We start from the raw sequence: 115,343 nt of genomic DNA, 5'->3' as shown, positions 1-115,343 counted from the left end.
GCCTGAATCTTGCCTTTATCCCTTAGACCTTGTAAGGCTGTAACTGCTGCCATAGGTACCGAAGCAGCTTCCTCAAATGTGATATTTTCTGGCTTTATTACCAATGCATTCTCAGGAACAGATACATATTCAGCAAAACCACCCCAACCAGAAGCGGAAAGGTCACCAAATACTTCTTGACCCGGCTGAAACTGTTTAACATTTTTACCAACTGCTTCGACCCGACCAGCAATGTCACCTCCGGGTATGGCATATTTTGGTTTTAGAAGACCGAAGGCAAAACGTGCCAAGAAGGGCTCTCCTTTAAGAAGCACTAGATTACCATAATTCAGGGATGATGCATGAATCTTTACTAGTACCTGATTGTCCTCAGGAAAAGGTTTATCTACTTCTGTTAAATTAAGAACATCGGGTGAACCGTATTTGTTATAAACGATGGCTTTCATTAATTTTCTTCCGTATCCCTTCGAAACCATCTAATATCCCCCTTGATAAACTTATTCTTTTGCTATAGTAGATAGGACATTGACAAGTATTTTTGGAAAATATTTTTATGGCTTACTTCAAATAAAAGTTCATGACGGTTATTTGAATGACAGTATGAGGTACTGCTACTTAATTAAGTCTGTTATTTTTATTGTATCGGAGCTTATTATCTCAAGTGGGGCTTCTAAACGCTTTCTTTTTTGTAGACATGGAAGCGAGTGTAGATACATTGAATCCTTTTACGATAAGCCATACTGCTAAAATCATTTCATTAGCCGCTACTGGTAGCGACAATATAACACCCCAAACCGAAACTTGTTGAATTACTCCGAACATTTCTAACAATGCTGCCATAAAAACAAGAGTTGCCCCTGTCATACCCAAGATGGGTATAAATCTTGGTACGAGCTTTGATTTATAAAATATATAACTATACATCATCGTATTGATGCCCAGCATGAAATTGGGACCAAGCAAAAATGTCCAGTCATGTATTGCTTTTAAAACTGTACCTGAAGCTTCAAAAGAGGCGATATTCGGAGATGCAGTTGTTGCAAATTCCTGGCTTAAAGTTAAAAGGGACAATACGCTGATTATACCAACAGTAATAATAACTGCTTCAAGAAACCTGAAGCAAACATGCCATAGAGCTATTGTTTCATTGTATTTTCTTAAAATCGGAAACATCGTTGTTGAGGTGCCGACCGCTGAAACAACAAGAATTAATTCCATAAGTGCTCCCAAAATCACCTGATTCGCATGTTCAGGACCTTTAATCAGGTAATCTGGACCATTTAGTATTGGGTTGTATAAATTCAGACCTATTATTGCTGTTACTGCTGCAAGTATAAACAGTACTCCAACAATTAATTCGCTTTTTTTAGTAGTATTCATTTGTTCCTCTCCTCTTTTTAACGATAGCCATTAGAGTTCAGAATTATATCAACACAGCCACAATTGTTATAACCATATATAAGTTATATAGTGGTCTGAGTTATTTATTAATCAAAATTTATATTTTTAATTTTCTTAATTTTATGCCGTGCTATCGAATTAATCACCCTTTTTTTACCATTTGTACTTAAACTAAACTCCCGTTACTTTAAGTACACTCCTTCACAATCTCTGTTTTTCAAAATAAATATCTAATTAATTTCCCAGTGTTATTCCGCAAAATGGCCGGATTGTGGAACAAAAAAATCCTGCATATCAACACAGGATTTTTAATCAAACTTTATTATAAATGATTGAACTTTGTTTTACTTTATCAATCTTTTTATAAAACTACACAATTACCAACGCCGCCATTAATTAATAGGAGATATTCATACCTTAATTGCAGAAGAAGAAGTTATTACTATATACTTTCTTATTCTCTTAAAAAGAAATCAACTACTGACTTAGGAGCATCATTTTTAAGCATATAACCTTTACCTGATTCATTTACTACAGAAATCTCCTTATTATTAATTATAACTGAAAGAGTTTCTTTTGAACCGTTTTTAAAACTTATTTCCATTTCTGCGTTTAAAGATTTTTTTGCTTTTTCATCTAAATGAGATTTAATTGGCGAACCATCTTTTATTGTTTTGACAATATCTTTAATTAATGATTCATCAGAAGTTAGCCCTTTAATGGTTACTAATTTATCATTTTCTTTTTTCGATTTTAATAATTGTATATTCTCTATTTCGTTATCTTTCAACATCATCAATTCTGTTTTTTCTTGTTTCGTGTTATTTGTTCCAGAGGTTTTTGAAGTATTAGAAGAACAGCCAATTAAACTAAAAATTAACATACTGACAAAGAAAGAGTAGAGTAATTGTTTCATTTTTATCTCCTTTTTCTTTCAATATACCATTATATAACTATACATACAATTTAAACCAATTTATTATTGGTTTTCTCAATATGGTAACCACGTATTCTGCTTCCTTTGGTCTTTTTTTGATTTCAGCCTTAGTAAGTTTAGATTTTGAAAAAATAAAATCATTAGTTCTAGGGTTGCATATATCTGTGAAAGTAAAATAGCATGGGTGTGTCCTGTTTTGTGGACATATATTGATTAATACAACAAGGGAGAGATAATGATGAAAATTAAATCCAAAATTGTTGCTATCAATGGTTAAAATAACTAAGAGGAAAAAGTAATCTACCAAAACACCTGATATCGGGGCTTTATTACTTTTCCATCAGAATCAGTACAGCTTGGTGTTCATAATAGTAGTATAATAGTGAATGAGGTGTTAATAGTATGGAAGATATAACCTTAGGCTTACTACTAGATGTTGTTGGTGAAGTATTTTCAGATGAAATTTCAATTGCCGTTTCGAATACGAAAGAATATATCTACTATCGGCCAAGTAAACGAATTGATTTAAAAATTAGTGTCGGGGACCCTATAAAGGAAGGGACGATTGCCCATAAAGCACTCGTGACGAAGCAAAAGGTTTCGGAGTTTATTAACCGGGATGTTTTTGGTATTCCTTATCATGGAATGGCCGTACCATTTTTTAATAATGGGGAGCTTGAGGGGTGCGTGACGGCAATTTATCCAGCTTTAACGGATGGAAAGTCGGTTGTTACCTTAAAAACGACGGACGGCTGGGTTCCGATTCCTTTTTCAGAGGTTATTTATTTAGAGGCAAAAGATAAAAAGACGTATGTGAATGCAGAAGAGTTATCAGGAACACATAAATACTCTCTGCAAGAATTTGAATATTTGCTTCCGAGAGATGCGTTTATTAGATGCCACCGCTCATTTATTGTAAATGTTAATCATATTAAAGCGATTTATCCTGATACTCATTCTACCTTTTTACTTTCGATGGATAATGGTGAGAGGGTACCGGTTAGTCAATCATACGCCAGTTATTTTCGAAAGCTTCTAGGATTCTAGATTTCTCTGCTCTAGAGCCTAGATTCGCTATTTTATCTGCATTTTCGGTATCGTATACCAAAATCCCTATTTTGATAGTGTTAATGTGTAAAATAATTATGAATATTCATTAAGAGAGGGATTACATATGGAGAATAATTTAGAGAGAATCAGGGACCAACGTCTAAAGGACCGAGTAGTTACACCTGAAGAAGCGGCTTCCTGGATTCAAAGTGGAATGACTTTAGGCTTAAGTGGGTTTACACGTGCAGGTGATGTGAAGGCAGTCCCATTTGCGCTGGTGAACCGCGTTAAGGATGATAAATCTTTTAAAGTAAATGTTTATACCGGAGCTTCTTTAGGTTCGGATGTAGATAAATTATTTGCTGAGGCAGGAATTTTAGGTAAAAGATTGCCTTTCCAAGCCGATGCGACTATGCGAAAAGGAATTAATAATGGAGACTTTTTATTTGTGGATCAGCACTTATCTCATACAGCAGAGCTGCTTCGTGCTGACGTTATGGATATAGATGTTGCTATTTTGGAAGCGGTTGCAATAACAGAGGACGGAATGATTATTCCAACCACTTCAATTGGAAATTCTTTAGCGTTTTCCCAAAATGCAAAGTCCATTATTATTGAAATGAATATGGCTCAATCTACACAACTAGAGGGGCTGCATGATTTATATGAACCTGGGAAACAAGGGGAAAGGCTTCCAATTCCGCTCGTTAAATCGGATGATCGAATTGGAACAATCGGTATTTCGGTTGATGTTGAAAAAGTGAAGGGTATTGTGTTTACGAACCAACTTGATTCGCCATCGACGATTGTTCCTCCAGATGAAGAAACTGTTATCATGGCACAGCATTTAATAGAGTTTCTTCGAAAAGAAGTAAAAGTAGGCAGATTAACGAATCGTTTAGCGCCATTACAATCTGGAATTGGTTCAGTGGCCAATGCAGTGCTGCATGGAATGTTAGATTCAGAGTTTGAAGATTTAGAAGTGTATTCTGAGGTATTACAGGATGCGGTCTTTGATCTTATGGATGCTGGGAAAGTACATTTTGCTTCCTGCTGCTCCATCACGCTTTCCGAAGAGAAAATGCAACAGGTATTTTCCAACTTTGAAAAATATCGCGATAAATTAATGATGCGCCCGCAAGAGATTTCTAATCATCCTGAAATCATTCGCCGCCTTGGATTAATCTCGATTAATACTGCTTTAGAATTAGATATATACGGAAATGTTAACTCTACTCACGTTTTAGGTACAAAGATGATGAACGGTATTGGTGGTTCTGGTGATTTTGCAAGAAATGCACGCCTAGCTATCTTTGTTACGAAATCAATTGCGAAAGGCGGTAACATTTCAAGCATCGTTCCTTTCGTCTCTCATGTAGACCATACTGAACACGATGTAGATGTGATTGTCACTGAACAGGGATATGCTGACTTAAGGGGACTGGCGCCAAGGGAAAGAGTGGAACTAATTATTGAGAATTGTGCACATCCAATGTATCGTGACCAGCTACGAGCTTATTACCAAGAAGCGCAAACAAGAGGGGGACAAACTCCTCATGTTTTAGAAAAAGCTTTTTCTTGGCATACGAATTATGCTAAAAATGGAACAATGCTTGAAGCGGTAGTAGAAACTGTATAGGTGCGTATCACAAGTAACCGCTTAAATTTTTTATGGTGTATCCAATGAATCACCATATTTACATTATTTAAATACCTTGTGAATCTGTCTATCATTCGTATTACAATTACGGAGAAAGCAAAGAATATCATGAAGAGTTATGGTGGTAAGGCAAATAGAGTTTAATTATCTAGAAGTTTACCTCATATAGATTCATAAAGGTGAACCGCACCATAAGTAAATAATATTTTTTTTAGATGAATAGACAGCAAAACCCTCATTCAAGTGAGGGTTTTGCTGTCTAGAAAGATTTATACAAATAAGCTTAGTAATAAAGTAAATCCTAATCCAGATACGGAAATGATAGTCTCAAGTAAGGTCCATGTTGCAAATGTTTCTTTCATGCTTAAACCAAAATATTCTTTGAACATCCAGAAACCAGCATCGTTCACGTGTGAAGCAATTAAACTACCAGCTCCTGTTGCAAGGACAACTAAAGAAAGGTTAACGTCAGAGTGACCTAACATCGGAATCACTAAACCGACAGTTGTTAATGAAGCAACCGTAGCAGATCCTAAGGAAATACGTAAGATGGCAGCGATGATCCAGGCAAGCAAGATTGGTGATAATGAAGTTCCTTTAAATAATTCGGCTACATAGTTACCAACGCCGCCATCAATTAATACTTGTTTGAAGGCTCCGCCTCCACCAATGATTAAGAGCATCATCCCGATATTTGAGATCGCTGTTGTACAAGATTCCATCACGTTTTTGATTGGAATATTTCTTGAGAGTCCCATTGTATAGATCGCAACTAATAAGGATATTAACATGGCAGTATCAGCATTCCCAATAAACTCGATAGCTGCTAGTAAACTATTATCTTGAAATCCTATTGTTTTTTGCAGCAACGTAATAATCGTAGCGATTGCCATCAAAATAACAGGTAGTAAAGCGGTGAAAACACTGATTCCAAAACTAGGTGTGTCTTCAAGTTTAAATACTTTCTGTTCACCTAGAGATTTGATATTACCAGTTTTGTTGAATGCTTCAGGTACTAGCTTTTTCGCAATTTTAGTAAATACAGGTCCAGCTAAAATAACTGTTGGAACCGCTATCATAAAACCGTAAAGCAATACTTCACCAATGTTTGCATGCAATTCACCAGCAATAGCAGTTGGTCCTGGGTGTGGCGGTAAAAATCCGTGTGTCACAGATAAAGCTGCTGCCATCGGAATACCGAGATACAAGATAGAAACCTTTAATTCTCTTGAAATAGCAAATACAATCGGAATTAATAATACTAATCCTACTTCAAAAAATAATGCAATACCGATAATGAATGAGGCAGTCACGACAGCCCATTGAATGTTCTTTTCACCAAATTTGTTCACAAGGGTCATGGCAATACGTTGTGCGCCCCCAGAATCTGAGAGTAACTTACCTAACATCGCACCAAGTCCAAAAACGAGTGCTAAATGACCGAGTGTTCCACCTAATCCTGTTTCAATCGTTTTAACGATTTTTTCTGGCGGCATTCCAAGTGCTAAAGCAACGCCGAACGATACAATGATTAATGAAATAAATGTATTTAATTTAAAGCGCATGATCAGTAAAAGTAATGCTAAAATCCCAATTGCTACAATGACTAATGGCATCGTAATTTCCCCCTAATATTAGCTGTATTTGTGTTTATCCCCTGTTTTTTTGGCAGTAACCCCCAACCTCAAAATTCAAAAAGAGAAGAGAGGGGATTACTGATGAAAGTTTTACTTTATTAAATTTCTTTGATAATTAGCAATTCGTGTATAATCTTCTTCTAATGCTCTTGATAGGTTAATAAATATCGGCAGTAATTGTCTGTATTCTTTCGTTGCTTCTTCTTTCGGTGTGTGTTTGTAGGTGCTGCCAACCATTTCGGAAACGATTTCAAACGAATCAATTTTTCCTGTCGCATAGAGACCTAATATACATGCACCTAAACAGGAGCTTTCGTAGCTTTTTGGAACAACGACTTCAGATGCGAAAATATCGGACATCATTTGTCGCCAAACGTCAGACCTTGCGAAGCCTCCTGTTGCTTGAATACGGGTCACAGGACTGTCCATGCATTCAGTTAATGCTAAAAATACGGTGTATAAATTATAAATAACGCCTTCTAAGGCTGCACGAATCATATGTTCCTTCTTATGTGACATTGTTAAACCGAAGAAGGAGCCGCGTACATCTGGATTCCATAATGGCGCACGTTCACCTGCGAGGTATGGATGGAATAATAATCCGTCTGCACCAGGTCTCACGCGCTCAGCAATTTTGGTTAATACATCGTATGGATCAATTCCTAGTCTTTTTGCAGTTTCTACTTCTGATGAAGCAAGTTCATCACGAATCCAGCGAAGGACCATTCCGCCATTGTTTACAGGTCCGCCAATTACCCAATGCTTTTCTGTTAAGGCATAACAGAATATTCTTCCCTTTTTATCTGTTTGCGGCTTGTCAATGATGGTTCGAATGGCACCACTTGTCCCAATTGTGACCGCAATCTCACCTTTTTTAATTGCATTCACACCTAGATTAGAAAGCACGCCATCACTGGCACCAATAACAAACGGTGTTTGTGGATCGATTCCAATCTTCTTAGCTAAATCCGGATTGCAGTTGCTAAATATCGTAGTGGTTGGTACGAGCTCAGACAACTCGGCAGGTGTTATACCAGCAATTTGTAAAGCTTCTTCATCCCAATCTAGTGTATTTAGATTCATCATGCCCATGCATGAAGCGAGGGAATGATCAACAACATATTGATCAAAGAATTTTTTAAAGATATATTCTTTGATTCCGATGTACTTTTTCGTTTTAACAGCGATTTCAGGATGGTCATTCACAATCCAAGTAATTTTACTTAACGGTGACATGGGGTGAATAGGTGTTCCTGTTCGTCTATAAACCTCATGACCATTCAGTTCATCTTTGATTTTACGTGCCCATCCTTCACTGCGATTATCTGCCCAAGTGATACAAGGTGTCAGCGGCTCGTCATTTTCATCCATGGCAATGACACTATGCATGGCGCTGCTAAATGAAATAAACGATAGTTGTTTATCTGAATGATGTTTCGTTATATTTGAAATCGCCTGCAAAACGGCCTGAAAAATCTCTTCTGGATCTTGTTCCGCTGTGGATATATCCGGTGTGCGAAGCGGGTAACCAATATTCTCCGTTTGGATGACTTCGCCTTTTTCGGTAAATAATACTGCTTTGGTACTTGTAGTACCGATATCTATACCTAACATATAGCTACTCATGTTCTTGCTCTACTCCTTTAGATAACAGTTGTTGTGACATCCAAAGGTCTTCAACTTTCCCTTGAACATCATCAAAGTTTTGATGTAAGGCTTTAATCATGAGAGCTCGATCTTTTGCTTCGATTGCTTTTATATAAAGCTCATGATTTTTAATAATCCGTTCAAAGTCTTCGTACTTTTCTTTGAAACGGGTACGCATTGATAAAAGGATTAAGCTTTCCATAACAGGCTTTAAATTATTCCAAATCATTAGGATGTGGGAATGCTGAATGGTCCGAATAATCGTTTCATGGAATAAGAGATCTTGATAAGAAAACTCATCAGCATCATGATATTTAATGGCGATTTTCATCATTTCCATAATTTTATTTAGTTCCCTTACTAACTCATTTGTGTCCATCTTTACTAGCCGTTCAAAGATAAACGTTTCTATAAGTAAACGGACATCATATATTTCTTCGATTTCTTTTTCGGTTAAACCAATGACAACGGCGCCCATTCTTTCTAAGCGAATAATATTTTCAGATGCTAGTACTTTTAATGCTTCCCGAACGGGTGACCGACTTACAGAAAAATCGGCAGCTAATTTATTTTCCGATAGAATGGTACCGCTTTCAATTTTGCCTGCAATAATACGCATTCTAAGTTCGCTTGCAACACGATCACCAGTAGAAGCTTTTGAAAGCCATTTTTCGGGATAAAGAAATTCCATTGATTCCGCCATAACTTCACCTCATGTTAATCAAGTATACTTGTATACAAGTATTATAACTCGGATTTTTAATTATGCAAGCGCTTTTATTTTGTTTTATCTAGATTCCCTGCAGCATTTGTTCAAGTTTGATGAGAGTTTAGAATAATAAGGAATGATAAACAGACTTTATTTTCCAACTTATATAAGGAAAATAAATATTTTTTATAAAGTGAAACTTCCATAAGTGGGGCAGCTCCTACTAATGGTTAATTTGACCAATCGGGCACATGCCAGCAGTTATCCTCTACCTATTTCCTTTATTCCTTTCTGAATAAAGGATCTTACTGCCAGCCAATAGCGGGATAAACGAGTAAATAAATTAGAAGGTATTTATAAGTACAAAAACACATTGACAATTTTCACATAGATTGATAAGGTTATAAAAAAATATTCTTATCCAGAGAGGTGGAGGGACTGGCCCTACGAAACCTCAGCAACAGGTCTGCTTAAGATACTGTGCTAATTCCAGCGGGTGATGAACCTGATAGATAGGAGGGTACGTTTTTATTTGTCAGCCACGCACTCTTTTATAGAGTGCGTTTTTGTTTTCTCTGGATAGTAGGAGGAGAGTAGGAATGGATAATCAAAATGGGAAAGAATTTCAAAGGAAAATGCAAGCACGTCATTTAGTTATGTTATCACTTGGTGGAGTGATTGGAACTGGATTATTTCTAAGTTCAGGTTACACAATTCAACAAGCTGGTCCATTTGGTACAATTCTTTCCTACCTGATTGGTGCACTAGTGGTTTATCTAGTTATGCTGTGTTTAGGTGAGCTTTCCGTACATATGCCTGAAACGGGTGCATTTCATAGTTATGCATCTAAATACATTGGACCAGGGACAGGGTATACCGTAGCTTGGTTGTACTGGTTAACTTGGACTGTTGCTTTAGGCTCTGAATTTACTGCTGCAGGGTTGCTTATGCAGAGATGGTTTCCATCCATCAATGTCTGGATATGGAGTGCCCTTTTTGCCATTTTAATCTTTGGATTAAATGTACTGACGGTTAAATTTTTTGCTGAATCTGAATTTTTGTTTGCCTCTATAAAAGTAATCGCTATTGTAATATTTATTGTTTTAGGAGCAGCGGCAATAGTAGGTTTTGTGCCGATGGCTCATTCAAAGTCAGCGCCATTCTTTTCTAACTTTACAAGTACAGGTCTATTTCCTCATGGTGCTTTTGCCATCATAATGACGATGCTTGCCGTTAATTTTGCTTTTTCAGGAACGGAATTAATAGGAATTGCAGCCGGTGAAACAGTGAATCCAGAAACAACGATACCAAAGGCCATTCGTATTACGTTGTGGAGATTGATTATCTTTTTTGTAGGAACGATCATTGTTTTATCTGCGTTATTACCTAGTTCCGATGCAGGAGTATTAGAGAGTCCCTTTGTTGCCGTTCTTGAACGAGTTGGGGTGCCTTATTCGGCAGATATTATGAATTTCGTTATACTAACGGCTATTCTATCTGCTGCAAACTCAGGTCTTTATGCCTCTTCTAGAATGCTGTGGTCGCTTGCCAATAAGAACACAATATCTCCTACTTTTGCAAAAATGACAAAACAGGGTGTTCCAATCAATGCGGTCATTTTCAGCATGTTGGGAGGAGCTTTGGCTCTGTTCTCAAGTATCGTGGCACCGGATACTGTGTATATTGTGCTAGTTTCCATTTCAGGTTTAGCAGTGGTTGTAGTTTGGATGAGTATTAGTGCTTCACAGTTCCTATTTCGCAGACAATATGTAAAAGAAGGAAATTCTGTAGATGACTTGGTCTATCGCACACCATTCTATCCGCTGGTACCAGTTGCTTCTTTTATCATTTGTTTTGCGTCATGTATCGGGATTGCGTTTGATCCTACACAACGAATTGCTTTATATTGTGGTGTTCCATTTATATTGTTTTGCTACGGAAGTTATTATCTAACACAAAATGTAAAGAAAAGGGGAATAGATTATGTCCAACAAAATCAATCCAATTGATGCTATTTTATCCCAACATTCAATTATGCTGCTTGACGGAGCGCTGGCTACAGAATTGGAGTCACACGGATGTAATTTGAATGATTCCCTTTGGTCAGCACGTGTATTACTTGAGAATCCGGAATTAATTTATCAGGTTCACTCTGACTATTTTCATGCTGGAGCGGACTGTGCCATTACGGCAAGCTATCAAGCTACTGTTGATGGTTTTTCTGGGCGCGGAATACAAGAAAAGGAAGCTTTAGAGTTAATTAAGCAAACAGTGTTACTTGCAAGAAGAGCAAGGGATGATTACTGGAAGAAAAATACGCAAACGAATAGGCCTAAACCATTGGTTGTTGCATCAGTAGGTCCTTATGGAGCTTACTTGGCAGATGGTTCAGAATATATTGGTAATTATGGTGTCACAGATGAAACATTAGCAGAATTTCATCGTTCAAGAATGTCAGCGTTGATTGAAGCGGGTGCCGATTTATTAGCCTTTGAGACGATTCCTTCCTTGCAAGAAGCAAAAGTATTAGATTCATTATTGCGGGATTTTCCAGAAACATATGCTTGGCTATCCTTTTCTTTAAAAAATGAGAAAGAAATAAGTGATGGTACTAAGCTTGCGGATTGTGCAAAGTTGTTTGAGGGAAGTGAACAAATTGCAGCAATTGGTATCAATTGTGCACCAGTAGCTGTTGTTACAGGTGCTATCCAAGAATTGAGCAGAAACACAAAAAAACCGATTCTTGTTTATCCGAACTCAGGTGAAATTTATAGTCCAGAAACAAAAACATGGTCTGGTCAACAATTATGTAACAGTTTCGATATTAAATCTAAAGAATGGTACAATGCAGGGGCTCGGTTAATAGGAGGATGCTGCAGAACCACACCTCATCATATTGAGGAGATTTCAAAAACATGGCGGACTTCCTAGACTTGTATCTGAACAAAGCAAACGGAATTGGTTATTGAGGGCAAGGGCTGAACATCCACTATTAAGCATCAAAATAAGCAGGGAAGCTTTGTCTCACTTTGGGCCAGTTCCTGGGATGATGCTGAAAACAGTATTACTCAAGAGATTATTAAGGTATATGGTCTAGATAATGAAGGGCTAAACAGCCGTTTTTCTTTAAAATGAAGGCCTTTTGAAAATTTTAGTTAGTATCTAACAAAGGGAGATTATCTGACAAGACAAGCTCCCTTTGTTCTATTAAATATAAAAACCTCTAATCTCATTTACTTATGGTGCGGTTCAGCGTGACGTATGTAAATGAGGTTCTCTTGGATCACCCTACCCCCTCTCACTTCCTCCTTTAAATATGAAGTCTTGTCCTTAATTGAGTAACCAGCGATAGTAAAATAAGCGCAGATTTTTCGGCTAGATGCAGAATAGAGCTCGTTCCGGGGTTTATAAGGAGAGGTTTTCTGATTATGCAAAGCAAAATTACACATTTTCATATTTTTCGAGTCAATAGGCGGAATCTCTCCGTCTATTTATCAGATCGGGTACTTAATCTGTTCCCCAAACCGATAAGAGATATAAACTTTTCTTCTGTATAAAGTATATCCTTATTGGTCGACTTAATCTCCATGAAAAGTCCCTCCAATAAATTTCTTAATGGAGGGATTTATCTAAGATAGTTAATTTCACCGGTGGTTAGCTCAACTTAATGACTACGGGATCTATCCCCACTTAGTGATGAAACCCATTATCACATTTCGTATCATGTGGCATAGGCCCGTCCAGGGAATCCAGAAAGGCAACGGCCTGTTTGAGGTTCCTCAAAAATAAATGCGCGAGATCCATGGAAAATCCATTTCGAACCACAACGCGCATAATCGTCACCGCTTCCATATCTGGAGGCAACGGATAGGCGGGTACTTGCCAGCCGAACACACGCAATTGTCGAGATAAATCATAAAGATTCCAGTTTAATGTGTAACCATCTTTCAGTCGCCAAGCGAAAACCGGAATATCCGAACCATCGGACAAAAGTTCGAACGCTTCCATCTCCTGAATCGCCTTGCTAAGAAAAAGAGCGACTTTCTGAGAAGCCCTTTGGACATCATGGTACCCATTTTTTCCTAAACGCAGGTAATTGTAATATTGCAGGAGCACTTGTGCGCCAGGACGAGAGAAATTCAGGGCAAAAGTCGGCATGTTCCCGCCCAAATAGGAGACGCGGAAGATTAGATCCTCAGGGAGATCTTCAGCTTCCCGCCAAATTATCCAACCCAACCCAGGGTAGACTAATCCATATTTATGTCCGGATACATTGATGGACTTCACCCTCGGTAATTGAAAATCCCAGACTAAATCTGGTTGAAGAAACGGTGCTATAAACCCCCCCGAAGCCGCATCCACATGCATGGGAATGTCGAGGCCCGTCCTCTCCTGTAAATCGTCCAACGCTTTCGCAATGGCGGCAACCGGTTCGTAAAGCCCGGTATAAGTCTCACCGAGAATCGGTACCACACCAATCGTATTTTCATCCACGGCAGCGAGGACCCCCTGAGGATCCAATCGGGGATGCTCTGGGCTAACCTTCACATAGCGTGGTTCAACCTCCCAATAGTTCGCGAATTTTTCCCAAACGACTTGAACAGCAGAACTAAACACAATATTAGGCCGATCCACCGGCTTCCCTTCGCTTTTGCGTGCGTTTTGCCAGCGTCTCTTTAATGCAAGCCCCCCGAGCATACATGCTTCCGACGATCCAGTTGTTGAAACGCCCATAGTCGTAAGGGGGGTGGGCGAATGCCAGAGGTTGGCTAAAATGCGGACACACCGCTCCTCAATTTCGGCTGTCTGTGGATATTCATCCTTGTCAATCATGTTCTTGTCGAATGATCTGGCATATAAGTTCTCTGCGGCAGGCTCCATCCATGTGCTAACGAATGTTGCAAGATTCAAGCGGGCATTGCCATCAAGAGCAATTTCATCATGGACGATTTGATACGCTGTTTCTGGTAACATGCCTTCATCAGACATGTGAAAGCGCGGAACGACTGATTCTCCTGCGCGGGCAAACAGAGGATTTATAGAAAATTCGTGAGGCAGCTCCATTTGCACGTGACGCGGTAGATATTGTGGATTATCTGGCATGATCTCTTTTCCTTCGTATGCATCGTTTTGAACTTCTGTTTTTCGATCCTGTGGCATACAAGCCCCCCTTAATGAATTGTTTAACAAACATATTATTTACAAAAAAGCATTTGTTAAACGCAAGCGGCGGTGTATATTCTGAAGGACCAGCAGCTGAAATGGAAATGGCTATTAAATATGTAGCAAATATGATGGGCTTCTTCGGTGCAAAAAATATAGAGAAAGTAGTAATTGAAGGCCACAACCAATTCCCGGATAGAGCAGAAGAAATTATTGCGTCAGGACTTGAAAAAGCTGTTAAAGTAGCAAGTACGTTTTAATTAACAAAATAAAAGACAGTAAAGTAACTTTTTAAATAATGAAAAAAACGCTATTCTTTTTATAGACATATATAAAAAGAATAGCGTTTTTCATGAACGTTTCTATCAAAGGAGTTGACTAAAAGCAAAATGGAAAGCATATTATTGAAGTATTTGACTAAATTTACAACGCTGAATGAAGAAGAACAACAAGCAATCGTTAAAGATATACTGATTGAAGAATATAAAAAAGGAACAATGCTCCTTAGACAAGGAGATGTTCCTACTACATGTTATTTTGTATTGAAGGGATGCGTTAGGCAGTATTCTATAAATGAAACGGGAAAAGAGGTTACATCTAATTTCTACACGGAAGAACAAGCAATTGCGAATTTCAATTATCATAAACAAGACAAGTCATCGACGTATTCTTTAACTTGTGTAGAAGACTGTATATTGGTCGTTGGTGACCTTGATACGGAAAAGGACATGTATAACAAATATACACAATTGGAAACAATGACGCGCAAGATGATTGAGGAAAAACTAGGTGACATGCAAGATGAAATGGCTTCATTTCTTGCATCTACACCTGAAGAGCGCTATAAAGCACTATTACAGAAACGATCTCATTTAGTTGATCGTGTACCTCAACATCAGTTAGCAAGTTATCTTGGTATTACCCCAGAGTCATTAAGTAGAATTAAGAAACGAATCTCTGAAAATAATTTTTAGGAAATTGGGATTTTTCCTCCCTTGAACAGCAACCATATACCAAAGCCCAATTCTCCTGCAATCATCGGCACACTAAATACAAGGTTAAGTATGGAAATGACTCCATCATATTCTGGAAGAAACGTGTTGCACAGGTGAATGACAATATAGCCTATTGAAGCAAGCAATAATAAGATGCTAATGACGTTTGGTATGCTGTTTGATTTGAAAGCTACATAACCCACAACCATGAGATGCCCGCCAAAAATGATTAAACCAATAGACCAAATAGATTGAAATGCCTCTAAAAATAGCATCAGTTGTGCTTGAAGTTGATCTGTTTTAAGTAATGATAAATAGTCTGTATGTTTCGTGAGAAGCAACGCAAATATTAAATTTAGTATGGCGATTCCCAATATAGCCGCATAAGTAAGACGGAGCCATGCACCTAGCAATGAAAGGTTTTTATGAATGGGCTTCAGGAAAATATAGAAAGCCCAGGCGACCACAATGTCACTTATTAGGATGATGATCCAGCCAAAGATTTCAGCTTTGAAAAGGATATTTGATGACATGATGTTGTGAAATGTGGCGCTGGCATCGCCTTTCACAACAAGGCTTGCATGGGCAAATCCATAGGAAAAAAATGAAACAAGTGCCATGATGATAAGCAATATACCAGCAGTCAGGGCGTATTTTCGTTGATCCGATTGCTTTTTTACTATGATAGCCATAAGATAACCTCCTATATTACATTATTAATTTTCATTTTAGTGGGGAGGTGATGAATGGTCATTGACTTAAGTCAAGAGTGGAAATTTCATAGATGTTCTTAAGAATCTATTAACAATTTAATAGATTGGGAATATAAATATTAATATAAATTAATTCTACAAAAATCAAATAAATGATTCGGGAGTGTTCTATCATGTCATTTGGAATTGATGTCAGTCACTATGAGGGGACAATTGATTGGAATCAAGTAAAGAATGATCCTAAACAGGTAAACTTTATGTTTGCAAAAGCAACAGAGGGTTCTGAGCAAGGTACCAATTATGTTGATCCAACCTTTCAATACAATATAAATGGTGCGAATCATGTTGGCATTCTTACAGGAGCTTACCATTTTTTTCGAGCAATCTCTGTTAATGATGCGAAACAAGAGGCTGCTTTCTTCATTAAAAATTTACAGAACGTCACATTAACTGCGCCTGTATTTGTGGATGTAGAAGTTAATGATGGGAATTTAGATCCAAATACATTAACAGATGCTGTGAATGCATTTTTAACAGAATTAAAAAATGCAGGGTATACTAATAACGGAGTTTATAGCAATCTATATTTCTTTGAAAATAGTCTAAATCCTTCACGTTTACAAGAGAATACTTTATTGTGGATTGCACGTTATAATGACAGGGGTCCAGGAATTGACTGTGATATTTGGCAATACACAGATAGCGGAACAGTACAAGGGATTCATGGTAATGTCGATTGTAATACATCCTATATAGATTTGGATATCAGTAATCCTAATGGAAGCAGCAACTATATAGGGATTGCTACAATCACAGGTGATAATGTGAATTTAAGGGATCAACCTTCCATGAATGGCAATGTGATTCGTACATTACATCATAATGAGTCGTATAAAGTATATTATGAACAAAATGGATGGTTAGGCGTAGGAAGAGATCAATTTATTTATTATGATCCTAGTTATATTTGTTACTGTAACTATATAGGAGTTGCTACTATTACAGGTGATAATGTGAACTTAAGGGATCAGCCTTCTATGAATGGCAATGTGATTCGTAAATTACGTCATAATGAGTCGTATAAAGTATATTATGAACAAAATGGATGGTTAGGCGTAGGGAAAGATCAATTTATTTACTACGACCCTAGTTATATAAATTATGAATTACTTTCTGTATGTTCTAATTGTTAAATAGTGGACAAACTCCAAACGGTATACGCTACGATTATTAAAATTGTTAGCGCACATCAAATTGAACTGTACCTTGAATCGTGGGCACTAAAAAAGTCCGTGATTCGGGGTTTTTGTTTTTTTACACTTATCATCTCGTTTTCGATAGCTATGTTTTTTCACTTTGAATGAACCACAAAGATAAAAGATGAATTAGACACTGATTGTAAATTAGCTAATTCAACAATCAGGCACATGCACGTGCAATTGGAGCCTTATCCCTTTATAGGATATAATCTGTTTTTATGAACTTTGTTCATAATATAATAATGGTTATATTCTAGGTTATCCAATAACCAATAAAACAACCTATAAACTAACCGAAGATTAGTATTTAATAGAATATTCGTAGTATTTAAAATTGGCATGATTCTTGCATGATAAACTGTAACTTCTGAATTTTATAACAAATAGAAATGAGGTGGATGGCCTTTTAAGGAGCCAATAAAAATAACGGGGGCAAAACTCTAAAGGATAGAGGAGGAGCAAGATGAAAAAAAATTTTTGGAATTGGGGGATACTTCATGCAATCTATTAGGAAAGAGACAGCGGTTGAAGATCAGAAGAGAGTAGAAAAGAAAAGAAGATTCGTACAGCCTGACGCTTATGTTCTATTATTTTTCGTTGCATTGATCTGCGCTATTGCGACATACATTTTACCAGCAGGTGCATTTACAAGGATAAAAAAAGGAGATATCACCACGACGGTACCTGGAAGTTTTCATTTTGTTCATTCACATCCCACTGGTTTCGTAGAATTCTTTACTACAATTCAAAACGGAATGGTAAAAGGCGCGCCGCTTATTTTCCTTATCCTATTTACAAGCGGAGCCTTAGCTGTCATTGAAAAATCGGGTGCAATCGATGCGTTTCTTAAGTCCACCGTTACCCGATTCAGGAATCGCTTGCTATTTTTAATTATCCCTGTAGGGTTGATATTTTCTATTTTAGGAACAACTGGAATTGTGGTTAATTCTGTAATCGCTTTCATCCCATTAGGACTACTTATTGCACGTGGGTTGAAATTGGATCCTATTTTCGGCGTTGCCCTTATTTATCTAGGAACCTATGCTGGTTGGAACGTACCTGTTTTTGCCCCTCAAACGCTTGGACTATCGCAGCGTATTGCCCAACTTCCGCTTTTCTCGGGAATGGGCTACCGGATCATTATCTATCTAGCGTTTCTGGCCGCTACTATTATATATATATATGTGTATGCACGCAAAATTAGAAAGGACCCAGCCAAGAGCATCCTTGGCCCAGAATCGTTCACTTCTGAGATTGCAGTGAAAGGTGCTGAAATAGAGACTACGGTAAAGGTTTCCTTGCAGCAAAAGCTAATCTTATCGTTTGCGGGATTATCCTTATTAGGTTTTATAATTTTCTCTCAGAGATTTAAATGGACAGAAAATGAAATGGCTGGTCTTTTCATTTTTATTGCCATCGGCGCCGGTTTGATTGCACGAATGAGTGCAAATGACATTGCATCGACATTTATTCAAGGCTGTAAACAAATGGTCTATGGAGCTCTCATTGTGGGGATGGCCAGAGCAGTGGGCTTAATCCTTGAGAATGCAAAGATATTAGATACCATCGTCAATGCGTTGGTCCACCTCCTTGAACCGTTGTCTCCGATTGCCGCTTCGATTGGAATGTTTATTGGAAGTGCGGCTCTGCACTTTTTGATTTCTTCTGGTTCCGGGGAATCTACCGTGCTGATGCCGATTCTTGTCCCTTTGGCAGATTTGCTGCATATTACACGTCAAGTAGCTGTTCAGGCGGTTATATTTGGGGAAGGAGTAGTAAACACCATCAATCCAACATCCGGTGTGGTGATGGGGGTACTAGCAATGAGCGGCATCCCCTATGGAAAATGGCTGAAGTTTATGCTTCCATTAACGGCAGTTTGGTTTGTTCTCGGATGTCTTTTCATCATTATCGGTATGATGATCAACTGGGGACCTTTCTAAGAGATTGACGATAAATAAAGGGGACTTCAAATATGAATAAAGTACTAGAATACTTAAAGCAACACCAAGGAGATATCCTGGAAAAGGGGACTTCAAATACGGATAAAGTACTAGAATACTTAAAGCAACACCAAGAAGATATCCTGGAGGATCTAAAAACACTTGTGCTGGCTGAATCGCCTTCGCATTCGAAAGTACGGGTCGATCAATGTGGAGAAGTGATTCAACAGCTGTTTAAGAAGTATCTTGACGTTGAGGCGGAAGTGATTCCCCAAGAGCATGCGGGGAATCACCTGCGGTTTAGTTATGGGAAAGGCGATGCCCAAATCTTAATCATATGCCATTTTGACACTGTCTGGGAGGTGGGAAGGCTTTCCTACCGAGTAGAAGGAAACAAGGCGTATGGGCCGGGCATCCTGGATATGAAAGGAGGAATTACCCAAGCCCTTTGGGCGCTGAAAGCTTGCCGTGAGTTGGGGATTTCCTTAAACAAGAAAATCGTTTTCTTATGCACTAGTGATGAAGAGGTTGGAAGCAAAACGTCTAGGGCATTGATCGAACAGGAAGCTTTAAAGAGCCAGGTTGTTCTCGTTCCTGAGCCGGCAGCGCCACATACAGGTGCACTTAAAACAGTTCGAAAAGGAGTTGGCAAGTTTTCGATCCAGATTAAAGGAAAAGCAGCGCATGCAGGGCAGGATCATCGGGATGGAATCAGCGCGATACAGGAAATGGCTCATCAAATTCTATTCTTGCACTCACTTACTGATTATGAGTTGGATACAACTCTAAATGTCGGCGTGGTACGAGGAGGGACTGCCGGAAATGTGGTAGCAGAACAAGCGGAACTGGCCGTGGATCTGCGAATCAGCCAGTTCGGTGAGGGGGAGCGTGTTTCGAAAATCATTTATGGGCTAAAGCCGCATCTGGAAGGGATATCCTTACAGGTTTCAGGTGGAGTTATCCGCCCGCCTATGGAAAGAACAGCTCAAAATGAAAAATTGTTTAATCTGGCAAAAACATGTTCATCTGAATTAGGGTTTCACTTGACTGAGGAATCAGTGGGTGGGGGTAGTGATGGGAATTTCACTTCTGCATTAGGCATTCCAACGCTAGATGGGTTAGGCCCAGTGGGAGAAGGTAACCATGCCGAACATGAGCATATTGAAATCAATCAACTTCCCGTTAGGGCTGCCTTGATTGCCCACCTACTTCGTAAATTATAATTTTAATAAAAAAAATGCAAGTGCCGGTTTGGTACTTGTATTTTTTTCGCATAGGAAAGTTTAAGTTAAAAAAAGCGTGAAAAGCGAACGAATTTTCCTATCGGGATAAAAAACTCCTCTAATAGTCGTCTGGTTTCCTTGAAATTATAGTTTTAGGTTTGTGTTTAAGTTATTATTATTCTAAAAAAGGGGTTTTAAGAGGAGAGAAAAATGGAGAGACCAAGTATTTTACTGCTAACAAGAGGGGAAAAGTTAGCACAAACCTTTGAGACTAACTTGAGAATGTTTTTCGGTACAAATATTCAAATTTATACCGTTGATGAGCACCAGGAGCTGGATAACCAATTAGCGGATGAGTGTGAACTGATTCTAGTTTCCGCCGAAAGTTTATTGGATCGGTTACCGAAACTACTTCATGAGCGGGCACTGTTTGCCAGAAGAACCGTTCATTTGCCAAAGCTCGAACAACTGATGGATTTAGCCCCGGGAACCCAATGTCTATTTGTCTCGAACAGTATGGACACGATTGTAGATGCCATTGAGCTTTTGAATCGTCTGGGATTTGATCATTTGCACTTTATTCCATATGTTCCGCAGTCAGCGAAAATCCAGCCTGTACTTGAGGGGATCGATGTGGCAGTTACTCATGGATTAAAAGAACTTGTCCCGGGGACGATTGGTAAAGTGATTGATTTGGGCATACGCCCGATCGATTTGACAACGATTTATGATATTGCCCAACAATTGAATCTTCCTATAGAAAATGCGCATTTCTATACAGCGGAGTTTTTCCGTGATTTTGTCCGCCTTGGAAGAAACTTAGCCAATTCCGTAAACAATGAGAAGCGGTTAAATCAAAAGCTGGAATCCGTATTTAATGCTGTTCATGAAGGGATTATTAGTATAGATGAATGGGGACAGATTACGGTTTTTAATGAAGAAGCGGAGAAAATCCTCAGCCTGTCTGCAGAGAATTGCCTTGGAAAGACGTGCTGGGATGTAATCCCTGAGTTTAATCTAAATCAGATTTTTCAGTCCCATGCGGAGGAGGCCAATCAATTATTGGAGATACGGAACAAGGTTCTTCTGGTTACCAAAGTTCCCGTGATGATGGACAGGCATTTGATGGGCGTCGTTGTTACGTTTCAAGACGTCACGATTGTCCAACGAAATGAACAGGAAATCCGCAAAAATAGCAGCCGTTTGGGATTAACGACAAAATATTCTTTTGAAAATATTATCGGTGTAAGCGATTCCATCACTTCTGCGAAACAGGTTGCTGTCAGACTGGCAGAAAGTGATTTTACCGTATTAATCACAGGAGAAAACGGTACGGGAAAGGAAGTATTTGCCCAAGCGATTCATAGGCACTCTACCCGGCGGGATGGCCCATTCGTCCCGGTCAATTTTGCCGGCCTTACAGAAAGTTTGGCAGAAAGTGAATTGTTTGGATACGAAGAGGGCTCTTTCACAGGAGCTAAAAAAGGAGGGAAAATGGGTCTATTTGAATTGGCCCATAATGGAACCATTTTTCTGGATGAGATTGGGGATGCTCCTCTCAGTATACAGGCAGCCTTGCTGCGTGTGCTCCAAGAGCGGCAGGTGATGCGGGTAGGAGGAAATCGCGTAATTCCCATCAATGTCAGGGTGATTGCTGCCACAAACCGAAACCTGAATAGTATGGTGTCGAAGGGTACTTTTCGGGAAGATTTGTACTATAGACTCAACGTTTTGCCGTTAAATATCCCAAATCTTAGAGAACGGCAAGAGGATCTTTTTATCCTCATTGACTATTTCCTTCATGATAATGGGAGAAAGCTACAATTTACACCTGAAGTAAAAAATGTTCTTTTAAACTACAGCTGGCCAGGTAATATTCGGGAGTTGGAAAATTTCATTAAGTATCTGAAGGTAATCGTAGAAGGAGATACAGTGAAATTACAACATATTCCTGAACGTATATTGAATGGCAGCATGATCTTGTCATCCCCTCACGGTCCAACAGCCGGAGAAGAAACAGTGGAAAGAGAGGACATCCTTCAATTCTTGTCACGTCACGGTTCCCTGATGGATTATGAGGATATATTGACGACCCTGTGGAATATGAGTAAACGGCAGGAGCGGGTGGGACGAAGCGTTTTAGGCTCATTGCTTTCCCGTCCCTTATCCGAAGCTCAAATTCGCAATAAGCTATCGATTCTCAAACGGTGTGGATGTGTCGCAGTAGGTGTTAAGAAGCAAGGTACAATGATCACTCCTATGGGAATACAGGTTTTACAAAGTATCAGAGAGAAAATAATGAATTGAAAAGGAAGTTCATTAGTTGTAAAAATAGGTACAAAAGTAAAAAAATATACGTTTGGTTGAGGGAAATCATGATATTGATTGTATTGGAGCTATGCAATTAAAATCTGAATTTGTTAAAAAGGTATAAATGAGGTTAGGATTAGTTTGGTTAAAAGAATGTTTCTTCTAAAATCAAACGTCTACTTATTCAGCCGACTATTTAAACTGTTTTTTGAGAGACTTATATGAGTTTTAATCAAAATTTTTTATTTGCCGTAAAATGTGGATGCACGGAACATTTTGGATCAAACCTTATTTCAAAGCTACACTTGGTGTACAGGAAATTGGCTTTTTTTCTGCCGGAAATTACTTAGCGTACAAAATTCACTTTTTGTGGGTTGTACCCGATGCCCATCAAGCTAAGATTTTGAAATATCTCTAAAACGAAAATTTTATATCTCTACAGTTATTTATGAGAATTCAGTTCATTTTTTTTTGTTTTTGGGAAGATTGTATTTCTTAACTGGATGGCGTACCGCCCACATTTTAGCGAAAATATACGCTAAGTAAAATTCGGCATGAAAAAGTGTTGATTTTACTAATTTAAGAAAATCACCTAGGTATTTGAGACAAATCCACTTCAACGCAAAATAAGCTAAAAATAGCTTAAGTGGTGTCTCAAAACTTATCTTTAAATTAAAACTCCAATTGAAATCATGCTATTGTTTTTTGAAAATCTTTTAGCGTATAAAAACATTAAAATGTACATGTTACACCTTTTTAAATTTCTGTTCAATCTTATCATGTACTGATTCGATTTTTTCAGGCAACACAAATAAATATTCGATAAGGACCTCTAATAATTCTGTTAATAAAGCTACTGATTCATCATCAATTTCCTGTTTCAATTCAAGCATCCCATAAAAAGGACTTTCCGGATGAACGAGGTTGCCCACATCTTGAATCGGTTTAGTTAAATCGATATTTTTTGGCAATTGCTCAAATTGCTGGGAAAGAGATTGTCCATTACTTTTCTCTCCAAGAAAATGTTTGAGGACACTTTCAAGAACTTGTTTTGACAGTACTGCAGTAGCAGAGTTATCTTTTGATTGACTGACATTTAAAGTAGAGCGATATGCCCTAACAAGGTCTATAGGGATATGTTTATTGCGTTCGAGCTGATCTAAAGGATCTCTTAAATCCGAAGGACTATAAATATACACTTCTACTTCTTTATTTATTTGATCAGGATGATCATTAAACATAATCACAAATTCTGATGTCTTTTGACATTCAAAACAAAGTCCTTCTGCAAATAATCCTCGTTTTGTAACTTGGTAAAAATTCGTTTTTAACGTAAATTCACTTGATTTATCGCATTTAGGACACTGACTTCTGACATTTTTCGGCACCTTTACATATCCATACTGGGTATGAGATAAAATGGCCCCTGGCAATATTTTTCTCATTTAAACCTCCTAAAAACTTAATGCTAATCCGTAACTTATATACATATTTCTGGTAACTATTCAGTCACCTCATGAAGATATAAGATGGTTAGAAACATTTGCTAAAAAAATATGTTTACTTGTTTTATCACAAGGTATAGTTATGGCACATGTTTGTGTTGTAGGCAAAAAAATAGACCGAATTTCCGCCTATGAAACTCCTAAATTAAAGGTATAGCGGAGTAGTTATTATCCCTGTATTATTGATAATACAAATTTTTAAATTTATACAAAAAGTATAGATTAAAAAATCACAATTACAATCTGCAATATGTGGAAATAATATTTTTTCTTAGTAGAGTGTCACCATACATACCTATCAAGCTAATATTTTGAGACACTCCCATAACGAAAATGTTACCTTTTTACAGTTATTTATGAGAATTTAGATCGTTTTTTTTCGTTTTGGAGAACAATGAATTTTTTAACTTGATGGCAATGGGACGATACTTCAGCAATAAATTTTCGTATCTTTTTATAAAAGGATTCATTTTTTTCTAAATATTAAACAGAAAACAATAAATATTCTGTCTTATATTTCTAAAAATTCCTAATATTTACAAAATTATAAAAAAACTATACATTTTAGTTGTACCAAAAAATTCAAGCAAAAAGGAGATGGTTGTATGTTTAAGAAGTTAGTAGTAGGAGCATTAGCAGCTGGTTTTGCATTAACTGGAGGATTGGGAACGATATCAGCAAGTGCAGAAAAAGATAATACGATCAAATCGTTCGACTATTTAACTGTAGACGGAAAGAATGTGGATTCCCTGGCTAAAGTGAATAATAAGTCCAACGAAGACATACAAATAACCATGGTTCTGCCTAAACAGAATAAAAAGGGAGATTGGCAGGCATATGGATTTACGAGCAGAGAAACATTGGATGCTTTCATCGAAAAAGATAAAGAAAGACTTAAAAACCAAATAAATCCCCTTGGTAGCGGCCCTGGAAGTACCGATTTCTATGAGCATGCAAATAAAGGTGGACAATATATTTATTGGAGCTATGGCTTTAAAGACTTACCTGCTAGCTGGAATGACAGAATTTCTTCCATAAGCACGGCGTCACCTTCTGCAAGCTATTCGACTACGCTATGGGAGCATACTTCGTCTCAAGGATATGGAAAAGGAGTCTTATTTAGACACTCTGATTGGTATGGTAAAACTGCTAATCTGGCTGCGGATTGGAACGATATAACTTCAGCAATTGAAATCAAGTAGGAGATTTCAATTGCTGAGGTAAATAAGTTTAAAAATCACTATTCTCTCATCAATTTAGAAGAAATGGGAGAATGGTGATTTTTTTGTACAGAAACAAAGCAATTATTCTCTTTATTCATTATCCAGTATTGATTAACGTCTTAATGTAATCTATTAAAATAGTGCATTCCTTGAATCACTAAAATGGAATATTAAAAATTAGAAAATGAAAACAAACAACTTAGAGAGTTAATTTAATCGAAATTTATTAATGATCCAAATACAATTCCATTCTTCTAAACAGGGAAAATAGTAACAGTAGTTTCCTTGAATAAGTATGTTTCCATTTATGAAAAATTATGCTGTAATAGTGATAGAACAATATTCTAAGTAGTCAAAGAAGTGAGGAATTGAGATTGAAAAAGTTTAAGAAGTTTTACTTAGAGATTACAAGTGTATGTAACCTCGCATGCAGCTTTTGTCCGCCAACAGAACGGCAGAAGCAATTTCTTTCTGTGGAGGAGTTTTCAAAGCGATTAGATCAAATTAAACCTCACACAGACTATATTTATTTACATGTAAAAGGTGAGCCGCTGCTCCATCCTAAAATAGACCAATTGTTAGATTTATGTCATGAAAAAGGGTTTAAAGTTAATATTACAACGAACGGAACATTAATTAATAAAAAGAGGGACAAATTATTAAATAAGCCTGCACTTAGACAGATGAATTTTTCGCTTCATAGCTTTGATGGCCACGAAGGTTCTAAAGATAAGGAAGGATATGTGCGAAGTATACTTTCTTTTATTAAAGAAGCAACGAGCCAATCAGATTTGATTGTTTCGCTCAGACTATGGAACTTAACGCAAGACAATAAGACGAATATTGAAATACAACGAAACAGACAGCTGTTAGAAATTATTGAGAAAGAATTTGATTTACCATACAAAATTGAAGAGAAGGTCACACCAGGAAGTGGCGTGAAAATTGCGGAACGCATCTTCATCAATCAAGATTATGAGTTTCAGTGGCCTGCACTGCATGAAGAAGAAGACGATGGAAAGGGCTTCTGTTATGGCCTTCGAAATCAAGCGGGTATTTTAGCGAACGGAACGGTCATCCCTTGTTGTTTAGATGGTGAGGGCATTATCAACCTTGGTAATATTAATGATGCTTCATTTTCTGATATTATCGAAGGAGAGCGAGCAAACAACCTTGTAGATGGATTTTCCCGAAGAGAAGCAGTAGAGGAACTATGTAGAAAATGCGGATATCGCAAAAGGTTTGGGAAATAGATAGGAAAACGAGCGCCACGCAAAACGTGTACAATAAAAAAAGATGGACCAAAACAGTTTCTTACTGTTTTGGTCCATCTTTTTTACCATTCCTTTGGCTCATAGTTCAAGTCTTGGAATAATCGATTGCGCTCTTTTTTAGATAAGTCTCTCCATTGTCCAACGGGTAGATTACCTAAATGAATATTCATAATTCGAGTTCGCTGTAGTCTATAAACATCGTATCCAAGCGCTTCACACATGCGACGAATTTGACGATTTAGTCCTTGTGTTAAAGTGATTTGAAAAACATATTTAGAAAGTTGTTCCATCTTACAAGGCAGCGTTTTCGTACCTAAAATTTTTACACCTTCAGCCATTCGTTTTAAAAATTCAGGAGTAATCGGCTTGTCTACTGTAACAATGTATTCTTTCTCATGCTTATTTTCAGCACGTAAAATTTCATTGACTATATCACCGTCGTTCGTAAGGAGTATTAAGCCATCTGAATCTTTATCTAGTCGCCCGATATTAAAAATTCTTAATGGATGATTGACTAAATCAACAATATTACCCTTAACATTTTTTTCTGTTGTACTCGTAATACCTACGGGTTTATTTAAGGCAATATAAACATAATTTCTTGCCATCCGTATTGGGTTACCGTTTACACGAACATCATCCCCAGGCTCGACTTGGCTGCCTATTTTCGCAACCTTTCCATTTATCGTGACTCTTCCGTCATTGATTAATTTATCTGCACCGCGTCTAGATGCTTTTCCGGATTCACTAATGTACTTATTAATACGCATGTTAAACACAACCTTAAGTAGAGAGTTAATAGTATTAGAATATTGGTTTCACATAAGATTTTCAAGGGCTTATTAAAATCTTATGTAGAATTAGTATCGGTGGTAGCATAAATGACGTATACTTATTAATATTCTACGTTGATGCATTCGAGTTTATCCCGTTATTCGCGGGCGCCCTGTGATTCTGGGCGAGCCGCTTCCGCTTTTCTACAGAAGATAGGTGGGGGATAACTGCTTGATTGGTGAGAACTTTCCATCAGTGGGGGAGGAAGAAACTCCCGCTGATGGAAGTTTCACTTTATGATGCCAAGGGGAACATATTGTATTTATGCATATGGTATTCATACAATGGTGAAAAATACATAAAAGAATATATAACAAAATGAGGTTAGTACATGAGTCCACAAAGTTTTAACGATTACGCATTGAGTAAAGAAATTGTAAGAGCACTTGCTAGCTTACAATATGAAAAGCCAACAGAAGTGCAAGAGAAAGTCATCCCAATTGCATTAGAAAAGAAAGATCTTGTTGTAAAATCACAAACAGGAAGCGGTAAGACAGCTTCTTTTGGGATTCCGCTTTGTGAAATGGTTGAGTGGGAAGAAAATAAGCCGCAGGCGTTAATCCTTACACCAACAAGGGAACTTGCTGTGCAGGTAAAAGAAGATATTACGAATATAGGAAGATTTAAGCGTATTAAAGCAACTGCGGTTTACGGAAAATCTCCATTTGCGCGTCAAAAATTAGAACTAAAGCAAAAGACACATATTGTTGTCGGCACTCCTGGACGTGTATTAGATCATATTGAAAAAGGGACTTTCTCGTTAGAGTATTTGAAGTATTTGGTGATTGATGAGGCAGATGAAATGTTAAATATGGGCTTTATCGATCAAGTAGAAGCAATTATTGACGAACTACCTATGAACCGAATGACGATGCTGTTTTCTGCGACCTTACCAGAAGATGTTGAAAATTTGTCTCGTACATATATGAAATCACCAATCAACATCGAGATTAAAGCATCTGGTATTACGACAGATAACATTGAACATAGTCTTTTAGAAGTGAGGGAAGAAGAGAAGTTCTCTCTTCTGAAAGATATAACAACTATTGAAAATCCAGATAGTTGCATTATTTTCTGCCGTACGCAAGAAAATGTAGATGATGTATTTAGACAGCTAAAACGTTCTGGCTATCCTTGTGATAAAATTCATGGTGGTATGGTGCAAGAAGATCGGTTTGCAGTAATGAATGACTTTAAAAAAGGGAAATTCCGCTATTTAGTAGCGACAGATGTAGCAGCACGAGGAATTGATATTGAGAATATTACCCACGTCATTAACTACGATATTCCATTAGAAAAAGAAAGTTACGTACACCGTACAGGAAGAACAGGACGTGCTGGTAATAGCGGAAAAGCAATTACATTTGTAACCCCGTATGAAGAGAGATTTCTAGCAGAAATCGAGGAGTATATCGGTTTTGAAATTTTAAAAATAGATGCACCTTTAAAAGAAGAAGTTACAAAAAGAAAGGCGGCATTTGAAGAAAAAATAAATGCTAAGCCAATTATTAAAAAAGATAAAAGTGCTAGTCTAAATAAGGGAATCATGAAGCTTTACTTTAATGGCGGGAAGAAAAAGAAAATCCGAGCAGTGGATTTTGTTGGTACAATTGCCAAAATTCCAGGTGTTACAGCGGATGATATAGGGATTATTACGATACAGGATAATGTTTCTTATGTTGAAATATTAAACGGAAAAGGACCCCTTGTTTTAAAAGTAATGAAAAACACAACGATAAAAGGGAAGCAGTTAAAGGTTCATGAGGCAATTAAATAAAGTGAAACTTTAATCAGTGGGGGTTTTCTTCATCCCCCACTGATTATTAGTTGAACCAATCGGGCTTTTACGGGCAGTTTATCTCCCACCTAACTTCTTTGCTTTCGCTGAATTTTGGGGTGGGAGTATTACTGCACGTTAATGCGGGATAAAAGGTGAACTGTACCCCGAATTATGGACACTAAAAAAGATGGCTCCGGTAGAATACCGAAACCATCTTTTAAGTGCTTGATTTTTCATGGTCTTTTTATTAAATTGTCCATGGGTTCTACTATGTCCTAAAGTTTTCTTACAAAGAGATTCTATATAACTAGTTAATTAATAGACAACTTGTCCAATAATCTATTTTTTCGCTTTTCGTCCTACTAATACCCAGTACAGAGATAAACTGAAAAGGGTAATGAGTACGAGAATGAATAGGATATTACTATACATGGAAGCATCCGGATTGCTCATAGTTCCTAGGAAGCTTTTTCGCATTGCGGAATGGTCCATCATTGCTGCTGTATAGGCAATTCCGATTGACATAGCGACATTAAGAGTTAAATTATAAAATCCGATTGCTGTTCCTGTTTTTTCTTTTTCAATCGTACAAATGCAAGAATCAAGTAATGGTGCATACATGAATGCAAATGAACTAGAGAATAAAACCATAGATATTACAAATACAACGACAGAAGTTTTTATAAAGATTCCGCCTAATAGCAAGCTGATCATAATGCTGCACATAGCGAGTGTAATACATTGCTTGCTTCCTAGAACCTTCGCAATTTTTCCAGAAAGAGCCCCAACCGTAGCTGCTGCTATATAGCCTGGAATCAATAATAATGAAATGGTATCTAGCTTCAAACCATAAATCTTTTCAAGCAAGAATGGAAATACGAAAATATATGCTAACTGTACAGAGTAAATTACAAAAGCAACTCCAAGTAATGAGATAAACTGTTTATTTTTAAAGAATGAAATTCCGATAAACGCTTTTGAGTTCTTACTGATATAAGTAAGGAACAATGTAATTGCAACAATAAATAAGAGAAGGTACATCCAGTTGAAATCAGTAATATATAGTAGTAGGGATGCTGAAATCGTGCCTACTAAAAATAATCCTAATACATCTACATTACTGTTTTTCGTTTCTTCCTTAGGAAGATATTTTAAAATAAAAGGAAGAGTGAAAAGCGTTACTAAAGAAAGTAAAAACAGAGTTGTCCAATGGAAGTACGTAGAAACATACCCCCCAGTTAATGCACCGATAAGTTGTGAAAGAGCAAAACTGCTTGTACTTAATCCTAAAAATTTCTTTTGTTCATCTGCAGGTAAATGTTTCGTTACAAAGATAACATATAATGTTTCAGCCGATGCTAAACCCGCAGTTTGGATCATTCGTGAGATAACAACTAGTAAAAACGAATGTTGAAAAATATATCCCATGACTGAACCGACACATATTAAAATAATACCAACGCTAAAAAGTTTTCTAATACTAATGGAATCCGCCAAAGCTGCGTAAACCACTGCCCCAATTCCAATTACAAGTCCAGCTAGCGTTGCTTGCCAGCTAACTGTTGTCGCTGAAATGTGAAAATCCTTTGCCATATCAACAGAAATAATCTTAAACGAATTGTCAATTACTAAACATAATAGAAATAACAGTAAGGTAATAGGTACTGCTTTCTTAGCATTATATTCCTGAGTTTTCTTCATGCTCACATCTGCAGTTATTGTAGACATAGCCATATTTCTCTCCTTTTATTATTCAGGAAATTATCTTCCTGATTCATGATTGTCTCGCTTTTCACTACCGATTGATCCTTTCGTTAAAGGATGGGGTCAGTAATTTCTAAACTATTTGTTTCATATGCTGGGTTTCCTTTTTATGATGTTTAAAAAGGAAACGTTTCCATAAATAATTAAAACATCTTACTTTTTGATTGCGTTTTCATCATCATGCGTGAAATCCGTTAAAATATACAATATCGTTCGGTTGTCTAACTGCTTGTACGCATATGAATAACAAAAACGATACCACACCTTGCCTTCCTGTGATATTTACAAGGAAGGATTTGCATAAGTAACCCAAAAACATCATACTCGTTGATTACGCTTTCATGATCATCCATGATAACTCTTTGTAATATACAACATTGTATAGTTGTCTAAAAACTTGTATATATATTAACAATGAAAAGGATACCATACCTTTATTTCGCTCACAACCCATCTTTCTTTCGGAATTTGTCTGTTTTGTTACAAAAAAGCGATGGATTTCATATGAAATCCATCGCTTCCAAATTAAGTATAGAACTCATTTAGATGTTTTAATCCTAATTTGACTAAATTCTATTGGTATATAGTATTTATTATAAACCACAGGATATTTATCGCTGATATAGACACTTTCTAAAATTAAATCACATTCTTCTCCATGGAAAAGTTTGTATTTTAATGACGGCGTATTGACGGAATTAGAACGTTTAATTTCAATGGTAGAGGAATTAGCTAGTTCATATACTTTCTCTTCCAATATTTCTAAAACTTGCTTCTCATTTTGTAAGTCAAGGTTTAATTGGGAAACCGCTTCTATTGGCATCATCGTAAAAGCAAAAGCTACGATCTTATCGTTACTTTTATACCAGCGTTCCAACGCAACCACTGCAGTCATTTCTTGATTTAATACTTGCATTGCATAGTCCGTTACTAGATCAATTCGAAAATTCAATTCGATATCATCTATTTTTTCCGTATAGCATTTATATAAGGGATTCCCCAACTTCTCCAAGCCATCCATACTTTCATTATGATGAAATTTTGTAATGAAATTCCCTTTTCCATGTATATTTTTAACCAAGCCATCTTCCTTCAAAAGTGCCAAAGCATGTCGTAATGTCATTCTGCTTACACCAAATATTTTAGCTAATTCAGGTTCTGTTGGAAGCTTGCTGTCTGGAGGAAATGTTCCATCCATGATTAATTTATACAATTGGTCATACACAGTGACGAATAGCGGTTTTTTTTGTTTATTGAGTTCATGAAGTTTATTGTTCATTTTCTTATACCCCTATAGTTTATAAATTCCGTTACTTTTCTTTGGTTTATTGTAACTTATTTTTCCATGGAAATTAATATGTTTGCAAAAATCCATTATAATTTGCGCTAGGTATATTGGTCATTCAAACGGAAGAAGGTGGATGCTGTATACAACTAAAATAGCTTTGAATGGTTTGAAAACATTTTAATACATACAGCTGTTGTATTATAACCTTATTGTCGAGTCAGTGGAGGAAGTTATCCCTCCATTGACTATTATTTAAACTTCCTGTTTCCTTAAGCGAGTAGAATTGTAATAGAAAGAACAAGCATAATAAACGCATTAAGTGCCATAATGGGTTTATGCTTCGCACGGAAGAAATGAGCATACAAAGCTCCTAACATAAGGACAATAATAAGAAAAGCTGCATAGTGTAAGAATCTATCACTCCAAAAACCAATAATGATTCCTATAACCCCGATGAGCTCCAATAAGGCAATCACATTCATAAACCACATAGGGTAGCGATATTCATTCCAGTGATGAACCATTGATTTTGCACGTGAAATTTTTAGGAAAAACGATATTGAAAATATACCAATCAAAATAAATTGAATGATAATAATAACGATATTCATATGACTTCCCCCTTGATAAGATAGTAAAATACATACTTTTACATAAGAGTGTAGTATATATTATTCTAAAAATATGTAGTCGAGACTACAATGGGAGGAAAGTTCATGGATAAAATAAAATATTTATCGCGAATACGTTTATTTGATGAGCTAGAGTTAGAGGAATTAAAGAAAATTGAGCAGGATACTCCTATTGATGTAATGAAAAGAAGGACAATCATTACCTCTCCGCATATGAAGCAGCAGTTTTTATATTTAGTTAAATCAGGTAAAGTGCGTTTATATAAAGTGTCTGAAGATGGAAAAGAGCTTACACTCGACATATTAGGTGCAGGGCATGTGTTTGGAGCGGTGGGTACATTTACAACGGGATCTGAGGGTGTATATGCTGAAACATGGGAAGATTCTCTTATTTGTAAAATAGATAGAACTCAGTTTCAAAAAATTATACACGATAAACCGGACATCGCTTTAAAGTTCATAGAGATACTATCTATTCGTGTCAAGGAAATGGAAGAGCTGTTAGAGCATATGGCACATAGTAGTGCACGGAAACGATTGCTCTTTTTGCTTTACAAATTATCGGAAAAATTTGGGATAGTAGTGGAAGCTGCAGAGGATTGGAGACAGCTTGAAATTTCCATTACTCATCAAGAATTAGCAAATATGACAGGGAGTATTCGTGAAACGGTAACGGGTTTATTAAATGATTTAACACAAGAAGGCATTGTCCGAAAAGCAGCCCCGCGTAAATTATTACAAATTCACTTAGGGAGATTAATAGAAGAATTAGAAATAGGCAGTAAACGTATTTAGTAAAAGATATAGTTAGTTTAAAATTTCTACTTTAAAATGTAGTGAAAGGCAAGAAATGAAAGGGGGAAAACAGCCAGCTAATGCGGGATAAAAAAGAGAACTTCACAAGAAAGTCCTCTTTTTACAACGATAGGCCCATTTTCAAGACAATTCCACCGTTTTTAACAACGCTAAGAAAATATGAAGTAAAAAATTGATTAAAAAAGTTTAAAAATATATAAAATTATTTTTAATTTTGTTATATTCAAATTAATGGATTTTACTCGATAAAGGCAAAGTTAGTGAAAGCTAATGACGCAAAGCTATAGGGACTAAGGTGCATGCCACTATGTCAGCCAGTTGCCGAAAGGTTAGGAAACTTCCAAGTTTTACTGATGTTGGTAGTTTAATTCCCCATGCCTTTAGGTATGGGGGATTTTTTATTTTACTATTTGCGGGTAATAAGACCCTCACCTCAAGATTCCAATAGAATCATTGTCCAGCTCTAGCGGCTAGAATCTCCGGTCGTTTCGCACCTTCGGACGAGGCAAAAGGCTTCTCTCTGTCGGGTGCGCGGGCGTCCTGCAATTCTGAGCGAGCCGCTTCCGCTTTTCTTAAGAAGAAAGGTGGGGGATAACTGTCCGTAAATGCCTGATTGGGCGGGCTTTCCATTAGTGGAGAATGAAAAAAACACTGATGGAAGTTTCACTCTATGTAAGGAAGGAGGCTGCAAGGGTAATCCGTTAAACACACACACAAGGGGGGCTTATTTTGAAAAGAACTTTATCTTTCGTATTAACGATGTCACTTGTTTCAGGGAGCTTTGTTACGATTCCTTATACGAAAGTTTCAGCTGAAACGGTGTCGTTGACTCAAGAAACATTGAAACAAAAGACAGATCAGGCAATTGCAAATGGTAATTTTGAAGATCATTTGAGTTATCTTACAACATATTTAAATGAAAAGGTTGGGGCACTCACTGAAGCGAATTTGAAAAGTAAGCTTGCAGACCCAGTATTTGCAGCAGCTTTAGCTCAGTGGCAATTCATATCACAAACAGGCGCAGCAGCAATGGATGCATTCGCTAAAAAAGATGCTGCCCATCAAAATTTTCTTAGCTGGGTTATGAAAAATACAGATGTAATGAATACGTTTCTTGAAGGCGGCAGTCCAACTGGGAAGAACCCTGTAAATGCACTTGAGATATGGAATACCATATGGAATACAGATGCAGATTCTCATGAAGGATTGTATTTAAAATTAGCGATAGCTACATCGTTAGCTCATGCTGAACCCGTAAAATATTGGACAAATAATCAACCTATTAATCCATTAACGAGGTACCAATATTATAAAACAGCAGATCAAAATAATGAGTTACTTCCTGTCTTTAGAACTTATGATGTTTGGCATTTAAGATTAGTAGTGAATACTTGGTCACCAGAAGAAGATTTAACTTGGGCAAGAAACATGATTCATACGGAACATCCAGAACTTAAAAGCCAAGATAAGATAGGAAAAAGTGCATATTTGATTAAATATGTAACATATAACAAAGATGGAGTTAGCATTCAAGCTGGAAATGATAAATTCTACGGTTTAGCTTGGAATCTTTCCTCAATTTACAGAGATGGTGGAGTATGCGGTAATATTTCGAAGTTTGGTACGCAAGTCAGTCAAGCCTTTGGTGTGGCAGCTATGCCTGTTGGACAGCCTGGACATTGTGCACTCATCTGGAATGACAAACCATCTTCTTGGTATTTAGGGAATGATATATTTGGATGGGGTGAATCGGAGCGTCATGGTGGAACTGTTATTCCTTGGTCAGATGATAAATTGAAAAATCAAGTACCGTACATCTTACTATTTGAAGATGCGGAAAGTGACCCAGTAAAACTAGATCAATCAGAGCGATTACGCTGGTTAGCGAAAGCGATGACTTCATCAGATAACAAAGTTGCAATTTATAAAATAGCTACTAATATATTACCAATTAATTTCTTAGTATGGAAAGATTACGTTTCTCTCATGTTGCAAAATCCAAATGTAACGGATGAGCAGTGGCAAGAATTAAACAGCAGCATCATTGCTTCTTTTGCGAATGAGCCAAGACCGATGATGGATCTTCTTGCTCAAATAAAAAGCCAGGTTCTGAATACAGATGATAGAGCGAAGCTTCAGCAATATACTGTAAATATATTAAATGCATTTAACGCAATAACGAATGTAAATGAAAAGCAAGTAGCTAATAAAATAATAGATCAAATGCCAAGTTTAGGATTGTGCCTTGCTACTTTTAGTTTTGATGGAGTAAATGCAGGGAAATTAATGGGAATTAAACCGGATACGGAATACAGTATCGATGGGGGAAAAACGTATAAAGCTGCTACAAGCAATGATATACTTCTGAGTAATGAAGAAATAGCAGCAATCAATTCAACGAACGGTATTTTAACAAGAGTGATTGGAACAGAGCAGCCTTTATTAATTCCAATTGGAAAAGCTGGTAAAGTGAATGTTTCTGCAAATGATGATGAGAATTTAGTTTTTGGTATAGACGGTACGATGGAATTCAGCATCGATCAAGGTTCGCATTGGACAAAATATAATTCAACTGCTCCTAATTTGCCGGATTTAACAGGAAATGTAACTTTAACAGTTAGAAAATTTGCTGTTGGTTCAAACCCAGCAAGTGATGCTGTTAACTTAAAGTTTACTGATACTGCTGCAACAGGATTAATACCGCACACAAGTTTATCAGTTGCAGGTGTCTCAAGTGAGGAAATTTCAGCTGGTAATGATGCTAAAAATGCAGTTGACGGAAACGGTGCAACAATGTGGCATACGTTATGGGATGGAAGTGATAAGGCCCCATACATTACGATAAAGCTTAATGAAGTTACCAGCGTATCACAATTAACTTATGTTCCAAGACAAGATAATTGTAATCACGGGAACATAACTAGTTATAACATATACACAAGTATGGATGGAATTAATTTTACAAAGGTTGCGACTGGAACGTGGGCAAATAATAATTCTACAAAGAATGCAACTTTCAGTAAAGTAGATGCTCGGTATGTAAAGCTTGAAGTGGTAGCAGGGGATGGTGGATTTGCTTCAGCTTCAGAAATAAAATTATATCATTAATAGTTGAAAGAGAGACTGCAGCAAAAGGATTTTATGCTTTTGCTGCAGTCTCTTTTTTAGTCTATTTCTTAACTGTTTTTATTTTACTTACAAATAGACTAACGATACCGATAACTATGAATGAATAACCCATTGGCAGTAAATAAAATGGTTCAACAAGAGTACCATCAGGAGCGACTGTAGAGCCAATGGTATTAAAGCTAACAAAACATCCGATCCCTAGGAAAAATGGTATTAAAGTTAAAATATATTTTTTCATTTTAAACCTCCATATGTAGGGATTTTTTTATACAAAATAACTGCTCTGTAGTTCGTAATTATAATGTTGTCATATCGTTAGTACTATTTAAATACGTGACAAAAAGCTTACAGATCTGTAAGAGAACAAAGTTGTATATGGTGCAAACGTTCATAGTTTTAGCTCAATCCTCAAATAAAAAAAGCCCGGCATATGCCGGGCTTTTTTTATTATTTGCTAGATGTGCCTTGGTCTGCTGCTGGAGCTTTTTGAGGTTCGAAAATATCTTTTAGATCTTTATCGTTAATCTTCACATCTGCTTTTTTCACTTCTTTTGTGACAAGATCGTTCATAAATTGAGCGTCCTGCATTTTCTTGTCAGCAAGTTCGCCTTTAATACGATCTTTTTCTTGATCGAATGGTTTTAATTCTTTAATGTCAGTTACTTTGATGATATGGTAGCCAAATTGTGATTTTACAGGTTGACTAACTTCACCTTTTTTCAATTTATATGCAGCATCTTCAAATTCTTTTACCATTTTACCTGGTCCAAAGTATCCTAAGTCGCCGCCTTTATCTTTTGAACCTGTATCTTCAGAGTATTGTTTTGCTAAGTCTTCAAAAGATTTTCCTTGTGCTAGTTCAGCTTCTACTTTTTTCGCAGTTTCTTCATCTTTTACAAGGATGTGGCTTGCTTTGATTTCAGGTTTGTAATTGTCTTTTGCTTCTTTGTCTGTGATAGATTTCTTCACAGCTTCTTTCATTGCAAGTTCGCCGCGAACAGAGTCTTTTAATTGTTTCTCAGTCATACCGCTTTGTTTTAATACAGCATCAAATTGATCGCCATATTGCTTTTTGTATTCGTCATATCGTTTATTAACGTCATCGTCTTTTACTGGGTAATTTTTAACGAATACTTTCTCCATTACCATGTTACGTAAGACGTTTTTGCCGCCTTGCTGCTTCATTGCATTATAGAAATCATCTTTTGTTATATCGCCAGCTTTTGACGTTACAACTTTGTCAGAAGTGCCGCATGCTGATAATGTGAAGACACTTGTTACAGCTAGGGCAAGTATTGCTTTCTTCATGAAATAAACACTCCTACTATTATGTATTTTTTTATAGTATAAGCAATATGTACTAAAATTAATATAGCATATTTCGAGTTGTTTTCCTATTGATAAAGAAAATTTACCCATTTGTTTGGAGAGAATTGTCAGATTAGGCGATATCACCACTTTAGGTTTATTAGCATACAAAAGAAGGTGAGGGGGCTGCATTTATGATAAATCAAAAATTAATTTTATTACTTGTGTTATTTATTTTATTAGTGATAGTAGGTATAATTTGTTTATAGAGGAAAAAAGTGAGGAAGGGGTTCCCTTCCTCACTTTGCATGAAATATAATTTCTATATAACTAGAAATTAATAATATGGTAATACATACATTAATGAACCGAAAGACACCTGTTTGACGTCGATCAGACATTTGTTTTTGTTGACACAGTGTATGCGTCATAAAATTCGTGTACACTAGAACAATAAGTGCAAAAGCGATAAATATAATTGTCACGAGGAGAGTCCTCCTTTGGCGAAAATACATATAATTGAATCTATTGTATCATACGATATTTTGTTCGTGTTATAAAATTCTGAAATAGAGGAACTTGTATTAGAAAGAGAGGGAAGAAAATGGACGTTGTGAAACGCTTAGAACAAGCAGAATATTATGTATCGCTTCTTTTTAATATGATAGATGAACAAAAGTGTCCATTTTATTCTTTAATTATAAAGAAGAAAGTGATGAGACGTGATGTAGAACGTTTGTTAGCTCTTTGTGAAGAAATGAACGAGCAATATATGATCGAAAAGCAAGAAGGTTTACTTTTATTTGATGAATTGTTACATAAATTTGAAAAAGCGCTTCCACGAAGTCTCGAAGGAAAAGAGACTGCAGAAGCGCTCGAACGTCAAGGTTTATTTCAACCATTAATGCAAGAATTTATACGTATGATGGCGTTAAAATCATAATCTAAAACTTTTTAACAAGTTTTTCGTCGTGCTCTACAAAATTGTCCTCGATATTATCTAGGGATTTCTCGAAAATGTCGATAAAATCTTGCCCGTAAATATTCCGTAAAATGGCAATTAATTCGATATTTTCTGGGAATTTACCATAAAAGTTACGAAGAGCTAAAGCGCCGTTAAAGACAGAATTACTTTCAGGTTCATATTCTTCCATTAATTGCAGCAGCAATTCCTCCCCTTTATCAGTAATTTCAATGTACGTGTTTCGCTTGTCATCTTCTTTTTTTGAAAATATAAGTAAACCGCGCTCTTCTAGTTTTTTAGAGAAGTTAAAAGCCGTGGATACGTGCATCACGCCGAACTTTGCAATTTCTGAAATAGAAGCCCCTTTTAAATGATACGCAATCCATAAAATATGATGCTCATTAATGTTTAAATCGTATGGTTTAATCCATTGCTGCCAATCTTTTTCTACACATTTCCATAATGCTTTTGATAATTGTGCGATGCGTTGGCTGAAAATCATCGCTTCTTTTATCGAATAACTTTTATCCCCGTTTTTCATTCATTCACCCACTTTATACAAATCTTATTCATTAGTATCTATTATGCCAGTAAAATAAAAATTAATAAAGTCTTTTTGTTAGAATTGTTGAAATTTTTTGGAAAAGTGACAAAACAGTACAAATTCCGAGTTAATTTGTATTGATCTGTCACTTTTTTGAGTGGGCTTGGAAGCGTTTTATCATGGGACAGGGTAAAGGTTAACATAATTTTATTCTCATTTGCATGAAAAAAGGAAACTGTGTAATTGTATAAAAAAATACGGCACATGTATATCATGTGCCGTGTAAGATGAAGATAGGAATCATAAAAATTTGTTATATACGAAAAATTACGCTTTATCAGGAACAGCTTGTTGTAATTTTTCAATTGATTTTTGAATGTCTTCAATTTCTTGTTCAATATGGCGTTTGTTTTGAGAAATATCTTGTCTCCAAACAGAGAATGTTTCGTGCATATCATTTGTTAATTCTTGAATGACTTCTTTTCCTTCAGAAGCTGTTTCAATAATTTGGCGTTTTAATAATTTCGTATCTGCTGTAATATCAGATATTGTTTTCTTTATATCATTTCCTTTTTCTTTTAACTTATTTCGCATGTCTTTTCCAGATGAAGGAGTGGAAAAGAGCACAGCAAGTCCAGCGACAGCTCCGCCGCAGATGACGCCAGTTAGAAAGGATTTAGATTTTGACATAAAAAGGACCTCCTCAGTTTGTTCAACTTATCATTATACTCATGATGTGTAAAAACGTGCATATGCATAAGACAAGGGGGGAGAAAAGTGAAATGGATTACAACAATTTGTTTTATTGTCAGTCTTTTCTTTCTTGTACGAGCAATGCAATTGTTTTTTATATTAAAACAGAAAAGATCCTATCCGCCAATACTTTTGGTGAAACAACAAGCTGTTAGGATCGCTTTTATTGGCGGGGTATGTATGGTATGTACAATTTTATTGTACATACTACAATAAGGTATCTATTCAGATGAAACGGTTAGTCTGTTTTAATATGTTATATAAAAAGATGATCTGTAAAATCTGATCTTTTCAACTCATCAGTTCTGGTGAAAGTATTATACTACTTTACGCTACTTGCAATTGTGTTTGCAATGTTTTGTAACTCTTCCATTGTGTAATCACTTTGATGAGATTTCCACACCGCACCAAATCCGTCCTTTTGGCCGTAGCGTGGAATTAAATGAAGATGGAAGTGAAAGACAGTTTGTCCTGCTTTTTCTCCGTTGTTATTTAATAAGTTAAAGCCAACTGGATTGTATTCGGTTTTAATAGCGTTCGAAATTTTTGGAACGACAGAGAAAATGTGTGCAGCAATTTCTGGTGTTAACGCGAATACATCTTGTTTATGTACTTTTGGAATTACTAGTGTATGCCCTTTTGTAACTTGGCTAATATCAAGAAAAGCGAGTACATGCTCATCCTCATATACTTTTGCACAAGGAATTTGTCCCTCAATAATTTTACAAAAAATACAATTGTCTGCTGTATGATTCATATTCCTCATCCTTTCAGTGGTCTTAGCCGTATTTTAACATAATTACATAATAGAAAAAAACACGAAAAGCAGGAAGCTCATAAAGCTTCCTGCCTTCTGAAGAAGGTTTGAAAAAGCATTTCGTTTAATCTACCTTTAACAGACACCTCATTTGTTTAGGAAATGCGTGGTAATTCGACATCTACTCTGCCGTCGACACCCCATTTTCAATGAAATGATGTTGCAATCCTTCTGAAATGACTTGTTTATTTTATAAAACAGTATCTACTCTCCTCGAGACACCCCGTTTCTAAAATTAAACAATTATCTGCTTTGTGTAAACTCACTCACTTTGTCCATTATAGACACCCCATTTCATGATGATTTCGCTAGGCTGTGTTCATCACTTTTATGGTTGCTTTTTCAATGTGTTCCTTCCTCACTAATTATGATGTCCGCTTTTGTAAAAGTTATGTAAAGGAAATTTTTTCTTTTTAAAAAAGTTCGGTACTATGTAGGAGCTTTAATTTTTTGGTAAGATGATTACACATACATAAAGAAGAAAGTGGTGTCATATGGAACAATTATTGCGAGTGGAAAATGTCACAGGCGGATATACAAAGCGACCTGTATTGCAAAATATTTCATTCTCCGTTAAGAAAGGAGAACTTGTCGGTTTAATTGGTTTAAACGGTGCGGGAAAGAGTACAACAATTAAGCATATTATCGGATTGATGGAGCCGAAACAAGGTCACATTACGATTAACGGCAAGACATTAAAAGAGGATATGACAGCATATCGCTCCAGTTTCTCGTTTATTCCAGAAACACCTGTGTTATATGAGGAGTTAACATTAGAAGAGCATTTAAAACTAACGGCAATGGCGTACGGCATTAAGGAAAAAGAGTACGAAGAACGCGTAGAAAAACTGTTGAAAGAGTTTCGCATGAAGAATCGTTTGAAGTGGTTTCCAGCTCATTTTTCAAAAGGGATGAAACAAAAAGTAATGATTATGAGCGCTTTTTTAGTACAACCTTCTCTATATATTGTTGATGAACCGTTTGTTGGATTGGATCCGTTAGCGATTCAATCGCTTTTACAAATGATGGATCAAATGAAAAAAAGCGGTGCTGGCATTTTAATGAGTACACACATTTTAGCAACAGCAGAACGTTATTGTGATTCGTTCATTATTTTGCATCAAGGTGAAATTCGTGCGCAGGGCACACTTGAAGAACTGCAAAAGCAGTTTAATATGCCGAGTGCGACGCTTGATGATATTTACATTGCACTAACGAAGGAAGAAGATGCTGATGAATAGTAAAGAGTTATGGAGAGAACGGTTTCGTCATTTTTTAAAAGAAATTCGTACATATAGTAAATATGTGTTTAATGATCATTTAAAATTTATTTTTGTATTTATCATCGGTGCGGGTGCGTATTATTACCAACAATGGTTACAAACATTGACACCTTCATTTCCAGCAGCATTTGTTATAGCAGTTCTACTAGGACTTGTATTAACAGCAGGATCAATTCAAACATTATTAAAAGAAGCGGATCTTGTGTACTTACTTCCGGTAGAGGAAAAATTAAAAGCATATTTCACAAAAGCTTTTCAATTTACGTTTATCATCCAGCTGTATATGATAGCGATGGCAAGTGCAGCGCTTGCTCCGCTCTATTTCCAGCAGATGAAACAATCCGGAGCAACATACATCGTAATTGTGCTCGCTATTGTGTTAAGTAAGGCTTGGAATTTATTTGTCACCTGGGAGAAGTCTTATATGATGGATAACCGTATGCATCTCATTGACTGGCTGATCCGTTTTGTTCTTAACTTTTTCTTTGTTTATTTCCTTGTAGCGCGCGCTTCTGTGATTTATATGGGAGCAATCGTCTTTGCAATGGTGGTTTATCTTGTATTTTTGCATCAGAAAGTAAAAGGAAAACCGCTAAACTGGGAATACTTAATTGTAGAAGAAGGAAAGAAAATGTTATTGCTATACCGCATTGCCAATATGTTTGTCGATGTGCCCGCGTTAAAGGAACGTGTATCACGCCGAAAATGGCTTGATTTTATTCTTACTATCGTATCAGAAAAACGAACCTATTTATTCTTATTCGTACGCACGTTTTTACGCTCAGGAAATTATTTTGGGCTGTATGTTCGTTTACTTATAATTGGTGGCTTGATTTTATACTTTGTTCCATTTCTATATGCACGTCTTATTGTAAGTGTCGTGTTTTTATATTTAATCGGCTATCAGTTGTTAAGTCTATGGAAGCACCATCGTTTAAAGCTATGGCTTGATTTATATCCTGTTTTAGAGGAAGAAAAGATGAAGGACTTTCTTGCGTTATTATGTGTTTTGCTTTGCGTAGGTGGCGTCATTTTCACTGTGTTATTTGCGCTCGCAACGAAGGATATGATGATGACAGGACTTGTATTTCTTGAAAATATGTTATTTAGTTTTGGATTTGTATATCGATACGGGGCAATGCGCTTAAAAAAATTATCACGCATGTAATGCGTAGCTTTCACTGTATAGGGAAAGGAAGAAAAGTATGACTGAATATGAACAGAAGGTCATCTTAGAATTACAACAGTGGAAAAGAAAAATTATAAAAAACTCTTCCGCAATGACACGTTTTTCAAAAGCAATGCAAACGAAAGTGCAACAATTCATTCCAGCAAAAGTGCAAACCATACTGACAGAAACGATTAAAACGATGGTGCAAGGAATTAGTATTGGCTCAAATTTTATCAAACCGAAGTTAAAAGAAACGAATTGGTCATTGCAAAGAAGAGATGAAGAAGTGCGAAAGAAGATTGATGAGTATAAAAAGATTGCTGCAGCAGAAGGAGCTGGGACAGGAGCAGGTGGTTTCTTACTGGGACTCGCTGACTTCCCGCTTTTGCTTAGCATTAAAATTAAATTTTTGTTTGATGCGGCAACGCTGTATGGCTATGATACGAGTAAAAAAGAAGAACGGTTATTCATCCTTCATGTATTCCAACTCGCCTTCTCAAGTGATGATCATCGAAAAGAAATATGGAAGGCCATTGAGACGTGGGATACGAATATAGAAAATCATATTGATTGGGAGAAATTTCAGAAAGAATATCGGGATTATATTGATTTAGCTAAAATGCTGCAGCTTGTGCCGGTCATCGGTGCACCGGTGGGGGCATATGCGAACTACCAACTTTTGCAGAGGCTCGGTGAAGTGACGATGAATTGCTATCGATTGCGATTCTTGCAGCAACAAGGAATGATGTAACGTGAAAAACTTTCGTACTTTATATAGATGCGAAAGTTTTTTTGTATTCATTCCGCTATTCGTGGGCTTTCTATCAGTGGGGGATGAAGAACCCCAGCACTGATGGAAGTTTCACTTCATTTAAAGGAAAAGATTTCCTTTAAATAGCTTGTTTTCCAATTGTGTTTTTAATATGATTAATACAGCTTGGTAACTAAAATGGTAGAATCATAGAAAAAGATGTACTAGATTATAAAGTAGAGGTGAAACGATGCAACCATTAGAAAATCAAATTCATTCCAGCATGGTACGAGTATGGCAAATTAACTCGCTCATTACATCTGGAATCGGTCTTATTATTACAATAGCTTATTTTATATTTATGATGAAATTCGATTGGACAGGCTGGATATTCGGTGCGCTTGTAATAGGGCTACTTGCATATGCACCGCTCGGTTATCTTGTATTTCCGAGTTTACGTCAGCGTTATCATAGCTATCAGTTAAATGAAGAAGAGATGGAAATTCAACATGGAATGTTCGTTGTTAAACGTGTATTAGTGCCAATGATTCGTATTCAACACGTAACGATTGAACAAGGTCCAATCATGCGCAAATTTGGGCTAACGGAATTAAAAGTATCTACAGCTGCAATGACGCACGGTATTCCTGGTTTAACAATGAGAGAAGCTGAACAGTTAAAACGTCAAATTTCTGAACTAGCGAAGGTAAGTGATGAAGATGTTTAAGAGGCAACATCCGATTACTATTTTATTCGAATTAAAGATTAAAGAGCTTCTGCCAACATTTATACTTCTCTTTAGTACGAAAGGTAAATTTCCATTTTGGTATTTACTTCCGTTTGGGATTTTCGCGTTTACCATTCTTTCTACTATAATTGAATGGTATTACAAAGTGTATTGGATTGAAAATAATACGCTGCATATTAAACATGGATTATTTGTGAAAAAAGAAAGCTACTTAAATAAAGAGCGTGTGCAAACAATTAACACAAGCTCCAATATGGTCTATCAATTGTTAGGTTTAACGAAATTAAAGATTGAAACGGCTGGTGGAGGCCATGAACCAGAAGTAAGCTTGGCAGGGATTACAAATGATGAGGCAAAGCATTTAATTTCTCTTCTAAATGAAGAAGCGAAATTAGAAGGACAATTCTCAGAAGACAATGGTGAACCCACAAAAGAAACAAATACAACTGTTTATAAACTAACAATCAAAGAAATTCTTCTTGCCTCTGTTACATCAGGTCAGTTTGGATTATTATTTTCGTTTTTCTTCTTATTTGCCCAAGAGTTAAAGGACTATATTCCACAAAGTATAATCGATACAGTCGAAAAATATGTGAAAAATAGTGATATGTACGGCTGGATGTATATGGCCGCTACTTTAATTGTTTTGTCATGGATTATTTCAACATTTGCATATGCATTTAAACATGCGAATTTTACTGTTTATCGAAGAGGAGAGGAAATTCGTATTTCACAAGGTTTATTTGAGAAAAAGGAACTTGTGTTAAAGGTGCATCGAATCCAAGCTATTACAATTAAAGAGGCTCTGCTTCGACAACCGTTCGGTTATTGCTCTGTTCATGTAGAAGTGATTCAAAGCGTTGGAAAACATGAGATGAATGTTACGCTGCATCCCCTGATGAGAAAAAAGGATGTCGAGCAATTATTGGAGCACTTGCAATTACCATACAAATTAGAGGAGCATTTCACACATTTACCAAAAGCAGCAATGCGCCGTTATCTTGTCTATAGCTGGATGATTTGCATGATATTTGTAATACCAATTGCAGGAGCTAGTATATACTTTGAACGGTATATAGGGTTATTTGTATTAATTCCATTGTTTATGATTTTTACAGCTCTTGGATATGGTAAATTTAAAACAGGTGGATACGCGCTAGAGCCGAACCAGCTCACAATTGTATATCGCGGCATTGCTAAATATACAGGCCTAGTGAGAAAAAGACATATTCAATCGATGAAGAAAAGTCAGCATTACTTTCAACAGAAAGATCAATTGTGTACGTATATGTTTGCGGTTGCATCATCAGGTGCTGGTCGACATTATGAATTAAAGCATGTGAGATTAGAAGATGCGGATAAGATGCATAGTTGGTATAAACAAAAAGATGGAAAAATAATTGTAGGCTGAAAAATAAAGTGAAAAAGAAGGTAATCATCTATTATATGTAGATGGTTATCTTCTTTTTTGTTTCCATAGATCATAAGGGTAAGAGTGAAGACGAAATAGATATAGATTACTTGTTAGAAGGGTTAGGACATAAGGTGTGGAATAAAATAAGTTTCTTAAACAAATAAAGGGGTGTATATTATGCATAAAAACGAATATGAATGGGTCAGACAAACTCGAGCAGTACTTCTTGACTTTTGTAGAGAACTAGAACCAAATGACTTTACTCGCCAGATGGGGTTCGGTTGGCAAAGTGTGCGAGATACAATAGTACACGTAGCAGACTGTTATAACGCTTGGCTCGGCTCATTTATTTTATTGAAAACGAAGAAGCCCCTCACTGCAAAGGAAGATCTGCAACAACTTGGTTTGAACGAAATAAAAGCACGCTTTGAACATGTAGATTCTCTTGTAAATGAAGTATTTGAAGTACTTAAACATCACATGGATGAGCCGATTCAGAGGGAGATTCCTTGGAGACAAGGAGGAGAAATGTTATCAATCACACCTGGTAAATTACTAACGCATGCAATCACTCACGAATTCCATCACAAGGGACAGATTGTAGCTATGATACGCCAGATGGGGTATGAACCTCCAAACACAGATGTGTTAGGAACGAATGATTAGAGAGAATACATGTGGTGTTTCGTTTGTTGAAAACAGAAAATAAAAAGCATGGCACCAACATATGTGAGGCTGTTTTTAAACAGTCTTTTTTGTTTGTGATACAACAGAGCAAAAATATGTACTCTCCTTTGTTTTTTCATCCTCTACTGATAGAAAGCATTTGTCAATCGGGTTTTTACGGGCAGTTAACATCCACCTATCTTCTTCGCTTGTTTCTGAATCTTGAGGCGGGGGTCTTACTGTCCGCAAATAGCGGGATAAATTGGATAGAGTTAGAAAGAGATGTAAGCAGAAAGGGAGGCTTGCATTTTTTTTATTTTCTATCAAACCAATCAAACCTTTCTATCGTTACCTTACATATAAATAAAAAATTAAAGGAGGAGTCAGTATGAAAGTCTGGCAATGTGTTGTGTCCATATTAGCGAGTCTATTTTTATTAACAGCATGTAATAGCGATAAGAAAGAAGAGGCTCAAAGTAAGAAATCAAGTGTAGAAAACGCGATTGAAGTTAGTAGTAAGAAAGATGAATCTCCTAGTTTACAATTATTAGAGAACGATAAGGTTGGAAAATACTTAGCAGATTCAAACGGGAAGACACTCTATTATTTTATAAAAGATACAGCTAAGGTAAGTAATTGTAATGGTGAATGTGTAAAGCTTTGGCCGCCATTTGTTGCAAAAGATTTTGAAGTGCCAAAAGGATTTGATAAAAAAGACTTTGTTACGATAACAAGAGAAGATACGAAAGAACAACAAGTAACGTATAAAGGCTATCCCCTTTACTATTTTGCGAATGATAAATCAAAAGGAGATATAAATGGACAAGGGGTTAAGGATATATGGTTTGTGCTGAATAGTGAAACCACATTTAAACAGTGATGAAGTGAAACTTCCATCAGTGGGGTCTTCGGGATCAATATTCTGTTAAAAGGAGCGACCAGTGTTGTTGGTGGTTCCTATTTTTCTTCCTGAATTATATAATTAAACAAATTATGAATTATCAGAAATAAACGAAAAAACAGGGAGTGCAGGTGAGAATGAAAGAAAAAAATGATTATGAGTTAATGCAATTAGTAAGAAGAAACCATCGTCCTGCATTAGAAGAACTATATGAACGATATATTAAGCTGATATATAGTTTCGCTTTTAAATTTTTCCAAGGGAATGAAGAGCAAACAAAAGAAGTCGTTCAATTAGTGTTCTTAAAACTTTGGACAACGAAAAGTATGTATAACCCTTCAAAAGGTGAGTTCGTAAATTGGTTACTTACGATTACGAGGAATATATGTATTGATTATGTCCGAAAAGAAAATAAAGAACTTACGTATAGGAAGTTTGATGATGCTGAAAAACCTATGCATATAGCAGATTCAGATAATCAAATCGAGAAAAAGTTGCACAGTGTTGAAATTCAAAAGGCAAAACAGAATTTGTCTACGTCTCAAAAAAGATTAATCGACTTATTATATTGGAAAGGTTATTCCCTTAGTGAGATTGCTAAAATGGAAGATGAACCATTGGGAACTACGAAAAGTCGTCTTCATCAATCTTTAAAGCAATTAAAAAAATATCTAGATTAGAGGGGATAGTATGGAGAGAGAATGTGAGCATTTATTATCTTACGTTACGAATACATTTGATGATAGAGAACAAAGAAAGTTTCAAGAACATGTAAAGGCATGCCCGAAATGTCAAGCTGAGTATCCATCAATGCAGGCAGCTTGGGAAGCGCTGCATTTCGACTTTGAGGAGAAAGAAGTACCAGAAACATTAAAAGCTGAAGTGTTTGATTTTGTATTTGCACACGAACAAACGAATGAAGATAACAGAGTAACAACGAAATGGAAAGAATGGACGGCTTTACTAAAAAAACAATTTACACCGTTAACAACAGTATTACTAGTAACAATGTTAGTGATTACAGTGGCATTAACAATCGAAAATTCGCAATTAAAAATACAACCTTTAGTGAAGCATGAATCGAACGGTAATCCAATTGAAGTAATTTCTACTCGTCCATTAGTATCAACCGATCAAAACCATGAAAATGCAAAGGGGTATATGTTTGTTATACAACAAGGAGATAAGAAAAAATTAGTTGTACAAGCTGATCATTTGCCACAAGTAAGAAATTCAGAAGTGTATCAAGTTTGGTTATTAAAAGATGGAGAAAGAAAAAACGCTGGAATATTTAAGCCAGATGAAACTGGTTCAGGACTTCTGACATATGAAATTTCACAAAAACAGTCCTTTGATAACATCGGTATTACACTTGAACCGGATTCGAATAGTACGAAACCTCTTGGCAAAAAGATACTAGGAACGTAACACGTACATTACAGTGAATTTAATTTTCTTATGAAGTGAAACTTCCATTAGTGAGGGATGAAGAAAACCTCCATTGATGGAAGTTTCATTTTATTTTTCTTCATTGTCCCAAGACCTGTAAAAAACTTCGAAGATTATACATAAAGGGTATGTTTTTTCAAATAATAAACGTACCATCATTTGGAAAGAAGGGTGAGGCGTGAAGAATATAAAGATGTTTCTCATTGGCTTTGTTTCAATTTTTATATTTGCAATTGTTCTATATAAACTGATTGTATTTGCTGGTGGTTATATGATGGATGAAAAACGTCTTGTATTTCACTCTTCATCACGTATCGTTAATCAGCAAGGTAAAGAAATCACGAAGCTTTACGTGGAAAATCGAGAATTGGTACATATTGAAGATATCCCCACATTTGTTCAACAATCGTTTTTAGCTGTTGAAGATTCAAGTTTTTATAAACATCATGGTATTGATTTTTCTTCTATTATACGAGCACTTTATAAAGATATTTTAGCTGGAGAGAAAGTGGAAGGCGGGAGTACGATTACACAGCAGCTTGTGAAAAATGTTTTTTTGTCACATGAAAAAACGTGGTTCCGTAAAATAAAGGAAGTTGCCATTGCGTTTCACTTGGAGCAAAAATATACGAAGCAGCAGATTTTAGAAATGTATTTAAATCATATTTATTTTGGGCACGGGGCATATGGCATTCAAGCAGCTGCAAAATTTTATTTTAATAAAGACGCGCAGCAGTTAACGGTTGAAGAAGGGGCGATGCTTGCTGCTCTTCCGAAAGCGCCGAATAGCTATTCTCCGTTTTTGCATCCTGAAAAAAGTAAGGAGCGCCGGGATTTAATTTTATCATTAATGCATAAACAAGGATATTTATCAGCAGAAGAAACGGTTCGTTATCAAGGAAAAACGATTGCTCTTCATACAAATCGAAATGAACGAGAGCTTGCTTATATGCCATATATCGATATGGTGGTCGATGAAGCAGCTCGTACGTATGGATTATCTCATCAAGAAGTCTTGCGCGGAGGATATACATTTGTTGTTGCGATGGATGACAAAATGCAAAAGGTAGCGTATGAACAATTGCAAAATGTCCGTAATTTTCCAATGCAAGACGATGAGATGCAAGGTGCTGTTCTCTTAATGGATAGTAAAACAGGCGGGATAAGAGCCGCAGTTGGAGGAAGGCATTACATAGCACGCGGGTTAAATCGAATTTACGCAAAGCGTCAGCCAGGATCTGTATTAAAGCCGCTTCTCGTATTTGCACCAGCACTGGAAACGAAAAAATATACACCGTATTCTTTATTAACAAATGAGCAAAATTCCTTTGATGGCTATGAACCGCGTAATTACAATGATCAATATTCAAAAGAAGTAACAATGTATGATGCGCTGCTAGAATCGGCAAATGTCCCAGCTGTCTCTCTTCTGCATGAAATTGGGGTCGAAGAAGGAAAGCGATATTTAGAAAAAGGGGATATTTATATTCCTGAACATGGTCTTAGTACTGCGCTTGGCGGTTTAAAAGAAGGGGTTTCGCCATTTGAACTTGTGAAAATGTATCGTGCATTTGGAGCAGGTGGTAAAATCGTTGAACCGCATGTCATTGAGAAGGTGTTGAACCGACACGGAGAAATGATTGGACAAGCAACAGGCAAAGAAATAAAAATTTTTTCTAAGCAAACTGCTTGGTATATGACAAAAATGCTTGAAGGTGTTGTGAAAGAAGGGACTGCACAAGATGGTGTATATAAAGGGGCACTTGCTGGGAAAACGGGAACAACTTCTTTGCCAAATCAAGAGGACGGAGCAAGAGATGTTTGGTTTGTTGGGTATACACCAAATTTAGTTGGAGCTGTTTGGATGGGATACGACCGCACTGATGACAAACATTATGTGCGAGGGAGCAGTGCCTATCCAACAAAACTATTTAAAACAATTTTAGCAAAAGTAAATGTACAAGATGAAAAGAAATTTGTACAGCCACGTGGTGTTGAAACAATTGGGATGCCGATTCGCTTAAGTAAAGTGGATGGTTTAGAAGCTAAGTTAACGTTTACCCCGCTTGGTTTGTTTACAGCAAAGCTAACATGGAATCAACTTCCTGATAAGAGAGTTCAATATCGAATTTATAAAATAGACAATGGGAAAGCCAATCATATAGATACAGTAACGGGAAAAGGTGAATATGAAGTAAAGTTTATGAACGTTTTTAAAGCACCTCGTTTTTATGTTGTACCATTTAATCCGCAAACGAATCGAGAAGGAGAAAAAACAAAAGAGGTTAAGCCGTAAATTCAGCTTGTGCTATAATGAAAATGTTCCGAAAAAAGAAGGGATTTAACATATTTTTGTGTCAATTTCATGAACATCGTACATAATGTTGTACATTTTGTTTTTACAGATTTATATTAAGAAAAGATAAAGTGAAACTTCCCTTAGTAGGGGGGTTACTGCCCTCGAATAGCGGGATAAAAAAAGGATAGGGTTCGTTAGCTGCATTAGAAAAGAAGGGGGAACAAGATTTTGGTACGACAAATCAATGAAACATTTTTACAAGCATGCAGAGGAGAGCGCACGGATTATGTCCCAGCATGGTATATGCGCCAAGCGGGTCGTTCTCAGCCAGAATACAGAAAGATTAAAGAAAAGTATTCTTTGTTTGAAATTACACATCAGCCAGAGCTTTGTGCTTATGTAACGAAGCTGCCTGTTGATCAATATAACGTTGACGCTGCTATTTTATATAAAGATATTATGTCACCGCTTCCAGCGATTGGTGTGGATGTAGAGATTAAATCAGGAATTGGGCCTGTGATTGATAATCCTATTCAATCGCTGCAAGATGTAGAAAAATTAGGAGAAATTCATCCTGAAGATGATGTTCCATATGTATTAGATACGATTCGCTTATTAACAACGGAAATGCTTGATGTTCCGCTAATCGGATTTTCAGGAGCACCGTTTACATTAGCAAGTTATATGATTGAAGGCGGGCCGTCTCGCAATTATCATAAAACGAAAGCGTTTATGTATGCAGAGCCAAAAGCGTGGTTTGCGCTAATGGACAAGCTTGCAGATATGACGATTACGTATTTAAAAGCGCAAATTCATGCTGGTGCAAAAGCAGTCCAAATTTTCGATTCTTGGGTTGGGACAGTAAATGTTGCGGATTACCGCTTATATATTAAACCAGCAATGGAGCGTATTTTCACAGAGCTTCGTCCTATGAATGTACCGCTTATTATGCACGGCGTTGGAGCGAGTCATTTAGCAAATGAATGGCATGACTTGCCGCTTGATGTTGTTGGTCTGGACTGGCGCCTGCCGATTGAAGAAGCGCGTGCTCGCGGTATTCAAAAGGCCGTTCAAGGAAATCTAGATCCATCTATTTTACTTGCACCGTGGGATGTGATTGAAGCGCATGTAAAAGCGATTTTAGACCAAGGAATGAAACAGCCGGGATACGTATTTAACTTAGGGCATGGTGTTTTCCCAGAGGTAAATCCAGAGACGTTAAAACGTATGACTGTATTCATACACGACTATTCAAGAGAACAGTTGGTGAAGTAAAGGAGAAGCCCGCATGAAAAAGAAAATCGGTTTACTTGTGATGGCATATGGAACGCCTTATAAAGAAGAAGATATTGAACGTTACTATACACACATTCGCAGAGGAAGAAAGCCAAGTACTGAAAGCTTAGAAGAATTAACAGAACGCTACCGAGCAATCGGCGGCATTTCTCCTCTAGCAAAGATTACGCTTGAACAAGCAACAAAATTAGAAGCGTATTTAAATGAAATGCAAGACGAAGTAGAGTTTAAAATGTATCTCGGTTTAAAACATATTGAGCCGTTTATTGAAGATGCTGTGAAGAATATGCACGAAGATGGAATTACAGATGCAATTGCCCTTGTTCTTGCACCGCATTATTCTACTTTCAGCGTAAAATCCTATGTAGGAAGAGCGCAAGAAGAAGCAGAAAAGCTTGGCGGCCTGCAAATTCACGGTATTGATAGTTGGTATAAAGAACCGAAATTTATCGATTACTGGGTGAACCAAGTGAAAGCAACATATGAAACAATGACAGCTGATCAGCGTGAAAAAGCTGTTCTTATCGTATCAGCACATAGCTTGCCAGAGAAAATCATTGCGCTTGGTGATCCGTATCCAGAACAATTAAATGAAACGGCTGATTATATTGCGCGCGGAGCTGAAGTGGAAAATTATGCAGTAGGCTGGCAAAGTGCCGGTAATACACCAGACCCATGGATTGGACCAGACGTGCAAGATTTAACACGTGAATTGCATGAGAAATATGGATACACTTCTTTTGTATATGCACCTGTTGGATTTGTTGCAGATCATTTAGAAGTACTGTATGACAATGATATTGAATGTAAAATTGTAACAGAAGAAATAAATGCAAATTATTATCGTCCAGAGATGCCAAATGCAAGTGCTGCATTTATTGCTTGTTTAGCAGATGTTGTTATGAAAAAGTGGAGTGCAGTTTCATAAAGCGAGGAAGGAGGAAGCGAACTTGAAAAAGAAGGTAGTGATTATAGGCGGTGGTATTTCCGGCTTAACAACAGCCTATTATTTACAAAAAGAAATTCGTGAACAAGGGCTGCCGATTGATATGATGCTGATTGAAGCATCTGGAAGGCTCGGAGGAAAAATTCAAACAGTGCAAAAAGACGGATTTACAATTGAACGTGGTCCAGATTCGTTCTTAGAGCGAAAAGAGAGTGCAGCAAGGTTAGCGCGGGAATTAAATCTTGGCGATGAACTTGTCAATAATGCAACAGGAAAATCGTTTGTCCTTGTAAATAATCGTTTGCATGGCATTCCAAGCGGTTCGATGATGGGGATTCCAACGCAAATTAAACCATTTGTATTTTCTGGATTGTTTTCTCCTATCGGCAAGGTGCGAGCAAGCTTTGATTTTGTGCTTCCTCGTTCTAAGCCAATATCAGATCAGTCACTCGGTCGCTTTTTCCGTCGTCGTTTAGGAAATGAAGTGGTTGAAAATTTAATAGAGCCGTTGTTATCAGGTATTTATGCTGGGGATATTGATCAGATGAGTTTAATGGCGACATTCCCGCAGTTCTATCAAGTAGAACAAAAATATCGCAGTATCTCACTTGGTATGCGTACATTAGCACCGAAAGCGCCAAAGAATGCAAAAGCAAAAGGAATCTTTTTAACGTTAAAAACAGGATTGCAATCCATTGTAGATGCAATTGAAGAACGATTAGAAGATGATACGGTCATGAAAGGAACGCGCGTTGAAAAAATTACAAAAATTGATGATCGTTATAGCATTATGCTTAGCAACGGTAAAGAAATAGAAGCAGATGCTGTTGTTATGGCTGCATCTCATAAATTGCTGCCAACGATGTTTGCTCAATATAAACAGTTCCGCTTTTTCCGTAACGTTCCATCTACGTCAGTTGCGAATGTAGCGTTAGCGTTCCCGGAAGAAGCAATTCAGCGTGATATTGAAGGAACAGGATTTGTTGTCTCTCGTAATAGTGATTTTACAATTACAGCATGTACATGGACTCATAAAAAATGGCCGCATACAACGCCGGAAGGAAAGGTATTGTTACGTTGTTACGTTGGGCGCCCTGGTGATGAAGCGATTGTGGATCAAACAGATGAAGAAATCATTCGCGTCGTGCTAGAAGATTTACAAAAGACAATGGATATAACAGCTGAGCCAGAGTTTGCTGTTGTCAGCCGCTGGAAAGATGCGATGCCTCAATATACGGTTGGTCATAAAGAGCGCATGGAAAATATAAAACAGTTCATGAACGAAGAATTACCTGGTATTTATTTAGCAGGCTGCTCTTATGCTGGCACTGGATTACCAGATTGTATGGATCAAGGCGAAGCAGCGGTAAAATATGTATTATCTCATTTAGAACAAACGAAACAAAAAGAGTTAATAGCACAATAGTAGGAGGAGTTGACCTAAAAGGCACGTAGGTGCCTTTTAGGATCAGCTCCTTTTTTATGTGTCCGCCGATATATCGGTGCTTTGATAGAATATAAAGTGAAACTTCCTTTTGGGAACGTTTTTTCCAAAAGGTGAGTTGAACCAATTGGGCGCATGCCAGCAGATTCCCCACCTATCTTCTTCGCTTTTCTCTGCATCTTGAGATCGGGGTCTTACTTCCCGCGAATAGCGGGATAACAGGAGCATCCCTATGAGAAGGGCTGCTTTTTTATCGAAAAATTGTCAAGAAAACTCCATCTTCAAAACGTGTAGGGCATAGCCTAGTTTAAGGTGGAGATGAATTGCCATCGCATTTGTAAAAACATTTTCGTAGCACGACGAATGTATGTTCTTCCCGGCTGTTTTGTAGTATTATGAAGGAAAGAAGGAGGTGAACATGATGACAAAAGAAAAAGAATATGCAACCTATCAAATTTGGATCAAGAAAGGTCATAAATTGCACATCTACTTCATGGAAATGTGTCAAAATGCAAAAAATCTCTACAATACAACAAACTTCTATATTCGCCAAGTGTATACGGCCTTACGTACGGATCAACCATTACAGTCACTTCAACAAGAAGTTCTCCATACATTACAAGCACATATTGACATCATGAATGAAAATCAACTTCATGCGTATCAAAAACGCGTACAAAAACAGAAAGAAAAACCTGTGAAAGAACAAAAAGGCATGAAATATAACTTGTTTACATTTCCGACAAAAGAAAAATCATTCCTATCCTATAACTTTCTAGATTGTTTGTTTAAAACAATGAAACAACAAGATTATATGAACTTGCCAGCGCAAACGAATCAAGCAGTTATGAAGAAGCTATATCAAAACTGGAAATCATTTTTCGCTTCCATCAAGGCATACCAAAAACATCCTTCCACTTTTACTGGCAGACCTCGCATCCCAAAGTATATCAAATCTTCTATGACAGAAGTTGTATTCACCAATCAAGTGTGTAAACTCCAAGAGAAATACATTCGTTTTCCAAAAACAAGCATGAAATTAAATATTGGTAAATTGTTTGGGCATATCGAAAATCTGAAAGAGGTACGCGTTTCTCCTGCTTACGGGAAGTTTAAAGTAGAAATTGTAACAGAAAAATCTGAGCCAGCACCTGAGCATGTCGACAACAACCGTTATATGAGTATTGACTTAGGAATCAATAACGTTGCAACTATCACAACGAATACAGGGGCCATTCCTGTGTTGGTTAAGGGCAATATCATCAAAAGCATCAATCAATATTACAACAAACAAAAGGCTCATTTACTGGGGATTCTTCGTCATGGAAAAGAACCAAAAGAAGGACCACACACATCAAAACGTTTAGAGGGGCTTCATGAGAAACGGTTTCTCAAAATAAAAGATTTCTTTCATAAAATCAGTTACCACATTGTTCAAATGGCGATTCAACAGGAGATTTCTTTGATTGTGATTGGGAAAAATACATCATGGAAACAAAACAGTAATATGGGAAAACGACAGAATCAATCCTTCTGCCATATCCCACATAATCTACTCATTGAAATGATCAAGTACAAGGCAAATCGGCAGGGAATTGCGGTACAAGTTGTGGAAGAATCGTATACAAGTAAAGCATCCTTTTTAGACAATGATGATATCCCAGCCTTTGGTGAAGAAGACATTCCTGTATTTAGTGGTAAACGAATCACGCGTGGCTTGTATCGAACGAAAGAAAACAAATTATTAAACGCAGATGTGAATGGTTCCTATAACATCTTAAAAAAAGCAGTTCCAAGGGCGTTTGCCGATGGAATAGAGGGGTTGTGCCATCAGGCAGCCGTGTCAACTCCACTCGTGTTAAGCATCTCTTGAAGGTGATACACGAGAAACCCCCACTTCAAGATCCGAAGGAGATAAGTGACGGGAGTTTTCATATAATAGTATTCTCTTTCATATTCAATTGGTTGTTGTGTAGGTTTGTCATTCATCGTAATAGAAGGTAATAAGCTAAAATCTACGGCAAATCCTTTTTTCTCCATGATATAGTCATAAACGAAAGCGAATATAGTGAAAAAGGCAAATATCATAATCAAAATCATACTGAATTACTCCTTTGCATTCTTTTTACAATTAGTATAAGAAAATCATTTGTTAAAAGAATCCGTAGAAAGTAGTGAACCCTATTCATCAAATAGTCATAGAGAGGGAGAAGTAGTTTCCTACTAAAGTAGGAGGTTCATTTTTTTTGTAATTTTGTACAAGTATGATGTTCTTTATAAAGAACTTTGCTATAATAGAACATGCTAGAGTATAGGGAAAATATCTAGGGGGAGGATTTTGTTGAAACAGCTGGCAATCATCTTTTTTTCACTCGTGTTCATTGTACTAGTATCGGATATTATAGCGAGGGCTGAGCAGGAACAAGTGTTAATTGTTGATGAAGTAATTCAATTGTTTCAGTAGTAAGGGAAGAAACAAGCAGTTGTAGAGGGCTATATTGTTGGATATACGCAAAATCCAGGTAAATATATGAAAGATCCAGCGCAAATGTCATGGAAAAGGGCGGACGCATGAGCGATCATGATGCGCAAATTGAGTTGAAGAAAGCTTTATAAGAAAGAAAATAAAGTGAAATTTCTATCAGTAGGGTTTTACTGCCCAAAAGTAGCGTGATAAAACGCACTCGTCTGTAGTACAGGCGAGTGTTTATTTTTGTTATCTTTCTGATACAATGTGAGATAAAGATATTGAATTTAATTTTTTAGTGATAAAGTAAAACTTCCATCAGTGGGGGTCTTACTGCCTGCGAATAGCGGGATAAAAAGAAAACTTGTAAACATTGGGAAAATGTGATACGATCATAATCGTACTAAATGACCGAAAGATTCAATTAGTCATTACGGAGGTGAAAACATGGCAGTTGATCGAAAACGAGCAATTATTGAAGCTGCAACAAAATCTTTTTCCGCTTTTGGCTATAAAGCAACAACAATGGATCAAGTTGCAAAGTTGGCAAATGTTGGAAAGGGAACAATTTATACGTTTTTTAAAAATAAAGAAGAGCTGTTTCGTGAAATCATTTCAAATTTAATTACCGAAATGAAGCAAGTCGCAGAAACGGCAATTGATTCAAATATATCATTTTTTGAAAACGTACATCGTGCCTTATATAGCATTTTAGAATTCCGTAAAGAACATCAACTCATGATTAAGCTCATTCAAGAAGAACGGGATATGGGAACAAAAGAAGTGCAAGATGTTATGCGACAATTAGATTCTGCAATTATTACATTTATTAAATCTCGTCTTGAAGTTGCAATTGCAAAAGGTGAAATTATGGCATGTGATCCAGAAATTACCGCATTCATCATGCTTCGTCTGTATGTGTCTCTTATTTCTGACTGGGAAAAGTATCACGAACCACTAGAAAAAGAGCATATCGCTGAACTTTTTGAATTATATTTATTAAAGGGATTGTCAAAATAAGATAATCCTCTTATTATTATAAAATGTGACTGATTGAATACTTTGGTCATAAGTTGGATTAGGGGGAGTCAACAAGATAGAAATCTGGGTAGTATACGAGATTGTCAGCAGATAGTCTTATTATTTTTAAAGAAAATGACCAATTGAACAAAATGGTCAATTATTTGTTTAAGGGAGAGTGAAACAATGCGAGGATTTAAACTGCTTGGAAAAGAGTTTGCGACGATTATTAAAAGCAAAAAAATCTTAATTCCAATTATTGCAGTATTATTTATTCCAGTATTGTACGCTGGTATGTTCTTATGGGCGTTTTGGGATCCATATGGCCAATTGAAAGATTTACCAGTTGCGGTTGTAAACCTTGATGAAGGTGCAGTATATAATGGAAAGCCGATTGAAGCTGGTAAGGAGCTTGTTGATAATTTGAAAGAAAATAAAAGCTTCAAATGGGAGTTTGTCAGCGAGAAAAAAGCAAAAGAGGGGATGGACGATCGTAAATATTATATGACGATCCGCATTCCAAAAGACTTTTCTAAAAATACAACAACACTGTTGGATGCAAATCCTAAAAAATCAAAACTAGAGTACATTCCAAATGAAAGCTTAAACTTCTTATCCTCACAAATTGGTGGATCAGCCATTGAAAAAATCAAAGGTGAAGTAGCAAATTCAGTAACGAAAACATATGCTGAGACAATGTTTGATTCATTAAAAGATGTTTCTAAAGGTTTCGCTGATGCAAGTGAAGGAGCAGGTAAGCTTCATGACGGTACAAATCAATTAAAAGACGGCTCACAACAAATTACAGATGGTTTAGGTGAGTTATCTAAAAAAGCGAACGATGGCTTGAACCAATTATCAACAGGTTCTAATCAAATCACAAATGGCTTAGGTGAGTTAAATAGTAAAGTAAGTGATATGCCGAGTGGAGTGAATCAGTTACTAGGCGGCTCACAACAAATCACAAAGGGTTTAGGTGAATTAAATAGTAAAGTAAGTGGTATGCCAGAGAAAGCGAATCAGTTATTAGACGGTTCGCAAAAAATTACGAATGGATTAAATCAGTTCAATGATCCACAAGGTAAATATCAATCTGGATTAAAAGCAGCCCAAAAAGGTGCACAAGATATAAGCTCAGGAGCTTCTAGACTTTCACAAGGAGTATCGGAGTGGAAGAAACAAGCAGATAAGCTAAGTACTGGTGCAAATACAACAGCAGGTGGGGCAAAAGCAGTTGCTGATGGTTTAGCGGCGCTAAATGGAAAATTGAAAGACTTACCTGAAGAAGATAAGCAACAACTACAACAATTAATTGCAATGAGTCAAAAAGTAGCTGCAGGTACATCAGAAGTTGCACAAGGTGCACAAGGACTTGCTGGAGAAAAAGGGGCTGGACAAATTGAAGCCGGAGCAACACAACTCGCAAGTGGAGCTGGCCAGCTAAATGATGGAATAAATCAGCTGTCAAAAGAATCAATAGCTGGCTTAAATCAATTGGCAGATGGCTCAGGAAAAGTAACAGCGGGGGTAAATGAATTAGCAAGTCAATCAGGCCCACTAGCAAGCGGAGTAAGTGCGCTACTTGATGGTTCAGGGAAAGTAACAAGCGGTTTAAATACCTTGGCAGATAGTGCGGGTCCACTAGCAAGCGGAGTTAGTGCTTTACTTGATGGTTCACAAAAAATCTCAGGTGGTTTAGGTCAATTCGTAGATCCAAAAGGAGATTTCCAAAGTGGTTTAACTCGTTTGCAAGACGGTTCTGGTCAAGTAACGAGTGGATTAGGTGAAGCGAACGACGGTTCAAAAGAACTTGCAACAAAACTTGGCGAAGGTGCTGAGAAAACAAGTGAAACAAAAGGTACGAATAAGACATACGATATGTTTTCTAGTCCAGTAAAAGTGAAAACTGAGAAAACGGCAGAAGTTCCAAACTACGGAACAGGCTTTACACCGTATTTCTTATCCCTTGGTTTATTCGTTGGGGCACTGTTATTGTCTATCGTGTTCCCATTACGCGAAACAGTAGGGATGCCGAAATCTGGATTTAGCTGGTTTATTAGTAAGTTTGGTGTGCTTTTAGCTGTTGGTGTGATTCAAGCACTTGTTGCGGATGCAGTATTACTGCTTGGGTTAGGTGTTGAAGTACAAAGTGTTCCATACTTCGTATTGTTTAGTATCATTACAAGCTTAACATTTATTGCGTTAGTTCAATTTTTAGTAACAGCTCTCAGCGATGCAGGACGTTTTGTTGCGATCTTGACATTGATTTTACAGTTAACAACAAGTGCTGGTACATTCCCGCTTGAGTTAATTCCAAAACCATTGCAAGTGTTTAACGCATGGTTCCCAATGACATACTCTGTATCAGGATTTAAAGCGGTTATTTCAAGTGGAGATTACAGCTTTATGTGGCACAATGCAGGTATTTTAATGACCTTCATCGTTCTATTATCACTTGGAACAATTGGAACATTAACTTGGATGCATAAGCGTCAATTCGGAAAATTTGCGGAAGCAGAATAAACGAAAAAGAAGCCTAAAGGTTATATTTTAATGAACCTTTAGGATTTTTTATATTGTAGAGACAGCCTCTTCGGGTTTTAAGTGGATTGGTGGTAAGAAATATCCTTTCATTTTTATCATGCTTCGTCTGTATGTATCTCTTATTTTTGACTGGGAAAAGTATCACGGAGCGTTAGAAATAAGAGGATATTGCTGAACTTTTTGAATTATATTTATTAAAGGGATTGTCAAAATAAGATAATCCTTTTATTATAAAATATGACTAAATGAGCGATTTGGTCAAAAGTTTGAAGAGGGGAGTCAACAAGAGAGAATACTGGATAGACGAGATTGTCAGTAGATAGTCTTATTATTTTTTTTAAAAATGACCGAATGAATAAAAAGGTCAATGATTTATTTGTGAGGAGAGTGAGACAATGCGAGGATTTAAACTGCTTGGAAAAGAGTTTGCTGCGATTATTAAAAGCAAAAAAATCTTAATTCCAATTATTGCAGTATTATTTATTCCGTTATTGTACGCTGCTACATTCTTATGGGCGTTCTGGGATCCATATGGTCAATTAGAAGATTTACCAGTTGCAGTTGTAAACCTTGATAAAGGTGCAGTACATGATGGAAAAGAATTTAAAGTAGGTAATGAACTTGTTGATAATCTAAAAGAAAATAAAAATTTTAAATGGGATTTTGTAAGTGAAAAAGAAGCTAAAAAGGGAATGGATAATCGTAAATATTACATGACGATTCGTATTCCAAAAGATTTCTCTGAAAATGCAACAACGCTTCAAGAAGCAAATCCACAACAATTAAAATTAGAGTACATCCCAAATGAAGGGATAAACTATTTATTTTCAAAAATTGGTGAAACAGCAGTTGAAAAAATTAAAGGTGAAGTGTCAAGTACGTTAACAAAAACGTATGCTGAGACAATGTTTGATTCATTAAAAGATGTTTCTAAAGGTTTCGCCGATGCAAGTGAGGGAGCAGGTAAGCTTCATGATGGTACGAATCAATTAAAAGACGGCTCACAGCAAATCACAGATGGCTTAGGTGAGTTGAATAGTAAAGTAAGTGATATGCCAAGTGGAGTGAATCAGTTATTGAGTGGCTCGCAGCAAATCACAGGTGGTTTGAGTCAATTTATAGACCCAAAGGGAGAATTACAAACGAATTTAGGCAAGTTATTAAGTGGTTCGCAACAAATCACAGGTGGTTTAAATGAATTAATTAATCCAAAAGGGGAATTACAATCAAATTTAGGTCAGTTATTGGGTGGTTCGCAACAAATCACAAATGGATTAAATCAGTTCAATGATCCTCAAGGTAAATATCAATCTGGATTAAAAGCAGCCCAAAAAGGTGCACAAGATATAAGCTCAGGAGCTTCTGGACTTTCACAAGGAGTATCCAAATGGAAGAAACAAGCAGATACATTGAGTGATGCTGCACAACAAACAGCGGGAGGAGCTCAACAAGTTGCAAAGAGCTTAGCGGATTTAAATGAACAAATTAAAAATTTGCCAGAAGAATATAGAAAGCAATTACAACCTGCTGTTCAAGGAATAATGGAAGGTAGTCAACAAGTTTCTAAAGGTACAGCAGGAGTTGCACAAGGCGTCCAAGGGCTAGCTGGAGAAAAAGGTGCTGGACAAATTGAAGCCGGAGCAACACAACTTGCAAGTGGAGCTGGCCAGCTAAATGATGGAATAAATCAGCTGTCAACAGAATCAATAGCTGGTTTAAATCAATTGGCAACTGGATCAGGGCAAGTGACAGGAGGACTAGGACAGCTAGTAGATTCAAAAGGGAAATTTCAAACTGGCTTAAGTCAATTAGCAACTGGCTCAGGACAGATTACAGGAGGGCTAGGCCAGTTAGTAGATTCAAAAGGGAAATTCCAAACTGGCTTAAATCAATTAGCAACTGGCTCAGGACAATTAACAGGTGGGTTAAATACTTTAGCAAGCAGCTCCGGTCAATTAACAAGCGGAGTAAGTGCTTTACTTGATGGTTCTGCTAAAGTAACGAATGGATTAGGCGATGCAAATGACGGTTCAAAAGAACTCGCAACAAAACTTGGCGAGGGTGCTGAGAAAACAAGTGAAGTAAAAGGTAATAAGAAGGAATACGAAATGTTCGCTAACCCAGTGAAAGTGAAAACTGAGAAATTAACAGAAGTGCCGAATTACGGAACAGGTTTTACGCCATACTTCTTATCTCTTGGGTTATTAGTTGGGGCACTTATATTAACTATCGTGTTCCCGCTACGTGAAACAGTTGGTATACCGAAATCAGGACTTAGCTGGTTTATTAGTAAGTTTGGTGTATTATTCATAGTTGCTGTTATTCAAGCAGTTATTGTGGATGCAGTATTGTTATTAGGGTTAGGTGTGAAAGTACAAAGTGTGCCGTATTTTATAGTGTTTAGTATTATTACAAGTTTATCATTTTTTGCGTTAGTTCAGTTCTTTGTAACAGCTTTCAACGATGTAGGACGTTTTATTATGATCCTGCTGTTAATTTTACAGTTAACAACAAGTGCTGGTACATTCCCGCTTGAGTTAATTCCAAAACCATTACAAGTGTTTTATGGATGGTTACCAATGACATATTCCATAGCAGGATATAGAGCAGTTATTTCAAGTGGAGATTTTGGCTTTATGTGGCACAATGCAGGCGCTTTAATGATCTTTATTGTTCTTTTCTCACTTGGAACAATTGGAGCACTAACTTGGATGCATAAGCGTCAGTTCGGAAAATTTGCGGAAGCAGAATAATTGATACATCCTAAAGGCATTAGCCTTTAGGATTTTTTTATTTTATTATGCTACTTTTTTCTTTTTCCGAAAACGATGTACACCATAACTAACAAGGATAAGCGTAAAAATGCCCCAAGCAAATGGTGCATATTTTTCGAAGAGTGTTTTCATTTTCATATTCTTTGTGATTTCTTCTTTTGTTTTACCTATTAAAATTTCAGAACCATTATAGCCTTCAAGGTTGTTTCCTTTTTTTACTCCAAAAATTAGAGCTTCCGTGTTATTTTCAATTCCGTGATAACGGTATCCTTTACTATGTATTGTTAATTGTGTATCGTCTTTTTTTAAGGTGTAGTCCTCAGTTGTAGTAATGTCTTTTGAAGAAAGTGGAATAGGCTCGATTGCCAATCGAATTTCTTTTTCGTTTAAAGCAGGAAGTGATTCACCATTTACAGAAAGGTGCGCTGGAATATGTTTTTCGGTATCCATGCTTTTCCAACTTAATTTTTTTCTTCTATAAGACTTTTTTTCAAGTAAAGCAAATTCTTTATTTACTTTTGTTTCATCTGTAACTGGCCGTTCAGTCGTTATGTTTCCTTTTAATAGAATCACACCATCTTTTGCTGTTTGAAAAGAGGTTACTTCTTTTGTTTCTCTTAGCTTGTTTACAGCATCGTTATAATGTTCCTTACCAAACAGTGAAGAAATTGTTTGTACAGTTAAGAATATGTATAAGATTGCTAGTGCGATGATGCTCTTTTTCACGATTGTTCCCCCTGAAAATAATTTGAATGTTTCCTATATCTATTATTTTACAGAAAAGCATATATTGGGAACAATTCCGTATTATGACAGTATCCTTACAAAATTGTAAGGTTGAGTTTTCGATGTGTGGGAATGCGAATTATATATAAATATATAGGTGCTTTGTCAGTAGAAAGGTATATATAACTTTTATTTTTCAACGTAGGAGACTAGAATAAAAACAGATGATATGATTAACAATCGTATATGAAGATGGAGATGAAACAATGAAAAAAACAATTTCTGATATCGCTCAAATAGCAGGGGTTGCAAAGAGTACAGTTTCCCGTTATTTGAATGGCGGTTCTGTTAGTGATGCGACAAAAGAGAAAATCAAGCGTGCGATTCAAGAAACAGGATATATTCCTAACACGTTTGCTCAAAGTTTAAAGGCAAAGAAAACAAATATTATTGGTACAATCGTACCACGTTTGGATTCCTATGCTTCATCGCTAACATTAATTGGTATCGATGAGCAGTTAAAAGAACTAAATTATCAAATGTTAATATCCAACTCTAATCAAGATTTAGAACGGGAAATCGAAAACATTTATACATTGGCAAATCAAAAGGTTGCAGGGATTATTTTACTGGCTACTCAAATTACCGATCAGCATATAGAAGCTTTTCGTAAAATTGATATACCAGTTCTGCTTGTTGGGCAGCAGCATAAAGAAGTGTACAGTTTCATTCATGATGATTACGGAGCGGCTTATGATATAGGGCAATATATCCTCGCAAAGGGGCATAAAAGAATCGGGTATTTAGGTGTAGGAGAACATGATATTGCGGTTGGCGTAAAACGAAAACAGGGGTTCAAAGAAGCTGTAGCTACAAAATCGGATTGTGAAGTGAAGTATTATGAAACAAGTTTTAATATCGCAGACGCGATTGGAACCGCATCTGAAATTATTGAAGAGTTTCAACCCTCTATTTTAGCTTGTGCAACAGATAATATCGCACTTGGTGCATTAAAAGCCGCATATATGAGAGGTTTACGAGTTCCTGAAGATTTGTCCATTACTGGATTTGGTGGATATCAAGTAACAGAGGTGATTCATCCCGCTTTAACAACTGTGAAATTTTACTACAAAGAAGTTGGACAAATGGCAGCTGGAAATATTGTGAAACTCATAAATGAAGAAGAAATAGAGAAAATTTCGATATCCCAATATGAAATAATTGAAAGAGAAAGCGTTGACAATATATAAAAGCAATCATATAATTTTATTGAAACCGGTTCCAAGGACTGGTTTTTCATAAACTCAAATTTGGAACCGGTTCCAAAGGGTGTATAATAAAGGGGGAGCGTTATGAACTACAATCAAATTGCAAAAGAAATTTTGGAGGCAATTGGCGGTAAAGAGAATGTTTCGGCAGCAGCACACTGTTCAACTCGCTTACGTTTAGTTTTACATGATGAAGGAAAAGTTGATCAAAAGAAACTTGATAGCATGGATACGGTGAAGGGAACTTTTTCTACGGGTGGACAGTTTCAAGTGATTATAGGTTCAGGAACTGTAAACGAAGTGTATAAAGAGCTTGCAAAATTGACAGATCTTTCCGAGATGTCTACAAAAGATGTGAAAGCCGCTGGAACAAAAAAATTGAATCCGCTTCAACGATTTGTGAAAATGCTTTCAGATATTTTCGTTCCTATTATTCCCGCTATCGTAGCTGGCGGATTATTAATGGGGATTAATAATCTATTAACGGCAAAAGATTTATTTATTACAGGGAAATCATTAGTAGAAGCAAATCCTCAAATAACAGATTTAGCAGCACTTATTAATACATTTGCAAATGCAGCATTCGTATTCTTACCAATTTTAATTGGGTTTTCAGCAACACAACGATTTGGAGGGAATCCTTATCTTGGAGCAGCTCTTGGTATGTTAATGGTCCATCCTGATTTATTGAATGGATATGGGTATGGGGCAGCTTTGGTGGCTAATAAAGTACCCGCTTGGCACATATTCGGTATAACTATTGAAAAAGTGGGATATCAAGGTACAGTATTACCAGTTCTTGTGTCATCATATATTCTAGCAAAAATAGAAACATATTTACGAAGAGTAATTCCAACAGCACTTGATAATCTTCTTACACCTTTATTAACGATTTTTATTACAGGTTTATTAACTTTTACAGCAGTAGGACCAATTACACGTTATGCGGGAAATCTGTTAACAGATGGAATCGTTTGGTTATACGATACAACTGGATTTATTGGTGGCGGGATCTTTGGGTTCCTCTATGCACCAATTGTGATTACAGGTATGCATCATAGTTTTATTGCAGTCGAAACGCAATTATTAGCTGACGTTGCAAAAACAGGCGGTTCATTCATATTTGCAATTGCAACGATGTCTAACGTTGCCCAAGGCGCAGCAACGCTTGCAGTTTTTCTTATTACACGAGATAAGAAAGTGAAAGGCATTGCGTCAGCAGCTGGAATTTCAGCACTTCTAGGTATTACAGAGCCAGCAATGTTTGGTGTTAATTTAAAACTAAGATATCCGTTTATAGGAGCTATTATTGGTTCGGGAGTCGCATCTGCTTTTATAACTTTTTACAAGGTAAAAGCAATTTCATTAGGAGCTGCTGGTTTACCTGGTATTATTTCGATTAGACCAGACTGCATTATTCCTTATGTAACTGGAATGGTAATTTCCTTTATTATTGCTTTTGCATTAACGCTTATTTTAGCCAAAAGAACAGAAAAGAAGGAGAGCAACTCTTCTCAAAAAGAGGTAGCTTAATTTTCGGTAAGAGGAGGATGGTTTCATTCTCCTCTATTTATTAAGGGAGTTTGATAGAAATGGTATGGACAAGGGAACAGCGCTATCGCCGGATTGAGGAGGTAAGCTCAGAAGAAATTCAGAAATTACAAACAAGAGTAAATAATTGTTCTTGGCGGCAAACGTTTCATATACAGCCGGAAACGGGTTTACTAAATGATCCGAATGGATTTTCTTATTATAATGGTGAATACCATTTGTTTTATCAATGGTTTCCGCTTGGCCCTGTGCATGGTTTAAAGTATTGGTATCATACGAAATCAAAAGATCTTGTTCATTGGGAAAATGCTGGTATAGGGATTGAACCGAGAAATGATTATGACAGCCATGGCGCTTATTCTGGAAGTGCAATTGAGCATGAAGGGAAGTTGTACTTATTTTACACCGGTAATACTCGTGATGAAAAATGGGTAAGAAAACCTTATCAATGTATTGCTATTATGGATGAAACGGGAAAAATCAACAAGTTAGAGCATTCTGTCATTCAAGAGGTTCCGAATGGATATACAGACCATTTTCGTGATCCGAAGGTTTGGAAAAAGGGCAAAATGTTTTATGCAGTCATTGGAGCACAACGAGAAGATGAAACAGGATGTGTAGTATTATACCGATCGCCTGATTTATTGCAGTGGAGCTATGAAGGAGAATTGCAAATAAATTTGAATCATTTCGGTTATATGTGGGAATGCCCAGATTATTTCGAGCTACATGATAGAGGAGTTCTTCTTTTTTCCCCGCAAGGTCTAAAACCTAAAGGAGATCACTATCATAATATTTATCAATCTGGCTATATTCTTGGAGACAAGCTGGATGTGAAACAATTATCTATGTCACATGGTTCCTTCCAGGAGCTGGACAGAGGATTTGATTTTTATGCCCCTCAAACAATGCTAGATACAGAGGGGCGGCGTATTTTAGTTGGATGGATGGGATTGCCAGAAATAAATTATCCAACTGATAAAAATGGTTGGGCGCATTGTTTGACATTACCAAGAGAATTACTTGTTCGAGGAGACAAGCTTATTCAACGCCCGGTAAAAGAACTTCAAGCACTTCGTAAACAGCAATATAAAATAAAAGATATGATCTGCAATGAACAGAAAATGTATGAGGGATTTACAGGAACAGCATATGAAATGATTTGTGAGTTTACAAATGAGAATGCAACTGAATATGGAATTGCATTTCGAGTGAGTGAAAATGAGAGAACAGTAGTTAAGTATCATGCTCTAGAGAGAAAAGTAATACTAGATCGCACACATTCAGGAGAAGCTGTGGGAGAATCTTATGGAACAAAGAGGAAATGTTCAGTAGATGCACAAACGATTAAATTTCATTTATTTGTGGATACATCTTCTGTTGAGATTTTTATAAATGATGGAGAAGAGGTATTTACCGGTCGGATATTTCCAAGAACCGACAGCAAAGAAATTCATTTTTTTGCAAAAGAAGGCAGTGTATTATTACAAGCAACCAAATGGGATTATGAATAAGAAGAGGTGGAATGTATGAAGAACTTATATGCAATCGGGGAAGTTTTAATTGACTTCATTCCTATTCAAAAAGGAAAAGCGCTAAAAGATGTAGTTGAATTTCAACGTGTTCCTGGAGGAGCACCTGCGAATGTAGCAGCCGCAGTTGCAAAGTATGGAGGAAACTCATATATGCTTACAAAGTTAGGTACAGATGCATTTGGTGATTTCCTTTTAGAACAATTACAAGAAGTAGGTGTAAATACAGACAAGGTTACAAGAACGAACGAAGCTAATACAGGCCTTGCTTTCGTCTCATTACGCGAAGATGGAGAACGTGATTTTTCCTTTTATCGCAATCCTTCTGCAGATTTGTTGTTTCATGAAAATGAAATAGAGGAAAGTTGGTTTGAAAAAGGTGATATTCTTCATTTTTGTTCCGTCGATTTAGTAGAAAGTCCGATGAAATATGCGCATGTGAAGGCAATTCGCTCTGTGAAAGAAAACAGGGGGATTATCAGCTTCGACCCTAACGTACGTCTCCCGCTTTGGAAACATGCTGAAGATTGTCGAAAAACGATTTTGGAATTTATTCCGCTTGCACATATTGTTAAAATTTCAGATGAAGAGCTGACGTTTATTACTGGTATTTCTGATGAAAAAGAGGCGATTGAGTCTTTGTTTGTAGGAGATGTAAAAGTTGTTATTTATACAAAAGGAGCACAAGGTGCGGAATTATATATGAAGGATAAATGGTATCAATCTAATGGATATCGTGTTGTAGTGCAGGATACAACAGGTGCAGGAGACGCATTTATTGGCGGTTTCTTATATAAATTGTTAGAGAAAAACGTAGGGCAACAAAATATAGAAGAGGTGCTTCATATGCATTGGCAGGAGATATTAACATTTGCAAACGCAAGTGGGGCTCTTACTACAACTGGAAAAGGAGCAATATCTTCTATTCCCGTAAAAGAAGATATTTATAAGTTACTTCAAGATTGACATGTAACTAAATAAAAAGGGAATTCGACCTAAATAAGTAAATCTATTTCATACACAAAGAACAAAAAGAAGATAACCAACTATATATGATAGATGGTTATCTTCTTTTTCTTTTTTACGAGAACGATATATGCCATAATTAACATTACCCACGTAAATGGTCCATACTTTTTGTAATTTCTTCCTTTGTTGTTCCAACTATAATTCCAGAACTCGAATGTGTTTCCTATTCTAACGCCAAAAATGATCTTCCGTGTTATTTTCGATTCCATAAAAGCTTAATTGGGCGGGCTTTCTGTCAGTGGAAGATGAAGAAAAAAGTTTCACTTTATACATATTTCTTTGCATTTGTAGATACTTTTTGCATAATGATTAATAAAGTGTATTGTTGTGAAGGAAGAATAGGTGGAAAAGTAGAAACAACTATAAAGAAAAAACATAAAGTACATATTAGGAGGTTTTTAGTATGGAACAAATGAACAAAGTAAACATTGGGGATTATGTTCAGTTTCCTTATCGTGATAACCCATCCTTAAAATTAACTGGATATGTAGTAAACATTTTAATAAATACAGTTGTTGTAGATGTTTCAGAAATGTTAAAGAATGAAGGGCATCAAGATATCGAAGCTCGCCAGGTGGTAAAACATGATCAGTACAAGAAAATAGAAATTTCGAGAGATCATGTTTCATGATGAATACGATAAACATTCTTCATTAGAGAAAATAAATTTTGAAAGCCCTTTCATTAAGGGTTCCTAGTCTCTTCAAAAAAGCTAGCAAAGTGCTAGCTTTTTTGTATTTTGGATAACGATATGTCGTGGTAAAAGAGTAGTTTTTACCCATTAACGTGTAATAGATCGAGTCTTTCTTTTTGACGAAGATGATGCTGAAAATGCATATAAATAAGTTCAAACCATTCCGTTGCGTTTAAATAACCAAGGCGGGGATGTTGTACTTTATAGTTATTTGGAATAGTTGATAATGTAGGTTCAATTTCTTTCATTTTTTCTATAAGTTGTAATAGTCCTTGCTTAATCCCTTCTTTATTCGTTGGATTGTTCGGTGTATATGCAGGGTGAGCAGGTACTTTAATTTGGATGGGAGGAAATGCTCCCATTGCGTAAATTTTTTCTCCGGCGTCTGTTTTATCTCCGCCAATAGCAGCTGTTTGATTTGCACATTTTTCAATAGCTGCTATTTGCATATGGAATGCTGATAAAATGAGATGATTGTACATTTGTCCAAGGGACCATTCTTCATCGGAAGGTTTTTGTATGAATAGTTCTAATGGGGACTTCTCCAGCTCCTTTATGTAGTATGTTGCTAACTCTTCAAATTTCTCCAAAACTGTACTTGTTTTCATGTTACATACTCCCTTTCTTCTTATCATTAATTTCTTCTCTTTTATTATAAAGAAGTACTACTGACACCATTATGTCAGTAGTGAAAATAAAAAGTTACATATCTAATATATTTTTTGCTTCCTCTTTTATTCTTTCTGCAAGCAGGGGTGGTTCTAATACCTTTACTTTGCTTCCCCAGCTAAATGCCCACTGGAAAATTTCATCTAACTGTCTTACTTTTAGAAAAACATGGAGACCGTCTTCTTTCAGTTCATATGTATCCATATAAAAATAACGGGTTTCTATTACTTTATGAAAAACAGAATGTTGAAACACAAGGTGGACGGTTACAGTACGATTATTTTCTGGTGTGTATTCTAGTAAATAAAAGTTTTGCGGTTTTGTAAAAGTTTCTTTTTCTTGTATTAGATCGTTCATTCGATCTAAGCGAAAATGTCGTATTTGTTTCCGAAGTAAACAATAAGCAACAAGATACCATAATCCAGAAATGTTTACGAGACCATAGGGATGAACGACTCTTTTTTCTTTTTGTGTTTCGGCTTGATTTGGTTTCCGGTAATAAAAAGAGATACCTATCTGTTTTTCGATGGATTCTTGTAAAGTAGAAATCTTCTGTTCCTGTTTAAATTCAAAGGTATTATGAGAAAAAGAAGTAGAAAGGAAACGAAATGTGCCCCGTAATTCTTTTACTTTTTGTTTTTGTTCAGCAGGGAGAATTGCTTCAAGTTTTTCTTTGGCAGATTGAGCGTGTATACGGAAAGGGTTATGCAGATTTTGTTCAACATAATCATTACCTAACAACAGGGTAACAGCTTCTTCTGGTTTTAAGTGGATTGGCGGTAGGAAATATCCTTCCATTAAAGAGTAACCCTGCCCTGGAACAGAGAGAATGGGGACACCAGATTCACATAGTGCTTGCATATCTCGATAAATTGTCCGCTTACAAGTTTCATATTTTTTTGCTAAAGTGTCTGCTGTTACGATTCTTTGTCGCTGTAATTCCATAACAATGGAAAGTAAACGATCTGTTCGATTCATCTATATCATCCTTTTTGGTTTATAAGCTATAGTTACAACACAAAAATGAATTCGAACTATAGAGCGATTTTTCCTGCAGTTTATAGTATTAATTTACTAGTTTTTAAGTTTTACAATATCAATATAGTAATTTTCCTCTGAGGTGTCTTGCAGTTTCCAATTATATACTATATAATTCTAAATAAGAAAACGTTTTCATTCAAAGGGGGAGAATTTCGTGTCGACGATCGAGGACGTAGCGAAATTAGCGGGGTTATCAAGAACAACGGTTTCTCGGGTAATTAATAACCATCCGTATGTATCGGAAGAGAAGAAAAAGAGAGTACAATTAGCGATGAAACACCTTGGATTTGTTCCGAATTCTGCGGCGAGAAGACTTCGTAAGCAAAAGACAGAAACGATTGCGGTTTTAGTTCCGCGCGTGACAGATCCTTTTTTCAGTAAATTTATTGAGGCAATTGAAATTGTCGCTTCAGATCATAAATATAAACTGATTATTTGTCAAACGAGATATTTACCAGAAAAAGAGATGGAGTATTTACAATTGTTATCTACGAAACAAGTAGATGGAATTATTTTATGTTCACTTGAAAATTCGTGGGAGGATGTTGAGCCTTATTTACAGCATGGCCCGATTGTTTTATGCAATGAATATATTGAAGAAGCAAACATTCCAACTGTAAACTTTGATCATGCACAAGGAGCTTACATAGCAGCGAAGCATGTGTTAGATCAAGGATATCGTCATCTTGTCTTTTGTCGGGGGAAAGAGACAAAGGTGATAAATCAACAGAGAAAAATGGGATTTTTGCGTGCTGTAACAGAGAAAAGCAAACAAGTTGAGTCGATTGATTTCATTGAAAGCGCTTACTCCGTTGAGGATGGAAAAAATATGTTCTATGAGCTTTTGCAAGACAAAAAAAATCCTACCGCTATTTTGGCAGGGGGAGATGAAGTCGCAGCAGGAATTATCACAGAAGCAAGCAAACACAACTGGAGCATTCCTGATGATTTAGCTGTAGTTGGTTTTGATAATCAGTTCTTATCACAAATTACGGACTCAGGTATTACAACAATCGATCAGCCAATTGATGAAATGGCGCGTAAAGTTGTTGAACTGATGATGGATAAAATTCATACGAAAAATTATCGAAATAAAGAAGTGTACGAGTTTGAACTGGAGCTCTTGGTGAAAGGGTCAACGGTGAGAAGTACAATGATGCCAGCCTAGTAGACAATGTCTGCTAGGTTTTTTATATTTACAATCTATTAATCTTCGTGCGTACAATCCTCGCATTTGTTGTGGTACGCTTCGTGTTGCTCATCAATCTCTCTTCCGCAGTGGGAACAAGTTTTTGCCGGTAAGTTTCTGAAGAACTCCATTGGTTGATCTATCATGGTAAATCCCTCCATTTCCATTTGTTATTATTATTGTATTAGTACAAATGATTAAAGTCAACAACTGTTTTATAACAAATTTGAAAATAATGAAAATGTGTAGAAAATCCATTATAGTTAAGAATGTAGAATAGAAAGTGAAACAAGGTATGTAAAACAATGATTAGTGAATTAGAAAGGATGAATACATATGAAAATGACAGTTGTTGGCTTTTGGGGCGGTTTTCCGGAAGCGGGAGAGGCAACGTCTGGATATTTATTTGAACATGATGGCTTTCGTTTACTTATCGACTGTGGCAGCGGTGTACTAGCACAGCTTCAAAAATACATAACGCCTTCTGATATAGATGCTGTTCTGTTATCACATTATCATCACGATCATGTTGCTGATATTGGAGTACTCCAATATGCTCGCTTAATTACAAGCATGACAAATGGTGTATTACCAGAACTGCCGATTTATGGCCATACCTTTGATGCAAAAGGGTTTGCATCGTTAACACATATACCGTATACAAAAGGGGTTCCTTACAACCCAGCGGACACATTACAAATTGGTCCATTTTCCATTTCTTTCTTACAAACAGTGCATCCTGCTATATGTTTTGCAATGCGAATTACAGCAGGTGAGAAAACTGTTGTATATACGGCAGATTCTAGTTACATGCCAAAGTTTGTTTCATTTGCACAAAATGCAGATGTATTTATTTGTGAATGTAACATGTATGCGCATCAAGATGGATCAAAAGCTGGGCATATGAATAGTACAGAAGCAGGAGAAATTGCAAAACAAGCAAATGTAGGAGAGCTGCTTTTAACCCATTTGCCGCATACAGGAAATTTATCCGATCTAGTAGCGGAAGCAAAACAAATTTTTAACGGCCGCACGGTGCTTGCTCATAGCGGTTACGTTTGGGAATCTTGAGGTGAAACGATGTTATTTATTGATAATAAAGGAATTACAGATCCAACGATTAACTTAGCAATTGAAGAATATTGTGTGAAAAACTTAAATATTAACGAAACGTATTTACTGTTTTATATTAATGAGCCGTCTATCATTATTGGAAAGAATCAAAACACAGTAGAAGAAATTAATGCGGATTATGTGCGTGAAAAGGGCATTCACGTTGTAAGACGTCTTTCTGGTGGCGGTGCTGTGTATCATGATTTAGGAAATTTAAACTTTAGCTTTATTACGAAAGATGACGGAGATAGTTTTAACAATTTTAAAAGGTTTACAGAACCGGTGACAATAGCGCTTGGAAAATTAGGGATTAACGCAGAATTAAGCGGTCGTAACGATATTTTAGCGGAAGGAAGAAAAATTTCTGGTAACGCTCAGTTTGCGACAAGAGGTCGTATGTTTAGTCACGGTACGTTATTATTTGATTCTGAAATTGACCATGTTGTATCGGCATTAAATGTAAAAATGGATAAAATTCAATCAAAAGGAATTAAATCCATTCGCAGCCGCGTTGCAAACATTACAGAATTTTTAAATGAGAAAATTACAATTGAAGAATTTAAACAACTCCTTTTAGAAAATATTTTTGAAGGCGAAAGTGAAATTCCAACATATGAATTAACGGAAGAAGATTGGAAAGAAATCTATAAAATCTCAGAAGAACGTTATCGAAATTGGGATTGGAACTACGGAAAATCTCCAAAATTTAATTTGCAGCATTCACACCGTTTCCCAGTTGGACAAGTAGATGTTCGGTTAGAAGTACAAAAAGGTGTAGTCTCTGAATGTAAGATTTACGGGGACTTCTTTGGTGTTGAAGATGTACATGACATTGAAGAGCGTTTAAGAGGTAAGGTGTTTGATAAGGAGGCATTTGCTGAGGCGCTAGCAGATGTAGAAGTGCCACGTTATTTTGGTAATATAACAAAAGAAGATTTCTTATCTTTATTCTTTTAATGATATAAGAAACAGCCTTATCTTACGTTAAGTAGTTCAGTTTTGATGTACAAACATTAAAAAACATATGAAAAGGTATGCCAAATCGCAGATGATTTCGCATACCTTTTTTATTGCTATTTCGTAGTACAAATAACAAATTAATTGGTATAATTTTAGAAAGAAAATACGCCAATCGAGCTAATTTGATAATTACGTTATGTCCAGATTAATAAAGACGTTATTTAATGGAGATAATATCCAACAGTACTGAATAATCACTTTGTAGCTATTTGTCTACTTTATTGGATTAATTTTTGCAGGGTTTTCCATTATTTTTTTAAAAATAGATATGATATATTAAATCACGTAAATACTATAAAAAAATGCGAGTGTTACTATGTATAAAATTTTAAAAATGGTACACCATACCGCTGGATTAATTGGTTCTTTGTTAGTTCTAATTATGTCCATTACTGGAATCTTGCTAAATCACCGTTCTCTTATTGGTTATGCTTCCAATACTGCGTTCGAGTTGCAAAAGTTTATTTTTGCCTTACATTCTGGTAGTGTTGGGAACACTTCAATAGTTTGGCTTACCGATTTAGGAGCAATATGCATGATTGTGCTAAGTATCTCAGGAATTTGGATGTGGGTAAATTTAATAATCAAAAAAAGAAGGGGAAAAAATGAATAAAAAAAGATTTGCAGTAATTCTAGGAGCACTACTAGCACTAAGTCTTGCAGGTTGTGGAACGTCACAAAACAATAATAAGTCTAACCAAAGTAGTCAAGCTCCAAAATCCGACCAGGATAACTCGATGAAAGGAATGGAAATGGGGAATCAACAATCTTTAGCGAAAGCATTCCAAGATGAACTTAATGGCTTTACAACAATTGAGCAAGATGTTAACAAGGGAGATTATACGTCTGCTACTACTCTTGCTGGTAATCTTCACGATGAATTTCATGCTGCAATTCTACCTCCATTAACAGAGAAAAAGGGCAAAACATATGCTGAAGACATTCACGGAAAATACGATGAGCTGCAAGATGCCATAACGAGCAAAAATAACACAAAAATTGCAGAACTCATCAAAGTGAATCGAGATAACCTAAATACTGTTGCCAAAATTTTGGGTGTTACTATAAAGTAATTATTGCTAAACCTTTGAAGTAATGAAACACCAATAACCAATAAAAAACATTAAGAGCTTGGGATTCCAAGCTCTTTTATAATTATTTAAAATAAATTATATTGTTCAAATCAAATTGTTTTTCGGTTTAATAAAGTTCATCCTTATTCACCTCATCAAATTCACTTATGTTTTAGCAATAATATTTGGAACTAATTTTAGCATGCATTTCGCACATATGACATTGAACATTGTCACTCTGTTAATTAGTATGCTAATTTATACATCAATTACCAAAAAACCTAATTAAACCAACAAAAACAAAAGGTTCAAATCCTGTGCGATTTGAACCGAAAATTGATTGTTTAATAAAGTTTTTGTACTCCTAAACCGAGCTCGTTAATCTGACGTATGGTTGTTTTTTATATTTGTTTCATGAAATGTAACTTGCACCCTTAATTTTCTTTTAATATAATGTATTTAGAATTTTTAAAATTTTATAAAAGGTGGGGGTTTTGTGAATCTCGTTCAAAGATTAGCCGAAACGGTGAAAAAGAAAGGGGACAAGCCGGCTTATATTTTTCAGGATCAGTCGGTTTCTTATGACCAATTTAACGGATTAGTCAAAAAGTTTTCTAGTAGTTTAGCAAATATGGGCATTGGAAAAGGAGACAATGTCGCATTAATTGTTGGGAATTCACCGCACTTTTTAATCGGTTTATACGGGGCAATGCGTGCAGGAGCCACCGTTATTCCAATCAACCCAATTTATACACCAGATGAACTATATTACATTTTACAAAATGGAGACGTTAAAGCAATCATCACACTCGACATCCTTCTACCAGTTATGCAATCACTTACATCAAGACTTCCTTCTATCGAGAACATCATCATTTGTGAAACCTCAGCAGATTCAACTCATAAAGAAACCGAAAAAATGAAAACGTTTACGAATTTAGTAGCGAGCGGAGATCTTGCTTTTCAAGGTCCAGATATACAAGAAGAAGATGTCGCCGTTATATTATATACATCTGGAACGACAGGAAAGCCAAAAGGGGCAATGTTAACACACAAAAACTTATACAGTAATGCAAGCGATGTTGCTTCGTATTTACAGTATTCAGAGCATGATCGTGTAATTGCAGCTCTTCCGATGTTCCATGTATTTTGTTTAACGGTTGCTGTTAATGCGCCAATTGTAAACGGGGCAACGATTTTAATGCTGCCAAAGTTTAGCCCGAAAGAAGTATTTCGCATTTGTCGTACATATGAGGCTACTATATTCGCTGGAGTACCAACAATGTATAATTATTTACATTTGCATGAGGACGCCAGTGCAGAAGATGTTCATACGCTTCGTTTTTGTATTTCTGGCGGTGCGTCTATGCCTGTTGCCTTACTAAAAAACTTTGAACAACGATTTGGTGTTATCGTTTCAGAAGGATATGGATTATCAGAGGCATCACCTGTCACTTGTTTCAATCCGCTTGATCGTCCGCGTAAGCCTGGTTCAATTGGAACGAATGTTCAGAATGTGGAAAACAAAGTTGTAAATGAAATGGGTGAGGAAGTACCAGTTGGCGAAGTTGGGGAATTAATCGTTCGCGGCCCCAACGTGATGAAGGGTTATTACAAAGCGCCGGAAGATACAGCCGCAACAATTCGTGATGGCTGGCTGTATACAGGTGATTTAGCAAAAATGGATGAAGAAGGTTACTTTTATATTGTAGACCGGAAAAAAGATATCGTCCTTGTTGGCGGTTATAACGTTTACCCGCGCGAAGTAGAAGAAGTGCTATATATGCATGAAGCTGTTGCTGAAGTAGTTGTAATCGGTGTTCCAGATGAAAGTTTAGGTGAAGCAGTGAAAGCATATGTTGTACCGAAAACGAATGCTGTTACAGTGGAAGAGCTTATGGCGTACTGTTCGTTGCATCTTGCCAAATATAAAGTGCCAAGCAGTATTGAGTTTCTAGAGGAGCTTCCGAAAAATACGACAGGAAAGATTTTGAGAAGGGCGTTAAAAGAAAAAGCGGTGAAAGCATAACAAAAAATAGCAGCTCGTCATATTAGAGCTGCTATTTTTTTGCTAATTGTCATGGAATAATTGTTTGAATTCTTAGTTGACATATAGGAATTGTGTATTTAGAATAAAGAGAAATAATTGAAAAGTTAAACAATAGAAGCTGATCAGAGAAACTGAAGGCGCACAACGTTCACTTTGTGAAAAGATTGTGTGCCTTTTTTCTATTGTATAAAACAAGGAGGGGCATAGATGAAGCTGTGGGGGAAAACATCAATTACAAAGGGAGCGGGCGTTTTGTTATCGACGTTGTTTCTGTTATCAGGATGTGCTTCGACAACATCTACTAGTAAATCGGAATCAGGAAAGTCTATTGAACTTTTAAATGTATCTTATGATCCAACTCGGGAATTGTATCAAGATTTTAACAAAGATTTCGCAAAGTATTGGAAAGAAAAATCTGGTGAGACGGTTACCGTGAAACAATCTCACGGAGGCTCAGGCAGTCAAGCGCGTTCAGTCATTGATGGACTAGAAGCAGATGTTGTGACGCTGGCACTGGGATATGATATTGACGCGATTAGCAAGAAGAAGCTGATATCTGAAGATTGGCAGAAACGTTTTTCTAATAACTCAACTCCATACACGTCTACTATCGTATTTCTTGTGCGAAAAGGAAATCCGAAAGGGATTAAAGATTGGGATGATTTAACAAAGAAAGGGGTTTCTGTTATTACACCAAATCCAAAAACATCAGGAGGAGCTCGCTGGAACTATTTAGCGGCATGGGGATATGCATTAAAGAAGCACAACAATAGTGAAGAAAAAGCAAAAGAATTTGTAAGTCAGCTATATAAAAATGTAGCGGTGTTAGACTCAGGTGCGCGCGGTGCAACGAATACCTTTGTAGAGAAAGGGATTGGGGATGTTCTTATCGCCTGGGAAAATGAGGCATTACTATCACAAAAAGAGCTGGGGAAAGACAAGTTTGAAATTGTTACACCATCTATCAGTATTCTTGCTGAACCTCCAGTGGCTGTCGTGGATAAAGTGGTTGATAAAAAGGGAACACGTAAAGTAGCGGAAGCATATCTCGAATATTTATATACGGAGAAAGGACAGGAGATTGCGGCAAAAAACTTTTACCGTCCTCGAGATCAAAAGGTAGTTGAAAAATATGCATCACAGTTCCCGAAAGTACAATTGTTTACAGTAGATGAAGTGTTTGGAGGGTGGAAAAAAGCGCAAGAAACGCATTTCAATGATGGGGGTGTCTTTGATAAAATCTATCAAAAATAATAGAAGTATATAAATACAAATTAAAAACCGACATAAGAACCCCTTTCTTTTTAGGGGGAAGAGAGCATCTGGCCATGCATAGAAGCGGTCGGGGCCTTTTCCTGCCACATGCAAGGTTTAAAACAAAAGGAGCAAGCAAGTAGCGATCATATTGCATGCTGTATAGCAGTAACTTATGAGTCGGAACATTAAAATGGATTTAGATAGATGACGCAATGAGGTGAAAGAATGTGAGGAAGAAGAGTAGGAAGCAGCGGCAAATTTTACCCGGATTTGGGCTTTCTCTTGGATTTACGATGTTATATGTAAGTTTGTTTGTCCTAATACCATTATCTATCGTTTTTATTCAAACTTCTCAGTTAGGATGGAGCAAATTCTTTCAAGTTATCACAAGTGGAAGAGTATTGCATGCTTATCAAATTAGTTTTATAACTTCACTTGCAGCGGCGATTATAAATGTTTGTTTTGGTCTATTAATTTCCTGGGTACTTGTTCGTTACTCGTTCCCGGGAAAACGGCTGCTTGATGGATTAATTGATTTGCCTTTCGCTTTACCAACAGCTGTTGCTGGTATTACGCTTACTACTTTGTATTCTCAAAACGGCTGGGTTGGAAAAATTTTTGATGTGTTTCATATAAAAATAGCCTTTACTCCACTTGGTATTATCGTTGCTCTAACTTTTATTGGCTTACCCTTTGTTGTGCGTATGGTTCAGCCTGTATTACAAAATATTGATAAGGAAGTGGAAGAAGCAGCGGCCAGTTTAGGAGCATCACGTTTACAAGTATTTTGGAAAGTTGTTTTTCCAGAAATTTTTCCTGCTTTATTAGCAGGATTTTCGCTAGCTTTTTCAAGGGCGCTAGGGGAATACGGATCTGTTGTCTTTATTGCCGGAAATATGCCGTTCAAAACAGAAATTGCTCCGCTGATGATTATGACAAAACTTGAGCAATATGATTATGCAGGTGCGACAGCTGTGGCGGCTGTCATGCTGATTGTTTCTCTTTTCTTCCTTTTTACTATTAATATCATTCAGGGCTGGAGTCAAAAACGTGGATTGCGAAATGAATAGAAAGGGGACGAAAGGATGGAACCGTCATTATTTAAACCAATAAAACAAAGAACAGTTCAGACACCTGTACCTATTGCAGAATCCAAAGTAATCCGCATTATTTTGATTGCGGTGACAATTATATATTTATCTTTATTTCTTCTGTTACCGTTAATTACGATTTTCATGAAAGCATTTGAACATGGAATAGATGTGTACATTGCAGCAATTACAGATAGTGAAGCATTTTCTGCGATTCGTTTAACGATTATTGTTGCTCTAATTGTTGTTCCGCTTAATACGATATTTGGTGTGGCAGCAGCATGGCTTATTACAAAATTTCGGTTTAGAGGGAAACAGCTTCTTTTATCGCTTATTGAACTCCCCTTTGCTGTTTCACCGGTTATTGCCGGGTTAGTTTTTGTATTATTATTTACGCCTCGCGGTGAGCTAGGGGCATGGCTAATGGAGCATGGCGTGAAGCTTATTTTTTCTGTGCCTGGTATTGTAATTGCCACTATTTTTGTGACATTCCCATTTGTAGCCCGCGAATTAATTCCTGTTATGGAGGCACAAGGTACAAGTGAAGAAGAGGCAGCTTTATCGCTAGGAGCAAGCGGCTGGAAAATGTTTTTGCGCGTTACACTGCCGAATATAAAATGGGGTTTACTGTATGGCATAATTTTATGTAATGCCCGTGCGATTGGAGAATTTGGAGCCGTTTCTGTTGTATCGGGACATGTGCGAGGTGTTACGAATACGATGCCGCTTCATATTGAAATTTTATATAACGAATATCAATTTTCCGCTGCATTTGCCGTTGCTTCTTTAATGTCACTGCTTGCGGTTGTTACGTTAATTATAAAGAACTGGATTGAATGGAAAGGACGTTAATAGATAAGAAAGGAGATGGAATAGGGTGAGTATTCAAATTCATAATGTATGGAAGCAATATGGTACGTTTCAAGCTCTGCGGGAAATTAACTTAGAAATTCTGAAAGGGGAACTCGTTGCGCTGTTAGGCCCATCTGGTTCTGGGAAAACGACGTTATTACGAATTATTGCAGGACTAGAACAAGCAGATCAAGGGTCAATCTTATTTGATGGGGAAGATTTAACTCATACTCATGTGAAAAATCGACAAGTTGGTTTTGTGTTTCAACATTATGCTCTTTTTAAACATATGAATGTATTTGAAAATGTGGCTTTTGGATTGAAAGTAAGAAAAAAGAAATTAAGACCGTCTCCAGCAGAAATAGAAGAAAAGGTTCTTGAGTTACTAAGACTTGTTAAGATGGATGGTTTTGCGGCGCGTTATCCCGCTCAATTATCAGGTGGTCAAAGGCAGCGTGTTGCCTTAGCAAGAGCTTTGGCAGTTGAACCAAAGATTTTGCTTCTAGATGAGCCGTTTGGTGCATTGGATGCAAAGGTACGTAAAGAGTTGCGGAGATGGCTCCGGAAATTACATGATGAGTTTCATATTACAAGTGTGTTTGTTACACATGACCAAGAGGAAGCGCTAGATGTTGCTGATCGAATTGTTGTTATGAATGGAGGATGCATCGAACAGATGGGGACACCAGAAGATGTGTATGATAATCCAGCTAGCCCATTTGTATATGACTTTCTTGGAAATGTAAATTTATTTCATGGTCGTGTTCATAAAGGAAAACTGAATTTAGGATCTATTGAATTAGAGGCGCCGGAACATACGCATGTTTCAGATACAGATGCGATTGCCTATGTACGTCCGCATCAGTTGTCTATTGAACGTACAAAACAAAGTGAAGATGCAATTCAAGCAAGAGTAACATATATACATGCAGTCGGTCCGGTTGTATATATTGAATTGCAGCGTTTAGGAACGGAAGAGTACTTAGAAGCGGAAGTAGGCAAGGAGCAGTTTGCGCAGTTACATGTTCGGGCAGACGAGGTCGTATATGTGCGCCCGAAAGAAGTGAAAGTGTTTGTTCCAGAGGATTTTGTGATTTAAATTAGCTATTCATTTAGTAAAAAACGAAAGATGCTTTGTCATCTTTCGTTTTTTATTTATGCTATAATTTTATCGCAAAATTATTATTTTGCTGAGTAGTAAAAATAGTATAATGAAACTATTACATCTAGAAAGAGGGTATTTCTGTGGGGAAAATTCACATTATTCATGAAAATAAAGAGTGGACAACTCATCTTATAAAAAGGTTGGAAGAACTTGGACTTCCATATGAAGAATGGCATTTAGACGAAGGGATTGTTGATCTTTCTGCTGTTCCGCCAGAAGGTGTATTTTATAACCGAATGAGCGCTTCTTCTCATACGAGAGATCACCGTTTTGCACCGGAGCTTACTGCTGCTGTACTTGCTTGGTTAGAACGACATAATCGAAAGGTGTTCAACGGAAGCAGAGCATTGCAGCTTGAAGTAAGTAAAGTTGCACAATATATGGCACTAAACGCTCAAGGAATTCGTACACCAAAGACAATTGCGGCTGTTGGGAAGGAGCATATTATAGAAGCGGCAGCTCAATTTGAAGGACGTCCATTTATTACGAAGCATAACCGTGCTGGAAAAGGATTAGGCGTTCAACTGTTCCAGTCTGTTGCTTCTTTAAAAGATTATGTAGAAAGTGCAGCATTTGAAGAGCCAGTAGATGGTATTACACTGATTCAAGAATATATTCAAGCTCCTGAGCCTTATATTACGCGTTGCGAGTTTGTGGGCGGAAAGTTTGTGTATGCCGTACAAGTAGATACATCAAAAGGTTTTGAATTATGCCCAGCTGATGCTTGTCAAATTGGCGATTTGTTCTGTCCAGTTGGAGAGAAAGCTCCGGAAAAACCGAAGTTTCAAATCATTGAAGGATTTAATGACCCAATTATTCAAAAATATGAAGCTGTTTTGGCTGCTAACAATATAGCGATCGCTGGCATTGAGTTCATTCGAAATGCTGATGGTGAAATTTTCACTTATGATATTAATACGAACACAAACTATAATGCTGACGCTGAAGCAGTTGTTGGCAAATACGGTATGTTAGAGATTGCGAAATTTCTTGGTAGTGAATTAGGGAAATTATAATAGATAAAGAGGAAAGCTGCTGATAGGCAGCTTTCTTTTCTATTAGCTATGGCACATAATTCTATTGATATTTGATTAAAATGAAAGCTCGAAAATAAAGGAATACTCGTTTGGAGGGAGTGAGAAAATGCACAAAAAAAAGTATTTTATACTATTAGTTCCCGCTCTTATCATTGCACTGTTCTTACTTTATTATCTTTCAGCAGATAGACGATATTATGTATTCTTGGTACCTATTCTGTTTTGGACTATCTACTATCTTTGGATTTATTATGATGTAAATTTACACAAGCTAGTATTATTCAAATATGGTATAATTTACATGTTAATTGGTATATAAAGAAGGGTTGGTATGATACAAGGAAAGATAAGGCCTGCATGTTTGTAACAGGAGGTAAAGACAGTGAGAAATGTAAAATACACCTTAGGTATATAAAGAATTATATAATCAAACAGAATACATAGCCTCTCAATGAATTGGGATAACAAGCAAAACAAACCGTCAATATAAGTGTGAATCCTAAGCTCGAATATATTTTGAATCGCTTAGAGAAGGGATTTACCAAGGATAAGTTGCAAGGATTTATTCAAAAGATGGAGAGGATGCAAGCGATGGGACAATTTCAAAGTAATTTTCAAACGGCAGAACAAATCGCTACGCAAATGGGGACGGCTTCTGATTCGATTCAAAATGCGACAAATAAATCCATAACCAAGTCGGAACGTACAACATTGTCTGTTAACTCCAAAGCACAAGAAGTCAATCAACAAACCTTAGACTTAACCAAGCAATTTTATGCTGCCTTTCAACAAGGGGTTAACAACATTCATTCTGCAGCCCAAGAGTTTGAGCGTATGGATAACGAACTTCAAAAGAATTTTAATCATGCTCCTTTCAGAAAAGATCCTTTAGCCGATATGGCAACCTACACAAACGCGAAAAAGTAGGAGGGAAAAGATGAATCAAGGTCTCGAAAAACAGATTGATCAACTGAATCACAAATTAAGAAGTTTATCCGAAGAACAACATCAAAATCAACTCGCGATTCAAAGGCAAGAACAAATGGAAGCAGATTTTTATGAATGGAAAGGTCGAAGCTGCCGTTTGTTTGACGGCATTTTAGAAACTTGGCACAACGATAGAGAACTGAGACATTTCTTTCACAATATGCGTCAAGATGCACAACAAATCGAACGAAAACTCACCTATGAATTGGAAGACAAAAAAGAAACGTTGCTAAAAGAGAAAAAAAACTTGAGTGATCTAGAAAACGACCTTTATTATCAAAGGCAAAACTTAGCACGGGAAGTGAATTCATGAGTTTAGATATGTACCTAGGGGAAGTACAAACCCAAACAAAAAGTATGAATGATATGTGTATTGCCACCATTCAAGGGATGGAACAAGTCATCAATTCAATTGATGCTTTTGTATTCGATGCTGTTTTGCAAGGACAAACTTATGATAGTGCAAAAACATTCTTTGCACAAACCTTTCGTCCTTTAGCTCAAGGGATTATTTATTTGTGTGAAGAATTAATTCGCCAAAATGATGCTTTTCCGAATAATTTTCAATCACAAGTCGCTTCGACAGATGTTATCGAACAAAAAGTACTAAAACAAATTAAAGAGCTTGAGCAAATGATAGCAGCGCTGGAAGCAATAAGTGAAAACATGCCAGGTGCGCAGGCGATGCTACAGGTTTATTATGCGATGAAACGAAAGCTTGAAGAATTGCTAAAACGTCTGTATGAATTCAATCAAACATCTAGTGATAATTATGATACAGCACTTCAACTAGCCGCTAGCGTCGCTCAAGGTCTTGCGGAAGTTCAAAGTGGAAAAGGTTTTAATGCCACCAGCGGTACATTTAGTACGCAAGAGTTGAATATGGGGTGGACGGCATCTATTCAAAAAATTACAGAAGATAAAGCGCGGAAAGCTGATAAACTGCGGAAAGCTGATAAACTAAATTCTCAAAAAAATGTGAAGTTTTTACAAGGTAAAGCAGAATGGAAAGATGGAGATCGAGTAGGTGGAACTTTAGAGGGTACTGTAGCAGATGTGAAAAATAGTGTCGGAGAAAATGGAGAGTTTAACATGAAGGCTTTATCTGGAAAAATAGACATAAATCTCCCTTATTCTTTTGACGCTGCCAAGGATGATTTATTTGCAGGGAATATTATTGGTGGAAAAATAGAAGGCTCTGCTCTAGAGAATTCATATAAAATACAAGCTCCTATTCTTACTCCTATTGGTGTTTTTATGAAGGATATTACAATTACCCAAAAGTTTTTCGAGGGAAATTTCGCATCTGGTGTGGAACAATATACACTGAAAACCGAAGCTGAGCTTACTACAAATAAGTACGAAGTAGCGTTAAATCTCTTTCATATTCCAGAATTTATTCCGTTCATAGGAGATAAAGATGTAATAGCAACAGGAGAATTGGGTTTAGGGTCATTCGGTTACAAACTTCGTTTTGGACGAGAAACGGGTGGATATGTTGGACCAGGAGAAGGTTTCGGTTTGGGCGGCTTTATTAAATTTGAAAAACCAGAGGAGGAAAAATAACATGGAGCCATTTAAGGCGGGGAAGATTATTACATATGTTGCAATTGCTATATTTCTTATAGTTGCTATTATATCTCCCTATGAATTACCTAAAAAGATTTTATTTATTATTTTTGTTATTATTCTAGGAGTATTCGCACTTAGTACTAATAAATTGTATGAATGGATATTTAATAAAATTAAGAATAAATAAGCTTTACTATAAGATGAGAGAAAGCAAGACATGAGAAAATCGTTAAAAATCATTATCATTATTGGGATATTCATCCTTATTATGGTGATATATGGATTGTCTCCGCCGCTTTTCAAAAAGAAAAGATCATCTTTACAGATATCCAATTATCTGTGGGGTTTACTTTGATAATATTGTTAGAATATATATTTAGATACATAAAAATAGGAAAAAACAATAAAACTCTATGATTTATTAACTTAGTGGTGAAATATTTTTATAGTGGCGTATTTATGAAATTTAGAACATATGGAGAAGATGTTTAGAACAGTTAAAAAAGAGACTTATTACAGCTGTTTTTATAAAATTGTATTATGAATACTGCCTGTTGGGGGAAATAACCAATTTAAAAAACAGAGGGAGAATATAAAATGAAACTATTACCTATCGGTTCAGTAGTTAAACTCAAAGATGTAGAACCAATCATTATGATTATTGGAAGAATGGTCGTCTCAGCAGATAAACGTGATTTTGACTATGTAGGTGTTCCTTATCCTATTGGTTATTTAGGTGATGAAAAAGTATTATGCTTTAATCATGATAGGATTGTGGAGGAGATGCATAGAGGTTATATGAATGAAAGTGAGTTAGTATTACGTGAAAAGTTATTAGAAATGTAAATAAGTTCAAAAAAGAAATATAGCTTCTAAAAATATGATAGGAGAAAAATAAAATGAGCAAGATAGTGAGAATTCTTGTAATCATTGGTATACTTTTTCCACCTGTATTGATGTGGAGTGCGTCTGACATTCCTCAAAATGATAAACTTCTCTTTACAGGTTTACAACTATCTATAGGATTCATCTCATTAGTAACGTTAGAGATTATATTTAGAAACCTAAAAAAGAAGAGAGCAAAATAAATTAGGAAAGATAAAACCTCTGTTAAATTATTGACAGAGGTTTTATCATATCAATCCCAACCACTAATACATACTTAACAATAAAAAACTCCTCATCTATAACAACGAATTTATTTCAAAAAAGTTACAAAATTTCATATAATAAAAGCAAAAAACATCAAGAAGAAAATTCCATTCTTCTTTATCATAATACATATAAGGCAGGTGAACAGAGATGGAAAGCTATGAAATACAAATTCAAAAGGTAATCGATTCTATTGAAGAAGATGTAATGGAAAAGCAAACGTTAGCGAATCTTGCTCGCATTGCAGGATTTTCAGAGTTTCATTTCCATCGCGTGTTTCAAGCACTCGTAGGAGACTCTGTAATGGAGTATGTACGAAAGAGAAGGCTAGCCCGGGCAGCTTATCACCTTTCTCATACAGAGGAGAAAATTCTTGATATTGCATTAGAGCATGGCTTTCAATCTCATGAAACGTTCACACGCGCCTTCAAAAAGCTGTTTCATATGACGCCGAGTGCATATCGAAAGCAAGAGATTCGAACGCCGTTATATTCCAAAGTGAATGTAATGCAGCGCAAATTTAATCCGTATTTAGGGGGAATCAAAATGGAATTTCGTATAGAAACAAAGCCAGCTTTTCAAGTAATTGGATATGAAATGAAGACAACGGGTAAAGACGGAAAAAATCTAACAGATATCCCAGCGATGTGGCAACATTATTTGCAAAATAATTTGTCGGAAAACATTCCAAACCGTAAGCATACGAATGAGTTCGTTGAGTTAGGGATGTGTACGGATTTTAATTTGGAAACAGGTGAGATTACGTATATTATTGGAATGGAAGTAACAAGCTTTGATGGTGTATCAAGTGAGTTGACGTGCCGCACATTCCCTGAAGCAACGTACGCTGTATTTACAACACCAAAAGTTCCCGAGGAAGAAATGGTACCATCGATTCAGCAAACGTGGAATGCAATCTTTACAGAGTGGTTCCCGCATTCTGGCTATGAGCATTCCGGCGTTGTCGAGTTTGAATTATACGATGAGCGCTCTCATGCTGATAAGCACGATCTTGTACAACTGGAGATTTGGCTGCCAGTTCAAAAGAAAAATTAAAAGTACACATAAAAAAAGTTTCCTAGATGCTAGGAAACTTTTTTACATTGCCTTTTTAATTTTCTCTAACACTTTCTTACTATCAAACCCCCGCTCTCCCATGCCAAATACTTCGATTAAACGATTATTTTCATCTAATAGATAAGAATTTGAAGTATGAATGTAAAGACCGCTTCCAGGATCACGGTAGCGGAAGTTAAAAGATTCGGCTAGTTGTTTCGTTTCTTCTTCATCACCGCGCAGCAAATGCCAACCTTTCGTTTGTTTCATATCAAACGTTTTGGAGTAATTTTCTAGCACTTCTTTCGTATCATATTTCGGATCAATGGTAATCGTAATAAATTCGATTTTTGTTCCGAAAACTTTCTCTTTTACAAGTTCATCTCGTAAATGTTTCATTTTATATGTTGTAACAGGACAAATATCCGGACATTTTGTATACATAAACTCTACTAATTTTAATTTTTTTGGCAGCATATCAAATGATACTGCTGTTCCATTTACATCCTCCATGATAATTCCTTTTGGCATCTCTGCTGATGCTTTTCGGTAACTGGTAAAATAAAAAATGCCAATACCGATTGCAATAATAAGTCCTAACGTAAATGTAATATATAGTTTTTTCATACCAATCCCTCCCAATTTTATTTTATAAGAAAAATCTGAAAAATAAGGGAGGATGAGTGAATATTACATGACAATTCATCGGATTAGCTTGTTCTATTTTTCGAGGAACGAACTACAATAATAATAGACAGGCAGCGATGAGGAGGAAAAAATATGCGAAAAGTTATAAGGTGGACACTTTTTTTGTATGCCCTATTTGCTTTATTTATATATTGGTACTTGTTTGGATGGAATCATGAGATGGTACCAGAAATGTACAAAGGAACGAGTGCAGATCCAGCAACATTTATGAACGCAAGGGAGCTGACGCTTAGCCAAGATTATTCTCGAGTAAAAAATTTATTATTTTTCTTAGCGACGCCGCTGCAATGGGTTGTTTTATTATTCGTACTTGTTTTTGGTGTATCAAAGCGGTTTGAAAAATGGGCGAAAGAGACAACGAAAGTACGGGTACTACAAATTGCGATTTACTTGTTTTATTTATCGTTAGTGACAACAGCGCTAGCATTGCCGTTGCAATGGATTAGTCACCAAGTGTCTGTTGATTATGGTATTTCTACACAATCAACAGCAAATTGGATAAAGGAACATGTACTGGATTTCTGGATAAACTTTTTGCTTATGTTTCTCGTTGTTTCTGTGCTATTATGGCTGATTAAAAAATATCCGAAGCGTTGGTGGCTATATGGCTGGGCGCTTTCAGTTCCATTTACTATCTTTTTAACGTTCATTCAGCCGGTCGTTATTGATCCGCTATATAATCATTTTTCTACGCTGCATAATAAGGAGCTCGAAAAAAAGATATTAACATTAGCAGATAAAGCAAAGATTCCAGCGGAGCATGTGTATGAAGTGAATATGTCAGAGAAAACAAACGCGTTAAATGCATATGTAACGGGGATTGGCTCAAATTCTCGCATCGTTTTATGGGATACAACACTCGAGCAGTTAAAAGATAAAGAGATATTATTTATTATGGCGCATGAAATGGGTCATTACGTGATGAAGCATATATATTGGGGCGTTGGAAGTTATATTGTCTTAACTTTCGTTGGTATGTATCTCATTTACCGCATTATTCAAGCGTGTATTCGTAAGTGGGGAGATACACTGCATATTTCTAAAACAGCCAGTTTCTCAGTTTTACCACTATTTTTCCTTGTATCTTCTATGCTTTCCTTTGCGGTAAGTCCTGCGACAAATTACGTATCGCGCATTGAAGAGAGAGCGGCTGATCAATATGCATTAGACATGACGAAGGATAATCAGTCGGGGGTCAAAACATTTCAATATTTATCAAAGACGAGTTTAAGTCAAGTGAATCCGCCGGCTTTGGTGAAATTTTTCTTGTATACGCATCCGCCAATTTTTGAGAGAATTCATACGTTTGAGGAATATAAAAAGAAATAATTGTTAAGAGCAGCAATTATTTCTCCCGCATTACCCCACTGATGGAAGTTTTACTTTATTAAGACCAAAATTTGAAAAGAACAAGTAGATGTTTATTAGAATCTACTTGTTCTTTTCTTGTTACAGTGTAAATTTTGTATCTTGATCACTTAGATCATTATCGAATACATTTGCGGTACTAACCCCATTAAAAACTTTTAATGTTTTTGCTGTATTTGATGATCCAGAACCATGATATTCTTTATTTCGGAATAGAGGAGTTACATTGTATTTGTCACCTAAATTTACATTCCCCTTACAATTTGAAATGATAATGCTGTCAACAATTGCGGGCATGGTCTTCACCTCTATTTTATTTTTATTCTCATTGTATGCTGTTTATAAAAAAATAAAGATTGTTTATGAAAAATAAGAATAAGATATTCTTCTTTCGATTATGGAAAATATAGTAAAATAAAAAGAGTAAGGGGGGATAGGGATGAAAAAGATTGTTGCGAAAACAAATCTTGAAAGGTGGCTAGATGGTTTGTCACTTATTGGAATAGTTGGGATGCTTGTATATATTGGATTCATTTGGTCATCTTTATCACATACGATTCCAACTCATTTCGGATTTAACGGAGAAGCGGATGGATTTGGCGGAAGAGGGAATATTTTTATTCATCCGATTGTTGGTCTAGGATTATATATCTTATTTCATGTTTTAATTCGTTTTCCTGAGTTATTTAATTACCCTCCTCATGTTACAGAAGAACAAAAACAGCGATTATATATTCACTCGCGTACATTATTAGGGTGGTTACAACTTGAGATTATTATATTTGGCGTATATAGTACTTGGGAAAATGCACAATTTGCTATGCAAAGAGAAGTCGGGTTTTCTACTGTTTCCCTTGTTATATTTCTCATTGTATTATTTAGTACAATGATATTTTATATTGTAAGAAGTTTACGGATGGTAGAAAAAATTACTCCTTAAAAGAGTAATTCTTTTGTTCTTTTCAAAGGGAGCTAACGTTCGGTCAGAGAATATAAATTATGAAAAATAGAAAGAGAGGAAGGTTTTATGGAAAAAGATTTATTTAGTAGAGTGGGTCATGTTTATGTTCCGGTAAGAAATCTTGAAAAAGCAGTGCAATGGTATGAACGCGTATTAGGTCTAGAACGAAAAGCACAATTTGTTGATCGAAAAGAATATAAAAATTCAGAAGTAGCGGTATTTCACTTTGGAGGATTACGGAAAGTTGCGCTCTTACTATTTGAAACAGAAAATGAACCAGCAGGTCAATATGTACGAAATGGTTTACCGTTTCCTATTTTTTCGATGAACTGTTTTAACATTGAAAAGACGTACCGTGCTTTACAAGAAAAAGATGTAAGAGTAGAAGAAATTGTAACACTAGGAAATAACGAAGCTAAGTATTTTTATTTTTGGGATTTAGATGGAAATATGTTCGAAGCTGCTTGGTCTGTGTGGGATGAAACGGCATAAAATGATTGTGAGTATTTTTACATATGAAGCTATGAAAAAGTTGACGAAATGTCAGCTTTTTCTGTTTGAAATAATTGTTTTTTATAAAAAAATATTTTTTTAACCCCTATAAAATTTACATTCCCTCCGAATATGTATTAGTGAAGAAAGCAAATGGAGGAAAAATAACATGAAAAAGATACTATTAAAAGGCTCTATGGTAACTATGATGGCATGCAGTCCGTTTCTAATGGGGACAGCAGCGTATGCTGAAAACAAAGACGCGGTAAAAACAACGGAAACAGAAAAACCATCTTTAGTACAAGGCGATTTCTTTTATTTTGTGAAAACAATGGTAGAAGATATTAAAATGGCTCTTGCGACAAACGATTTAGCAAAGGCGAAGTTATTGTCTGAGCAAGCTGCGGAACGAATTGCTGAAGCTGATGTATTAAACACTAAGGGAAAAGATGATCTTACACAAGATACATTAGAAAAAGCAGCAGAGGACTTAGAAAAAGCAGACAAGCTTTCAGGAGACGAGAAAACAGAAGCAGAGAAGTCTACTGAAGTAAAGAAAGAAGAAACAGAAAAGCCTGCTGACAAAGAGAAAACAGAAGCAGAGAAATCTACTGAAGTAAAGAAAGAAGAAACAGAAAAGCCTGCTGACAAAGAGAAAACAGAAGCAGAGAAATCTACTGAAGTAAAGAAAGAAGAAACAGAAAAGTCTGCTGACAAAGAGAAAACAGAAACAGAAAAGTCAACTGACGAAAAGAAAACAGAAGAAAAAGCTACTGATGTAAAGAAAGAAGAAGCAAAAAAACCTGCTAACAAAGAAAAAAGTGATACGGAAAAAGTAAAAGTACATATCGGAAACAATATCGAAGCATTAGCAAAAGTGCTTGATAAAGTGAAAAATCCGAAAGCAAAAGCTGCGATTGCAAAAAATATAGAGAAGAGTTTTGCAAAGATTGCAGCGAAAATAGAGAAAGCACAAGAAAAACAAGCGGCTGATCTTGCAAAAGAAAGCAAGAAAGCAGATCAAAATACAGAAGTAACGCCAGCACAACCGGCACAGCCAGCACAACCGACACAACCAGCACAACTAGCACAACCAGCACAACCAGCACAACCAGCACAACCAGCACAACCAGCACAACCAGCACAACCAGCACAACCAGAACAAGCAGCGCAATCAGAACAAGCAGCACAGCCAGCACAGCCAGCACAACCGGCACAGCCAGCACAACCGGCACACGCAGCACAACCGGCACAACCGGCACAACCGGCACAACCAGCACATAAACCGGCTGTTTCCCATGAGAAGCATGAGCAATCAAACAAAAAGGGTCAAACAGAAAATGATGATCATCAAGGAAATAATGATCATCAAGACAACGGTAAAAAGGTTGGTCACGACAAGCAAGAAGACAAGCACAAAGAAAAGCAGTAAGAAAATGTGGTATAATGGTCACTTCTTTAGTGACCATTTTGCCATTTGCGGCAAAAGGGGGGAGGGGGATTACTAGTGTTAAGTTTAGTGATGAAAATCATAAAAAAGCCGGCGATAGAAGATATAGTATTTGATATACAAAACAACGCAGGAGATAAGGAAGCTTTTATCGCACAGTATAGACCTTTTATTCGAAAATCAATCTCGTCTGTCTGCCGCAGGTATATTACGGAGCAGGATGATGAATATAGCATTGGATTGTTTGCGTTTAATCAAGCAATTGAACAATATTCATATAAAAAAGGAAAATCTTTTTTTGCGTTTGCTGAGCTTCTTATAAAAAGAGATGTAATTGACTATATACGCAAGGAGTCTAGGCATAATCTCGTCTTTTTAAAAGAAGACCAGCAAGAGGAAATGGTAGAAATGCAGGCATCGCTTACGGAGTATATGAAAGAGATGGAAAATAGTAACCGTAAGGAAGAAATTCTTCATTTTCAAGGTGTGCTAGCTGAGTTTAAAATCACGTTTATTGAGCTTGCTAAGGAATCACCCAAGCATCGTGATACGCGTGAGCACTTAATAGAAATTGCAAAGATTATCATAAAAGAAGAGGAAATGATAGAAGAGTTGTTCCGAAAGAGGAAATTACCGCTTAAACAAATTGAACCGCGCGTTAGAGCGAGCCGGAAAACATTGGAGAGGCATAGAAAATACATTATTGCAATGTGTATTATCTTTGTAAACAACTATACATACATTCTTGATTATATAAGAGAGGGGAAGAATGATGAATAAAGGGATTGTGATGGATATACGAAAACGCAACGTAGTTGTTTTAACGCAAGATGGAGAGTTTATCACGTGTAAAAGAACATCGCGCTCTTATATGATTGGAGAGGAAGTCTCGTTTAACGAACAAGAACAAAGAGTACCGCGTTTTTCAATCCCTTCTTTCTTAAAGCCTGTATCGCTGCTTGTTTCTTGTGTTCTATGTGTGTTTCTGTTTTTATTCAACCAACCAGAAGAAAAAGCACTCGCTTACGTTTCTGTTGATATTAATCCAAGCTTAGAGGCGAGTGTGACAAAGGATCTTCGTGTTATAGACTTGCGAGCTTGTAATGATGATGGAAAACGCATTTTAAAAGAAATGAAACGATGGAAAAATCAATCTTTGCAGGACGTAGTGCGTACCATTGTAAAGCAGAGTAAAGAGGATGGATACTTAACGAATGACAAGCAAGTTATGTTAACGTCTGTTGCCAAGGAAAAATCGCTAGAGCCGCAGTTGCAGAAGGCTATGCAAGGGTTAAAGAGTGAGTATGATGCACAACATGTTCCAGTCGTATATCAAGAAAGTACGATGCAAGTGCGGGAGAATGCTCAGAAAAAAGGGATCGGCATAGGTGTTTATATACAGCAAGAGAACGAGAAGAAGAAATCGCTTGTTCCTCCTGCACCGTCGTATAATCAGGAGGAACATCCTCCGGAGATACATTCGCAACCAGAGTCATCACCGGATTCATCATCGAATTCGTCTTCTGTAAAGGAAGAAAGATACGGGGAGCAAAAGAAAAACGAACAAAAGCAATCCCAAGAACAGCAGCCGCAGCAATACGAGCAACCAAAAAGTAATAATGGGCATCAAGAAGAAAACAACAATAAAGAGTATAAACAAGAAGAAAAACAGTATAAAAAAGAATACAAACAAGAAGAAAAACAGTATAAAAAAGAATATAAACAACAAGAAAAACAGTATAAAAAAGAATATAAACAACAAGAAAAAGAGCATAAACAAGAGGAAAAAGAGAATAAACAAGAAAATAAAGGTCATTGGAAAGAAGACAGATAAGTTTCTGCTCCAAAACATGAGGGGAAAGAACAATTCATAAAATATTTAAAAAGCATAGGGTGTACAACACTCTATGCTTTTTATGTACAAAATAATTTCTATATTTTGTTATTAAGTGATGTGATATGTAAGGATAAACCAATTTTTAGATGTTGTTAAAATATTCAAAAAATTCCTTCCCTTTCTGATTTTTTGTTATATAATATAAACATAAAATCAAATCTGTTATAAAACAGTTTGAAAAGAAGGAGATGCTAATATGTCGACACAAACTTCGCGGGTCACACTCGTTGGAGAAGTATTACCGGCGTATTTGGAGATTTTGACACCAGAAGCACTCACATTTATAAAAGAGTTGCATGAGAATTTTAACGAGCGCCGTAAAGAATTACTTCAGAAACGAGTAGAAAAACAAAAGAGAATTGATGCAGGAGAGTTATTACACTTTTTAGAGGAAACTGCACATGTTCGGGCGGGTGATTGGACGATTGCACCGCTTCCGAATGACTTGCAAGACCGACGCGTAGAAATTACAGGGCCGGTTGATCGCAAGATGGTTATCAATGCCTTGAATTCAGGAGCGCGTGTCTTTATGGCAGACTTTGAAGATTCAAATGCACCGACATGGCAAAATGCAATTGAAGGACAAATAAATCTAAGAGATGCAATTAAGGGAACGATTTCATATAACAATGCAAATGGGAAAGAATATCGTCTCAATGAACAAACAGCTGTTTTAATGGTGCGCCCTCGTGGTTGGCACTTACAAGAAAAGCATATGTTAGTAGATAGTGAAGAAATATCAGGTAGTTTATTAGATTTTGGGTTGTTCTTTTTTCATAATGCAAAGGCGTTAATTAAAAAAGGAAGCGGCCCATACTTTTACTTACCGAAAATGGAAAGTTACTTAGAAGCAAGACTATGGAATGATGTGTTCGTATTTGCACAAAAATACATGGGAATTCCGCATGGAACAATTAAAGCAACGGCACTATTGGAAACGATTCACGCTTCATTTGAGATGGATGAAATTTTATATGAATTGCGGGATCATTCGGCAGGGTTAAATTGCGGACGTTGGGATTATATCTTTAGCTTCTTAAAAACTTTCCGCAATCATAAACAGTTTCTACTTCCAGACCGAGCACAGGTAACGATGAGTGTTCCGTTTATGCGCGCTTATTGTTTGCGTGTGATTCAAACGTGCCATCGCCGTAATGCACCGGCAATGGGCGGGATGGCAGCACAAATTCCAATTAAGAACGATTCGGCAGCGAATGAAGCAGCATTCGAGAAGGTGCGTGCTGATAAAGAGCGTGAGGCGTGTGATGGACATGATGGGACTTGGGTTGCCCATCCGGGACTTGTACCTGTAGCGATGGAAGTATTTGATCGCATTATGACAACATCAAATCAAATATATCGAAAACGAGAAGAAATTTGTATAACAGAACAAGATTTATTAGAAGTTCCAGTGGGAACGATTACAGAAACTGGTCTTCGTACAAATATTAGCGTTGGAATTCAATATATTGCATCGTGGCTAAGCGGCAGAGGTGCAGCACCAATTTATAACTTAATGGAAGATGCAGCGACAGCAGAAATTTCACGTGCACAAGTGTGGCAATGGATTCGTCACGAGGAAGGAAAATTAGAGGATGGAAGAAAAATTACGTTTGCACTAGTAGAACAGTTCAAAGCAGAAGAGTTAGCAAAAATAGAACAAGAGATTGGCAGCGATCGTTTTGAAAAAGGACGATTTGTAGAAGCTACGAAACTATTTATGAATCTTATTAGAGATGATGAATTTGAGTCGTTTTTAACGTTACCAGGGTATGAAATTTTATAAAGCGATGTCTTCATTATTGGAGTTTTACTGCCCGCGAATAGCGGATAAATAATAAAGAAATGGGGATGGAAGAAATGGTAAATGAAAGAGTACAGCAATTACAAGAGAACTGGGAGCTTGATAAACGCTGGAAGGGAGTTACACGCCCATATTCTGCAGAAGATGTTATTCGTTTGCGCGGATCGATTGATATTGAATATACGTTAGCACACCGCGGTGCAAAAAAGCTTTGGGATTCTCTTCATAGTGAAGATTATATTCATGCACTGGGAGCATTAACTGGGAATCAAGCAATGCAGCAAGTAAAGGCAGGTTTGAAAGCAATTTATTTAAGCGGCTGGCAAGTAGCGGCAGATGCAAATGTAGCGGGTCAAATGTATCCAGACCAAAGCTTGTACCCAGCAAATAGTGTGCCGGCAGTTGTAAAGCGTATTAATCAAACGCTGCAGCGTGCTGATCAAATTCAGCATATGGAAGGCAGCGGTGATATTGATTATTTCGTACCAATTGTTGCTGATGCAGAAGCTGGCTTTGGCGGACAGCTTAATGTATTTGAACTTATGAAAGGGATGATTGAAGCAGGAGCGTCTGGTGTTCACTTTGAAGATCAACTTTCTTCTGAAAAGAAATGTGGTCATTTAGGCGGAAAAGTATTACTACCAACACAGACGGCAGTGCGCAATTTAGTATCAGCACGTCTTGCAGCAGATGTAATGGGAGTACCAACACTAATTATCGCAAGAACGGATGCAGATGCAGCTGACCTAATTACAAGTGATATCGATCCTGTTGATAAACCGTTTATTACAGGGGAAAGAACACCGGAAGGATTCTTCCGTACGAAAGCTGGACTTGACCAAGCGATTGCGCGCGGCTTAGCGTATGCGCCGTATGCTGATCTTGTATGGTGTGAAACATCCGAGCCGAATTTAGATGATGCGAAACGCTTTGCAGCAGCAATTCATGAAAAATTCCCTGGAAAACTATTAGCTTACAACTGTTCACCGTCCTTTAACTGGAAGAAAAAATTAGATGATAAAACAATTGCAAACTTCCAAAAAGAAATTGCATCTTACGGATATAAATTCCAATTTGTAACACTTGCTGGCTTCCATGCTTTAAACTACGGCATGTTTGAATTAGCGCGCGGGTATAAAGAGCGAGGCATGGCTGCTTACTCAGAGCTGCAGCAAGCTGAATTTGCAGCGGAAGAATACGGCTATTCTGCAACGCGTCATCAACGCGAAGTGGGTACAGGGTACTTTGATGAAGTAGCACAAGTGATTACGGGTGGAACTTCGTCAACAACAGCATTAAAAGGATCTACAGAAGAAGAGCAGTTTACGCGATAATAAAGTGAAACTTCCATCAGTGAGGGTTTTCTCTGTCTACGAATAGAGAGATAAGAAAGAGTCAGCTTTCGGGCTGGCTTTTTATATTACAAATATTTCTAGATATTAGAAGATAAAGTTCTATATAAGAAAATGTTATTTTATACATGAAGATTATGCCATTTAGGTTTAGTATTTATAAAGATATATAAAAGGAAATTTTAATTTAATAATAAGAAATTGTAAAAAAAATGAAAATGACGAGTATTCTTAAACTGAAATGGTACAATTATCCATGTGGATAATTACATGAAAATTATCTAAAAATGAAAAAGGAGAGAAGAACGATGACTAGTGAAGCGGAAAAGTATACCTCACAGTACATTATTAATTCAAAGACGATTGCACTACTTCCAATTGTTTTGAAAGATAAACGAATTGTGACGCGTGTGATTGAAGAAAGTGATGAGTTTTTTGTGTATCAAAAACCACTTGAGATTGTGGAGCAAAGCTGTCGTCAATATGGAGCTAGCTTTGGCGGGCGGAAAGACGGCACGAAAGAGTACACAGGTTTTACGCATAAAGCACCAATTGCAATTAGTCCTACAGACCATATTTATTTTTTCCCCACGTTTTCTTATTCTCGCAAAGAATGTGCCTGGTTATCTCATTTTCATATTGAAAGTGTGACAAAACTTCCACATGGAAATATTCTCATTGAATTCATAAATGGTCAGACAATTAAACTAGAAGTATCTAAAAACAGCTTTGAAAATCAGAGAAACAGAACTGCACAGCTGCGTGCAGAATTTGAAGATAGAAAAAGAAAACAAGCAGAGCCGAAATTTTTACTGGTCAATCAAAATGAGGTTTTAGAGTTAAAACCAGCATATGAGAAAATGTATCTGTTGAAAAAAGAAGATTGATTATATTGGGAATAAGAAAAAGGAAAATAGTCCTTTTTCTTATTCATACATAGGAAACATATTAATGATAATGAGAGTTTTTATCCTGCTATTCGCGGGCGTCCTGCGATTTTGGGCGAGCCGCTTCCGCTTTTCTACAGAAGATAAGAGGAGGATAACTGCTGGCCTGCGTCGATTGGGCGGGCTTTCCATCAGTGAGGGGGTGAAGAAAACCCCCACTGATGGAAGTTTTACTTTATATTTTTTTGTTCTTGTAAATTATGTTGTATATTCTTTTTTTATATGGTATAGTAAATGTATAGTTGAATACCTAAATCAAGCAATCCATATATTATCAAGTGCCGTGAAACTAGCGAGGAAATTGTGTATGTGTTCTGTTTCGCATTTGATAATGTGTGGATTCTTTTTTTATGTTGTGAAAACTACAAAATATATTTATTTCCTAGGAGGAAGTTATTATGAAAACAGGTCAAGTAAAATGGTTTAACAATGAAAAAGGTTTCGGTTTCATCGAAGTTCCAGGCGAAAACGATGTATTCGTACATTTCTCTGCTATCACAACTGAAGGTTTCAAATCTTTAGAAGAAGGCGAAAAAGTTAGCTTTGAAGTAGAAGACGGTAACCGTGGACCTCAAGCTAAAAACGTTGTAAAACTATAATCTTATAGATCATAGTGTAAAAAAGGATGGCATTTGCCATCCTTTTTTAGTTATTTGAAACAGGATTTTTTCTTGAAAATATGGAAAATAAATATATATCTAGTTGTCATATATGCTATTTCCCCTTGTTGTTTAATAATGGTAAAGTAATAACAGGAAAAGATAAAAATGAAGCTTCTATTAAGAAATGTTTTTCTCATTGATGAAAAGTTCGCACCAATCGGGCTCTTACAGGAAATCTAATATCTTCTCTATTCAGAAGCCCGTTAGAGCGAGGTAAAGGGGTACATAGTAGAATGGATTTTCAAACAATCAAAGAATATTTCACAATAGAAAATATGGAGCGCTTGTTAGAAAGCTATCAGGCATTTGGTCCGTTAATTGGAATTGGCCTTCCGATGATTGAAGCGTTTATTCCAGTTTTGCCGCTCTTTTTATTTGTTATGGCAAATGCAGTTGCTTTTGGATTATGGCTTGGATTTTTTTATTCATGGCTCGGTTCATGTATAGGAGCATTGCTAGTGTTTTTTATCATTCGTCGTTTTGGAAGAAGTCGTTTTTTTGCTTTTGTAAATAAGCATTCGCGAGTACGCAGTGCGATGGCGTGGATGGAACGAAAAGGATTTGCACCTATTTTTCTTTTATTTTGTTTTCCGTTTACACCATCAGCACTTATCAATGTTGTAGCAGGTTTGTCGCGTATTAGTAAGCGGCAATTTGTTTTAGCACTTTCACTTGGTAAACTTGTGATGATTTTCGTGTTAAGTTACATTGGTTATGACCTTGCATCTTTTATGTATAAGCCAGTAAAAACAGCTATCGTATTAGGTGTCATTTTTATTTTATGGTATGTCGGAAAGAAAATTGAAGTAAAACTTGAATTAAGTAGAGACTAGACTTCACAAGTGAGTGCATCCCTGTTATATAAGGTGAGACTTTTATCAGTGGGGGCTTCGTGCTCTATTGATAGAAAGCTCTCATCAATCGGGCTCTTATGGGGAGTGATCCCCCACCTATGTTCTTTGTTTTCACTGAATTTTGAGGTGAGGTACTGTCCGTTAGTGCCGGATAAAAGCTGAAGGGAAGTGGCATGATGATGCGAAAGTGGAAAAACGAAAGCAAAGAGTGGATGAGAACCATTTTTATAGGTATTTTATTAGCTGTATTTTTCCGCACTTTTTTCTTTGCAACGTATGTTGTGGAAGGAAAATCGATGATGCCTACACTTCAAGATGGTAACATGCTGATTGTAAACAAAGTTGGTTATCAGTTTAGTGAGTTAAACCGTTTTGATGTTGTTGTCTTTCATGCAAATAAACAGGAAGATTATGTGAAGCGAATTATTGGTCTGCCAGGGGACAAAATTTCATATAAACATGATAAACTATATATTAACGGAAAATTTATTGAAGAACCGTATTTAGATGTATATAAAAAGCAAACTCATGGACGACAGCTAACAGGAGATTTTACTCTAGAAGAGTTAACAGACGAAAAAGTTGTTCCGAAAGGATTTATCTTTGTGCTTGGAGATAATCGTCTAGGAAGCTGGGATAGTCGTTACTTCGGATTTGTAAAAATAGAACAAGTTGTAGGAAAAGTTGATTTGCGCTACTGGCCAATCAATGAAGTACAAACAAATTTCTCTAAGGGGTAATTCGAAATTTCGGATTACCTTCTTTTTCGGATATATCTTGATTGACAGAGTTTCATTTACAGAAAGGCGGGTTTACATGTCACTTCGATTTATTATAGGACGAGCTGGAAGTGGAAAGAGTACACAGTGCTTGCAAGAAGTACAACAGGATTTGCAGCATCGTCCAAAAGGTGAAACCATTTTATATCTTGTGCCAGAACAGATGACATTCCAAACGCAGCAAGCATTAATTAATGGGGACGTGAGCGGCTCCATTCGTGCGCAAGTGTTTAGTTTCTCACGTTTAGCGTGGAAGGTTCTTCAGGAAGTGGGAGGAGCAAGCCGCCTTCATATTGATGAATCTGGTGTGCATATGTTGCTTCGTAAAATTGTGGAGGCGCGTAAAGAAGAGTTATATGTCTTCCAAAAAGCAGCGGAGCAAAACGGATTTTTTGAACAGCTTGGCAGTATGATTACTGAATTTAAACGCTACAATTTAACGCCGTCAAATGTGTATGCAATGTGGCAAGAGTTAGACGCTCATAGCAGCGGAAATGAACAGAAATTGCTAGCAAATAAAATGTATGACTTACAGCTTCTATATGATGATTTTGAGCGAGCGTTAATTGGAAAATACTTAGATTCTGAAGATTACATGCAGCTTTTATTTGAAAAACTTCCGCATTCAGAGTATGTGAAAGATAGCATCATTTATATTGATGGATTTCATACATTTTCACCGCAAGAGTTAGAAATTGTAAGGCAACTATTAAGATGCGGGGCAAGAATGACAATTGCATTAACGCTTGATGAACAAACGCTATCACAGCCAGCAAATGAGCTAGATTTGTTTTACCAGACGCTTATAACATATGAAAAAGTAAAGCAAGTAGCTAGGGAAGAGAAAATCATTATTGAAAATACAATTATAATGAGAGAACAACCGCGCTTTGTGTCAAGGGCACTTGCGCATTTAGAAGCGCATTATGATTCTCGTCCGTATGCAGAGTTTCAAGGAGAATCACAGATTACGCTATATTCTGCGGCTAATTTACGGGCAGAGGTGGAAGGCGTTGCGCGCGAAATTCGTAGGTTAGTAGCAGAGGAAGGCTATCGTTATCGCGACATATCTGTTCTACTTCGCAATGGTGAAAGCTATTACGATATGATTAAGACGTTGTTTGTTGATTATAATATCCCATTCTTTATTGATGAAAAACGCCCGATGCTTCATCATCCATTAATTGAGCTAATTCGTTCAGCCTTAGAAGTCATTAGTGGAAATTGGCGTTACGATGCGGTATTTCGCTGTGTAAAAACCGAACTGTTGTACCCGTTAGATGTAAATAAAGCGAGAATACGTGATGAAATGGACGAATTTGAAAACTACTGTTTAGCATATGGGGTACAAGGGAAACGATGGACTTCGGAAGAACCATGGACATATCGTCGTTACCGCTCATTAGATGGTGTACATGGCGGCCAAACAGACAGCGAACGAGAAATGGAAGAAAAGATTAATCGTCTTCGTGAGATTGTTCGCACACCTATCATTCGTTTGCAAAAGCGATTAAAACGAGCAAGGGCGACAATGAGCATGTGCGAAGCAGTCTATTTATTTTTAGAAGAACTAGACGTTCCGAAAAAATTAGAAGATTTACGTTTGCGAGCCGAAGAAGAAGGAAACTTCTTATTTGCGAACGATCATGATCAAGTATGGGAACAAGTAATTACGCTTCTTGATACGTGCGTTGAAATGCTCGGAGAAGAGAAAATGTCTCTTTCTATGTTTGTAAATGTTATGACGACAGGGCTAGAATCACTCCAGTTTGCTAATATTCCGCCGTCGTTAGATCAAGTTTTAATTGCAAACATTGACCGTTCTCGTCTTTCTAACATTCGGGCAGCATTTGTGATTGGAGCAAATGAAGGGATTATTCCAGCGGCGCCATCAGATGATGGTGTATTATCCGATGAAGAACGAGAAGTGCTTGTTTCAGCTGGAATAGAACTTGCACCAACAGCACGCCAAAAGTTATTAGATGAACAATTTGTCATTTATCAAGCCGTTACTAGAGCATCGGAGAAGTTATATATTTCTTGTCCGCTTGCAGATGAAGAAGGGAAAACGTTACTAGCATCTAGCTTCATAAAGAAGATGAAAAGAATGTTTCCTTCAGCAGGCGAAATATTTATAACGAATGATGTAAATGATCTGTCATCGCGTGAGCAAATTTCATATGTGGCAACGCCAGAAGTGACACTTTCCTATTTAACGCAGCAATTGCAAAACTGGAAACGTTACGGTTTTGAAGGCAATCTTTCTTTTTGGTGGGATGTATACAATTTTTATGTTACGTCGCCAGAATGGAAACAGAAGAGCAGCCGTGTGTTATCGAGTTTATTTTATCGGAATCGAGCGCGTAAATTAAGTGATGCTGTAAGCCGGGAGTTATATGGTGACAAAATTAGAGGCAGCGTATCGCGTATGGAACTCTTTAATCGCTGCTCGTATGCTCATTTTGCGCAGCATGGATTATCTTTGAAAGAACGTGATATTTTTAAATTAGATGCACCAGATATTGGCGAACTGTTCCATGCAGCTTTGAAAAAAATTGCTGATAAGCTATTGAAAGAAAAACGTACTTGGGCCGATTTAACAGTAAAAGAGTGTGAATATCTTTCTGTCACAGTGATTGAAGAATTAGCACCGCTTCTGCAGCGTCAAATTTTATTAAGCTCCAATCGTCATCATTATTTAAAACATAAATTGCAGCAAATTATTTTCCGTACTTCACTTGTGTTAAGAGAGCATGCAAAGTCAAGCGGATTTGTACCTGTTGATTTAGAAGTCGGATTTGGGATGGGCGGAACAAATTCATTGCCGCCTATGAATTTTGAACTACCAAATGGTGTGAAAATGGAAGTAGTCGGGCGAATTGACCGCGTTGATAAAGCAGAAGATGAAACCGGAACGTTTTTACGTATTATTGATTATAAATCAAGCGCGAAAAAACTAGATTTAACGGAAGTATATTACGGCTTAGCTCTGCAGATGCTTACGTATTTAGATGTTGTCACAACAAACGCAGGCAAATGGATGAAACAAGGTGGAACTGCTAATCCTGCAGGGGTACTTTATTTCCATATTCATAACCCAATTGTTGAAATGAAGGGCGATGTTTCAGACATTGAAATTGAACAAGAGATTTTAAAGAAATTTAAAATGAAAGGGCTTGTCCTTGGAGATGCTGATGTTGTTCGGTTAATGGATAACACATTAACATCAGGAAGCTCTAATATTATTTCAGCTGGCCTGAAAAAAGATGGCAGCTTTAGCGCACGTTCTGATATTGCGAGTGAACAAGAATTTGATGTACTGCAACAATATGTACATCGTACATTTGAAAACATCGGGACAGATATTACAGAAGGTGTCATCGATATTGCACCGTATAAAATGGGGAATAAAACAGCATGTACGTTTTGTAATTTCCGCTCGGTTTGTCAATTTGATGAGTCGTTAGAAGATAATAAATACAGAGCATTACAAGATATGAAAGATAGTGAAGCGTTAGAGAAGATGAGAGAGGAGACCAAGTCATGATACAAACTTGGCCAGCAAAACCGGAAGGAAGTCAGTGGACCGATGATCAGTGGAAAGCGATCGTTGCTGATGGACGCGATATTTTAGTAGCAGCTGCAGCCGGGTCGGGAAAAACGGCGGTACTTGTTGAACGGATTATTCGTAAAATGATTCGGGAGGACAATCCAATTGATGTCGATCGTTTACTTGTTGTGACATTTACAAATGCAGCGGCACAAGAGATGAAAAATCGAATTGGTGAAGCGTTAGAAAAAGTATTAATCGATGATCCAGCTTCGCCGCATATCCGAAAGCAGCTCAGTCTGCTTAACCGGGCATCCATTTCAACAATTCATTCTTTCTGCTTACAAGTGATTCGAACGTATTATTATATGCTCGATATTGATCCGCGCTTTCGCATTGCGAATGAAACGGAGAATGAATTATTAAAAGAAGAAGTACTGGATGACATATTAGAAGCAGAGTACGGTATGCAGCAGAATGAGGTGTTTTTTGAACTTGTTGATCGTTATACGAGCGACCGTAGTGATGATGACCTGCAGCGTATGATTTTAGCGCTCCATACAGAATCTAGAGCACATCCAGATCCAAACGGTTGGCTTGATAAATTAGTTGAAGCCTATGATGTAGAAGGAAAAACAATTGAAGATCTTATGTATGCTTCGTATTTATTGGAAGATGTAAAGGTTCAGCTGCAAACAGCAAAGCAATATGTAGAAAAAGCAATCGAACTTGCGATGTTACCGGATGGTCCAGCACCGCGCGTTGAAACGCTGCAAGCTGATCTTCTTTTAATTGAGAACTTGTCTGGGGCAACGAATGAATCTTGGACAAGCATATACGAAGCGATGCAAAATGCCTCTTGGCAAACGTTAAAGCGTATTAAGAAGAGTGATTATAATGAAGAGATTGTGAAACAAGTTGATTCTTTACGTAATAAAGCAAAGGATGAAGTAAAGAAATTACAGGAAGAACTGTTTAGCAGAAGTCCGGAAAGCTTTTTACGTGATTTTCAAGATATGCATCCCGTACTACAAAAGCTTGTTGATCTTGTAAAAGTATTTACAGAACAATTCCAAGCGATTAAGCGTGATAAAGGAATGGTTGATTTTACAGATTTAGAGCATTTTTGCTTGCAAATCTTAAGTGAACGTTCGAGTGAGGGAGAGATGTGCCCATCACCAGTTGCGTGGCAATATCGCAATAAATTTGCAGAAGTGCTTGTCGATGAGTATCAAGACACAAACTTTGTACAAGAATCCATTATTAAACTAGTAACAAAAGACTCTGAGCAAGACGGCAATTTATTTATGGTCGGCGATGTGAAGCAAAGTATTTATCGCTTCCGTTTAGCGGAACCAGGGCTATTTTTAGGGAAATATAGACGCTTTACATCTGAAGGCATAGATGGCGGCATGAAAATTGATTTAGCCAAAAACTTCCGCAGTCGTCATGAAGTACTAGCAGGGACAAATTTTATTTTTAAACAAATTATGGGCGAAGCTGTCGGAGAAATTGATTATGATGAAGACGCTGAGTTGAAGCTTGGAGCGAGTTATCCAGAAGGAGCGGATACATCAGCAGAGCTGTTATTTATTCATCAATCTGATAGCGAAGCGGTGGATGAAGAGGAAGGGGTGGAATTAGAAAAGGCGCAATTAGAAGCACGCCTTATTGCACAAAGAATAAAGGCAATGGTCGATTCTGGTTATGAAGTGTATGACCGAAAAACAAATGGCATGCGCCCAGTTACTTACCGTGATTTTGTTATTTTACTGCGCTCTATGCCATGGGCGCCGCAAATTATGGAAGAGCTGAAACAACAAGGTATTCCTGTTTATGCAGAGCTTTCGACTGGATATTTTGAAGCGACGGAAGTCAATATTATGATGAATCTATTTCGTGTGATTGATAATCCGGCGCAAGACATTCCGTTAGCGGCTGTTCTTCGTTCACCTATTGTTGGATTAACAGACGAAGAGCTTGCGATGTTACGTACTTACGAGAAGAAAGGTTCGTTTTATGAAGTGATGCGTTCTTTCTTACAAGGTGCGCCGCTAGAAGAAGAGAAGGAATTGCATGAGAAGGTGTTATGGTTTTATGAACATTTGCAAGTTTGGCGTGAATTCGCTCGCCAGCAGTCGCTCTCTGATTTAATTTGGAAAGTGTATCGTGAAACAGGCTATTATGACTTTGTAGGCGGCCTTCCTGCTGGCAAGCAGCGTCAAGCAAACTTGCGTGTGTTATATGATCGTGCTCGTCAATATGAAGCGACTTCATTTCGCGGTTTATTCCGCTTCTTACGTTTTATTGAACGTATTTTAGAACGCGGTGATGATATGGGGACAGCGCGTGCTCTCGGAGAACAAGAGGATGTTGTTCGGATTATGACTATTCATAAAAGTAAGGGGCTGGAATTCCCAGTTGTATTTGTGGCAGGGCTTGGACGACGTTTTAACACACAAGATTTGATGAAGCGATTCTTGCTGCATAAAGATTTTGGATTTGGCTCGCAATTTATTGATCCGAAAAAGCGTATTAAATATACGACATTATCACAGCTCGCGATTAAGCGGAAAATGAAAATGGAGCTCATTGCAGAGGAAATGCGTGTGTTATATGTAGCTTTAACACGTGCGAAAGAAAAGCTTATTTTAATCGGGACAGTAAAAGATAAAGAAAAAGAAATGCAAAAATGGCTCGATGCACGTGAGCATACAGACTGGTTATTGCCGGATTATGTACGTGCCGGGGCAACTTGCTACTTAGATTGGATTGCACCATCGTTATGTAGACATAGAGATAGTGATAGGCTTCTTGAAATAGGACAAGGAAGTATTCCAACTGATATATATGAGTATGATACGAACTGGAAAGTAGAAGCAGTTGATGGAGCGGGATTACAGGCACCGGAGCCAATGAAAGAAGAAAAGCAAGAACTATTAGAAGCGCTTCGGGAACAAAAGGCAGTTTCGGCGTGCAGTGAACAAAAAGACGAAGTGTATGAAAGATTAACTTGGCAATATGGATTCCAAGATGCAGCAACGCACCGAGCAAAGCAATCTGTTACGGAAATTAAACGAAACTATCAAGCGCAAGAAGGAAGCGATACTGCGTTTATTAAACGAGTTCGTGCACCAATTGAAACGCGTCCGCGTTTTATGGAGAAAAAAGGACTCACGTATGCAGAGCGCGGGACGGCTGTGCATACCGTTATGCAGCACGTAAACTTAGCAAAAGCAATAACAATTGAAGCTATTCAGGAACAAATTGCTGAAATGGTGAATAAAGAGCTCTTAACATTTGAACAAGCAGAAGAAATAGCACCGGAAAAAATTGTTTCATTTTTTGAAACAGAATTAGGTAAACGTGTATTAGCTGCAGAAAATGTAGAGCGCGAAGTGCCATTTACGATGATGTTATCAGCAGAGGAAGCATATCAAGATTGGAAAGATGAGCAAGATGAATCAATCCTTGTTCAAGGTGTTATTGATTGTATGATTGAAGAAGAGGATGGTATCGTTTTAATTGATTTTAAAACAGATACAATTGAGGGTCGTTTCCCAGGTGGATTTGAACAAGCGAAATCAACGTTAGAAGAACGTTACAAAGTGCAGCTGAAACTTTATCGTAAAGCACTTGAGAAAAGTTTGCATCAACCAGTAAAAGAAACGTATTTATACTTCTTTGATGGCAGCCACGTGTTGCAAGTAAAATAAGATGAAACTTTCAATAAGAGTTTAAAGATGGGGCCAAAAGCGGTAGTTATAAACTTTGAGTGGACAAGAAACAAAAAACGGAGGAATTCCCTCCGTTTTTTCATTATGCTGTTCCGATTTGATCTTGATCAGCTACATCTGAATCAAATGTATTTGTACCGCTTACACCGTTAAATGTATTAAGGACAAAAGCAACATTTGATGAACCGGATCCATTATAAGCTTTCGTATTTTCCTTCGGAGATACATTATAGAAGTCTCCTAAGTTAAAAGAACCGTTACTATTTTGAACGACTAAGTTCCCGACAATAGACGGCATGTTTTCACCTACTTCAAATTCCTTTTATGGTACTATATGATTTATTTTGCGAAAGGTTCTTCTGTAACAAAGTGGCGAATTTGGAAAGTGCGTGAGTTTGAAAATACATAATCAATAGATCCAATGTGAAAACAAGAAGCGTTTAGCATACTTTGAATAGCAACGCAGTTTACTTCGATAAAGGGGTTTTTGTTAATGACATTCATTTTTACCTCGTTTATACGAGTTGGAATCGTGATTTCGTCATCAACAAATATTTCATATTCTTCCCATCTTCCTTCTTGGGCCAAAAAGTAAGGGATTTCGCGTTGAACAGCAAGTGTTCTATTTTTTAATTCCATATGGTTCGTATCGCCAATTTGAATAATAGAACTAAGTCCTAGTGTAGTAACAGAAGGCTGATGGACAACGGAAATATGTCGCATAACGAGTCCTCCTTATCTAGGAGTTGAAGGCACAGCGGTTACGAGTGGTACAAATGGGCCGCCTGTTACAGATTCAAATGGTGTATCTAAAATAGAAGATGCAATAATTAAGTTTGCATCGCCTACTAAGAATAAAGCAGACGAAGATACCCCAAGGGATGTAATGGTTCCTACTTTGATTTCGTGATTAATAACAGTAAAATTCATATGCATTTACTCCTTTCGAAAGTTACGTGGTATATGCTGAATAAAGGCAAGGAATGCTTTATCAATATCTTGTTTCATTGCTTGTATAATGACACTTTTCATATATTGTGGATTAGATGTAATCTCTGGATGTGGCTGTACTTGAGATAAATAGTATGGGAGACGATGTTCCATTTGTTTCTTTATATCATCGATCATCATTTGACGGTACATATCATCGAGAGGTGTTCGTTCTTCTTGCTCAAAATGAAGAATGCGACTATACGCTTCTTCGTCTAAATAGCGGTGCATTTCTTGAATGATGTCTTGATAAAAATCGGGATTTACTTGGGTTTCAGGATTTACCTTTAATGTTTCAGTTTCAACATTAAAGTCTTCAATTATTTCTCCTTTGCTCGTAAATGGATTTAAACCGATATTTAATGTACCACTTAAAGTTTCGACTTTTAGCTGATCAAATTTGTATTCGACTTTCCCAATTGAAGAGGACGGCCGTTGTTTCAGTTCTTCCATTTGTTCTGTTAGCTGTGCTAGTTGTGTTTCTAAAGCATTTATTTTTTCTTGTTGTTGTTGAATGCACTGTTGTAGTTGCTGTAAGTAAATGTATATATCTTGACTCACTGCTAGAAGCCTCCTTTTTGATCTGGAGGGTATATTGGTATATGTCTATGATATTAGTATGTTAAGAAGAACTAGGAGGGGCAGGGGAAATCGAAATAATTTGTCCTGGAGCTGTTAGCGGCGGGGTTGGTTGTGTAAATCCACCTGTATTAGAGAACTTTGACAATGTTTTAATACTTCCTGCACTTCCAATTTGAAAGACGGCTGAGGTTGTAAGGTTCTCAATTCTTATATTGTTAATAATAATACTTTGCTGTACATACAAATCCAATTTTTATTCCCCCCTTTTAATAAGTAGCAGTGATTGGTTGATCGATTACATCAGAATCATTTACATTTGTAGTGTTTTCGTAATTGTAAATTGATACACTTTCTCCAACATTAAAAGAACCTGCTCCTGCAAATGCGCGAGAATAACTAATGGGACGAATGGCAAATACATCTCCAATATGCAATACACCGCTCGATCCGATATTAACAATATTAATGTGTCCAACCATTGCAGGCATAGAAAACACCCTTCATGTTAAAAGTTTTTGTATTTTTCTCTTTTTAGACCGAATTCCTATGATCAAAGTTTTACTCTATTATTGTATGGGCGTTTGGGCAAATATGTGTCTGTTATTTTAAAAATAAAAACGTACACTCAGCGGGAGTGTACGTCTATATTTTGAGTTGACATATCATCTATTTGTATGAGTAATATAACATTTAAGAGCCTGTCCAGCTCTTGGCTACAACTAACTGTTTTTTGAGATGTCATTCCATAACGTTTGGCCAAGTATTTCATTTTTTCACGTTTTTTTTCAATTGCTTGCTCAAACATAGAATCGGCTCCGTCTCCTTATAGATTTTAAGAGTATCTTTAGTACATATTATACAAACTTTCCATAAAAAAGAAACACCTTCGATAAAAGAAGAAAGGATTCTACATATTTTGGCAAAAAAGCATTTTGATTGCACGGAGAATAGATAGAATATTGTAAAATAAAATATTTTTAGGAGGATTTTCATTAGTAGGTACGAATACAATTACAGTACGAGTTTGAAGATGGGGTGTGGAAATATGCGGTTTGTGACAGTAAAAGCAGATGAAAAAGTGTTTGTTGGTGTTGTAGATGAGACATCACAAACAGTGTTGCATGTCAGAGAAGCACAGAGGAAAAAAGGAGAAAAAATTACGATTCCCATTACAATGCTAGAGTGTATCGACCAGGGGGAACCCTTTATTACAAAAGTAATTGAGATTGTCGAATGGGCAAAAGAAAATTGCAAGGATGCTTATTATCCATTATCGGAAGTTAAGGTATTAGCTCCTATTCCAAGGCCAAGAAAAAATATTCTTTGTGTTGGGAAAAATTATCGTGAGCATGCAATCGAAATGGACGGGGCGGAAGCAGTTCCGGAAAATATTATTATTTTTACAAAAGCTCCAACAACTGTGATTTGTGATGGTGATAAGATTAATAGTCATCCGCATGCTACGAGTGAACTTGATTATGAAGGTGAGCTCGCCGTTGTGATTGGAAAGCGTGGAAAGGAAATCCAAAAGGAAAAAGCCCTTGATTACGTGTTTGGTTATACGGTTATAAATGATGTTACAGCTCGAGATATTCAGAAAAAGCATAAGCAATTTTTTCTTGGGAAAAGCTTTGACACGTTTTGTCCAATGGGACCCGCTATTGTACATCGCTCAATGATTGCTAATCCGAATGCGCTTCATATTGAAACGAAGGTGAACGGGGAAGTACGTCAATCTTCTACAACGGCAAACATGATGTTTTCAGTTGAGGAAATTATATCAATTGTAAGTAAAGGAATGACGTTAGAGCCAGGAGATATTATTGCGACTGGAACACCAGCAGGAGTTGGAAAGGGATTTAAACCACCTCGCTTTTTACATGCTGGTGATGAAGTTGTTATAACAGTTGAACATGTTGGAACGCTCTGTAATCATGTCAAATAACATACAGCGCTCTCCTTATTTCTCGCGTATTCCTACTTTTTTGCTTTGTATAATGCAGAAGAGTATTATTTTTTTCCAGAAATAAAATATTTACAGCCCATTCAAATGGAAGAGAATGCATTAGAGCAGAAGTATTTTTAAATAGTATTACTTATACTAACTGTTTTTGTATGTACGATTGTGCTTATACATAATATGTTTTTGACGCAGATGACTTTATATGCTGTACTGTTCATCCAGTCAATGATTTTTATGAATGGAATCGTTTATCTTGTAGGAGCAATTTTGAAGAGAGGATATGTACCTGGACTTGGTACAGCTTTCTTTTTAGTAATTCCTTTTTCAGTGTTTTTGTTTTGGAGAGGAAATGCAGTTGGCTGGTGGAAATGGAAGCGTGTGTGGGGATCATGTATTATCGGTATATTACTCATGTTTCCTATCCTAGCTGGTCTGTTGTATATAGTTAGGGCTATTTTATAGTAAAAAAGGTTGTCTCTTAAGAGACAACCTTTTTTATTAAGATAATACTGCTTTAATTTTTTCGAACGCCCACTGTAAATCCTCTTCAGAGATAACAAGAGGCGGAGCGATGCGGATTACATTTTCATGTGTTTCTTTACATAGTAAGCCAGATGCTTTTAATTTTTCACAGTAAGGACGTGCTGGTTCATTTAATTCGATTCCGATAAATAAACCTCTTCCGCGTACTTCTGTGATCATTGGATTGTCAATTTCACGTAATTGATTTAACAGCTTTTCTCCTAATTGTAAAGAGCGCTCTGTTAAGTTTTCTTCTACTAGTACATCTAGAGAAGCAAGAGAAACCGCACAAGCTAGTGGGTTACCACCAAACGTAGAACCGTGAGAACCTGGCTCAAATACACCTAAAATTTCGCGGCTTGCAGCAACGCAAGAAATTGGGAACACACCGCCGCCTAATGCTTTTCCAAGGATATACATATCAGGAATAACATTGTCCCAATCGCATGCGAACAATTTTCCAGTACGGCCTAAGCCTGTCTGAATTTCATCTGCAACAAATAATACATTTTCTTCTTTACATACATTGTATGCTTCTTGTAAGTAACCTGCTGGTGGAATGTTAATACCAGCTTCGCCTTGGATTGGCTCTAAAATAAATGCAGCTGTATTTGGTGTGATCGCTCCTTTTAATGCTTCAATGTCGCCGTAAGGAATAACAACGATACCTGGAAGCATTGGGCCGAATCCGCGTTTATATTCGTCGTTGGATGACATGGATACTGCACCCATTGTACGGCCATGGAAGTTATCAACACATACAATAATCTCAGCTTTGTTTTCTTCAACTTTTTTCACATCGTATGCCCAGCGTCTTGCTGTTTTGATAGCAGTCTCGACAGCTTCAGCACCTGTATTCATTGGAAGTACCATTTCTTTATTAGTTAATTTCGCTACTTTTTCATACCAAGGACCTAATTGATCGCTGTGGAATGCACGTGATGTTAATGTTACACGCCCAGCTTGGTCGATAAGTGCTTGAATAATTTTTGGATGACGATGACCTTGGTTTACAGCAGAATATGCACTAAGCATGTCCATATAACGGTTGCCTTCTGGGTCTTCTACCCAAACACCCTCTGCTTTCGCAATTACGATCGGTAGTGGATGATAGTTATTTGCTCCGTATGTTTCTGTTAATTCAATAATG

The 115,343-nt window shown here is 36.8% G+C and carries 105 protein-coding genes, 4 pseudogenes and 2 riboswitches (2 of these 111 running past the window's edge); of the genes and pseudogenes, 76 read left to right on the top strand and 33 right to left on the bottom strand.

Annotation, left to right across the window (positions count from 1 at the left end):
• The 3 genes from AB1279_RS18960 to AB1279_RS18950 all read right to left on the bottom strand — a co-directional run.
• Positions 1–446, bottom strand: partial view of an NAD(P)-dependent alcohol dehydrogenase gene (locus AB1279_RS18960; protein ID WP_429761483.1) — the start only. Its footprint begins 523 nt before the window's first position; 446 of the gene's 969 nt are visible here — the first part of the coding sequence; it begins with the start codon at positions 444–446; the stop codon falls past the left edge of the window.
• Positions 447–657: 211 nt separating this feature from the next.
• Positions 658–1,380, bottom strand: a complete 723-nt coding sequence (locus tag AB1279_RS18955; RefSeq protein WP_429760364.1) for a DUF4386 domain-containing protein — start codon at positions 1,378–1,380, stop codon at positions 658–660.
• A gap of 475 nt (positions 1,381–1,855) precedes the next feature.
• On the bottom strand, positions 1,856–2,317 hold the full coding sequence (locus AB1279_RS18950; RefSeq protein ID WP_429760363.1) for a hypothetical protein: 462 nt from the start codon (positions 2,315–2,317) through the stop codon (positions 1,856–1,858).
• A gap of 423 nt (positions 2,318–2,740) precedes the next feature.
• Between AB1279_RS18950 and AB1279_RS18945 the strand changes: the two genes are divergently transcribed.
• Together AB1279_RS18945 and AB1279_RS18940 are read left to right on the top strand one after the other, a co-directional pair.
• Positions 2,741–3,385, top strand: a complete 645-nt coding sequence (locus AB1279_RS18945) for a LytTR family DNA-binding domain-containing protein (protein WP_429760362.1) — start codon at positions 2,741–2,743, stop codon at positions 3,383–3,385.
• Positions 3,386–3,512: 127 nt separating this feature from the next.
• Complete coding sequence (locus AB1279_RS18940; RefSeq protein WP_429760360.1) at positions 3,513–5,027, top strand: acetyl-CoA hydrolase/transferase family protein; 1,515 nt, start codon at positions 3,513–3,515, stop codon at positions 5,025–5,027.
• A 290-nt stretch (positions 5,028–5,317) separates the two neighbouring features.
• On the opposite strand, the gene gntP is transcribed toward AB1279_RS18940, so the two are convergent.
• The 3 genes from gntP to AB1279_RS18925 all read right to left on the bottom strand — a co-directional run bounded on the left by gntP (position 5,318) and on the right by AB1279_RS18925 (position 9,035).
• On the bottom strand, positions 5,318–6,664 hold the full coding sequence (gntP, locus tag AB1279_RS18935) for a gluconate permease GntP (protein WP_429760358.1): 1,347 nt from the start codon (positions 6,662–6,664) through the stop codon (positions 5,318–5,320).
• A gap of 111 nt (positions 6,665–6,775) precedes the next feature.
• Complete coding sequence (gene gntK / locus AB1279_RS18930) at positions 6,776–8,311, bottom strand: gluconokinase (RefSeq protein WP_429760356.1); 1,536 nt, start codon at positions 8,309–8,311, stop codon at positions 6,776–6,778.
• Complete coding sequence (locus tag AB1279_RS18925; RefSeq protein WP_429760354.1) at positions 8,304–9,035, bottom strand: GntR family transcriptional regulator; 732 nt, start codon at positions 9,033–9,035, stop codon at positions 8,304–8,306. The genes gntK and AB1279_RS18925 overlap by 8 nt, the downstream gene beginning before the upstream one ends.
• A 420-nt stretch (positions 9,036–9,455) precedes the next feature.
• Positions 9,456–9,560: riboswitch (SAM riboswitch) on the top strand.
• A gap of 80 nt (positions 9,561–9,640) precedes the next feature.
• On the opposite strand from AB1279_RS18925, the gene mmuP reads away from it, so the two are divergent.
• Both mmuP and mmuM read left to right on the top strand, forming a co-directional pair.
• The gene (gene mmuP, locus AB1279_RS18920) at positions 9,641–11,050 is read left to right on the top strand and encodes an S-methylmethionine permease (protein WP_429760352.1); all 1,410 of its coding nucleotides are present in this window, start codon (positions 9,641–9,643) and stop codon (positions 11,048–11,050) included.
• Complete coding sequence (gene mmuM / locus AB1279_RS18915) at positions 11,025–11,972, top strand: homocysteine S-methyltransferase (protein WP_429760350.1); 948 nt, start codon at positions 11,025–11,027, stop codon at positions 11,970–11,972. The genes mmuP and mmuM overlap by 26 nt, the downstream gene beginning before the upstream one ends.
• Positions 11,973–12,731: 759 nt before the next feature.
• On the opposite strand, the gene AB1279_RS18910 is transcribed toward mmuM, so the two are convergent.
• On the bottom strand, positions 12,732–14,201 hold the full coding sequence (locus AB1279_RS18910) for a glutamate decarboxylase (protein ID WP_429760348.1): 1,470 nt from the start codon (positions 14,199–14,201) through the stop codon (positions 12,732–12,734).
• 53 nt (positions 14,202–14,254) lie between these two features.
• Here AB1279_RS18910 and AB1279_RS18905 point away from each other — a divergent pair.
• Both AB1279_RS18905 and AB1279_RS18900 read left to right on the top strand, forming a co-directional pair.
• Positions 14,255–14,464 (top strand): annotated as a pseudogene (locus tag AB1279_RS18905) (NAD(P)H-dependent oxidoreductase); the annotation flags it as partial.
• Positions 14,465–14,593: 129 nt separating this feature from the next.
• Positions 14,594–15,178, top strand: a complete 585-nt coding sequence (locus AB1279_RS18900; RefSeq protein ID WP_429760346.1) for a Crp/Fnr family transcriptional regulator — start codon at positions 14,594–14,596, stop codon at positions 15,176–15,178.
• On the opposite strand, the gene AB1279_RS18895 is transcribed toward AB1279_RS18900, so the two are convergent.
• Positions 15,175–15,891 (bottom strand): DUF4386 domain-containing protein, encoded by a 717-nt coding sequence (locus tag AB1279_RS18895; protein ID WP_429760345.1) that lies wholly within the window; start codon positions 15,889–15,891, stop codon positions 15,175–15,177. The genes AB1279_RS18900 and AB1279_RS18895 overlap by 4 nt on opposite strands.
• A gap of 194 nt (positions 15,892–16,085) precedes the next feature.
• Here AB1279_RS18895 and AB1279_RS18890 point away from each other — a divergent pair, with 194 nt between their 5' ends.
• The 5 genes and pseudogenes from AB1279_RS18890 to AB1279_RS18870 all read left to right on the top strand — a co-directional run.
• Complete coding sequence (locus AB1279_RS18890; RefSeq protein WP_429760344.1) at positions 16,086–17,105, top strand: GH25 family lysozyme; 1,020 nt, start codon at positions 16,086–16,088, stop codon at positions 17,103–17,105.
• 563 nt (positions 17,106–17,668) lie between these two features.
• Positions 17,669–19,114, top strand: coding sequence for a YfcC family protein (locus AB1279_RS18885; protein ID WP_429760342.1), 1,446 nt, complete (start codon positions 17,669–17,671; stop codon positions 19,112–19,114).
• A gap of 32 nt (positions 19,115–19,146) precedes the next feature.
• On the top strand, positions 19,147–20,337 hold the full coding sequence (locus AB1279_RS18880) for a M20 family metallopeptidase (RefSeq protein WP_429760341.1): 1,191 nt from the start codon (positions 19,147–19,149) through the stop codon (positions 20,335–20,337).
• 210 nt (positions 20,338–20,547) lie between these two features.
• Complete coding sequence (locus AB1279_RS18875) at positions 20,548–22,644, top strand: sigma-54 interaction domain-containing protein (protein WP_429760340.1); 2,097 nt, start codon at positions 20,548–20,550, stop codon at positions 22,642–22,644.
• Positions 22,645–22,771 (top strand): annotated as a pseudogene (locus AB1279_RS18870) (PhnA domain-containing protein); the annotation flags it as partial.
• Between the two features lie 622 nt (positions 22,772–23,393).
• Here AB1279_RS18870 and AB1279_RS18865 read toward each other — a convergent pair.
• The gene (locus tag AB1279_RS18865) at positions 23,394–24,092 is read right to left on the bottom strand and encodes a hypothetical protein (protein WP_429760339.1); all 699 of its coding nucleotides are present in this window, start codon (positions 24,090–24,092) and stop codon (positions 23,394–23,396) included.
• Between the two features lie 665 nt (positions 24,093–24,757).
• Between AB1279_RS18865 and AB1279_RS18860 the strand changes: the two genes are divergently transcribed.
• A complete protein-coding gene (locus AB1279_RS18860) occupies positions 24,758–25,354 on the top strand; it encodes a hypothetical protein (protein ID WP_429760337.1) in 597 nt (198 codons plus the stop codon).
• Between the two features lie 395 nt (positions 25,355–25,749).
• Positions 25,750–26,628 carry a radical SAM/SPASM domain-containing protein gene (locus AB1279_RS18855; RefSeq protein ID WP_429760335.1) on the top strand — a complete coding sequence of 293 codons (879 nt, stop codon included), beginning with the start codon at positions 25,750–25,752 and terminating at the stop codon, positions 26,626–26,628.
• An 83-nt stretch (positions 26,629–26,711) separates the two neighbouring features.
• Here AB1279_RS18855 and rluF read toward each other — a convergent pair whose 3' ends face one another.
• Entirely contained in the window at positions 26,712–27,428 is a 717-nt protein-coding gene (rluF, locus tag AB1279_RS18850; RefSeq protein WP_429760333.1) for a 23S rRNA pseudouridine(2604) synthase RluF, read from the bottom strand.
• A 386-nt stretch (positions 27,429–27,814) separates the two neighbouring features.
• On the opposite strand from rluF, the gene AB1279_RS18845 reads away from it, so the two are divergent.
• Entirely contained in the window at positions 27,815–29,260 is a 1,446-nt protein-coding gene (locus tag AB1279_RS18845) for a DEAD/DEAH box helicase (RefSeq protein ID WP_429760331.1), read from the top strand.
• A 342-nt stretch (positions 29,261–29,602) separates the two neighbouring features.
• Here AB1279_RS18845 and AB1279_RS18840 read toward each other — a convergent pair whose 3' ends face one another.
• From AB1279_RS18840 to AB1279_RS18830, 3 genes are all read right to left on the bottom strand, one after another.
• Entirely contained in the window at positions 29,603–30,991 is a 1,389-nt protein-coding gene (locus AB1279_RS18840) for an MFS transporter (protein WP_429761482.1), read from the bottom strand.
• A 574-nt stretch (positions 30,992–31,565) separates the two neighbouring features.
• The gene (locus AB1279_RS18835) at positions 31,566–32,306 is read right to left on the bottom strand and encodes a GntR family transcriptional regulator (protein WP_429760329.1); all 741 of its coding nucleotides are present in this window, start codon (positions 32,304–32,306) and stop codon (positions 31,566–31,568) included.
• A gap of 278 nt (positions 32,307–32,584) precedes the next feature.
• The gene (locus AB1279_RS18830; RefSeq protein WP_429760327.1) at positions 32,585–32,926 is read right to left on the bottom strand and encodes a DoxX family protein; all 342 of its coding nucleotides are present in this window, start codon (positions 32,924–32,926) and stop codon (positions 32,585–32,587) included.
• Positions 32,927–33,031: 105 nt separating this feature from the next.
• Between AB1279_RS18830 and AB1279_RS18825 the strand changes: the two genes are divergently transcribed.
• Both AB1279_RS18825 and AB1279_RS18820 read left to right on the top strand, forming a co-directional pair.
• On the top strand, positions 33,032–33,742 hold the full coding sequence (locus AB1279_RS18825) for a Crp/Fnr family transcriptional regulator (RefSeq protein WP_336483623.1): 711 nt from the start codon (positions 33,032–33,034) through the stop codon (positions 33,740–33,742).
• A gap of 261 nt (positions 33,743–34,003) precedes the next feature.
• Positions 34,004–34,089, top strand: a riboswitch (cyclic di-GMP riboswitch).
• 433 nt (positions 34,090–34,522) lie between these two features.
• On the top strand, positions 34,523–36,871 hold the full coding sequence (locus AB1279_RS18820; protein ID WP_429761480.1) for a discoidin domain-containing protein: 2,349 nt from the start codon (positions 34,523–34,525) through the stop codon (positions 36,869–36,871).
• A 61-nt stretch (positions 36,872–36,932) separates the two neighbouring features.
• Here the strand turns inward: AB1279_RS18820 and AB1279_RS18815 are convergent, their stop codons facing one another.
• The 3 genes from AB1279_RS18815 to AB1279_RS18805 all read right to left on the bottom strand — a co-directional run bounded on the left by AB1279_RS18815 (position 36,933) and on the right by AB1279_RS18805 (position 38,715).
• Positions 36,933–37,130: a DUF3955 domain-containing protein gene (locus AB1279_RS18815; RefSeq protein WP_429760325.1), complete on the bottom strand. Its 198-nt coding sequence runs from the start codon at positions 37,128–37,130 to the stop codon at positions 36,933–36,935.
• Positions 37,131–37,339: 209 nt separating this feature from the next.
• Complete coding sequence (prsA, locus tag AB1279_RS18810) at positions 37,340–38,200, bottom strand: peptidylprolyl isomerase PrsA (protein ID WP_429760324.1); 861 nt, start codon at positions 38,198–38,200, stop codon at positions 37,340–37,342.
• A gap of 299 nt (positions 38,201–38,499) precedes the next feature.
• Complete coding sequence (locus AB1279_RS18805; protein WP_429751582.1) at positions 38,500–38,715, bottom strand: hypothetical protein; 216 nt, start codon at positions 38,713–38,715, stop codon at positions 38,500–38,502.
• A gap of 89 nt (positions 38,716–38,804) precedes the next feature.
• Between AB1279_RS18805 and AB1279_RS18800 the strand changes: the two genes are divergently transcribed.
• Entirely contained in the window at positions 38,805–39,143 is a 339-nt protein-coding gene (locus AB1279_RS18800; RefSeq protein ID WP_429751580.1) for a DUF1878 family protein, read from the top strand.
• Between the two features lies 1 nt (position 39,144).
• Here the strand turns inward: AB1279_RS18800 and AB1279_RS18795 are convergent, their stop codons facing one another.
• Together AB1279_RS18795 and AB1279_RS18790 are read right to left on the bottom strand one after the other, a co-directional pair.
• Positions 39,145–39,705: an HTH-type transcriptional regulator Hpr gene (locus AB1279_RS18795; protein ID WP_429751578.1), complete on the bottom strand. Its 561-nt coding sequence runs from the start codon at positions 39,703–39,705 to the stop codon at positions 39,145–39,147.
• A 330-nt stretch (positions 39,706–40,035) separates the two neighbouring features.
• Positions 40,036–40,398 carry a YtxH domain-containing protein gene (locus AB1279_RS18790; protein ID WP_429751576.1) on the bottom strand — a complete coding sequence of 121 codons (363 nt, stop codon included), beginning with the start codon at positions 40,396–40,398 and terminating at the stop codon, positions 40,036–40,038.
• Between the two features lie 87 nt (positions 40,399–40,485).
• On the opposite strand from AB1279_RS18790, the gene AB1279_RS18785 reads away from it, so the two are divergent.
• Positions 40,486–40,677, top strand: coding sequence for a hypothetical protein (locus tag AB1279_RS18785; RefSeq protein WP_429760322.1), 192 nt, complete (start codon positions 40,486–40,488; stop codon positions 40,675–40,677).
• A 106-nt stretch (positions 40,678–40,783) separates the two neighbouring features.
• Here the strand turns inward: AB1279_RS18785 and AB1279_RS18780 are convergent, their stop codons facing one another.
• The gene (locus AB1279_RS18780) at positions 40,784–41,218 is read right to left on the bottom strand and encodes an HIT family protein (RefSeq protein WP_429760321.1); all 435 of its coding nucleotides are present in this window, start codon (positions 41,216–41,218) and stop codon (positions 40,784–40,786) included.
• A 554-nt stretch (positions 41,219–41,772) separates the two neighbouring features.
• Between AB1279_RS18780 and AB1279_RS18775 the strand changes: the two genes are divergently transcribed.
• From AB1279_RS18775 to AB1279_RS18685, 19 genes and pseudogenes are all read left to right on the top strand, one after another.
• Positions 41,773–42,519, top strand: a complete 747-nt coding sequence (locus AB1279_RS18775) for an ABC transporter ATP-binding protein (protein WP_429751571.1) — start codon at positions 41,773–41,775, stop codon at positions 42,517–42,519.
• The gene (locus AB1279_RS18770; protein ID WP_429760319.1) at positions 42,512–43,729 is read left to right on the top strand and encodes an ABC transporter permease; all 1,218 of its coding nucleotides are present in this window, start codon (positions 42,512–42,514) and stop codon (positions 43,727–43,729) included. The genes AB1279_RS18775 and AB1279_RS18770 overlap by 8 nt, the downstream gene beginning before the upstream one ends.
• 37 nt (positions 43,730–43,766) lie before the next feature.
• On the top strand, positions 43,767–44,483 hold the full coding sequence (locus tag AB1279_RS18765) for an EcsC family protein (protein WP_429760317.1): 717 nt from the start codon (positions 43,767–43,769) through the stop codon (positions 44,481–44,483).
• Between the two features lie 250 nt (positions 44,484–44,733).
• Positions 44,734–45,210 carry a PH domain-containing protein gene (locus AB1279_RS18760; protein WP_336483610.1) on the top strand — a complete coding sequence of 159 codons (477 nt, stop codon included), beginning with the start codon at positions 44,734–44,736 and terminating at the stop codon, positions 45,208–45,210.
• A complete protein-coding gene (locus tag AB1279_RS18755) occupies positions 45,203–46,642 on the top strand; it encodes a PH domain-containing protein (RefSeq protein WP_429761479.1) in 1,440 nt (479 codons plus the stop codon). The genes AB1279_RS18760 and AB1279_RS18755 overlap by 8 nt, the downstream gene beginning before the upstream one ends.
• Before the next feature lie 180 nt (positions 46,643–46,822).
• Complete coding sequence (locus AB1279_RS18750) at positions 46,823–47,311, top strand: DinB family protein (RefSeq protein WP_429760315.1); 489 nt, start codon at positions 46,823–46,825, stop codon at positions 47,309–47,311.
• Positions 47,312–47,699: 388 nt separating this feature from the next.
• Positions 47,700–48,191 carry a COG4315 family predicted lipoprotein gene (locus AB1279_RS18745; RefSeq protein ID WP_429760314.1) on the top strand — a complete coding sequence of 164 codons (492 nt, stop codon included), beginning with the start codon at positions 47,700–47,702 and terminating at the stop codon, positions 48,189–48,191.
• Positions 48,192–48,349: 158 nt separating this feature from the next.
• Positions 48,350–48,892: an RNA polymerase sigma factor gene (locus AB1279_RS18740; RefSeq protein ID WP_429760313.1), complete on the top strand. Its 543-nt coding sequence runs from the start codon at positions 48,350–48,352 to the stop codon at positions 48,890–48,892.
• 10 nt (positions 48,893–48,902) lie between these two features.
• The gene (locus tag AB1279_RS18735; protein ID WP_429760312.1) at positions 48,903–49,640 is read left to right on the top strand and encodes an anti-sigma factor domain-containing protein; all 738 of its coding nucleotides are present in this window, start codon (positions 48,903–48,905) and stop codon (positions 49,638–49,640) included.
• A gap of 214 nt (positions 49,641–49,854) precedes the next feature.
• On the top strand, positions 49,855–51,957 hold the full coding sequence (locus tag AB1279_RS18730; RefSeq protein WP_429761477.1) for a transglycosylase domain-containing protein: 2,103 nt from the start codon (positions 49,855–49,857) through the stop codon (positions 51,955–51,957).
• A gap of 231 nt (positions 51,958–52,188) precedes the next feature.
• The gene (hemE, locus tag AB1279_RS18725) at positions 52,189–53,235 is read left to right on the top strand and encodes a uroporphyrinogen decarboxylase (protein WP_429760311.1); all 1,047 of its coding nucleotides are present in this window, start codon (positions 52,189–52,191) and stop codon (positions 53,233–53,235) included.
• Between the two features lie 13 nt (positions 53,236–53,248).
• A complete protein-coding gene (gene hemH / locus AB1279_RS18720) occupies positions 53,249–54,184 on the top strand; it encodes a ferrochelatase (protein ID WP_429760309.1) in 936 nt (311 codons plus the stop codon).
• A 22-nt stretch (positions 54,185–54,206) separates the two neighbouring features.
• Complete coding sequence (hemY, locus tag AB1279_RS18715) at positions 54,207–55,628, top strand: protoporphyrinogen oxidase (protein WP_429760308.1); 1,422 nt, start codon at positions 54,207–54,209, stop codon at positions 55,626–55,628.
• 439 nt (positions 55,629–56,067) lie between these two features.
• Positions 56,068–57,519, top strand: coding sequence for an RNA-guided endonuclease InsQ/TnpB family protein (locus AB1279_RS18710; protein WP_429761475.1), 1,452 nt, complete (start codon positions 56,068–56,070; stop codon positions 57,517–57,519).
• Positions 57,520–57,984: 465 nt separating this feature from the next.
• Complete coding sequence (locus AB1279_RS18705; protein WP_429754456.1) at positions 57,985–58,110, top strand: hypothetical protein; 126 nt, start codon at positions 57,985–57,987, stop codon at positions 58,108–58,110.
• 450 nt (positions 58,111–58,560) lie between these two features.
• A complete protein-coding gene (locus AB1279_RS18700) occupies positions 58,561–59,133 on the top strand; it encodes a TetR/AcrR family transcriptional regulator (protein ID WP_429760306.1) in 573 nt (190 codons plus the stop codon).
• Positions 59,134–59,319: 186 nt separating this feature from the next.
• A complete protein-coding gene (locus AB1279_RS18695) occupies positions 59,320–61,656 on the top strand; it encodes a YhgE/Pip family protein (protein WP_429760305.1) in 2,337 nt (778 codons plus the stop codon).
• A 112-nt stretch (positions 61,657–61,768) separates the two neighbouring features.
• Positions 61,769–61,892, top strand: a pseudogene (locus AB1279_RS18690) (TetR/AcrR family transcriptional regulator); the annotation flags it as partial.
• Positions 61,893–62,072: 180 nt separating this feature from the next.
• Positions 62,073–64,430: a YhgE/Pip family protein gene (locus AB1279_RS18685; protein ID WP_429760303.1), complete on the top strand. Its 2,358-nt coding sequence runs from the start codon at positions 62,073–62,075 to the stop codon at positions 64,428–64,430.
• A 45-nt stretch (positions 64,431–64,475) separates the two neighbouring features.
• On the opposite strand, the gene AB1279_RS18680 is transcribed toward AB1279_RS18685, so the two are convergent.
• Complete coding sequence (locus tag AB1279_RS18680) at positions 64,476–65,177, bottom strand: hypothetical protein (RefSeq protein WP_429760302.1); 702 nt, start codon at positions 65,175–65,177, stop codon at positions 64,476–64,478.
• A 266-nt stretch (positions 65,178–65,443) separates the two neighbouring features.
• Between AB1279_RS18680 and AB1279_RS18675 the strand changes: the two genes are divergently transcribed.
• From AB1279_RS18675 to AB1279_RS18655, 5 genes are all read left to right on the top strand, one after another.
• Positions 65,444–66,427 (top strand): LacI family DNA-binding transcriptional regulator, encoded by a 984-nt coding sequence (locus tag AB1279_RS18675; RefSeq protein WP_429760300.1) that lies wholly within the window; start codon positions 65,444–65,446, stop codon positions 66,425–66,427.
• A 102-nt stretch (positions 66,428–66,529) separates the two neighbouring features.
• Complete coding sequence (locus tag AB1279_RS18670) at positions 66,530–67,978, top strand: sucrose-specific PTS transporter subunit IIBC (protein WP_429760299.1); 1,449 nt, start codon at positions 66,530–66,532, stop codon at positions 67,976–67,978.
• 59 nt (positions 67,979–68,037) lie between these two features.
• Positions 68,038–69,510 carry a glycoside hydrolase family 32 protein gene (locus AB1279_RS18665; protein ID WP_429760298.1) on the top strand — a complete coding sequence of 491 codons (1,473 nt, stop codon included), beginning with the start codon at positions 68,038–68,040 and terminating at the stop codon, positions 69,508–69,510.
• Between the two features lie 15 nt (positions 69,511–69,525).
• Positions 69,526–70,494, top strand: coding sequence for a carbohydrate kinase family protein (locus AB1279_RS18660; RefSeq protein WP_429760296.1), 969 nt, complete (start codon positions 69,526–69,528; stop codon positions 70,492–70,494).
• Between the two features lie 466 nt (positions 70,495–70,960).
• Complete coding sequence (locus AB1279_RS18655; RefSeq protein ID WP_429760294.1) at positions 70,961–71,188, top strand: DUF2187 family protein; 228 nt, start codon at positions 70,961–70,963, stop codon at positions 71,186–71,188.
• A 143-nt stretch (positions 71,189–71,331) separates the two neighbouring features.
• Here AB1279_RS18655 and AB1279_RS18650 read toward each other — a convergent pair whose 3' ends face one another.
• The gene (locus AB1279_RS18650; RefSeq protein WP_429760293.1) at positions 71,332–71,859 is read right to left on the bottom strand and encodes a DinB family protein; all 528 of its coding nucleotides are present in this window, start codon (positions 71,857–71,859) and stop codon (positions 71,332–71,334) included.
• A gap of 94 nt (positions 71,860–71,953) precedes the next feature.
• On the bottom strand, positions 71,954–72,898 hold the full coding sequence (locus AB1279_RS18645; RefSeq protein ID WP_429760291.1) for a helix-turn-helix transcriptional regulator: 945 nt from the start codon (positions 72,896–72,898) through the stop codon (positions 71,954–71,956).
• Between the two features lie 217 nt (positions 72,899–73,115).
• Here AB1279_RS18645 and AB1279_RS18640 point away from each other — a divergent pair, with 217 nt between their 5' ends.
• Positions 73,116–74,129 (top strand): LacI family DNA-binding transcriptional regulator, encoded by a 1,014-nt coding sequence (locus AB1279_RS18640; protein ID WP_429760290.1) that lies wholly within the window; start codon positions 73,116–73,118, stop codon positions 74,127–74,129.
• Positions 74,130–74,167: 38 nt separating this feature from the next.
• On the opposite strand, the gene yhfH is transcribed toward AB1279_RS18640, so the two are convergent.
• Entirely contained in the window at positions 74,168–74,296 is a 129-nt protein-coding gene (yhfH, locus tag AB1279_RS18635) for a protein YhfH (RefSeq protein WP_429760288.1), read from the bottom strand.
• A 190-nt stretch (positions 74,297–74,486) separates the two neighbouring features.
• On the opposite strand from yhfH, the gene AB1279_RS18630 reads away from it, so the two are divergent.
• From AB1279_RS18630 to AB1279_RS18550, 17 genes and pseudogenes are all read left to right on the top strand, one after another.
• The gene (locus AB1279_RS18630; RefSeq protein ID WP_429760287.1) at positions 74,487–75,221 is read left to right on the top strand and encodes an MBL fold metallo-hydrolase; all 735 of its coding nucleotides are present in this window, start codon (positions 74,487–74,489) and stop codon (positions 75,219–75,221) included.
• A 9-nt stretch (positions 75,222–75,230) separates the two neighbouring features.
• Positions 75,231–76,220: a lipoate--protein ligase gene (locus tag AB1279_RS18625; protein WP_429760286.1), complete on the top strand. Its 990-nt coding sequence runs from the start codon at positions 75,231–75,233 to the stop codon at positions 76,218–76,220.
• Between the two features lie 379 nt (positions 76,221–76,599).
• On the top strand, positions 76,600–76,896 hold the full coding sequence (locus tag AB1279_RS18620) for a hypothetical protein (RefSeq protein WP_429760285.1): 297 nt from the start codon (positions 76,600–76,602) through the stop codon (positions 76,894–76,896).
• The gene (locus tag AB1279_RS18615; protein WP_429760283.1) at positions 76,889–77,356 is read left to right on the top strand and encodes a hypothetical protein; all 468 of its coding nucleotides are present in this window, start codon (positions 76,889–76,891) and stop codon (positions 77,354–77,356) included. Before AB1279_RS18620 ends, AB1279_RS18615 begins: the two co-directional genes overlap by 8 nt.
• Positions 77,357–77,852: 496 nt before the next feature.
• The gene (locus AB1279_RS18610) at positions 77,853–79,385 is read left to right on the top strand and encodes a fatty acid--CoA ligase family protein (RefSeq protein ID WP_429760282.1); all 1,533 of its coding nucleotides are present in this window, start codon (positions 77,853–77,855) and stop codon (positions 79,383–79,385) included.
• 228 nt (positions 79,386–79,613) lie between these two features.
• The gene (locus AB1279_RS18605) at positions 79,614–80,660 is read left to right on the top strand and encodes a sulfate ABC transporter substrate-binding protein (protein ID WP_429760281.1); all 1,047 of its coding nucleotides are present in this window, start codon (positions 79,614–79,616) and stop codon (positions 80,658–80,660) included.
• 230 nt (positions 80,661–80,890) lie between these two features.
• Positions 80,891–81,733 carry a sulfate ABC transporter permease subunit CysT gene (gene cysT / locus AB1279_RS18600; RefSeq protein WP_429760280.1) on the top strand — a complete coding sequence of 281 codons (843 nt, stop codon included), beginning with the start codon at positions 80,891–80,893 and terminating at the stop codon, positions 81,731–81,733.
• Positions 81,734–81,748: 15 nt separating this feature from the next.
• On the top strand, positions 81,749–82,606 hold the full coding sequence (gene cysW, locus AB1279_RS18595; RefSeq protein WP_429751520.1) for a sulfate ABC transporter permease subunit CysW: 858 nt from the start codon (positions 81,749–81,751) through the stop codon (positions 82,604–82,606).
• Positions 82,607–82,631: 25 nt separating this feature from the next.
• Complete coding sequence (locus tag AB1279_RS18590) at positions 82,632–83,705, top strand: sulfate/molybdate ABC transporter ATP-binding protein (protein ID WP_429760278.1); 1,074 nt, start codon at positions 82,632–82,634, stop codon at positions 83,703–83,705.
• A 146-nt stretch (positions 83,706–83,851) separates the two neighbouring features.
• A complete protein-coding gene (locus AB1279_RS18585; RefSeq protein WP_429760277.1) occupies positions 83,852–84,787 on the top strand; it encodes an alpha-L-glutamate ligase in 936 nt (311 codons plus the stop codon).
• Positions 84,788–85,399: 612 nt separating this feature from the next.
• Positions 85,400–85,669 (top strand): annotated as a pseudogene (locus tag AB1279_RS18580) (TIGR04197 family type VII secretion effector); the annotation flags it as partial.
• Positions 85,670–85,745: 76 nt separating this feature from the next.
• Positions 85,746–86,108, top strand: coding sequence for a DUF3958 family protein (locus AB1279_RS18575; RefSeq protein ID WP_429760276.1), 363 nt, complete (start codon positions 85,746–85,748; stop codon positions 86,106–86,108).
• Positions 86,105–87,361 carry a T7SS effector LXG polymorphic toxin gene (locus AB1279_RS18570; RefSeq protein ID WP_429760275.1) on the top strand — a complete coding sequence of 419 codons (1,257 nt, stop codon included), beginning with the start codon at positions 86,105–86,107 and terminating at the stop codon, positions 87,359–87,361. The genes AB1279_RS18575 and AB1279_RS18570 overlap by 4 nt, the downstream gene beginning before the upstream one ends.
• 1 nt (position 87,362) lies before the next feature.
• On the top strand, positions 87,363–87,554 hold the full coding sequence (locus AB1279_RS18565; RefSeq protein ID WP_429751511.1) for a hypothetical protein: 192 nt from the start codon (positions 87,363–87,365) through the stop codon (positions 87,552–87,554).
• Positions 87,555–87,964: 410 nt separating this feature from the next.
• The gene (locus AB1279_RS18560) at positions 87,965–88,213 is read left to right on the top strand and encodes a DUF4176 domain-containing protein (RefSeq protein ID WP_429751509.1); all 249 of its coding nucleotides are present in this window, start codon (positions 87,965–87,967) and stop codon (positions 88,211–88,213) included.
• 53 nt (positions 88,214–88,266) lie between these two features.
• The gene (locus AB1279_RS18555) at positions 88,267–88,455 is read left to right on the top strand and encodes a hypothetical protein (protein WP_429760274.1); all 189 of its coding nucleotides are present in this window, start codon (positions 88,267–88,269) and stop codon (positions 88,453–88,455) included.
• Between the two features lie 214 nt (positions 88,456–88,669).
• Positions 88,670–89,575 carry an AraC family transcriptional regulator gene (locus tag AB1279_RS18550; RefSeq protein WP_429760272.1) on the top strand — a complete coding sequence of 302 codons (906 nt, stop codon included), beginning with the start codon at positions 88,670–88,672 and terminating at the stop codon, positions 89,573–89,575.
• A gap of 42 nt (positions 89,576–89,617) precedes the next feature.
• Here the strand turns inward: AB1279_RS18550 and AB1279_RS18545 are convergent, their stop codons facing one another.
• Positions 89,618–90,202 (bottom strand): SCO family protein, encoded by a 585-nt coding sequence (locus tag AB1279_RS18545; RefSeq protein WP_429760270.1) that lies wholly within the window; start codon positions 90,200–90,202, stop codon positions 89,618–89,620.
• A 153-nt stretch (positions 90,203–90,355) separates the two neighbouring features.
• Between AB1279_RS18545 and AB1279_RS18540 the strand changes: the two genes are divergently transcribed.
• The gene (locus AB1279_RS18540; RefSeq protein WP_429760269.1) at positions 90,356–91,612 is read left to right on the top strand and encodes a M48 family metallopeptidase; all 1,257 of its coding nucleotides are present in this window, start codon (positions 90,356–90,358) and stop codon (positions 91,610–91,612) included.
• A gap of 120 nt (positions 91,613–91,732) precedes the next feature.
• Here the strand turns inward: AB1279_RS18540 and AB1279_RS18535 are convergent, their stop codons facing one another.
• A complete protein-coding gene (locus tag AB1279_RS18535; RefSeq protein WP_429760267.1) occupies positions 91,733–91,948 on the bottom strand; it encodes a spore germination protein in 216 nt (71 codons plus the stop codon).
• A 142-nt stretch (positions 91,949–92,090) separates the two neighbouring features.
• Between AB1279_RS18535 and AB1279_RS18530 the strand changes: the two genes are divergently transcribed.
• From AB1279_RS18530 to addA, 13 genes are all read left to right on the top strand, one after another.
• On the top strand, positions 92,091–92,591 hold the full coding sequence (locus tag AB1279_RS18530) for a DUF1648 domain-containing protein (RefSeq protein ID WP_429760266.1): 501 nt from the start codon (positions 92,091–92,093) through the stop codon (positions 92,589–92,591).
• A gap of 87 nt (positions 92,592–92,678) precedes the next feature.
• On the top strand, positions 92,679–93,104 hold the full coding sequence (locus AB1279_RS18525; protein WP_429760265.1) for a VOC family protein: 426 nt from the start codon (positions 92,679–92,681) through the stop codon (positions 93,102–93,104).
• 169 nt (positions 93,105–93,273) lie between these two features.
• Positions 93,274–94,536 carry a DUF5667 domain-containing protein gene (locus AB1279_RS18520; RefSeq protein WP_429760264.1) on the top strand — a complete coding sequence of 421 codons (1,263 nt, stop codon included), beginning with the start codon at positions 93,274–93,276 and terminating at the stop codon, positions 94,534–94,536.
• Between the two features lie 75 nt (positions 94,537–94,611).
• Positions 94,612–95,334: an RNA polymerase sigma factor SigI gene (gene sigI, locus AB1279_RS18515; protein ID WP_429751494.1), complete on the top strand. Its 723-nt coding sequence runs from the start codon at positions 94,612–94,614 to the stop codon at positions 95,332–95,334.
• The gene (locus AB1279_RS18510; RefSeq protein WP_429761473.1) at positions 95,327–96,388 is read left to right on the top strand and encodes an anti-sigma factor domain-containing protein; all 1,062 of its coding nucleotides are present in this window, start codon (positions 95,327–95,329) and stop codon (positions 96,386–96,388) included. Before sigI ends, AB1279_RS18510 begins: the two co-directional genes overlap by 8 nt.
• 259 nt (positions 96,389–96,647) lie before the next feature.
• Entirely contained in the window at positions 96,648–98,237 is a 1,590-nt protein-coding gene (gene aceB, locus AB1279_RS18505; protein ID WP_429760262.1) for a malate synthase A, read from the top strand.
• Positions 98,238–98,311: 74 nt separating this feature from the next.
• Positions 98,312–99,589: an isocitrate lyase gene (gene aceA, locus AB1279_RS18500; protein WP_429760261.1), complete on the top strand. Its 1,278-nt coding sequence runs from the start codon at positions 98,312–98,314 to the stop codon at positions 99,587–99,589.
• 326 nt (positions 99,590–99,915) lie between these two features.
• Positions 99,916–100,494, top strand: a complete 579-nt coding sequence (locus tag AB1279_RS18495; RefSeq protein ID WP_336483567.1) for a competence protein ComK — start codon at positions 99,916–99,918, stop codon at positions 100,492–100,494.
• A 458-nt stretch (positions 100,495–100,952) separates the two neighbouring features.
• Positions 100,953–101,153: a cold-shock protein gene (locus AB1279_RS18490; RefSeq protein WP_020059863.1), complete on the top strand. Its 201-nt coding sequence runs from the start codon at positions 100,953–100,955 to the stop codon at positions 101,151–101,153.
• Between the two features lie 296 nt (positions 101,154–101,449).
• Positions 101,450–102,049: a TVP38/TMEM64 family protein gene (locus tag AB1279_RS18485; protein WP_429760260.1), complete on the top strand. Its 600-nt coding sequence runs from the start codon at positions 101,450–101,452 to the stop codon at positions 102,047–102,049.
• A 197-nt stretch (positions 102,050–102,246) separates the two neighbouring features.
• The gene (gene lepB, locus AB1279_RS18480) at positions 102,247–102,810 is read left to right on the top strand and encodes a signal peptidase I (RefSeq protein ID WP_336483565.1); all 564 of its coding nucleotides are present in this window, start codon (positions 102,247–102,249) and stop codon (positions 102,808–102,810) included.
• Between the two features lie 76 nt (positions 102,811–102,886).
• The gene (addB, locus tag AB1279_RS18475; protein WP_429760258.1) at positions 102,887–106,396 is read left to right on the top strand and encodes a helicase-exonuclease AddAB subunit AddB; all 3,510 of its coding nucleotides are present in this window, start codon (positions 102,887–102,889) and stop codon (positions 106,394–106,396) included.
• Positions 106,393–110,115: a helicase-exonuclease AddAB subunit AddA gene (gene addA, locus AB1279_RS18470; RefSeq protein ID WP_429760256.1), complete on the top strand. Its 3,723-nt coding sequence runs from the start codon at positions 106,393–106,395 to the stop codon at positions 110,113–110,115. Before addB ends, addA begins: the two co-directional genes overlap by 4 nt.
• Positions 110,116–110,218: 103 nt before the next feature.
• Here addA and AB1279_RS18465 read toward each other — a convergent pair whose 3' ends face one another.
• The 7 genes from AB1279_RS18465 to AB1279_RS18435 all read right to left on the bottom strand — a co-directional run bounded on the left by AB1279_RS18465 (position 110,219) and on the right by AB1279_RS18435 (position 112,513).
• Entirely contained in the window at positions 110,219–110,434 is a 216-nt protein-coding gene (locus AB1279_RS18465; protein WP_336483561.1) for a spore germination protein, read from the bottom strand.
• A gap of 41 nt (positions 110,435–110,475) precedes the next feature.
• A complete protein-coding gene (locus tag AB1279_RS18460; protein ID WP_429760254.1) occupies positions 110,476–110,859 on the bottom strand; it encodes a spore germination protein GerPE in 384 nt (127 codons plus the stop codon).
• Positions 110,860–110,871: 12 nt separating this feature from the next.
• Positions 110,872–111,066 (bottom strand): spore gernimation protein GerPD, encoded by a 195-nt coding sequence (locus tag AB1279_RS18455; RefSeq protein WP_429760253.1) that lies wholly within the window; start codon positions 111,064–111,066, stop codon positions 110,872–110,874.
• Between the two features lie 6 nt (positions 111,067–111,072).
• Positions 111,073–111,687, bottom strand: coding sequence for a spore germination protein GerPC (locus AB1279_RS18450; RefSeq protein ID WP_429760251.1), 615 nt, complete (start codon positions 111,685–111,687; stop codon positions 111,073–111,075).
• A gap of 61 nt (positions 111,688–111,748) precedes the next feature.
• Positions 111,749–111,958, bottom strand: a complete 210-nt coding sequence (locus tag AB1279_RS18445; RefSeq protein WP_429751475.1) for a spore germination protein GerPB — start codon at positions 111,956–111,958, stop codon at positions 111,749–111,751.
• Positions 111,959–111,974: 16 nt separating this feature from the next.
• On the bottom strand, positions 111,975–112,196 hold the full coding sequence (locus AB1279_RS18440; protein ID WP_336483556.1) for a spore germination protein: 222 nt from the start codon (positions 112,194–112,196) through the stop codon (positions 111,975–111,977).
• Positions 112,197–112,333: 137 nt separating this feature from the next.
• Positions 112,334–112,513, bottom strand: a complete 180-nt coding sequence (locus AB1279_RS18435; protein ID WP_429760249.1) for an aspartyl-phosphate phosphatase Spo0E family protein — start codon at positions 112,511–112,513, stop codon at positions 112,334–112,336.
• Between the two features lie 240 nt (positions 112,514–112,753).
• Here AB1279_RS18435 and AB1279_RS18430 point away from each other — a divergent pair, with 240 nt between their 5' ends.
• Positions 112,754–113,653, top strand: coding sequence for a fumarylacetoacetate hydrolase family protein (locus AB1279_RS18430; RefSeq protein ID WP_429760248.1), 900 nt, complete (start codon positions 112,754–112,756; stop codon positions 113,651–113,653).
• Between the two features lie 195 nt (positions 113,654–113,848).
• Entirely contained in the window at positions 113,849–114,133 is a 285-nt protein-coding gene (locus tag AB1279_RS18425) for an HXXEE domain-containing protein (protein WP_429761472.1), read from the top strand.
• Positions 114,134–114,169: 36 nt separating this feature from the next.
• On the opposite strand, the gene AB1279_RS18420 is transcribed toward AB1279_RS18425, so the two are convergent.
• Positions 114,170–115,343, bottom strand: partial view of an ornithine--oxo-acid transaminase gene (locus AB1279_RS18420; protein ID WP_429751469.1) — the 3' portion only. Its footprint extends 17 nt past the window's final position; the window shows 1,174 of its 1,191 coding nt (coding positions 18–1,191); the start codon falls outside the window, past its right edge — the gene reads right to left on this strand; it ends in the stop codon at positions 114,170–114,172.

The sequence above is a fragment of the Bacillus sp. S14(2024) genome (genome assembly GCF_050473785.1).
GTDB lineage: Bacteria > Bacillota > Bacilli > Bacillales > Bacillaceae_G > Bacillus_A > Bacillus_A yunxiaonensis.
The sequence above is the reverse complement of the archived record's forward strand: the minus strand, read 5'-3'. Positions and strand labels throughout refer to the sequence as shown.

What these genes read in the sequence shown, in the direction of transcription:
- AB1279_RS18955 (WP_429760364.1), bottom strand. Translation starts at nt 1,380, where the DNA reads ATGAATACTACTAAAAAAAGCGAATTAATTGTTGGAGTACTGTTTATA.
- AB1279_RS18950 (WP_429760363.1), bottom strand. Translation starts at nt 2,317, where the DNA reads ATGAAACAATTACTCTACTCTTTCTTTGTCAGTATGTTAATTTTTAGT.
- AB1279_RS18945 (WP_429760362.1), top strand. Translation starts at nt 2,741, where the DNA reads ATGGAAGATATAACCTTAGGCTTACTACTAGATGTTGTTGGTGAAGTA.
- AB1279_RS18940 (WP_429760360.1), top strand. Translation starts at nt 3,513, where the DNA reads ATGGAGAATAATTTAGAGAGAATCAGGGACCAACGTCTAAAGGACCGA.
- gntP (WP_429760358.1), bottom strand. Translation starts at nt 6,664, where the DNA reads ATGCCATTAGTCATTGTAGCAATTGGGATTTTAGCATTACTTTTACTG.
- gntK (WP_429760356.1), bottom strand. Translation starts at nt 8,311, where the DNA reads ATGAGTAGCTATATGTTAGGTATAGATATCGGTACTACAAGTACCAAA.
- AB1279_RS18925 (WP_429760354.1), bottom strand. Translation starts at nt 9,035, where the DNA reads ATGGCGGAATCAATGGAATTTCTTTATCCCGAAAAATGGCTTTCAAAA.
- mmuP (WP_429760352.1), top strand. Translation starts at nt 9,641, where the DNA reads ATGGATAATCAAAATGGGAAAGAATTTCAAAGGAAAATGCAAGCACGT.
- mmuM (WP_429760350.1), top strand. Translation starts at nt 11,025, where the DNA reads ATGTCCAACAAAATCAATCCAATTGATGCTATTTTATCCCAACATTCA.
- AB1279_RS18910 (WP_429760348.1), bottom strand. Translation starts at nt 14,201, where the DNA reads ATGCCACAGGATCGAAAAACAGAAGTTCAAAACGATGCATACGAAGGA.
- AB1279_RS18900 (WP_429760346.1), top strand. Translation starts at nt 14,594, where the DNA reads ATGGAAAGCATATTATTGAAGTATTTGACTAAATTTACAACGCTGAAT.
- AB1279_RS18895 (WP_429760345.1), bottom strand. Translation starts at nt 15,891, where the DNA reads ATGGCTATCATAGTAAAAAAGCAATCGGATCAACGAAAATACGCCCTG.
- AB1279_RS18890 (WP_429760344.1), top strand. Translation starts at nt 16,086, where the DNA reads ATGTCATTTGGAATTGATGTCAGTCACTATGAGGGGACAATTGATTGG.
- AB1279_RS18885 (WP_429760342.1), top strand. Translation starts at nt 17,669, where the DNA reads ATGCAATCTATTAGGAAAGAGACAGCGGTTGAAGATCAGAAGAGAGTA.
- AB1279_RS18880 (WP_429760341.1), top strand. Translation starts at nt 19,147, where the DNA reads ATGAATAAAGTACTAGAATACTTAAAGCAACACCAAGGAGATATCCTG.
- AB1279_RS18875 (WP_429760340.1), top strand. Translation starts at nt 20,548, where the DNA reads ATGGAGAGACCAAGTATTTTACTGCTAACAAGAGGGGAAAAGTTAGCA.
- AB1279_RS18865 (WP_429760339.1), bottom strand. Translation starts at nt 24,092, where the DNA reads ATGAGAAAAATATTGCCAGGGGCCATTTTATCTCATACCCAGTATGGA.
- AB1279_RS18860 (WP_429760337.1), top strand. Translation starts at nt 24,758, where the DNA reads ATGTTTAAGAAGTTAGTAGTAGGAGCATTAGCAGCTGGTTTTGCATTA.
- AB1279_RS18845 (WP_429760331.1), top strand. Translation starts at nt 27,815, where the DNA reads ATGAGTCCACAAAGTTTTAACGATTACGCATTGAGTAAAGAAATTGTA.
- AB1279_RS18840 (WP_429761482.1), bottom strand. Translation starts at nt 30,991, where the DNA reads ATGTCTACAATAACTGCAGATGTGAGCATGAAGAAAACTCAGGAATAT.
- AB1279_RS18835 (WP_429760329.1), bottom strand. Translation starts at nt 32,306, where the DNA reads ATGAACAATAAACTTCATGAACTCAATAAACAAAAAAAACCGCTATTC.
- AB1279_RS18830 (WP_429760327.1), bottom strand. Translation starts at nt 32,926, where the DNA reads ATGAATATCGTTATTATTATCATTCAATTTATTTTGATTGGTATATTT.
- AB1279_RS18825 (WP_336483623.1), top strand. Translation starts at nt 33,032, where the DNA reads ATGGATAAAATAAAATATTTATCGCGAATACGTTTATTTGATGAGCTA.
- AB1279_RS18820 (WP_429761480.1), top strand. Translation starts at nt 34,523, where the DNA reads ATGTCACTTGTTTCAGGGAGCTTTGTTACGATTCCTTATACGAAAGTT.
- AB1279_RS18815 (WP_429760325.1), bottom strand. Translation starts at nt 37,130, where the DNA reads ATGAAAAAATATATTTTAACTTTAATACCATTTTTCCTAGGGATCGGA.
- prsA (WP_429760324.1), bottom strand. Translation starts at nt 38,200, where the DNA reads ATGAAGAAAGCAATACTTGCCCTAGCTGTAACAAGTGTCTTCACATTA.
- AB1279_RS18805 (WP_429751582.1), bottom strand. Translation starts at nt 38,715, where the DNA reads ATGTATTTTCGCCAAAGGAGGACTCTCCTCGTGACAATTATATTTATC.
- AB1279_RS18800 (WP_429751580.1), top strand. Translation starts at nt 38,805, where the DNA reads ATGGACGTTGTGAAACGCTTAGAACAAGCAGAATATTATGTATCGCTT.
- AB1279_RS18795 (WP_429751578.1), bottom strand. Translation starts at nt 39,705, where the DNA reads ATGAAAAACGGGGATAAAAGTTATTCGATAAAAGAAGCGATGATTTTC.
- AB1279_RS18790 (WP_429751576.1), bottom strand. Translation starts at nt 40,398, where the DNA reads ATGTCAAAATCTAAATCCTTTCTAACTGGCGTCATCTGCGGCGGAGCT.
- AB1279_RS18780 (WP_429760321.1), bottom strand. Translation starts at nt 41,218, where the DNA reads ATGAATCATACAGCAGACAATTGTATTTTTTGTAAAATTATTGAGGGA.
- AB1279_RS18775 (WP_429751571.1), top strand. Translation starts at nt 41,773, where the DNA reads ATGGAACAATTATTGCGAGTGGAAAATGTCACAGGCGGATATACAAAG.
- AB1279_RS18770 (WP_429760319.1), top strand. Translation starts at nt 42,512, where the DNA reads ATGAATAGTAAAGAGTTATGGAGAGAACGGTTTCGTCATTTTTTAAAA.
- AB1279_RS18765 (WP_429760317.1), top strand. Translation starts at nt 43,767, where the DNA reads ATGACTGAATATGAACAGAAGGTCATCTTAGAATTACAACAGTGGAAA.
- AB1279_RS18760 (WP_336483610.1), top strand. Translation starts at nt 44,734, where the DNA reads ATGCAACCATTAGAAAATCAAATTCATTCCAGCATGGTACGAGTATGG.
- AB1279_RS18755 (WP_429761479.1), top strand. Translation starts at nt 45,203, where the DNA reads ATGTTTAAGAGGCAACATCCGATTACTATTTTATTCGAATTAAAGATT.
- AB1279_RS18750 (WP_429760315.1), top strand. Translation starts at nt 46,823, where the DNA reads ATGCATAAAAACGAATATGAATGGGTCAGACAAACTCGAGCAGTACTT.
- AB1279_RS18745 (WP_429760314.1), top strand. Translation starts at nt 47,700, where the DNA reads ATGAAAGTCTGGCAATGTGTTGTGTCCATATTAGCGAGTCTATTTTTA.
- AB1279_RS18740 (WP_429760313.1), top strand. Translation starts at nt 48,350, where the DNA reads ATGAAAGAAAAAAATGATTATGAGTTAATGCAATTAGTAAGAAGAAAC.
- AB1279_RS18735 (WP_429760312.1), top strand. Translation starts at nt 48,903, where the DNA reads ATGGAGAGAGAATGTGAGCATTTATTATCTTACGTTACGAATACATTT.
- AB1279_RS18730 (WP_429761477.1), top strand. Translation starts at nt 49,855, where the DNA reads ATGTTTCTCATTGGCTTTGTTTCAATTTTTATATTTGCAATTGTTCTA.
- hemH (WP_429760309.1), top strand. Translation starts at nt 53,249, where the DNA reads ATGAAAAAGAAAATCGGTTTACTTGTGATGGCATATGGAACGCCTTAT.
- AB1279_RS18710 (WP_429761475.1), top strand. Translation starts at nt 56,068, where the DNA reads ATGACAAAAGAAAAAGAATATGCAACCTATCAAATTTGGATCAAGAAA.
- AB1279_RS18700 (WP_429760306.1), top strand. Translation starts at nt 58,561, where the DNA reads ATGGCAGTTGATCGAAAACGAGCAATTATTGAAGCTGCAACAAAATCT.
- AB1279_RS18695 (WP_429760305.1), top strand. Translation starts at nt 59,320, where the DNA reads ATGCGAGGATTTAAACTGCTTGGAAAAGAGTTTGCGACGATTATTAAA.
- AB1279_RS18685 (WP_429760303.1), top strand. Translation starts at nt 62,073, where the DNA reads ATGCGAGGATTTAAACTGCTTGGAAAAGAGTTTGCTGCGATTATTAAA.
- AB1279_RS18675 (WP_429760300.1), top strand. Translation starts at nt 65,444, where the DNA reads ATGAAAAAAACAATTTCTGATATCGCTCAAATAGCAGGGGTTGCAAAG.
- AB1279_RS18670 (WP_429760299.1), top strand. Translation starts at nt 66,530, where the DNA reads ATGAACTACAATCAAATTGCAAAAGAAATTTTGGAGGCAATTGGCGGT.
- AB1279_RS18665 (WP_429760298.1), top strand. Translation starts at nt 68,038, where the DNA reads ATGGTATGGACAAGGGAACAGCGCTATCGCCGGATTGAGGAGGTAAGC.
- AB1279_RS18660 (WP_429760296.1), top strand. Translation starts at nt 69,526, where the DNA reads ATGAAGAACTTATATGCAATCGGGGAAGTTTTAATTGACTTCATTCCT.
- AB1279_RS18655 (WP_429760294.1), top strand. Translation starts at nt 70,961, where the DNA reads ATGGAACAAATGAACAAAGTAAACATTGGGGATTATGTTCAGTTTCCT.
- AB1279_RS18650 (WP_429760293.1), bottom strand. Translation starts at nt 71,859, where the DNA reads ATGAAAACAAGTACAGTTTTGGAGAAATTTGAAGAGTTAGCAACATAC.
- AB1279_RS18645 (WP_429760291.1), bottom strand. Translation starts at nt 72,898, where the DNA reads ATGAATCGAACAGATCGTTTACTTTCCATTGTTATGGAATTACAGCGA.
- yhfH (WP_429760288.1), bottom strand. Translation starts at nt 74,296, where the DNA reads ATGATAGATCAACCAATGGAGTTCTTCAGAAACTTACCGGCAAAAACT.
- AB1279_RS18630 (WP_429760287.1), top strand. Translation starts at nt 74,487, where the DNA reads ATGAAAATGACAGTTGTTGGCTTTTGGGGCGGTTTTCCGGAAGCGGGA.
- AB1279_RS18625 (WP_429760286.1), top strand. Translation starts at nt 75,231, where the DNA reads ATGTTATTTATTGATAATAAAGGAATTACAGATCCAACGATTAACTTA.
- AB1279_RS18620 (WP_429760285.1), top strand. Translation starts at nt 76,600, where the DNA reads ATGTATAAAATTTTAAAAATGGTACACCATACCGCTGGATTAATTGGT.
- AB1279_RS18615 (WP_429760283.1), top strand. Translation starts at nt 76,889, where the DNA reads ATGAATAAAAAAAGATTTGCAGTAATTCTAGGAGCACTACTAGCACTA.
- AB1279_RS18605 (WP_429760281.1), top strand. Translation starts at nt 79,614, where the DNA reads ATGAAGCTGTGGGGGAAAACATCAATTACAAAGGGAGCGGGCGTTTTG.
- cysW (WP_429751520.1), top strand. Translation starts at nt 81,749, where the DNA reads ATGGAACCGTCATTATTTAAACCAATAAAACAAAGAACAGTTCAGACA.
- AB1279_RS18575 (WP_429760276.1), top strand. Translation starts at nt 85,746, where the DNA reads ATGAATCAAGGTCTCGAAAAACAGATTGATCAACTGAATCACAAATTA.
- AB1279_RS18570 (WP_429760275.1), top strand. Translation starts at nt 86,105, where the DNA reads ATGAGTTTAGATATGTACCTAGGGGAAGTACAAACCCAAACAAAAAGT.
- AB1279_RS18565 (WP_429751511.1), top strand. Translation starts at nt 87,363, where the DNA reads ATGGAGCCATTTAAGGCGGGGAAGATTATTACATATGTTGCAATTGCT.
- AB1279_RS18560 (WP_429751509.1), top strand. Translation starts at nt 87,965, where the DNA reads ATGAAACTATTACCTATCGGTTCAGTAGTTAAACTCAAAGATGTAGAA.
- AB1279_RS18555 (WP_429760274.1), top strand. Translation starts at nt 88,267, where the DNA reads ATGAGCAAGATAGTGAGAATTCTTGTAATCATTGGTATACTTTTTCCA.
- AB1279_RS18550 (WP_429760272.1), top strand. Translation starts at nt 88,670, where the DNA reads ATGGAAAGCTATGAAATACAAATTCAAAAGGTAATCGATTCTATTGAA.
- AB1279_RS18545 (WP_429760270.1), bottom strand. Translation starts at nt 90,202, where the DNA reads ATGAAAAAACTATATATTACATTTACGTTAGGACTTATTATTGCAATC.
- AB1279_RS18540 (WP_429760269.1), top strand. Translation starts at nt 90,356, where the DNA reads ATGCGAAAAGTTATAAGGTGGACACTTTTTTTGTATGCCCTATTTGCT.
- AB1279_RS18535 (WP_429760267.1), bottom strand. Translation starts at nt 91,948, where the DNA reads ATGCCCGCAATTGTTGACAGCATTATCATTTCAAATTGTAAGGGGAAT.
- AB1279_RS18530 (WP_429760266.1), top strand. Translation starts at nt 92,091, where the DNA reads ATGAAAAAGATTGTTGCGAAAACAAATCTTGAAAGGTGGCTAGATGGT.
- AB1279_RS18525 (WP_429760265.1), top strand. Translation starts at nt 92,679, where the DNA reads ATGGAAAAAGATTTATTTAGTAGAGTGGGTCATGTTTATGTTCCGGTA.
- AB1279_RS18520 (WP_429760264.1), top strand. Translation starts at nt 93,274, where the DNA reads ATGAAAAAGATACTATTAAAAGGCTCTATGGTAACTATGATGGCATGC.
- AB1279_RS18510 (WP_429761473.1), top strand. Translation starts at nt 95,327, where the DNA reads ATGAATAAAGGGATTGTGATGGATATACGAAAACGCAACGTAGTTGTT.
- aceB (WP_429760262.1), top strand. Translation starts at nt 96,648, where the DNA reads ATGTCGACACAAACTTCGCGGGTCACACTCGTTGGAGAAGTATTACCG.
- aceA (WP_429760261.1), top strand. Translation starts at nt 98,312, where the DNA reads ATGGTAAATGAAAGAGTACAGCAATTACAAGAGAACTGGGAGCTTGAT.
- AB1279_RS18495 (WP_336483567.1), top strand. Translation starts at nt 99,916, where the DNA reads ATGACTAGTGAAGCGGAAAAGTATACCTCACAGTACATTATTAATTCA.
- AB1279_RS18490 (WP_020059863.1), top strand. Translation starts at nt 100,953, where the DNA reads ATGAAAACAGGTCAAGTAAAATGGTTTAACAATGAAAAAGGTTTCGGT.
- AB1279_RS18485 (WP_429760260.1), top strand. Translation starts at nt 101,450, where the DNA reads ATGGATTTTCAAACAATCAAAGAATATTTCACAATAGAAAATATGGAG.
- lepB (WP_336483565.1), top strand. Translation starts at nt 102,247, where the DNA reads ATGATGCGAAAGTGGAAAAACGAAAGCAAAGAGTGGATGAGAACCATT.
- addB (WP_429760258.1), top strand. Translation starts at nt 102,887, where the DNA reads ATGTCACTTCGATTTATTATAGGACGAGCTGGAAGTGGAAAGAGTACA.
- addA (WP_429760256.1), top strand. Translation starts at nt 106,393, where the DNA reads ATGATACAAACTTGGCCAGCAAAACCGGAAGGAAGTCAGTGGACCGAT.
- AB1279_RS18465 (WP_336483561.1), bottom strand. Translation starts at nt 110,434, where the DNA reads ATGCCGTCTATTGTCGGGAACTTAGTCGTTCAAAATAGTAACGGTTCT.
- AB1279_RS18460 (WP_429760254.1), bottom strand. Translation starts at nt 110,859, where the DNA reads ATGCGACATATTTCCGTTGTCCATCAGCCTTCTGTTACTACACTAGGA.
- AB1279_RS18455 (WP_429760253.1), bottom strand. Translation starts at nt 111,066, where the DNA reads ATGAATTTTACTGTTATTAATCACGAAATCAAAGTAGGAACCATTACA.
- AB1279_RS18440 (WP_336483556.1), bottom strand. Translation starts at nt 112,196, where the DNA reads ATGCCTGCAATGGTTGGACACATTAATATTGTTAATATCGGATCGAGC.
- AB1279_RS18435 (WP_429760249.1), bottom strand. Translation starts at nt 112,513, where the DNA reads ATGTTTGAGCAAGCAATTGAAAAAAAACGTGAAAAAATGAAATACTTG.
- AB1279_RS18430 (WP_429760248.1), top strand. Translation starts at nt 112,754, where the DNA reads ATGCGGTTTGTGACAGTAAAAGCAGATGAAAAAGTGTTTGTTGGTGTT.
- AB1279_RS18425 (WP_429761472.1), top strand. Translation starts at nt 113,849, where the DNA reads ATGTTTTTGACGCAGATGACTTTATATGCTGTACTGTTCATCCAGTCA.